Raw genomic sequence first — 115,343 nt, 5'->3', positions numbered from 1 at the left:
CAAGCTCCTCTGGAATAAGTCTCCTTCTATGGGGTGGATTCCCTGTGAATTCAGCCATGCCTCCCATCCTTTCGAGTGAGAAAGAATGATCCTTTCATTTAAGCATATTCTTTCTACATAAACTGCGCTTTTTCCTGCCAAAGACATTAAGAAAAGAAAAAAGAGTCGGATCATCCCGACTCTTATCTTATTTCCTGCTCTCATTTCCAAGCTGCAATCGCCAAGAGAATCCAACCTGTCAAAAAGCTGACTCCGCCAAGCGGGGTAACAGGCCCAAAAAATTTCAGCCCTGTCAAGCTGAGTGCATACAAACTTCCCGAGAAAAGGACAATGCCAATAAAAATCGCCCAACCTGACGCATGGACCATGGAACTATGGCTAAGCTTGTCCGACAAGACCGCGATCAGAATAAGTGCAAGCGCATGGATCATGTGGTACTGAACTCCCGTTTGGAAAACATCCAATTTATCCGGAGTCAGCTTTTGTTTCAAATAATGCGCACCGAAAGCTCCTAAAGCAACGGACAGGAACGCGTTGACGCTGCCCAGAAACATAAAGATTTTCAACATGCTCGTCTTCTCCTTCATCCAAGTAGATATTCCTTATTATCATCATAGCTGATTTACAGTCTGGAATCCACTTGGTTGAATAGGGAGCGTATGAAGACTGCCGATGGCGATTTTAGCTAAACTCACCGATATCATGCTGACCGACGATCAGCCTAACCGGTTCCAGGAACACACGCGTTTCGGTCGGTTTTTTGATCAAGTCAATTTCGATGTCTTCGACTTTATAACGGTTGGTTTTGCCCTCTCTCTTGTCATAAACCACATCGAATTGTTTCAATCCCAGTTGATAAATCAGAACGGATGAACCGATGGATAACGCGGTCGATTCAAACTCTCCGTGTTCGAATACAACTTCCGACAAAATTTCTTCATTCATGTCTATAATCGTAACTTTTTGACAAAATTGGTATCGCATTACGTATAGCCCCCTTTAATTGTTGTTGTATGTCTACATTTCTCTTCAAAATGTCGAAATTCCTGCAAGAGAGATGCTTTTCGCTGATAATCACATAAAATCCAATAAATAGATCACGACAGGAATTGTAAACATACTGAATAACGTGGAGGAGAAAACAGCTTGAGATGAAAATTCCGGTTCGTTGTCGTACTCAATGGCAAGAAGCACACTGCTTAACGAAGTCGGTACGGCGCAAGAAAGGACCAGCGCTTTGGCAGTCAGCCCTTCAATACCTAGCAGCCAAACGATAAGAAACCCTAACGCAGGACCGGCTGCAAGCCTCAACATATTGGATACAAGCACATTGGAAAAATGAAACTCCCATTTCATTCCGCCAAGCTGCACGCCCAGTGTGAGCAAAGCTGTAGCCATGAATGCGCCAGAAATATATTCCAAGGGCAAGTAGATGGAATGCGGTACCGGCACGTGAAAATAGCGCAGCAATATTGCAACAGGTATAGCGTAAATGACCGGTAACGACAAAATCGTCTTCATAGTTGCTTTCAAAGTGGACTTATGTGCATTCACCGTATAAATGCCATATGTATTCGGGATGAGCGTCTGCATGATCATAATTACGATTTGAATCGAGAGCGTGTACGTATTACCGGCGAATACCGTTTGGTTCAGCGGAATCGCATAGTTCGCACTGTTGTAGAAAATGACGCTGTTGCGCATCGCGCTGCGCATGCCGCCTTGCATTTTTTTCACTCGAATCACGACTTCAATCAAAGCAAAAAGCAGGCTAAAAAACAAGACAAAAAATAAGAGAACCTGCATCAGGACGTGCAAATTCATCTCGGATTCATAGAGCTTGACGAAAACGAGGGCAGGCGAAAATACGTAGAAATTCAGTTTGGACAATGTTCGAATATCCACTTTAAACGCGCGGTACATCACCGAGCCAATGGCAATCATAATGCTGATCGGGACGATGTTGTTAATGAGGATATAAACAAAATAGGTCATCTCTTATTCTCTCTTCTCTAGTTGATAGGCTGGCTTCTATTGTATCACAACCTCCGATAGATGCCTTATCAACATAAAAAAAGAGAAACCGCAGCCGTCATCCGTAAATGACACCGCGGTATCCCTATTCAAACTTCCATTATCTCAGGTCATTCAAGCGAATTAGCAATGTGCTGCAAGATCTCTTTTGCCGCGTCTTCGTCTATGCTGCCCTTCGATGCTTCTTTACTGATAACTTTCTCCAGATCCCTCAGATGTTTAATCGCCTGATCGATATGGCCTTTCTTAAACTGATCTTCAGCTTGTGACAACTTCGCTTCTAGGGAAGTATAAACTCCTTTATTTTTCAACTGTCCACTATCCAATAGCTGCTTCAAGATTATACGAATTATATCGAATATGGTTCTAACTTTGAATGTTGATTTTTGCTCTACTTTGTTTCCTGCCGCATCCACCACAGCGTATTGGATCATATGTTCTCCAAGACCTAACTCTCTCGCTTTCAAGGTTTGGCCGCTGATGATCTCTTTGCTGTCTATAAACAGTTTTTGCGCCGAAATTCCTGACAAAGTATCTGAGGCTGTCAGCGTAAATGTTACATCGTCGAAGTAAGATACTTCGTGAATCGGTTTCCCTGATTGAGTCAATGTTGCAGAAGGCGCTGTTTTGTCCAGGTTAATCTGCAGCGTTTGCGCAGACTCTCTATTCCCCGTTGCATCGATTGAATAGTATTGAACCTTGTTCATTCCTTCTGACTGGATGGCAACAGGTGCTCGGTATGCGATCCAATCGTTGCCGTCTAATTTATAGAAGGTTGAAATTGTATCCGGCTTATCATCCGCCGCAGTAAGCGTTAATACGACATCCTGATTGAACCAGTCCTGTTCATTCGAGGAAGCAGATAATTCAGCCTTAGTCACCGGTGGTTTACCTGGGTCTGAATCTCCGCCGATACGAGTTACGCGAACCGTCATCGTTTTCGTCGCTTGACCCGCACGTCCCTTGTCCGTATACCAAGGCAGGGCTAACGTTTCCGGCGTCGGTTCGATATGAAGTACGAATGTATTCACTCCAGGCGCCAGTGGAACGTCATTCAACTGAACATTCCCTTTCGCGTCCATGGCTCCCTGCGGTAACGGCTGCCCATTCATGGTAAAAGCTACGCCATACGGAACGACTGCTTTGAGAGTCATCTTGCTTTCTTCAGTCGTATACTCGATGTCGGCGCCATAAGAGGTTCTAGGTAACGAAACCATCATCGGCATATCAACCCAACGAAGTACATAATCATCCACGACCATTTGATTCCCGCCCTGATTCGCAATGGTCAGATACATGTTCGTATCTGTCGAACTATATGCCCAGTTCCCAGGGTCGGTCTCATCGCCCGCTTTGCGTTCATGACTCGTGAAGGCCTCTGTACTCCAGCTTCCCCGCGTGTATTTATACTGGATTGATTTGCCTGCCATCATTTTGAATGTATACTCGACAATATTTCGGTCTGTTGCCCCACTTGGGACATGAAGAGTTGTAGAGCTCGCGTTCCAGCCGTTAAAATCGCCCGCGATATGAATGCTATCTGTTGTTGGCGTATAGCTGGGCAAATGCAGCCTTAGCTTCACATCCACCATAACGAGCTTAGGTGTTACTTGTTTTTCCAAAGAATCAGCACGATTATAAGCTGCATCAAACGAGGATACTTTGTACGTATATGTTGTATCATTGCTAACTGTGTAGTCTACAAATTCTCTCGCGTCCCTAGAAAGCGTTGCTACTAGTTTGTAAGTTCCGCCCACTTCTTTACGGTATATTTCAAACCCTGCAGCGTCAGTCCCATCCGCTGTCCATTTCAGATTTGCCAAGTTGGACTCAACCTGAATATCCGAAAGTACAGGGGTTGCAGGAGGGGTCGTATCATCTGGATCGGCGTAAACAACAAGTGCAACCGCCTGCGATGATACGAACGTCTCCCCGTTATCGGTTGAAGCTTGGGCCAGATACAGATAGGTGCCTGCTAGCGTAGGTTCAAACTGAGCCCAATAAATTTTCGAAGTCGCATCATCGCTATCCTTTTTATAACGCATCTTCGTTTCGGAAGCTTGGTCCTGTGAACTTGTGCTTGGGTAATAAAGCAACTTCGTGATAAGTCCCGGTGCTTCCTTGTAGACATTTTCAGTAACGTCGGTTAGACCAGGAACCGTGATTTGCACTTGAATTTCGGATGTCAGCTTGCCTACCCCTACATTCATATACGTAGCTTCTTGGACGATTTGCGCAGAAGTAATCGGGAAGGCCGGCGTTGCCGCTGTCATATCGCAAGGGTTGCTCTCGCTTGCTCCTTTTCTGGCCGTTACGGTGTAATAATATTTGGTTCCGTTGATTACGTTAACATCAGTCATCGTTGTAGCAGTCACATCGCCTACTAATTGTAATGCGCCGCCTTCGATCGGTGCCCGATATACGAAGTACCCTTCCGCTCCGGATACAGCATCCCAAATCAGGGACACATTTCCGTTATTTCCGGTTGCACGGAGATTTGTCACTTGCGGAACGCTTGAAATCGAAGAGGTCGAAAGCATCATGAATCCCGAGAGCGCTGGAACTTGCAGTGTAATTTTGCCGCCGCTTACTGCTCCCTGCACATTGCTGCCTAATTGATCTGCAAGCATTAGACCGTTAGGCAAAAATCCGGTTACATCGGCTTCAACGGTTTGGTTTATCGTGCCGCGGTTAATGGCGACAAGCGCGCCATGCTTATCATTTTTACGAGCGTAGACAATAATATCGCCGTTCGCATACGCTACCTTTAAGTCGCCTGTACGGAAAACTTCGTTCTTATTGCGAATGTCTGCTGCTTTTTGATAAATGTTGAACAGCCCTTGATATCGGTCAACACTACTGAAAGTGCCATTTCCGTTGTCTTTCACCCGTTCCCAAGGGAAGGTGCGGCGGGAGTCCGGATCTTTGGTTCCGGTAACGCCTACTTCATCACCGTAATAAATAGTAGGAGCACCGGCATACCCCATTTGCATGATCGCGGTTAATGCTTGCAGCTTTATGGCTGTATCGGAAGCCTCAGGAGCCAGTTTCAGATGCTCTTCTTCCCATTCCGGATGATCATATTTGGTAATCGAGCGAATCGTATCATGTGAATCTACCAGATTCAGCATCACCTGCCATGCTTCTTTCGGATAATCTTCTCGAATCGATTCTAATGCTTGATTGAAATTACTTGCATCCCCGGAAATCATAAAGCTTTGCACGGCATTGCGAAAACGGTAGTTCATAACGGAGTCAAATTGATCGCCGAGCAAATATTTTGTTGCAACTCCCCACTCTTCGCCCAAAATAAAGGGCTCTTCGATCGTATTATTATTTCCGTCTTTTTTAGCTTCGACGGATTTAACCGCCTTACGGAATTTCTGCCATGTGCCGCCCGACACGTCCGGAGCTACATCCAGACGCCATCCGCTGGAGCCCATCCATAACCATCGCTGCGAGTTGGTTTGCTGCATCGCTTTCTGCGCATCCGTGTCAGACAACTGGCTGATATCGCGTCCAAAAGCCAATTCTCTTAGGCCGATATTGTTCCATTCATGCGCGCCGGACAGCGATTCCTGATCGACTGGGAAGAAGTCCGTAGCTGTGGTTTGCGGTTCTTTTGCATCCATTACAGGAAGTGAATCGTATCCCCACCATGCATCATATTTATAATGAGTGCCGTCATCATCACGATTTTTCACTTTATCACGGCCAATCGTAAACCAAGTGGTATATGAAAAATCATCAGGATATTTATAGTTCATACCAGTCAGCGGATTGATTGTGCTTGTGAATTCCGCTTTAACCGCTGCTTCTGCCGCTGGTTGTTCTAGCTTATCTGCATCCATTTTGTCATACACTTTAGCCCAGTACTCATAAGCGCCGATCTCCGGAAACTTGCTGTAACGGTCAAAATAAATCGAGTCATCCCCAACGTGGTTGAATACCCCGTCATTTATGATATGCATGCCTTGTTCGCGGGCAGCTTTGGTGAATGCCTGATAGACACGATCGGATGCTGCACGAGTTTCGGTATAGTTAAGTCCTGAAGCCGGATCCCCGGGTATATTGTATACCGGAGCTCCGAACATTGGATCCAGATGCTTGTAATCCGTGGCATCGTACTTATGATTGGATGCCGCCCAGGCTACAGGGTTGAGATACAGCGTAGTGACACCTATGGATTTTAAATATCCCAGCTTCTGGTGGATACCTTGAATATCGCCGCCGTAAAACTCATTGGTCCAAACGCCGTCAGACTTCTCATTCGGATAATACGGTTTATTTTCCGGTTTCAAACGATCCGGATTTTCCGGCGTATCCGCCCAACTGCCCCATACTTGATCAGGAGTCGGATCATTTACCACTCCCCCGTCAAAGTACTGGATCTTTTGTCCATTTTTGCTGGTTGCCGTAGAAGGCGAGCTAGCCCCGCGAACACCATCCGCGGTCTTGGCACGATTATTGCTCTTATCCCCGTCAAAGAATCGGTCAGGGAAAATCTGGTATACGACGGCATTCTTCATCCAATCCGGCGTTTTAAAGTTCGGATCATATACCGTTAGATCAAAAGGAACCGCTCCAGCGCTGCTAACACTTCCGGCACCTCCCCTCGAACTGTCATCTCCGTATTCCACCTTTGTGGATCCATCGATCAAAATCAACTTGTAGCCCCATATACCGATCTTCGAAAATGTGCTTTTCGGAACCGTCACTTCAAAGTAATCACGGTTATTAATCGATGTGATCCGATGCATCGTGAAATTGGTCGAAATACCTTCGGGATTCGCAATCTCCACCTTCGCCAGTTGCACATCGCCTTGCAGTGCCGAAATGCGGAGTGTCAAGTCTTCTTGACCGGCCTTGATGGCGCCAAAAGGTTTTTTATACGTGATGGAACGACTGTCGAAAGCAATCGCATTATTATCGATGAGTCCATCGAAGGCGGAGTTCTTTGGCACATAATCGTGTGAAAGTGCTCTAGCAGAAGCGCTGTAATCAATAGTAAAAGTAATATCAGATGAGTCCAGCACGTTGACAACGAGATTGGATCCGTTTGATCCGTCGGAGCCATAGTTCTCATCCCAGTTAGGACCGAACGTTACTTTTGCTTCATATTTACCCGCCGGTATCGTCCGCTGAAGTTTGTATACGGTATTGTCGAAGTTGTAATCGACGAATAATTGACCCGCTTTTTCTGGCGCCCATTCATTTTCATTGAAAACTTTTTGGATGCTGCCCACGAGTCTCGGCCATTTGTCTGGAGACAAAGTTGGGACATATTGTGCCAGACCCTGAATATTCGGCAAACTGATTCTGGCTTGCTTGAGATCATCGTTCACATAAAAGTTGACCTTGGTTTCTTGGTCTAAATTGAAAGAAAAATTGTTTCCGCCATCATCGTAGCCATTCCATGTTCCTGATTTAACAATTTTGAATTCATGATGACCCGATGCAAGAACAGTTGAATATGCATAGTAATTTCCGACTAGGTGTTTCATTTGCGTAGCTGTCGAGCTATTATTCCAATCTTGAAAACTGCCTACGATAACCCATTTCGACTGCCCGCCAGGCTGTTCAGTAAATACATCAGCTTGAAGATCGCTACTAGCAGCATGAGCTGAGTTTGGCAGCATCATGCTTGTAAGCAATTGCAATAAAAGAATGATAGCGGTTACAAGAGAAATCTGTTTTTGGACCTGCTTGCGCCTAATTGTGAACATAAATATACCTCCTTATGGTTCTTATTCATGCTTATGCCAATCGTTTGCACAAATTGTCGGAAAACATCGTTAAGAAATTATAATTTACTCCTTTTAGAATCCTTATTGTTCCAAACAAGATCTCCTTTCTGTGCAAATTTGCGCAAACGGTTGCACAAACCCAGTAAATTTATATTAGCATGATCGCGCTTTCTTGTAAACGATTCCAATTACACAAAATGGAAACTCGCAGCCGGCCGCCATCCAAGGATGACCGTCGACTGCGAGTCTCTCGCAACGTGCTTATTTATTTAATACCCGAGCTTTTCACATATTCGAGCCATTGCTTTTTATATTCGGCCTGAATTTTTTCCAATCCGGCTGCTTTCGCTTTTTCCATGAAGGTTTTAAGTCCAGCTTCTACATCCGCAACCAGACCGGCTTCAAGCGGGAAGAGGTATTGCTTTTCAACTTGCTCCAGAGCCGCTCTCTCGGCTTGGTAGCTCGTATAATCTTCGGCGAAGCCTGTGAATTTGTCCGGCGATTGGATTTTATCCAGCTCTTGGAAAATTTTCTTCACGCCGTCATAACCTTTATCGAACACCATGTATTCAGGATTTCTCCAAGCCCAGCTTTGCATGCCTTCTCTCGGGAAGCCGTTGCTGTTCGCATCGCCGATCATCGTGTAATAACCGTTCTCAACCTTATAGTTTTTGCCTTCAATACCATATTGAGTGAGTAAGTTATAGGCTTTGTCAGTCACCATTTTTTCATAGAAGGCGAGCGCTCTTTCCGGGTTTTTGCTGCTCTTAGGGATCGCAAAGCCGTTGTGAATCGGATGAACCGGTTCGGCATGGCCTTTGATCAGAGGCGCCGGATAGTACTCGATTTTCCAGTCCGGATGCGTAGCAGCGATTTTAATTTTTTGATCATTATAGCGGGTTGGATTGTCGCCCAGATTGGCTGCGGCTTTTCCGTTGACGAGCAGATCGGTCATGGAGTCTTTAACGTTCAGCACGTTTTTGGTTATATACCCTTTATCCTGCCACCTTTTGTATGTTTGAAGCTCCTTCAGATGCTCAGGCGAACCCCAGTACGAAGTAACCTCGGTAGGGTTTTTATAAGGAATCTGAATGCCGTACGGAAGAGCTCCGATCGGGTCAATCGTCAAGTTTTTATACAAATCGGAGAGGTTTTTGTTCACGTCGCTGTTAGCCGCCAACGGGGTAATATCCGGGACATTTTTCTTGACTCCATCCAGATAAGCCTCAAAGTTGGCAAGCGAATCAGGCTTCGGCAAGTTGAATTTCTCTCTTAAATCTTCGCGCCAAATGAAGCCTGTAGTCACATACTCTTTATAGGTGGCAGGAACTGTAAAGATTTTCCCGTCAATTTTAACAGCATCCCACATGTCTTTAGGCACAAAACTGGTTAATTTTGGAGCTGCCTTCGGAAGCAGGTCGTCCAGCGGCAGGAAGGCGCCTTTTTTGGCATAAGACTGATATTGCGTCCATTCAGCGGTAAAAATCAAATCGATCGGCTGGCCGGACGACAGAAGCAGCTTATATTTCTGATCCCAGTCCGTCCATGTCGTGAAATTGAATTTGACAGTCGCATTCAGATCCTTAAGCGCCATTTTGTTGATTTCTTCTTCAATGACTGGCAGATCTTTAGGCGCAGGGCCTAACATGTAAAATTGCAGTTCCACTTTCTTGGAAGTATCGAGTCCTGCCGGCTTGGCTGCTGCTGAAGCCTCAGGCGCTTTAGTAGCTTGTGCTCCTGCAGTCGGGCTTGCAGCGGGTGCCGCTGAATTGCTGCAGCCGGCTACGATGGAGCCTGCAAGCGCGATCGCCATGGATGCGCTGTACATCTTATTAGCTTTGCTTTTCATGTAAATCCTCCCTTTTTATGCATGCATGATATATATGTTAGCTGACGGAATGATTCCGGTTCAGTTCTAACCTTTGACAGCGCCTATCGTTAATCCTTTGACAAAAAACCTTTGTACGAACGGATATAAAAAGAGAATCGGGCCCGTAACAATCATCGCCATCGCTAATTTCGTAGATTCCGTAGGGATTTCCTGACCAAACGATACCCCGGTACTGACGCCAAGCTGCGAAACGGCTGCGGCCGTATTAATAATGTTATACAGGAAGTATTGCAGCTCATATTTTTCCTGGTCGTTGATAAATAAGGAAGTTGAGAACCAGCTGTTCCAATAATGCAAAGCCAGAAATAATCCGACAGTTGCGATGCCCGGCAGCGCGAGCGGCAGGACGACGCGGTAATAAATCGTAAAATCGTTAGCACCGTCAATTTTGGATGATTCCGTCAATTCATCAGGGACAGCCGATTTAATAAAGCTTCTCATCAAAATAATGAGGAATGGCGTCATCAGCCCAGGGAAAATGAGCGCCGTATAGGTATCTGTAAGTTGAAGATATTTGGTGATCATGATGTACCAAGGCACAAGACCTCCGCCGAACAACGTCGTGAAGTAAATGTAAAAGGACAGCTGATTGCGGTATTTGAAGTCTTTTCTTTGCAGCACATAACCGGCCATGGTCATCATGAACAATCCCAGCGCAGTCCCTACAACGGTAACGAAGATCGTAACCGAATAAGCCTTAAGTATTTTTTGCGGGAAAGTAAGTACCGCTTCATACGCTGCAAGGGAAAATACTTTGGGAATCAAATGATAGCCGTCTCGGACAATCGACTCATTCTCCGTAAATGATCCCGACAGGAGCAGGATGAACGGAAAGAGACAGGCGATTGAAATCAACAGAATAATCGTATAAGCGATAATATTGAAAAGAACAGAGTCGGGACTTTGGATTCTCACGTGCTAACACCTCCTAGAAAAGCGCATACTCTTCATTCGATTTTTTGATGAAATAATTTACGGTCATAATGAGTACAAATCCGAAAATGGACTGGAACAATCCGGCGGCAGTCGCCATCCCGATATCAAAAGTCACTTTCAACGAACGGAAAACGTAAGTATCCAATATATCCGTCGTATTGTATAAAATCCCGTTATTGCCGATGAGTTGGTAAAACAGATCGAATTGGCCTTTCATAATACTTCCGAGAGCAAATAGAAGCAAAATAATAAAGGTTGGCTTCAGCATCGGCAGCGTAATATACCAGATCCTCTGGAAGATGTTGGCCCCGTCGATTTTGGCGGCTTCATAGTATTCGTCGCTAATACCCGTTATGGTAGCTAGGTAGATGACCATGGTATACCCCAAGTTTTTCCATACATAAAAAATTACCAACAGGAAAATCCATGCCACGGGCGTGTTATAGATGTCCATGGGATTTGAGCCTAGAGACTTTAACGTCGTATTCAGAAATCCCGTATCGTAATTGAACATGTTATAAGCAATGGCATTCACTAAAACAAATGAAATGAAATAAGGCAGGAACATAACGGATTGCGTGATCTTTTTGAAGAGCTTCCCTCTCATCTCACTTAGCAGTATCGCGCAAAAGATCGCCGCGCCGTTCACAAAGACGATAAAAGCGATATTATAAGCTACCGTATTTCTCGTCAGCGCCCATAGTGCCCCAGACTTCCAAAGGAACTTAAAGTTCTCCAATCCTACGAATGGACTCCCAAAAAGCCCCCCATTGAAATCGAATCTGGTGAAAGCGTAGTAGATTCCGATCATAGGCACATAAGAATTAATGAAAAAGAATAATAAGGTTGGCGCTATCATGAGAAACAAAATTTTGTTTTTGTTTAACTCGTACAAGAAGCCGTTCTTTCGTAACATGCTGCGGAACCTCCCTACATGATTTTGAATGTTGATCTGCTTGATGTCATGCTCGAATTATATACACGGCGAACCCGTCAGCGATACTGAAGATATGCGACCAAATATGAAAGATCCGCAGAAATGACGGCATGTTTGGATATGAACATTTTAAACTTTCATGGATTTATCCAATTTTTCCACGGTTTTGTACCGTTTTGCAGCAACCGTTCCATTGCAAGAGAAATATAGGTACGTTATACTTTTGCTACGAACAAGGGGGGGGGAGGCAGCCCGAGATGATGCACCGTACGAAAGATAATAAAAAAGTATACCGGAACATTTGGATGAGCATCATTCTATCCATTGTCATCACACTTCTTGTATCCTCGACCATTCTTTATGTGAATTTCGATCATATTGCGCTGAAGCAAGTATACGAATCGGACTCCAACAGCCTCATGCAAACGAGTCAGGAAATTCTGAGCGTGACGGAAACAGCAACATCTCTTTCCTTCCAAATTTACCGGGATTTCGTGATCTCCAAGCTGCTGTTTTACGACAAGCCGGATATTTACGACGTAACCAGCGCCATGAGCCAGCTGAACAATTATCGGTTTGCCATGCCGTTCATTGATTCCATATATGTCTACAACGGGAATTCCGAGCTTTTTTATGTCAGCTCGAACAACTCTCAAAGCGGAATCCAAACCAAATCCACCCTAGCCGATCAAAGCATGGTCGATATTTTGGATCATTTTCAGGATTATACGCCTTTTATGCCGGTGCCAAGAACGTTCGTCCCCACTGACAGCAATCAACCCGCGGTCACGAAGGTCGGCATTTACTCCTATTTGTGCTACGATGCCATCAATATTAATAAAACGTTGAATTCAGCGGTAATTGTCAATATTTCCGAGTCATTTATTAATAAGTCGCTCAAAAATATACCTAACAAGCGTTCCAGCAGCGAAATGATTATTAACAAAGATGGCGTTCTGCTTTCAACTGACGGCAACAACCCGGTATTAAGCGATTACTCGGACAAATCATATATTCAAAAGATCATTGCAAACGCTTCAAATCCTGGCTATTTTGTGGATACGGTTAAAGACGTCAAGTCTTTGGTTTCTTACACGGCACCGGATTCTCTGGGATGGCGGTACGTTCGTACAACGCCTTACTCGATCATTACCCAGGAAATTAAAAGCATGCGAATGAAGACCATTTATATCGGTTTAAGCATTCTGCTTGTCGGGCTGCTTGCTTCTTTTCTCACATCTCGGAAGTTATTCGATCCGATCGATAAAGTCATCCGAAACTTGAAAACGCTTGAAATCGAGAAAAGAGATCATTTGCAAATTTTGCGTCAGGATTTCCTCAGAAACTTGTTTGCCGGCAGAGAAAGCTACCATCCGGATGCCTTGCAGAAGAAGCTTCGCTATTTTGGGTCTAAAATTGACATTCAGCATCCTTCCATACTCCTAATGGTCAAAATCGACCGCTTCGCAGAGCATATTGCTCAATTTCAGGATCAATTTAAACTGCTGAGGTATGCCGTAATGAATATTGGAACCGAAGTCAGCTCCTCCGCTTTTCAGTCGGAAGCGATCGACATGGGCGATGACCACATTTTATTGCTGCTTACAGCGCATGACGCCGGCTATGAATGGAACGAAGACGATTTCAATGAAATGCTGCACAAGATGCAGACTTCAATCGCCACTTATCTGAAGCTGTCCGTATCCATTACGATAGGTCCCTTGCAGGCCCATGCAGAACCATGTATTCCTCTCTATAAACAGCTGCTTGAAGCATCGCATCATCGGCTTTTCAGAGGCCATGGCTGCATCATATGGTCAGATGAAATCATGAGCTATAGATCGAAGGAATATAAATTCCCAACCCAGAAAGAGAAACAGCTCATCGATAGTCTGATGACGGGAGACTCGGCGGAAGCCGAAGCCATCTATGCCGACATCGTACAGGAGACCGCCGAATATCCGTATTCCGTCATACAGTTGGCCATCTCCCACCTGACATTAACGGTCAATAACGTGCTCAACACATTCAATAAAAATAACGCCATCACCGTCCAGCTTTATCTGGATACGACGATTGCCTCTTTGAGTCAAGTGGAAACGATCGATGAAATTAACGCTCAATTCTATCAATTATTCAATCAACTGCATCAAAAGCTGGATGAAAAAAGAAGCATGAAGCATGTGGAATTAATCAAAAGGATGAACGACATTATCGAGAGAGAGTACGCGAACCAGAATCTGTCCTTAAATTCCATTGCAGATGAATTGGATATGTCGCCGATCTATATCAGCAGGTTGTATAAGCAGCATACACTCATAGCGCTTACGGACGTGATTCATGATGTTCGCATGAATAAGTCGAAGGAGCTGCTTCTCCACTCCTCACTCTCTGTAGCTGAAATCGCAGAAAAAACTGGATTTACAAGCGACTCTTATTTCTACCGCAAATTTAAAAAACATAACGGGATTACACCGAATGATTTCCGTAGGCAGTACTCGCAAAACTCGGGGTAGCTCTTCATAAATTCTTCACTTGCAAACATACGTTCTGTTTTGTAATATAGAAACGTAGGTAATACTATATTTTGGATAATTTAATCTAAAGGAGCTGTTATTGATGTCGGTACGTTTGACCCCTTATTTAATGATGAACGGAAATGCCAAGGAAGCTATCGAATTTTACGAAAAAGCTTTGGATGCTCAAGTACTTTTTATGCAAACTTTCGGAGAGATGCCGGAGAACCCTGAGTTTCCTCTACCGGATGCGGCTAAGAATCTTATCGCACACGCCATGCTCAAAGTCGGAGATGCGGATTTCATGTTCTCTGACAACTTTCCTGGTCAACCGCACTCGATCGGGAACCAAGTTACGATCTGTATCTCAACTGACGACGCAACGAAGTCCAAGAAAATGTTTGAAGCCTTGCAGCAAGGCGGCGAAGTGAATATGCCGCTGCAAGAAACATTTTTCAGCCCTTTATATGGGGTTGTGACAGACAAGTTCGGCGTACCGTTCCAAATTTATACGGAAGGCCAGAAATAAGATAGTCCCCGTTTAATAAAAAACAGCTCTGTTCGCCTTGTGCGAAAGAGCTGTTTTGCTATTCTGCGGGTTATCCGCAAGAAATTCCGTTGATATAATATCCGTTTTCTGCATAAAAGGTGAAAGCGACCTCAACCTCGGGAATGCCGAGAGCTAGGACATGGTCTGTTATTGCTTTGGCGACCTGATCGCGAATGGCGGGTCCTCTTTCGAACCAGGCCACTTCGATGAACGGATACGCAGGTACGATTTTACCTGCAAATATCGAAGGGTGGGTATTGCATTCCAAAGTAAAGTTATCCGTTTCGCAATCGCAAATGGCCGCGAGTTGTTCGACGAGCGATTCGCTCATCTGGCAAACTTGATCTACCGATAATCCTCTCACCGTTATTCTTGGCAACGGAAATCCCCCTTGTCGTAAAACTAAGTGTGAGCATTGACACTGTTAATGATGCGTTTTAGCTGTTCATTAAATTTGTGGATTTCTTCAAGCGACAACCCGCTAGTGGCAAGCAAGGCCTGCGGGATGCACATTGCCTTCTCATAAAGCGCGAGTCCTGCGTCCGTAATGCGAATAATGACAATCCGCTCATCTTCCGTCGACCGTTGTCTTTGGATAAGCTGCTGCGCTTCCATACGTTTCAACATCGGCGTAAGGGTGCCTGAATCCAGATCCAGTTTCTCGCTTAGCTCTTTGACCGTGCTCTCCTTATGATCCCATAACACCAAAAGCACCAGGTATTGCGGATATGTGATCCCCAGCTCTTCAAGAAACGGCCGGTACATCCGTGTTATCGCTCTCGAGCTTGCGTAGAGACTGAAACAAAGTTGATTTTCCAGTTTAAGAAACTCATTGCTGCTCATAAGGTTGGTACCCTCCACTCCATTCATGTTGTGAACAATCGATTTGTTTCAAATGTATAGAAAAATGGTTGTAATGTCAATGTGGGATGTGCGGCGAGCATTACCCTGGATTATATACAATGGATCGGCTTGACGCAGGAATCGAGCATATCGCTACTGAAGTCCGCCACCAAAACAGTTTGGAGTCCGATTTTACAAAATTGCAGCTTGGTTTGTGCAAGTGGATGTTCGATGAGCGCAATATAAGCTGGCAAAACCGAACTCCAGCCGCTTGCTCCATTCACCACGTTTTTGCAATTGGGCGAGATCAGACTGCGACAAACGCAATCGTCGCCGTAGAAGAAAAAATGCCCGGAGCCAGGACCGCTCGGGCAAGAAAAGTGAATGCTGACCGGGCTATTACATCCGGGTTAAGGCAAAGCAAGTTTGCCCATGATGGTAGGCCGCTCAGCCCCAGTTGCCGATGGGAGGTTGTTCGGCACGCCGTGAATCCAATCGTTGCCCAGCAAGGCAAACAGAATCGCTTCTTTGGCGTCGCTCGAAATGCCAAGTTCATCCGATGTGCGGATGGCTTGCTGCGGAAGGAGCTCCGCGAGCATGCGAAGCAGTGTCCGGTTATGCGCTCCGCCGCCGCTGACAATAACTTCCGCAATGTCAAAATGCGGAAATACAAAATCTTGATAAGCACGCACTATGGAATGCGCGGTGAAGGCCGTTGCCGTAGCCACGATGTCTGCAGCCGGCAGCCCCTGCGCCTTGGCTGCAGAGAGCCATGCGGAAGCATAGGACTTACCGAATAGCTCGCGGCCCGTCGTTTTAGGCGGAAGCTGACTAAAATACGGATGTGCCAGCATATCTTCGAGCAGCACGATGTGAACTTGGCCCTGTGCGGCCCAAACGCCATCCGCATCATAAGTCAGTTGACCTTGGGACAGCTCGTAGACCGCTTGGTCGAGCACCATGTTCCCTGGTCCTGTATCAAATGCAATAAGACGGTCAGCATCCGCTAGAGTCGGAGTTGTACCTGTGGCTGGAATCGCCGTGCAATTGCCGATGCCGCCAATATTCTGGAGGATTCGGCCTTTCGCCGAATCTCTGAATAAGATGTAGTCGCCGTATGGCGCGAGCGGCGCTCCTTGACCGCCGACCGCCATATCGGCAGTACGGAAATCGCCGACGACTGGCCTTCCCGTCCGCTTGGCAATGACTGACAAATCGCCGATCTGCAGCGTCGATTTGGGCAGATATGCATTGGCCGCATCTGCTACCGGAATGTGCCATACGGTCTGGCCATGGGAGCTGATGAGATCGATTTTACTCATAGGTAGCTGAGCCGCTGCGGCAGTCCGCACGACTGCATCAGCAAAGCGCTCGGCGATAGCAAAGTTCATTCCGCATAGCTGGGCCACGTCGGAATGATCCGTAGAACATAATTGCTTGAGCTTTTCGCGCAATTCCGCTTCGTATGCAAAGCTCTCGAAGTGAATCAGCTCGACCTTGGCACGGTCGCCGCAGCCGTCGATGCGGACAATCGCAACATCGATGCCGTCCAAAGATGTACCCGACATGATGCCGGCTACGGTGAGCGAATATCGCTCCAAAAGTTGTCGCAGCATCACACACGGTCCCCCCATCTCCAGCCGGCCGGATAGTCCGGGCCGAGCGATACCGGAAGGCGGCCTGTCGGCGTCAGCCGGCCGACCAAGCAGCGTGCCGCGCTTTGCAGCGCCAGCGGGCGGCTTTCGTAGGCCGCGATGAAGGTGGAGACGTCCGGCAGCTCCAGCAAGTCGTACGGCACGCGCAGCGCGACGACGACCAGCGGCTTGCCGAGCGCCTGCAGGTCGCGTACCATCGCGACCTGCTCGGGATGGAATCGGGCGTTGTACGTCCCGATGACGATCTGCTCCGCCGCTAGCGCGTCGGCGAGCACCGCAGCGCGGAGCTCGCCGACCTCCCGCAGCGGGAGCACGCGATCGAGCACATCCAGTCCGTGCTCGGCCAGCGCAGCCCCCAGGCTCGCGGGGCCGGCGTAAGTTTCGTCGACGCCCGACGAAACGGCTGCGGCCACGGTGACCGCGAGCGTTCTCGCGCGCCTCAGCGGCAGCAGCTGCCGCTCGTCCTTGACGAGCGTGATGCTCGCCTCGCTGAGGCGCCGGGCGACCGCGCAGTGCGCCGCGGTCCCGACCTCTGGCGCGGCCGCAGCGCCAGGCCGCGGAGCGAACACTCCGCGCCGCGCTTTCAGCGCGAGCAGTCGGACGACCGAAGCGTCGATGCGCGCTTCGGTCAGGCGACCCTCGCGCACGGCGCGCTCGATCGCCGCGATGGCGTCGAGCTGGCGGTCGCGGCTGTGGCTGATCAGAATGAGATCAGCTCCCGCTTCGACCGCCATGACGGCCGCTTCGACCGTGCCGTAGTGCTCGGCGATGGCGTTCATTTCCATGCAATCGGTCATGATCACGCCTTCGAAGCCAAGCTCTTCGCGAAGCAGCCCGGTTAATACCTTCTTGGACAGCGTGACAGGCAGCTTTTCCGGCTCCAGTGCAGGGAAATAAATATGCGACGACATGATCGCATCGACGCCGCTTTCGATCGCTTCGATGAAAGGCACCAGTTCTACCGAACGGATCCGCTCGGCACCATGCGTAATCGTCGGCAAATCCAGATGGGAATCCACATTCGTATCCCCATGCCCGGGAAAATGCTTGGCGGTCGCAGCGACGTTGGCATCTTGAAAGCCTTGTACCGCTTGTCGCCCGAAGCGCCCCACAAGCTCAGGCGACTCGCCGAACGAGCGAACGCCGATGACCGGATTATCCGGATTATTGTTCACATCCAGATCCGGAGCGAAGTTCATATTGATGCCGAGCGCCCTCAGCTCGGTTCCCGATATCCGTGCCGCCTCATATGCCGCGTTGAAATCTGCTCCTGCTTCTGCCCTTTCTTTGGTTTCCGTCCGGAGCGCTCCTGCCGCCAAAGCCATTTGCCCCGGCATCAAAGCCACGCCCTCTGTAATACGGGCGACCATGCCTCCCTCTTGATCAATCGAAATCCAGAGCGGCAAAGTATTGGAGCGCTCCGCTATTTGCTGCAGTTGGTCCGATAATGCAGCAACCTGCAGGATGTTTTCCACATTACGCGCAAAGTAAATGACCCCGCCAATATGGTGCTCAGCGATCAGCGCCTCCAGCTCTTCGTTCGCTTCCGTACCAACAAACCCGCAAAGGATCATCTGTCCGATTTTCTCCCGCAGCGTCATTGAATGGACATCTTTCATCCTCTGGCTCTCCCCTCATCAAATAATTTCAAACGCTTCAGCGCCATAAAAACCGCACCGCTGGATGCGTCTTTTTTTGCAGTAATACATGGCATTCCAGGATAAGCTTGTTTCAAAATTTCTACAAAAGCCGTCCGCACAAAGGAGTTCTTGATCAGAACACTTCCTGCCATAGCAAGAGTACCTTCCTGCAACGACAGTTTTTCCGCCACAGGTCCCACCAGTTCAACTAAGGAAGATGCGCTTTTTCTCGCAATGGCCAGAGCCGCTTCATCACCGAGCGCACAGGCGTCCGACAGGATGGGAGCCAACGCTGCGATGTCCTTTTTATTCGTACGCTTGTCATAAACAAAACGGATGATTTGCTGAACAGACTCCATCTGCAACCGCTCAAACACCATTCCTGTGATTGCAGTTTCAGGTAAACGGCCATCATGAGCCCGTACTAAAACAGATAGCAGATCCCGCCCGATACTGTAACCGCTGCCCTCATCATCAATGAGATAGCCGTAACCGCCAGATCGATGAGATAGACCGGATTCATTCTTGCCATAACAAATGGAACCGGTGCCTGCAATGATAATTATACCGTGATCGCTGTCATGCGCCCCGCAAAGCGCCGTTTCTTGATCCCCCGTAATGAATAATTCACCTTGATATCCGCATTCCCTGACATTAGATTCCAGCCGATCGACCACAGTTGGATTGCTGACTCCAGCTGCACCGATGCAGACTTGCGTACAATACTCCAATCCCCCGCAAACTTCATCTATAATTTTAAAAATATCTTGCAAGCTGGAACGAACGCTAACCTCGTCCTGTCCGTTATAGTTAATAGCTCCGGATGTAAAAGTATGCATCACAAGACCATTCTCGTCAGCCACAGTCACAGCGGTTTTGGTGCCGCCGCCATCTAGTCCGGCTACATATCTCTTCATAGGGTCATCTCCTAAGAGTTTTGCTTTAGCAAAACTTACTTCGCAAGCATTTACTTATACAAGTGATACTGCTGTTTCATTTGCGCAAATTCGCGGCTTTCTTCACGAAATCGCTCCAGCAAATCCGGAAGGTCAACCGTATCATCACGGTACAACTTGTCTCCGCACAATAAATCAATAAATGGTCTCGAGCCCTCCTTCACTGGAGGCAGAAATGAAAACTGTTCATAATTCGTTTTGATGGTATGCATCAGCGTAATGCCTGTTTCCAAAGGCTGAATCATACGGGCATCCAGCACATGAATCTGTACTCCGCTGCATGGTTCCCCCTGAAATTTGGAAAAAGTTGGCTTAAAATAAACAGGACGGAAAAAGACGCCCGGCAGTTTCTTGCCGTTCATTTCATCCGCCAGCTTTTGCGCGTCGATGAACGGCGCTCCTACCACTTCGAAAGGAACCGTGGTGCCTCTGCCCTCCGAAATGTTGGTACCTTCAAATATACAGCTGCCAGGATACAGCAGTGCCGTTTCAAACCGGGGAATCCCCAAGGAAGGCATGATCCAGAGGCGTCCCGTTTCGGGAAATTGCATCTTTCGCTCCCAGCCGTCGACAGGCACTACATGCAGTTTTCCATTCCAATCCATTTGGTCGTTAGCCATACTCGCCACTTCGCCAGTTGTCAGACCGTAACGAACACAAAGCGGATAGTTGCCGACAAAAGATTGGTATTCCTGCTTTAGAATGTTGCCTTCTACCGTCACCCCATCCAGCGGGTTGATCCGGTCCAGAACGACGAACTCTTTGCCCGCTTTCGCACAGTCTTCCAAAGCATACAGCATGGTATATATAAAAGTATAATACCGTGTTCCCACATCCTGAATATCATAGACCACCATATCGACTTCATCCAGCATTTCCTTGCTCAGACGTTTGGAATCCTTACGGTACAAGCTGTACACCGGGATATTCGTCATTGGATCTAGATAAGTCTCCACCAGAGCCCCGGCAGCTTGATCTCCACGTACACCATGTTCCGGTGAAAACAGAGCAACCAGATTGAAATTCTCATGGAGAATTTGAATCGTGGTTACATAATTACCGGTTAACCCGGTAGGTGCCGTAATCAGTCCCAATCGTTTCCCTTTGAATAAATGGGCATACTGCCCAATGCAATCGATACCGTTTCGGATCATCGCTTCCTCCCTAATACGTGCTGGTTAATAAAAATATTGTGCCGTTTTGAAACAAACAGCATTTCATGCTGTTAATTTTGGTCTAACAGCCTCTTTCAGTCATTTACATGCATTTTGTGCCGGTATTTGAGCTTAAAACATGGAAAATCCTCTTAGCTAGCTGAATTTACGGCACTTTGTGCAGTGTTTTCTTCTCGGAAAGCATATTTGATAAAAAAACAGGCACTTTTGGCTGGAAAAAAGTATTCTGGAAGTTTTCTTATGTGAGAAAACCTCTATCGGAGGCCGTTCAAAAACGAACGACCGCGTTTAGAGGCTGTTTATGATTTAATAATTCTGTTCTATAATTCACTTTTCAATACACGCATGGTTTCTTCCGGAATCATGAATGTTTGCGCATATTGCTTTCTGGCTTCAATACCGCGAACTCGAACTAAATGCTTGTAGTATTCCAAATAAGGGAAGGATTTGCTGCCCGTAACGAACCAATGCAAGGACACGGCCTTCACCCATAAATCATAGGCTTCTTCGGAAAAATCCACATAAACGTACGGCCGAAAGTCGACGGCATCCTCCCAGTTCTCGGCATAATACAGTCTGGATGCAAAATGGGCTGGAAGCTCCCGATCGAACGTCGGCAAGGCGGCAAAAAAGCGTGCATCATTCACTATGCGATGCGTCGTCATATGATCCTTATGCATGCTGTTTTTAAAATGCGTAATGATGATGTTCGGACGCACCTGGCGAATAACGTCGCACACCTTGAAGCGCATATCTTGATCGTCCTGCAGCTCTCCATCCGGGATATCAAAGACGATCGCTTCGCCGCCGAGCATCTCGGCAAAAGCCTTTGCTTCATTCACCTTCTGCTCGCGGTATTCGGACATATTCTGGCCAGCGGGAACTCCGCGTTCGCCTGCTGTCAGCGCTAATGTCACGATACGGTCGCCCTTCAGAGAATGGTTTGCCAGTACGCCCCCTGCCGTTAGCTCCATATCGCCCACATGACCGCCGATTGCCAGAATCGTTACCTTATCTTCGCCCATCGTACAAGCTCCCTTCTCATGACTGAAAACTGTTTGACGGTTTTAAAACCAGCCTTCTCGTAAATACGGATAGCCGGATTCGTGCTACCGGTATAGAGCGACATATATTCCGTCTGAATGTCCCGAAAGGCCTCGCATAGCTTAAAGAAAAGTATACTTCCCAGTCCGTGTCCTTCATGATCGGGGTGCACGCCGATGCCGGCAAAATAGCCGCGTCCATTCTCCTGCCGAATGACCGGACCGGCAAATCCGACGGCTTTGCCTTGATGAGCCGCAATGACCACTGGCACACTATCTGAAGTCGAGCGCCCGATTTCCCTCTGCCATAACGGATTATTCAATGCATGTAACATTTCATCCACGCCGTGGTGCAGAGAAGGGTCGAACAGCTCCACCTTGTATCCTTCGGCAGCTGCTCTGTCTTCTTTGGCTCTGATATCGTCCGGAATGTTGAACCCTTCCAGATTTAAATGCATAGCGCACTCTTTGGCCCGCTCCACATATCCCTGACTGAGCAGGAACTCATATAACCGGCTATCTATCGGAACTCCCGGTGCATTGTTGTGTTCATGTTTAGGTGTACCCGGGATATACCATGGCAGCATCATCGGATTAAAGAACAGAACATCCGCTTGCTTCTTTCCTAGATGCCGAAAGCGGTGCTCCAGCGCATCTAACATTAACTTGTAATTGGCATCCGTTTTCCAGCCATCAGACAAAACGATGCAAGTGATATATCCGGCCACATTCCCGAGGGGGAGGTCATCCCCTGTACACCCGCAAGCAAACCCTTTGACTTGATCATCTACCAGTAAGATAAATGTATTTTCCTTGTCAAAGTAAGGGTTGGACCAAAAGATGTCTTTGAAGCTCTTTTCTATGAGCTCCTTATATCCTTCCTTGACGGCTTCCTCGTTCCATAATGCAATGACCGCATGCGTGTACTGATCATCCCATGTCACGATCATGATGACGTGATACCTCCACCCGTGTAGGAATTCGATGTGAGCGTGTGCCGGCTTTTTTAGCCCTTCACCGCTCCAACGGTTACACCCTCCAAGAAGTACCTTTGCAAGCTGAAGAAAAGAATAAACATGGGCAGCGCAGAAATCGTAGCACCTGCCATCATAGGCCCGATATATGTCGTATTGGCGAAACGGAAGTTTTTCAAGCCGACCTGGATCGTTTGCATTTCCATTGAATTGGTGACAAGAAGCGGCCAGAAGAACGTATTCCAGCTGTCCATGAACGTGAGAATCGCCATAACGGCCAAAACGGTTTTGGATAAAGGAAGTATGATTCTCCAGTAGATCTGGAACTGGCTGCACCCCTCAATTTTTGCGCACTCCAGAATTTCGGACGGAATGCTGCTCATAAATTGCTTAGCGAGAAAAATATTGTAGACCGTAACAATACCGGGCAAAATTAACGCGCTGTAAGTATTCTGCAGTTCAAACACGTTAACCATTAAAATATAGAGCGGCACCTGGGTCACTTGATACGGGATCATCATTGATACGAGCAGCATGGAAAACAGCACTCCTCTTCCCTTAAAGCGGAGCTTGGAGAATGCGTATCCGGCCATGCTGGCAAAGAGCACGTTGGAAACCATGACCGTAGTGGCCACGATCAGCGAGTTTAAAATCCACCGGTAGGAATACTCGCTGAAATCGAAGAAAAACTTGTAGGAATCAAGCGTAATCTTGCTCGGGAAAATGGAATATTCCACTGCCCCGGCCTCGACCGGATCGCCCAATGATGAGATAATCATAAAATAAATCGGAAATATCGTCGCCAAAGCAAAAAGCAGAAGGGCAATAAAAATGACCGAGTTTCTGATGGTTTTTACTTTTGGATTTCCCGTATGATTGCTGTATAATGCCATTTCATATCCCCCTCTCTTAATACTCGACGTCTTTTCCTGCGTACTTGAATTGAATCAGCGAAATTGCGGCAATGATGAGAGCCAAAATCAAAGACTGCGCTGCAGCTTTGCCGAAATCGAAATAGGTGAACGCATTGTTGAAAATCAGCAAGCCAACCATGGTCGTCGCATTATCCGGTCCTCCGCCGGTCATCAGAAATGCGTTTTGGAACACCTGGAACGAACCGATCACACCGGTCACGAGCAGAAACAGTGTAGCGGGCTTCAGACACGGAACGACAATGTGCCACAGCTTTTGAAGGAAATTCGCCCCATCCAGCTCCGCCGCCTCGTAATAAGTCTCATCAATGCCGATTAATCCGGCCAGGTAAATGATAATGCTGGTGCCATGACTGGACAGCCAGGACATCAGAACCAAAGAGAACATCGCTGTGTTGCTTGTGCCAAGCCAGTTCTGATTGCTGATGCCGAAGAAACCGATAAACTGATTTAAAATGCCGCCCTTCATGGGATCGAAGATCCACAGCCACACGACCGACAAGGCAACGCCAGAAGCAACGACGGGCAAATAATAAACGCCTTTAAAGAATGACTGCGTTTTTTTCCTGAGCGGCAGAATCAAAATGGCAATGATCAACGACAAGAACAAGTTGACGGGTACGGTCAAAATGGTGTAGACAACGGTATTGCGCATTGCTTTCCAGAACAACGTATCTTTAAACGTATTGTTATAATTGTCGAATCCAACAAAGGTGGAACCGAGCGGCTTGTATTCTTGAAGACTAATAATAAAGGCGCTAACGACCGGGTATGCGGTAAACATCGCAAAAACGACCAAAGCGACGGCAATGAACGCATATCCCCAAGTTCCTTCTCCTTTGATTCTCCTTCTTTTCATCGGCTTTGCGATATTATCCATCATGTCAAACCCCGTTTCGGCAAACTCGGTTTAAAATAGTTCGGATAGCTGTGCAAATGGCACACAACTATCCGAAGGTTGAAACTTACTCTTATTCTTAGTCCTTCACTACACCGTCTGCGCCGAACGCCGCAATAGCAGCGGTTTTCACGGCTTCATACATAGCTTCAGGAGTAACTTCGCCTGCGAGTAGCCCCTGGAACTTAGGTACGATCACTTCGGTTTCTAATTTAATCGCTTTTGCGGCTAATTCAGTCGGGATATCGGAACGAGCCGGCGTTGCGTTTTTCAACATATTGTCAACAGCAGCAATGTTGTCCGGATTTCTGTCGATTTTCATGTTTGCAGCTTCTTTTTTCGCGCTTTGAGTGATGTGTGCTGCAAACAGATCGTTGTTCGTCGTTGCTGCGACTTTACCGCTAGCTAAAAAATAAGCTGCTTTAATCACATTTGCCTTGTGTTCTGGAGTCGGCTCCTTTTTACCGCGGAAAGTCAAATAGCCGTCAACTACTGTAGCAGATGATGCTTTTGCGCCTTGGAACGTAGGAGCAGGCAATACGACATAATCAACTGGAATGCTGTCTTTTACAGCGCTGGCATCTTTCGCTTCAAGCTTTTTGTTATTATTTTTACCGGAATTTTCAAACACGGCAATACCTTTACCCGTAATCATCGTTTGACCTGTCAAGAACATGTTCCAGCGTTTACCGGCGTCTACGGAGCTAAGCTCTTTCGGCATGGAGCCGTCATCAATCAGCTGACGAAGGTCTTTAAGCAATCCCAGGTAGTTTTTGCTCGTATATGCATATTTCAAATCTTTGTTAAACGCGTGTGGCATACCGGCATTTTTCGCCATGATACCCAAGTAGTCTACCGCAGCAACGCCCTTGACTGCGAATACGAAACCGTAGCGGGTTTTGCCGTTTTCAGTTACGACGCCTTTTTTGATCGCTTCACGGAACTCTTCGTAAGTCCAGCCGTTTTGCTGTACTTTCTTCCAGTCAATTCCGGCCTTTTCCAAAAACGGTTTGTTCCCGCCAAGCGCGTGAACTTCCATATATGCCGGGAAGCCGTATAGCCCTTTCCCGTTCTTCATGTATTCGAGCGGGGCTTTATCATAATCGGACACCATTTCCGGAGTTACTGTATCAGAGATGTCCATGAGTAAGCCTTGCTGTATATACTTAGGAATGCTGTCGGAACCGCCAAAAGCAATATCCGGCGGGCTGCCTGCATTAACTTGCGTATCCAGCTTCTGTTTCACATCTTCCCAGCCTGCCGGTTCGATTTTCAGTGTCAGGTTCGGATACAGCGCGTTAAAATCTTTCGCCATTTGATCAAAATTCTTTTGGTAGTTCGGGGAAACAGGAGGAAGCAAAGCGGTGATGGTATCTTTGGCAGCAGAGGCTGCGGCAGTTGCGGCAGGTGCGCTGCTGCCTGGGGCGGGCGAACTCGTTTCTTTCGTTCCGGCATTGCCGGAAGTGCCGCTACAAGCTGTTAAAGCCATAGTTAAAGCCAAGGCAGATGCAAATACGGGCATTTTTCTTTTCATTCGAAATGACCTCCCAATAAATGTTTATACCGTTTATACAACTTCGCTATAGGTGCGTATTGCTGTTTTCAAACTGCCGTCGCACTCAGCCAATTTTCGTTCGGCTTCCGCGGCATCCAAACCGGTTTTGATCATCATAATCGCTAATTTACAGTTCATGGAAGCGCTCTCTAAATACGAAATAGCCGTGACGTCGTCTACCCCCGTTGCTGCCTGAATGATACGAACGGAACGATCATATAATTTATTATTGCTTGCTTTCATGTCAACCATAAGGTTGTTATACGTCTTACCGAGTTTCACCATTGTACAGGTAGTAAGCATGTTGAGAACCAGCTTCTGTGCCGTCCCCGCTTTCAATCGGGTAGATCCCATAATGACTTCCGGTCCAACCACGGGCGCAATACACACATCGCAGACAGGCTCCAATTTGGAATTGATGTTATTGACTACACCTATCGTTGCAGCTCCAATTTCCTTAGCCTTCTTCAAGCTCGCAATGACGAATTGTGCGCTTCCGCTAGCCGTAATTCCAATGACTGCATCCTGCGCCGTCACGCCGCATCGCTCAATGAGCGCGATCCCCTCCTCCGCATTGTCTTCATAACCTTCAACAGCCAGTCTCAGTGCCCCATCGCCTCCGGCAATATGTCCCTGCACAACCCATGGATCAATGCCGAAAGTAGGAGGACATTCCGATGCGTCGAGCACTCCGAGTCTGCCAGAAGATCCTGCCCCTACGTAAAACATTCTGCCGCCGTTTTTAAGCACATGATGCAAAATATCGACTGCTTTCATGATTTGCGGTATTTCTGCTGCCACTGCATTAGGCACTATAGCGTCCTGCTCATTCATTAGACGCAACATTTGTTCAGTCGTACATTCATCTATCATCAGTGTTCTCTCGTTGATCTTTTCCGTAGTCAATCCCGACAGATACTCATCCATAGCCATCCTCCTATCCTGCTTTTCTCAATTTCTATACTCATACTAACGAAAAATTTCATATTGGTCAACAGTTTTTGAAATTTTATTTCTTATTGAAAAATATGTTTAATTTTTTGTTTATTTAAACAAAAAAGACACCGGCTTTAACTGATAAGCCGATGCCGCTTCATTTATTTGCGATGTTTACTGGCGATAATATCGTGAGTTTTGGCCAGATACTTCTTCACATTCTTGTATTCCGCACTAGCTACCCCAGCAAAAAGAATATCAATAACGGTAAGCATGGCAATTCGCGAACCCATGGCCCCGCTTCTGATCGTGACCTCCGGTGTAGAGATGCTCAGCGCGATATTCGCCTTAACCGCCAATTCGCTTTTATTATATTTCGTAATGGCAATAATGCATGCGCCATTCTTCTTAGCTATTTCGAGCGAATCAAGAATTTCCATCGTCGTGCCGGAATTCGAAATGAAGATGGCCACATCATTTTTATCCAGAAGTGTTGCAGCAGTAAGCTGACTGTGCCCGTCCGTATAGGTGTGGCACATCTTGTTTATCCGCGAAAATTTCTGCTCCGCATCAATACCGACCAAACCGGAAGCGCCGATACCAAAAAATGCAATACGTTTACTTTCGCGCAGCACTTTAACAGCACGGGCTATTTCATTCTTGTCAATGACACTGAGCGTGTCTTCAATGGACTTGCAATTATTCAGGGCGATATTCGAAATGATCGTGGACAGGTCATCCCCGGGTTGAATATCGGTGTACTGGTCCTTCTGCTCCTCGTCCATGGATCCAAGCGATGCAGAAATACTAACGATAAAGTTGCGGTAACCTTTATAACCCATTGTTTTACAGAAACGAAGAACAGATGCGTCACTGGTTTTCGTCAGTTGAGCAAGGTTTTTAATCGAAAGATGCGGGATTTCCTCCACATTCTCCAGGATATATTCTGCTACCAGTTTCTCTACGGGCGTCAGGCTATCCTTCATATCACGAATTTTAATTAAAATATTATCATTAATCGACATTGGTATCCCTACTCATCATAGATTCAAGTTATGAAATTTAATTTCATAATAAGTGTAATCTTCCAAAAAAACAAGATTCATGATGAAATAGAAAAAGAAAATTAAAGAAAATTTATTTCAAATAAATTAGTCATAATAAAATTTTATTTCTAATTTTTATTGCAGACCTTCGGAAAGCAATGCTATAATTGCGTCGAGATTGAGTTGCAGAAGGGTGGATTATTGGATGAGTAATAAATTGAAAATAGCCATTATCGGATCAGGCAGCACATACACCCCGGAACTAATTGAAGGCATGATTAAGCGGAAAGATATATTACCCATAGATGAGCTGGTGCTTATGGATATTGATGCGAGAAAACTGGAAATTGTGGGCGGAATTTGCAAACGTATGATACAGACGGAGAATCTTCCTTGCCGGGTAGTCATGACTCAAAACTTGGATGAAGCGCTGCTGAATGCCAGCTTTGTGCTGTGTCAAATCCGCGTAGGCAAGCTGCCTGCGAGAGTGCTCGATGAGACCATCCCCCTGAAATACAATTTAATCGGTCAGGAAACCTGCGGTATCGGCGGATTTTTTAAAGCCATGCGCACCATTCCCGTGATGCTTCATATTGCACAGCGTATGAAAGAGCTATGTCCGGATGCTTGGCTCATCAACTTCTCCAATCCGGCAGGAATTATTACAGAAGCTCTGCTGAACCATTCCGGTGTGAAGATGCTTGGTCTGTGCAATGTTCCTTTCAACATGTTCAAAAGCATTCGTGAAACGCTGCAAGCGGAGCATGCCAGCTTTACTTATGTCGGACTTAATCATCTAAGCTGGATTACGGCCATTGAGCAAGACGGTAAGGATTATTTGAAAACTGCTCTGGAAATGGGACTAAATAGTGAAGCGATGAAGAATATTCCTTCAAGCGGATTTAGCAAAGAGCTGGTTCAAATGGCGGGGGCCATTCCGTCTTCTTATCTGGAATATTACTATTTTAAAGATAAGAAGCTTAATTTGCTGAAAGAAAGTGAATTGACGCGAGGCGAGAAATGCATGCAGATTGAGGAGGAGCTTCTGAATATTTATTCTGATTCCCAACTGCATACCAAGCCGGATCTTCTATCCACCCGCGGAGGCGCTAATTACTCTGAAGTGGCCATCAGTCTGGTGGATGCCATCTATAATGACAAACAAGAGATACATGTCGTCAACCTTCTGAATAAAGGCGCGCTGGATTTCATGGAGGACTCCGATGCCGTTGAAGTTTGTGCGGTTATTGGTAAAGACGGCGCCGAACCGATCAAAGTTCACGATTTCCGCAATAAACATATCATTGATTATATGCGCATGGTCAAAGCCTATGAGCGCGAGACTGTGGCTGCTGCAGTCAGCGGCAGCGAAGATGCTGCAATGCGCGCCCTATTGATGAACCCCTTGGTTGGAGATTACAATGCCGCACTTAACTGCTTCAATGAATTGAAAGAAGCGCATAAGGACTATCTCCCGCTGTTTTTCGCTAAAGAGACGCAGAAATGATAAACAAAAACTATATCGTAGGCGTTGATGGCGGAAACAGCAAAACGGACTACTTTCTGTTCGATCTTCAAGGGAACTTTGTCGATCACATTCACACAGGCACATGCAGCCATGAGCAATTCCCAGATGCATATACAAGCACGTTCCGTATCATGAATGAGAATATACAACATTTGCTCACGCGCAATCAATTATCCATGAACGATATTGCGGCCGGCGCATTCGGCTTGGCTGGTGCGGATATTCGATCTCAAAAGGAAAATCTGTGCAACGTCATTGAACGTATCGGCTTTACTCACTACGCCGTGGACAACGACTCTTTTCTGGGGGTTAAAGCCGGCAGTGAAAAGGGGTTCGGCATTTGCTCCATTAATGGCTCCGGCTCCTCGACCGGCGGCATCTCTCCAAGCGGAATACGGCTTCAGGTAGGCGGTGTGGGCAGCGAGCTGTCCGGCGATGAGGCTGGAGGTTTTTTTCTCGCAAGAAAGGTGCTGCGGGCCGTGTACGACTTTTTCTACCGGATGGGACCGGAAACTCAGATGACGGAACCCGTCATGGAACTTCTGCAAGTTTCCAGCAAAGAATTATTCATTGAAAACGCGCTTAACGGGATGCTAGGGCGAACACTCCCCCATACAAAGCTGGTGCAAATCATGTTTGCTGCTGCAAATGTCGGGGACTCCGTTGCACTTCATATTCTGGATAACACTGCCAAACAACTGGCGTATTCCACTGTAGGCTGTATGCATAATCTGGATTTTGGCCATGAAGTCGATATCATTCTCGCGGGTTCTGTATGGGTCAAAGCGGAAAGCCCTCTGCTGCTTCAAAATTACAAAAACTATATTGCGAAGTTGACCAATCATCATTGTAATTACATTCTTCTTCAAGTACCGCCCGCCACAGGCGCAGTTCTATGGGCACTTGAACTTGCCTATGGTCGTCCAGTAAATCCGGATACTCGCAGCAAAGTCATTGATGCAGTGGAATTTATCCAAAAACTAGAATCCAACGGACTTTGAGCCAAATCCGGATCCATAATTGAATGAAGAGGAGTGTCCGTTGATGAAGCATTTATTAAATGAATTAACGACCGAGCAACCGAATAGCAAAACAAGTAATATCGATCAACTTACCTCCGAGCAGATTGTCACGCTGATCAATGAAGAAGATCGCGGGGTCGCCGATGCCATTCAAGGCATCCTTCCTCAGATCGCCCAAGCGGCCGATAATATCGTAGAGGCCTTTCGCAATGGGGGGCGGCTGATCTATGTAGGAGCCGGGACCAGCGGAAGAATCGGAATCCTCGATGCCTCTGAATGTCCGCCGACGTTTGGGACAGAGCCTTCCATGGTTCAAGGCCTCATCGCCGGCGGTGAGAGAGCTATCAAAGATGCAGTGGAAGGGGCGGAAGATAACGAGGAGCTAGGCGCACAGGATATGGATATTCATGGCGTCGGAAAGCGTGATGTGGTCGTGGGTATTGCTGCAAGCGGTCGTACACCTTATGTGCTTGGCGCTATGAAACGTTCGCGCGAACTAGGAGCTACGGTGATCGGGCTGTGCAATAATTATGGCACGCCAATGGTAGAAATTTCACAGCTTATGCTTGAAGCCGTCGTCGGCCCCGAGGTGATCCTCGGCTCTACGCGCATGAAATCAGGCACAGCGCAAAAACTGATTCTGAACATGCTCTCCACGTCGGCGATGATCCGGATTGGCAAAGTGTATCAAAACCTGATGGTGGACCTCAATCCATCCAATGAGAAATTGGTGTTCCGCTCCAAACGGATTATCCGTATGGCAACAGGCGCATCCGAAGACGAAGTGAACGCCGCTTTTACGGAAGCGGATGGCCATGTAAAAACAGCGATCGTCATGATCTTGGCTAACGCCAGCGTTGCCGAGGCACGTCTTATGCTTAATCAGACAGATGGCTTCGTACGTCAGGCAATTAGGCTTGCTGAGCAATAATAATGACTTTGATGAAATCCGTCCCGGGGCAGGGGCGGATTTCATTTATTTTGCCCTGAATCCCTCAAGCATCAGCGCTATCGCCGTCGTCGTTTCCTCCAGCGATTGCTGTTGGTCCGGCATTTGCGCGATCCAAAGAACGGCCTCGTTCATGGCGCCGGAAAGAAGATGAGTCAAAGCGTCGATGGAGACGGTCTTTAGGCAGCCCTGCTGCTCCATGCCATGGAGCTGATCCCGCAATAAGCTCATGGAATTCTGCTCGTCCATTTTGCGCCAAACGTCCCATCCGAGCGCAGAGGGACCATCCAGAAGCAGAATCCGCCTGTTTCGCGGCTCTACCGCGGCTGCGACGAACGCGCGGCACCCGAGAAGCAACTGTTCCCATGGATCTTCGCTTGTCGCCGCCTCGGCTTCAACTCGTTCTGCGATCTCTTGCTGCACGGATTCGAGCACAGCATGGAAGATTCCTTCCTTGCTGCCGAAATGGTGATACAGCGCCCCTCGAGTCAGTCCGGCTTCCTTGACCATTTCCTCCATGGAAGCGTCGGCGTAACCTTTTTCGGAGAAATAGGTTCTGGCAACTTCCGTTAACCGCTTGATCGTCATTTTCTTTTGTTCGGCTTTGGTTATTCTCATGCAATACTTTAGCTCCTGTCTATATGCCGCTTTCGTTGCCCGACCAAACGTTCTCCGTATATTGTCTGCTATAAGCTTCGGATGGCGGGATCATGGTGATGACGTCGATAAGCACGCCATTAGGGTCAGATGTGATGAAATGCCGCTGACCAAACTCTTCATCGCGAATATCGAGATGCAAGGGCAGCTTCGCTTGACGTATAAGTCGCTCGTATTCCGCATCCACATTATCGACTTCGAAGTTCAGAATCAGCCCCTGTACAGAACGCCGAGAAGCTTCGGGTACCGTAGGGTGGGCAGCATCGAGAATCGCTAGCTCGAATGACGCTTCCTGATTGGAATTCTTCATGCTGACGTACCATTCTGCCTCGAAAACCGGATCGAAGCCAAAGTATTCCTTATAAAATGCTGAGCTGACCGTGACCTGCTCCGTCAGAATGACGGGATAGAAACTAACTGTTTTCATGGGATGAACCTCTCCTTTTAAGGTAGTAAGTGATAATTGCATTTTGACATACATACAGAATGTATGTCAATGGTGAAAACGAATTTGATTCGATCCCACGGGAAAATGTCTTCTAATTTTCAGTGAAGGCGGCTCTGGCTTATCGATTAAAACGGACCGAGCTTTCGCACTCGATCCGTTTTAGATTAACTATGCTTTTAATTGTTGGCTAAATGCTCGTATAAAAAGTCCACAATATGCACGGCCTTCATCTGCCCGGACATTTGCTCTCTCTCAATGCCCAGCTTCATCTGCAGCAAGCAGCCCGGGTTGCTGGTGAGCAAATAGTGCGCGTGCGTTTCTTTCACATGCTCCATTTTATGATCAAGAATGTCCATCGACATCTCCGGCTGCACCAGATTATAGATCCCCGCCGAACCGCAGCAGCGGTCTGCGCCTCTCAGCTCAACGAGCTTAGCTCCCTCGATTCGATTCATTAAATCGCGCGGAGCGTTGCCAGCTTTCATGACATTACGCAAATGGCATGAGTCTTGGTAGGTGATGGATACTTGACCATGGCTCGCAGCAGCCTTGTCGATAGAGAACTCCGGTATGCTCCCTTTTTCCATCAGCATCTGGCTGACATCCTTCACGTTCCCGGCAAACTTTAAAGCCGCATCCGCATACTCGGGATCGTCATGCAGCAGATGGCCGTACTCGACCAGCAAAGCTCCGCAACCGCCTGCGTTAGAGATGATGTAATCGACACCGGAAGCTTGGAATGCATCAATATTTTTTTTCGCCAGATCCTTCGCCTGATCGAGCTCGCCACTGTGCGCGTGGAGCGCGCCGCAGCAATTCTGCGTTGGCGGGATGATCACATCGAAGCCGGCTTCGGAGAGCAGTTTCACCGTGTTCATATTCGTTTCCGTGAACAGTACATCCATGATGCAGCCTCGGAACATCCCTACGGTGGCGATCGGTTTACGGTTGCCTGCAGCCGGCACATAAGTGCCAAGCTGTTCAATAACCCCTTTGGAAGAAGCCTCAGGCAGAATTCGTTCCATTTGGCTCATCGTTTCCGGGAATAGATTCATCATACCGGATTTACGTACGAGCCTTTGTATGCCGGAACGTTGGAATAGGCGGAGTGCGGAACCAAGCAAACGCATTCTCTTTTGATTTGGGAATAGCTGTTGAAAAGCCAGGTTTCGGATCGGTTTGATCCACCAACGGTGATCAGTATGCTTTTCGATGGCGTCTCGCGTTTGTTCCAACAGTTGGCCGTATTTCACATCGGCTGGGCAAACCGGTTCGCAGGCTCTGCAGCCGAGGCAGAGATCCATTTGTTTTTGAAAAGAGCTGTCCGGAACCATGAGATCGTCCACGACGGCTTTCATCAGTGCAATGCGCCCCCGAGGTGACGCCGCTTCCAGGCCGGTCTCTTTGAACGTAGGACAGGACGGCTGGCAAAAACCGCAGCGAATGCAGTTGCTCAGTTCATCGTAGTTCAGCGTGAGCTTCAATCGCTCGGCCAATGGATTCGGACTCGCTGCCGCTAATTGGTGCTTGATGGAAGTCGCTTCACTCATCGCTGAACCACCAGCCTTTTGCGTGACTCCTTGGCAAAAATCTTGCCCGGATTCATGATATTGTTCGGATCGAACGCGCGTTTGATCCCTTTCATCAGTTCGATGCCTGCGGCACCGACCTTCCACTCCAAATATGGCGCCTTCATCATGCCGACGCCATGCTCCCCTGTTATCGTACCGCCCATCCGGATCGCCGCATCAAAAATCTCTTCAAACGCCTGTTCCACCCGATGAATTTCATCGTGATCGCGTGCATCCGTCGTACAGGTGGGATGCAAATTGCCATCCCCGGCGTGTCCGAATGTGCAGATTTGCACGTCATATTTTTTGGCGATTCTGTTGATTTCAATCACCATGTCCGCGATCTTGGAACGAGGCACCGTCGCATCTTCCAGAATCGTTGTCGGACGAATTCTCGCCAGCGTCGAAAGCGCACTGCGGCGCGCCATCATCAGCTTCTCAGCCTCTTGAGTACTGCCTGCAATCTTCACTTCCGCCGCTCCCTGCTCCAGGCAAATTCGCGTGATGGCTTCAATATCCTGCTCAACCGCCGACATGTCGCTGCCATCCTGCTCGATCAGAAGAACAGCCTCCATGTTTAACGGCAGTCCAATCTTGTTGAAAGCTTCCACAACACGCAGTGTCGGGTTATCGATGAATTCCAGCGTTGCCGGAATAATCTGATGGCCGATAATTGCGGAGACCGTTCTCGCTGCTGCATAGATGTCTTCGTACATGGCCAGCATCGTTTTTTTGTACTTGGGAGCCGGAGTGAGCTTGACCGTAGCTTCCGTAATGATGGCAAGCGTTCCTTCCGAACCAACCAATAACTTGGTTAAATCGTAGCCCGCTACGTCTTTATATAGCTTTCCTCCTGTTCGGATGACCTCGCCTGAAGGCAAGACCGCTTCCAAGCCGATAACATAATCTTTGGTCGTGCCGTATTTGAGTCCTCTTAGCCCGCCCGCACACTCCATGATGTTCCCGCCTAGCGTAGAGACGACCATACTGCTTGGATCCGGCGGATAAAATAAACCAAGCGCCTCGACCGCAAGATGAAACTCCTTCGTATTGAGACCCGGCTGGAACGTGGCCGTAAGGTTGTCTTGGTCGATCTCGATCAAGCGATTCATTCGGTTCATGACCATAACAATGCCGCCTTCGACAGCAACGGTACCTCCGCAGAGATTGCTTCCCGCCCCGCGTCCGACTATAGGGATTCTATGTTCATTTGCGAGCTTGAGTATCGCAGCGACTTCCTCGCGCGTGCTCGGATAAATCACGCCGTCAGGCATCGACTGTACCATGGGCGTTGCATCGTAGGAGTGAGTAACCAAAGCTTCGGGATCGTCTTTAAACCAAGTGTCTCCTACGATTTGCCGAAGCTGTTTTCGAATGGATTCAGCTAACATGACTAGCTCCTTTCACGTAAGACCTTCCACAAAGTGAACAGGTCATCTGATGACTTTTCAATCATTATAGCGTATGCTTGAATAGATGTATATAAATTTCTGGAGGTCCGACATGTCATCTTCTTTTCAACCCGTTAAACCGCAAAAAGGCTCGGACATCGTCCTCGCACAGCTGAAACAGCGCATCGAATCCGGCGAATATGAACCGGGTTATCGCCTGCCATCCGTAGTCGACTTGGCCGTAGGCTTTAACGTTGGTCGTTCCACCATTCGCGAAGCGCTAAGCGCATTGAAAGCAATGGGCTGGCTCGACATCCGCCATGGCGGAGGCACCTTCGTCAGCCAAGTGTTGCCATCGGAGCCGGTGCCGGATGCCGGTGATTTTTTCCATAAAAAAGAGTCATTTCAAGAGATTCTTGAAATTCGTAAATATATCGAGTCGGGCTGCGCTTCGCTTGCCGCGAAACGCAGAACGGATGTGGATATTGAGCATTTGGAGCAAATCCTCGTACGTATGAGAGTTGTATTAGAGGATGAAAGAGCTTCTGAGGAAGCCGACGTGCAGTTCCATCTGCAGATTGCCAAAGCGACCCATAATACTCTCTTTATCCAGATGATGGACTCCCTCACCAAGAGGCTGCAGGAAAGCATGGGCGATTCCCGCAGATTGTGGTTTTTTTCTGAACTGGCTTCAGGTCAGCAGCTGCTGGAGGAACACACGGGAATCTTTGAGGCCATTCGGGAACAGAACGAGGCGTTGGCATCGGAGCGGATGATGCAGCATTTAGTGAAGGTGGAGATGGTTTTGGAGCGGATGACAGTGAGGTAGACATTAATATAGTAATCGCCATCATGAATTATTGTCGAATATGAGAGAAGAATGCTAGATAACACCAACACTTCATGTTATGCTTTTAGGTAAAAATACCTAAAAGCAAGGTGGTAAAGCGATTGACAGAAGATAGACCCAGCAAGATTTGGTTCGATACCTACAACAACCATCTGCAGGATGTCTTTAAAGAATCAGAGCGATTAGTCGCTAGATTTCCTGCCCCCTTAAATCAGCTTGGACTTGCTTATCTCTCTAAATTTAATGCAACAAAAGAAAATAGCACCAAAAATTACATTTGTTATCTTCTTCCTTTCTGGATGACGGATCTAACATCTTTATCTGAGGAAAGCATTAAAAAGTTTTCACTTGCAAATATTTTCGGTATGCTTTATTTCTTCATTCAGGATGATATTATGGACTCTCCGAATGGCGAGCATAGGGATAATCTCCCGCTTGCCAACTTATTTTATCTGCACTTTTTCTCTATTTACCGCGAATTATTCCCTTCTGACTCTTTTGCATTCTGGAAGTATTATGAAGAATACGTTACGGAATGGTCAGAAGCGGTTACAAACGAACACAATTCTAATTACTTTATGAACGACATCATAATGGTCGCTAAGAAAGCAAGTCCTGTTAAAATCGCCAGCACAGGAGCACTATTACTTTCTAATCAGCCTCATCTTGTCAAAGAAGTCTCATATGCTATTGAGCTTGTTCTCGTTACTTTACAGATGTTGGATGACTGGGCAGATTGGGAACAGGATAATAGAGATGGCTCTTACAACTGTTTATTGGCTTTGCTTCATTCCCATCTACAATTACCTCAGAATACTCATATAACAGATGAAACGGTCAGGCACCACTTATACGTCCATGACTTTTTAGCCAACTATGCGCAGATTTCATTAACCAACCATCAAAAACTAGTAAAGCTGGGATTACACATGCCGCAACTGAACGCTTTTCATGATTCATTAGTAAAAAAATTGCTTGCTGATGCTGATCAAATAGAAAAGAATAGGCAATCTCTAGCTTTAGGCGGATTTCACTATTTTTTGTCGAAAATGGTTGAAAATTGATACTGCAAAATAATAAAAAAACGCATCGGAAGACGACATTCAAGGTGAAATTATTGTCCAATCTAAAAGCATCACTTAAACAAGCCTTCAATATCGTGTCCCCTTCTAGAATGGAGATTTTATGTCGTATTACGTAGAATTTTGATAGATTATAACCATGATGCATGGTATAATTCCTTATAGGTAATTATACCCAATTTGTTTAGGAGTGATCTATGTGTCAGTAGAAGGAATAAAAGCAAGAATCATCCAAAAGGCCTGGGAAGACTCCACATTTAAAGAACAGTTGCTTTCCAATCCTAAAGTTGCTTTGAAAGAAGCATTTGGAATCGCAATTCCAGAGAACATTGTGATCAAATCGATTGAAGAAACTTCCAATGAGTTTATTTTAGTTATTCCAGCAAAACCTGAAAAATCATTAGATGGTGTAACAGCTCCAAACGATACTTGGTAAAAATAAAATATAAAATCTACCAAAAAAGAGGTGCTTCACAATGCATAGTGAAGCACCTCTTTTTTTTCCTAAAATGATGTTAAAGAAGGGAATCTAATAACCACTTCTGTACCTACATTTTTTTGACTATTGAAAATTATTCGACCTTTCATAGCCTCTATAATTCGGAATGTAACCATTAATCCAAGACCCGTTCCTTTCTTTTTTGTAGAAAAATATGGTTCACCCAATCTAGCTAACTTCGAGGAGTCTATCCCTTCACCATTATCTTTAATATGTATGAATATCTCCCCATGTTGCTCATAAGCCCATATATTCACCTGTCCATCCTCACGAAAAGCTTCTATACTATTTTTTATAATGTTCATAAAAGCTTGTTTTAATTTTGAAGAATTTCCTCGAATATATAGATTCTGAGGTATATTAAGAACTACACTTCCTCCATGTAAAGTTGCTAAGGGTAAAATAATACCTTCAATTTGCTTTAATTCTTGTGAGATATTTAAGTCTATTAATTCATCCATTTGCGGTTTAGCAAACATCAGGAACTCCGTAATAATCTGAGAGGCTCTATCAAGTTCTTCTATTGCCATCCCCATATATTCCTTATTTTTATCATCTGTTCGTCCTGCTACAAGTTGTAAGAACCCTCTTGTTACCTGCAGAGGATTTCTAACTTCATGCGCAACGGATGCAGCGAGTGAACTGATCATTTCCATTTTTTCCGATAGCTGAAGTTGTTGATTATAAAATTCAAGTTCTTTAGAGTAATTCATCATAAATTCCTGATATGCCGCAAAACGTCTTCCTAGAATTATTATGAGAGCAATAATAAACCCTATAACTCCCCATTTCCATAAAAATATCTGATAGGTTTGTGAGCTAATATAATACCAAATAAGGTCCAGCACCCCCATTAATGCAGTAAGTGCAAATCCCAATGATAATAAAATAGCGTCTTTATTTCCTCTTACAGCATATAAAATAGAGAAACCAATTAATACAATCAGCTGAAATAAAATAATATATCCTAGTAATGTTACAGAAATAAAAAAATACGCTTTTGCAAATCTGAAATCATATAGATGATTTATTACCATTGAAATTAATGAAAATATTGAATACATCATTTGAAACTTTCTAAATCGCCTTAAGAATGTTAGCTTCTCATTTTCATATATTTTTTCAATATAGAAACTAAGTGTTGGCAATAAGATTGCTAATGATATATCGAATACATCAATAAACAATCTTCCGTATTTCATAAAATTTGCATATAAAGATGGCGAGAATGTAACGAAAATAAACCCTATTGTTAAAATAATCATACTTAACGAAACCCAACTGTGCAGCTGAGTTCTTTTCAAAAACAAAGAACAAATCAACATTATGATTGCAATGAAAATAAAGGCGAATCCAAGAATAATATCTGACACATCACCGATAGTGAGACTCTTCAGTAACTTGGAAAAATGTTCTATCTGTATACTTGAATTTATACCCAATCTCCCTTTGCTTGTTTCCATCTTCAGGTAAATAGTTTTACCAGCATCGCTTTGGTTTATCGGCAATAAAATTCTTTGTACATCATAAGGAAATCTGTAATAAATTTCATCTATAAGTTGGTTTTCAATATATACCCAAAGATGTTGTGAATAAATTTCACTTATATAGAAACCGTAATGTTCCGGTAGTAATATCGGAAGTTGTACTCTCACCCAAGCTGTACTAACATTATCAGGTTTACCAGGGATAGATTTGAGATCTTTAACGGTAATCCAATCTCGATTAGAAGAAGTTGATATCAATTCTTCAACCGTCTCAGACCCATCCCCCCACAAAATACTCCATTCCGGTATTGTCTTCATATCGTCTCGACCCGCAGCTTTCACCGATGGCATAACGATTCCATAGCTAATCACAATAAGCAAAATAGGGATCAAGAGATATTTATGGAGCAATTTCACAAACATTCACCTCCCTAGCGAATTACAAAATATAACATTATATTCTAAGATTCGACGTTTTTCGATACTATCCTTCTTAAACAATAGTAAACTTTAGGAAAATAATGCTAAAACCCCTTGCGACAATTCGCAAGGGGTTCGTTGGTTAAATTTAAATTCTTTTATTTGTTTGGCTTTGTTATTCTTCATTGTTGATTTCTAACCATAAGAAAAACCACTTAACAATTAGCGATCAATTCTAAACTATCGTTCCCCAATATATATACTCGAAAAATCATACAGAATATATACTCGAAAAATCATACACAAAAGCTCTAATTGAAGCGAAGAGCCTGATTTTATATGAAATTTCATATAGAATCGTTATTTCTGTGATTAATGAACCTTCACAGTTCCGCTCTTTTTAAGGCCCGTTACTTAAATAAAGAAAATCAACTACAAAGTTTAACAGAGCCATTTGTTCAAAAGAAGAACAGTGTGATATATACTGTAATCGGGGTCTTCATAGGTAATATCAACAAAATAACGAATCGTCGTTCCTAGAACTGTCTCGATAACAGGTTCTTAAAGAAATAGCGCACGTACGATCCGTTTCCTCTTATGAATGTTCACTTTCACCCAACGCCACAAACAACCGACTCACCGCAGGCTGTGTCTCGGCCACAACCCGGCCGTGGCTGACAACATAGCGGCATACCGGCTGCCGCCGCACGAGATCCATGGCGTCGCTGCCCTCCAGCATGATGAAGTTAGCGGGATGACCGACCGCTATTCCATACGCCTCAAGCTGCAGCGTCTTTGCCCCTCGTACGGTGATCATCCGCACGAGCTCGGCCACTTCCTCTCGCCCAGTCATATGCGCGAGATGAGCTGCCAAATGGGCTGCTTGCAGCATGTTCCCCGTTCCGAATGGGTAGAACGGCGTCTGGATGTCGTCATGGGCGATGCTGACATTGACGCCCGCTTTCCACAGTTCCTTGATGCGCGTGATTCCGCGCCCTTTTGGGTAGTTTTCAAACCGCCCCTGCATGGCGCTGTTAATGAGCGGGCAGCACACGACGTTCACACCCGATCGCGCCAGCATCCCCTGCACCTTCTGGAAGTACGCTTCGCCGTAATACGCCGACGCGCTGGCGTGGGCAGCAGTGACACGCTCCCGGAGCCCGGAGCGCATAGCGAGATGCGCCACCGATTCGAGGAAGGTGGAGTGGGCATCGTCAACTTCGTCGCAGAAGACGTGGACGAAGCAGCCGTGCTTCTGCGCAAGGCGGAAGCAGATCTCCAGCGACGCGACGCCTTCCTCGCGCGTCGGTTCCAGATGCGGGATGGCGCCAATGCCATCCGCGCCGAGCTGCAGCGCCTCCTCGAGGCGCTGCTCGTTGTCCGGGCATGCACGGATGCCGTCCTGCGGGAAGGCGATGACTTGCACGTACATGTAGGGCTTAACGCGCTCGCGCAGCGCGAGGAGCGCACGCAAAGCCGTCAGCTTCGGGTCCGAGATGTCCGCTTGCGTTCTCACGAAGAGAACGCCTTGGAGCATCAGCATCCGAAGCACCTGCTCCGCCCGCCCAAGCACATCCTCAGAGGTTAGTGCTTGCTTGCGCCGCTGCCAGAGCCCGATGCCCTCGAAGAGCGTTCCGCTCTCGTTCCAGGCGGGCTCTCCTGCCGTCAATACCGTGTCGAGGTGAATGTGCGACTCGACAAAAGGAGGGAGCAGCACATGTCCGCTCCCCTCGATCTCTCTTTTTCCGGCAGCCTCTACACTGCCCAGCATGACGATCTTACCTCCGTCCACGCCGACATCAATTAGAGGCTGCCCATTCCCCGTTTCGTCCGGAAGACGAACATTTCGAACGACTACATCCAGCAAGTGCGCTCACCCTTTGCCCGAATAATTGGCTTTATCCTTAGTTGTCGCGTTTCATTTCCGATTCATGCCAGGAGCTCAGCATCCATTTGGCAAAGGCATTCACCAAGAGGAAGAACAGAATACCCAGCGCTGAAGCGGAAAGCCCGCAAGCGAACAAATATGCCGTCTTCAACCGGGCGGCCGCATATGTGATAGCATACCCCAGACCGCCTTGGCCACCGCCGATGCCCGCGATGTACTCCCCGACGATCGCGCCTACGACAGATAAAGTACAAGAGATTTTAAGACCTGCCACGATATATGGCAGGGCTGCCGGAATACGCAGCTTCCACATGGTTTGAAACGCATTGGCGTTATACAGATAGAACAGATTGCTCATGTTCTGATCGGTGGAATTCAGCCCGATGAGCGTATTGGACAACATGGGGAAAAAACCGATCAGAAAGGCAATAATGACGATCGCATTCATCCCTGCATCGAACCAAATGACGATAAGCGGGGCAACTGCCACGATCGGGATCGTTTGTAAAATAATCGCATACGGATAGACGCCCTTTTCAATCCATTTCGACATCGCCAACAGAATCGCGCCCGATACGCCTAGAACGATGCTTAAAAGAAAGCCGAGCACAGCTTCGAGCGTCGTTGTCGAAACAGATACCCAGAGCGCACCTCTATTTTCTATCGCTGCCGCAACGATATCCGACGGCTTCGGTACCAGGTAAACCGGCGCATCGACGAGATAGCAAATCAGCTCCCAGCCGCCGATAAACACGATAAATGCCACGAGTGGCGGAGCGAGATGCTTCATTAGCGCCATGATTGCATTTCCCGGTGATCCATCCTGTGACCGGCCCGCCCAAGCCGCCCGCTCACGGGCCGGGAAAATTTCATCAGGTAACAATTGCAAGTACTTTGAATCCACCGCCATACTAAATTTCTCCTTTCATTCACATCTCATAAATGATTTTCCCGGGATTGAGCAGCCCTTTCGGGTCATTCTGGCGTTTTTTGCGTTCCATGCCGCCAACCTCACCGCGCCCGCCGTGATCCAGCACCCACGTATGAGGATCAAAAATCCTCACCCCGATCGACTCGCAATAATGAATGATTTCGTATAATCGCTCTTCACTTTGAAAACGGACAACCGGCAATGCGGAAGGAATGAGAACCCCGCCGCCCCGTACCCATTCGAAGTGCAGGAGAACTTCATCGCCATATTTGTCTTTCAGCATGCGTACTTGCTCCAAATAGCTGTCCAGCTTGAACCCCGCCTGCAAATAAGTCATCGCCGGGTCCGTCTTCATCGCCCAGAGTGTCGTATGATTCCATGTAAAATCGGATACGCCGACCGTTTTGCGATATTTTTCCGACTCAATAACGTGACCCAGGTGACCGCCGAAGCGACCGGCCAGCACTTCCACTTGCGCAAGCGACTCCTCAGCGAATTCAAGCATAACCGCCGCCATATTCGCCTTAATGACTTTACCGAATGGTATAAAGTAAGATGGAATCGGCCATTCCATCGGCGCGATCAAACGTTTGCGGATGGACTCCTCTCTCGCCAGCGCTTCGCCAAACAGCAGCGATTGCTCGAAGTTGTCAAACTGGGCAATAGCTTGCGTCCACTCGGTCCGGGTAGCTAGCGGAATCGTCACCTCGGTCAGAATGCCTGTCGTTCCGTAGTTATGAATGTAGTTGAACAAATCATCACCGTTTACAACTAACCGCCGAGGCTTCTCTTCCATCGTGTAGATGACAGCTTCTAACACGTTTCCATCCCACAGGTTGCCATACGTTATGGAGCCGATACCCCCGGAGCCGCCGCTAACGAAACCGCCAACGGTCGCCTTGACATAAGTGCTCGGATAGATATGAATTTCCTGCCCGAGCTCTCGGGCTTTCTTATCAATGGTCGCCAGCCGGACACCGCACTGCAAGCGGGCATAGCCGGGACCGATCTCGAAAATCTCGTCCATCCGGCTTAAATCGAGCACAATCCCACCTTGCAGCGGCACGGCCTGACCATAATTGCCTGTACCCGCTCCGCGAACGGTAACAGGCTTGCCGCTGCGATAGCCGAAAGCCAGAACTTCCGCGACTTCAGCTTCATTGCGAGGCAATGCCACGACATCGGCTGCTTTCATTCCTTTTAACTGGCGGTCTAACACCGGAGAGTACCAATAATAGTCTTTCGAAAGCTTTTCTCTTATTTCTCCATCCAACGATACGATCTCTTCTCCCAGCAAATCCTGCAGTTCTTTTTCCCAACTCATCTGAACGGTCATTCGCCTTTCCCCTTTCATCAGTGCTCCAAAGCAGCCGACACTTCTCGAACGAGCTCGCCAAACTGAGCATTTGTCCGGAAGCTCTCATCCCTCGGATACGGTACGGGAATATCAATCGTTGCCGATATTTTGCCCGGACGGGGTGTCATCACGACAACGCTGGTTGATAGAAAAACAGACTCAAACACGTTGTGCGTCACAAATAGCACCGTCATCTCCTTATTCTGCTGCCAGATGTTCAGCAGCTCCATTTGCAGCGTTTGGCGGGTAATTTCATCCAACGCGCCGAACGGTTCATCCATGAGCAGCAGCTTTGGCCTCGATATGAGCGCACGTGCGATGGAGACGCGCATTTTCATACCGCCGGAGAGCTGTCTGGGAAGCACCTTCATATAATCCTTCAGACCGACAAGCTCCAGCACGCGTTCCGCTTCTGCCTTCTGCGTCTTTTTATCGACTCCCCGCAGCTCAAGCGGCAGCCTTACATTGGCCTCAACCGTTGACCAAGGCAGCAGCGTATGATCCTGAAAAACGAAAGCGATGTCGCTTTGCTTACGCGCTTCCTTCGGCGTCGTTCCGAATACATCCAGCGTCCCTTTGCTTGGCCCGCTGAGTCCGGTGATCATTTTGAAAATCGTCGACTTCCCGCAGCCCGACGGGCCGACGAAGCAGAGAAACTCGCCTTCGCGAATGGTCAAATTGACATCTAGCAGCGCGACCGTTCCGTTCGGATAGGTCTTCGATAAATTTTCCATACGTACGAAACTCTTGCCGGACTGTGGGGTTGGGATTGGCGTGCTGCTTGGTGTCCCAATCAAAGAAGAATCAATGCTCATCTCCATCAGCTCCTGTTCATTTTCAATGATTCCATCTTAAACTTCGAGAATTCCAACAGCGCCTCCGCAATATCCTTTCCATATTTATCCAGCATCGCCTGACCCTTTTCCACCGAAGCCTGTGCGGCATCACCAGATATACCCGAGTCGGACAAATCGTTCATCACCCAGGCAAAACCTCGGGTACGCAGCTGCAAGTAACGTGAATCCGGATAATTAGGGAATTCGGTAGGTGCCTGCTTCATATCTACCCAGTGCGGCATCGCCGACATCACGACTGATGTTTCCATATCCCCCGCATGAATCCCGTACTGCTTCTCCTGCGGCGTGATCCATTCATCAGCGGATCCTAACCCGCCGGGGTCTAACCGGAATACGGACATTCCCGTTTCGATGCGGATCTCGCGGGCCATCATGCTGAGCAAATCTGCATTGCCACCATGCGTATTGACCAGAACCAGCTTTTCGAAGCTGCTCTTTTTCAAGCTTTTGGCGATGTCCATGACAACAGCCATTAATGTTGTAGCCGATAACGAAATCGTCCCCGGATGTCCTAAGTGCTCCGTACTTTTCCCGTATGGAATAGCCGGCAGCAGCCATATATTCGCATCCTCCGGAAGATGCTCGAATGCTTCCGTCAGCATCGCTTCAGAGATTAATGTATCCGTAAAAACCGGCATATGCGGTCCATGCTGTTCAATCGCGCCAACGGGCAGAACGATCAGTGCATCTTCTTTGGGAAGCTGCGCGACCTCTACTTTACTTAATCGGGGAAAAAAGCATCGATCCCACGCTTTACCTGCACCTGCATAACGTACGAATGGCAAGATTTACACCTCCGGAAAAGTATGAGATATGAGAAAACCTCTATCGATGCCATCCAGGGATGAACGACCGCGTTTAGTGGTAGGTTTTATCGCCAATAAGCAAACTGTTTTCGGTATACCGAAAACATATACTTGCTTATGTGGAGAGAAAACCTCTATCGATGCCATTCAGGGAGAGCGACCGCGATTAGAGGTTCTTTTTAGCGCATTTGAGATCTTTGATGTTGATAGTGCTGCAAAGCCGCCGCCACATTCGCAACCCTGGCGCCTAGTCGCGCTGCCATGAGCAGTTCACGCTGATCCGGGGATCGCGAGCTGTCAGGGCCCGCTAATGTCGATGCGCCGTAAGGGGAGCATCCAATGGCATCGGCAGTCAAATATTCGGGATTCTCCGAATAAGGCAGACCGACGAAGATCATGCCGAAATGAAATAATGGAACCATCGAGGTTAAAATGGCCGCCTCATGCCCGGTGTGTATCGAAGCTGTGCTATTGAAAATCCCTGCGGGTTTTCCTTCCAGCGAACCATCGATACAAAGCTCGCCGGCGAATTCTAGGAACAGCTTCACTTGGGACGGCATAGAGCCGTAATAGGTTGGAAATCCCCATAGAATGCCATCCGCCCAGCGAAGATCATCATTTGTCGCGATCGGTATGTCTGCTTGTAATGCTTGTAACGCTTCATATTTACTGTAACGGTCCGTCAAACGGAATTGTTTGGACAATTGAGGCGCGGAATCATCCGATTCTGCTTCCGGCCTGCTTTTATCCAGTTGGATAACACGATTTTCCATACTGATCATCTCAGGTATGCGCACAATCTTAACCTGATGCTCGCCCGCCCCCCTTGCACCCTCCGCAATAGCTTGCGCCATCTGGAAGACGTGACCGAAGGCGCTGTAATAAATAACCAGGATGTTAGCCATCAGAGACGACTGACCCCCTTGCCAATTCCTGCTTGCGGAAAGAAACGGTTTCGCTTGCATTTTTCCAGAACGCGGACAATTCCTTATCGTGCCATTGAGCCTTGCTAGACGGACTCCTTCTCCAACCTCCCTGGCTGAACACCCATCGGCGCTCAGGCAGCAAGGTAAACAACTCTTCAGGCGACCCTCCGTCAAGGATCACAAAGTTAGCCTGATTGCCCGGCTCGATACCGTACTCCGTTAGACCTAATACTGTCGCCGGAACATCCGTCATCATCCGAAGCAGCGTGCGAAGATCTGCAGGCCGCCCCATATGTGCGGCATAAGAGCCGATTAAAGCGATTTGCAATAGATCCCCTCTCCCGAAAGGATGAAACGGATCGTGTATATTGTCTGAAGCGACGGCAATCGGTATGCCGGCTTGCCAAATTTCCTGCAGTCGCGTTACTCCGCGTCTAACTGGGAAGCGGTCGCGCCTCCCTTGCAGATACAAGTTCACTGCAGGTAACGATACGGCCTTCAAGCCCGCCTCAGTCATCCGTTCGATAATGCCATGCGCATCGGCATCCGTCATGGAGGCAAGCGCGCACAAATGATCAACGGTAACCCGGCCTGCGTAACCTTCCGCTTTTGTGCGCAAAGCGATGTGCTCGACCGTACGCATCTGCGGATCATCCGTTTCGTCACAGTGAAGATCGATCGGCAGATCAAACTTTTTAGCCAATCCGAAAATACGGTCGATATCTTCCTGGGCGGTTAATGACAAATGCGGCGCGCCGCCGATGCCATCGACGCCCATGCGAAGCGCTTCTTCGATAACGCCGATATCTAGCGAGTCCAGATTGTACGGGACCATCGGAAACAGCTGCAGCGTCATGAACGGAGCCAGCATCGCTTTCGCTTCCAATGCGGCTTCCACAGTCCGAAGCGCTACCTCCCGCGATGCTCTTAAGTTGAAATCCAGATGCGTCCGGATATGCGTCGTGCCGAAGGATAATGCCTGCAAGGCGGAGCGGACGATTCTCGATTTGATTTCCTCTTTGGTAAAAGCCGGCGAAGCCTGCGAATAATTGCGCACCGCTTCTTCCAAGGTTCCGCTTATATTTTCAACGGAAGTCAACGAAAACGATTTATCCAAATGCATGTGCGAATCAACAAAGCCGGGCAGCAGTATTTTACCTTCCAAGTCAATGACTGCCATGTCTTCAGCATTGCCAGGGCTCCACGCCTCCATTGAGATGGAATCAGGCAGGACAGCACCGGCCTCTTGACGATGAATACGGGTCCAGATTCCATCGCGAACGGATAGTTGATACAGATGTTCCTCATCCCTCATCGGCAATCGAACATTCACCAGATCCAGATTCATTGAAGAAGCCAATGCCGCCACCCCCTGGTATTCCTTATTTTTTAGGTAAAAATTGCGTTGTGAACACTTTATTGATATCTTCCGTTTTTTTCAGTACGCCAACTTCTACAAGCTGCTTTTGCACTTCTTCCCAGCGCTCTTTGGTCATAATGCCAGTACCTAACGCTACCGCATCGCCGCCAAAAGCAAAATCCATTTCTTTCAGTGCGCTATATTTCATCATATCCAGGCCCATATCCGGGTTTTTCTCTTTAATGAACGGATTGATTTCTTCCCAATGATCCTTATAATAATCCCAACCTTTAACCGTAGCTTCAACGAAGGCTTTCACTTGATCCGGGTGTTCGGCGATCATTTTCTCGGTAGTGAAGTACACGCCGGCATAAATGTTATAACCCGAATCTGCATTGAGCAGAGTTCCGTATTCAACCTTTTGCTGATCCAGGGTGAACGGCTCGGAAGTGACATAGCCTTGCGTCAGCGCATTTTTATCATTCACGAAATTGACGAGTTGACCTGTATATTTCATTTCCTGGGCGTTATCCAATTTATATTTTTTCTTCATGTACTGCCAGAAGCTTGCTGTGGATGCCACATAAACCTTATGGCCGTTCAAGTCGCTGAAATCTTTAATGCCGGAATCTTTGTGATAAAAGAGTGCTTGCGGACTCTTCTGGAGCGACGTTGCAATCGCTACGATCGGAATCCCTTCTTGTCTCGCTACGAGAATATCGTCTCCGTTCGCCATACCAAACTGCGCTTTGCCTGAGGCTACAATTTGAGTAGAAGAAACCTGCGGTCCACCGGGAGTCAGCGTGACATCCAACCCTGCGTCCTTATAAAAGCCTTTGGCTACAGCTGCAAAGTTGCCCCCATGCTCCGGTTCCGCAAACCAGTTCAGAATAAGCGTCGTAGGTACGAGTGCTTTTGGAGCTGCAGACGGAGCCGTGGTAGCTGCTGCTGCTGCCGTTGCTGCCGTCGTGGCCGCTGTCGTTGGGGCTGAAGTTGCGGTTGTACCGGAAGTACCCGAACTGCCGCATCCGGCAAGCATACTCATGACCAAGACTAGACCTGCAGACACAATTGCTTGACGTTTCGGGAAAAACGAAATAGCACGATCGAATGATTTCATACTCAACTTCCCCTCCAAAATTGGTTTTCTATACAATGCTTTGGTGTCTTGAGTCCAATATAGATTTGATGTCATGTGCAAGTCAACAAAACTAACAGCTATTTGTATTTTCACACAATAAAAATACGGATTTTTATCGTTTTTGGATGTACCCTTACGAATTTTTACCAAAAAATGCAGTCAAATCCGAACAATATCGTCAATTCTGCCAATAATCTATATATACATGTCATGTAATATCACAATTTACCAACACACTGGCATACGTTCACCCCTCCCTCTAACATTCAATCAGCTAAATTGTTCCAACAACGACGCCAAGCTCTCTCAACCAACGACGATAGGCAATTGAAAAACGGTCCACTTTATGATTGAGCTCTACCTGCAAATCAAGCGGCAGCAACTCCGGCTTTTGCGTCTCAATGACACGCGCATCCTGATCGAAGACAATATCTTGAAAACGGATGAAGTTCGCGTCATCCACATCATAGCCGTAATTGCGCGATACCATCATGAATACGACGCACTCTTCGGCCGCTACAGGCAGCACCGTCAGCATAATCCAAAGCGTTTGCCCATTGCTTGGGTCGGCTTTGGACAACCGGGCCGACAAAGGACGATACACTTCCTTCATATATACATAGGTTGTTCCCTCTTTTTTATCAGAACCTGAATGTGCAACCGGTTGGAAGATCGGGATATTTTCGATATAAATGCGTTCCTTTTCTTTAACCACTTGAAAATCAGGCAACTCCGCATAATCCGGATGTCCAAGCAAATTTTGATGCACGAACATCAGGTGGGCAAAATCCGTGAAATTCTCAATTACTCTCGTACCGGCTGCAGCTACTTTATAAGGACCGCAAGGCAGCGGACGGAACTCCGGATTCGCAAACTCTTCAAAATGCGGAAGGTCTGAAGCCGGTTCGCCGATACATACCCAAATAAACCCATACTTCTCTTGACATGCATACACTTGAGCCTTGGCACGCAGCGGGATCTTCTCCCCCTTCGGCTGAGCGGGAATGCAGACGCACTGACCTGACGAATCATACTGCCAGCCATGGTAAGGGCAAACAAGAATATCATCCTGGACCCAACCTTTAGAGAGCATGGCTCCACGGTGAATGCATAGATCCTGCATGGCGTGCACATCTTTTTTCGAGCGAAAAATCGCGACTCTTTCCCCTAAAACTATGACGCCGACCGGCTGATCCTTCAGTTCGGAAGCCAGAAATACGGCGTGCCAATCATTTTCCAGTACCGGATCATGTAAACGTTGTAGAGCCATCTCAATCATCCTCCTCAAATTATTCTCTATGGGTTATTCACGGATAGAAAAAATCGGATATTGAACAGAAAGCTTGGCGCGAAGCGCATCCACGCGCTGCTGCGCCCGCTGAATCACTTCTTGTTCATCGATCCATGTACTCTTGCCGCCTTCGACGACAACCTCGCCGTTCACTATAACCAGATCGACATCATTGCCGTTCGCATTGTACACAAGCGCCGAGGATGCGCGATGGATCGGACTGATATGCGCTTTTCGCATATCAACGGTGACCAGATCCGCCTTTTTGCCCGGCTCCAGACTCCCGAGATTCTCACTCCTGCCGACTGCTCTGGCCCCGTTCATCGTAGCCATACGAAGCACATCCATCGGCGGCAGCAGAGTGGCATCCAGCTCGTTCACCTTGTGCAGGCAAGCTGTAAACTTTAACACTTCCAGGTTGTCCTGGCAGTTGTTGCTGCCCGGCCCATCCGTTCCGAGCGCTACATTGATGCCCATTTGTTGCATTTCGGGCACCCTGGCAATTCCTGAGGCGAGATACATATTGGACACCGGACAATGAATGACCGATGCCTGTTTGTCACGGATCAGTTCCAACTCGCCGTCATCGAGCCATATACCGTGAACGACCTGTGTTTGCTCGCTGAGCAGCCCGACATTATGAAGCAACTCCAGATTGCGCAGCCCGTAGCGCTCTATCGTATTATCAATCTGCCCGCTTGTCTCCGCCACATGCACGTGCGAGATCAGCTTGCGGTCCCGGCTGAAGACAGCCGCACGCTCCAAGTAGCCCCGTGAGCAGCCGTATAAATTGAGCGGTCCGAGCGCGATCCGGATGCGGTCCGAGGCTGCGCCGTCCCATTCATCCAGCAGCCGTTCCGTGCTGCCGAAGATCTGCTCCTCCGTCTCCCTCAGGCGGACCTCGCCGGCAAGGTCCGATCCTCCTCGCGCCAGATGCCCGCGAATGCCGGAGTCGACCATTGCACGCAGCACGCTTGCGTCATTTTCTGGAAATGTATGAATGTAATGGTGATCCATGATATACGTAGCCCCGGACTTCAAATTTTCGATGCAGCCTATCAGCGCCGCCAAATAAAAATCATCCGGCTCCATCGCCAGGCTCATCGGCCAAATGATTTCCTTTAGCCATTCCGCTAAGGAAGAATGATCGGACACGCCTCTCATAAACGTCTGAAATAAATGGGTATGACCGTTGATAATACCGGGAATTACCACTTTCCCCGAGGCATCGTAGGTGTATGAAGAATTCGCCTTTAGATGGTCTAGACTATCATCCGGCTTCCACTCCCCCACTTCCCGGATCATATCGTTTTCAATATAGATATAGCCCGGTTTATGAATCTGATTTGCTGCGTCCATGGTTAACACAGTGCCGTTGTAAATGAGCTTGTTAGCCAATTCGTCACCCCAATGATGTCATATATACTGACACTAAAATTAATTATTGCTGTTTCATGTAATATTAATTAACATGATTATATGCAGGGCCATACTTTTCGTCAACACAGGTTGTAAATGCGAAACGATTCATTTAGTTACGATTTTTCGATATCTTGCACCACGGGATTAACAAATGATTGTTATTTTTCTTTTTCTTGATCATTTTTTACTAAAATCGATCCATGAAGTGCAATTGTATATATTTGAACGATGGAAGGAGAACCCTCACATGTTAGAGCTGCCGCATCTTGATCAAGTCGATCAGGAAATTATCAAATTGCTTCATGAAAATAGCCGAATCTCCTATGCCAAAATCGGCGAAATGCTCAGTCTTTCCCGCGTTGCGATTCAAAAAAGAGTGGAGAATCTTATTGATAACGAGATCATCGAGAACTTCACGATCCGCCTGAACGCAACCAAGCTGGGTAAGGTGGTCAGCGCCTTTTTCGAGGTTGAGGTGGAGCCCCGTTTCGCCGAAGAGGTAGGCAACACGTTGTCCGCCGATCCTAATGTAATCAGCATTTATCAAATGACCGGCTCCAGCTCGCTCCATATGCACGCGTTGCTGAAGGATGATGCGGCCTTGGAAAACTTCCTCTATCAAAACATTTATAAATTGAATGGCGTAGTTAGGGTCAATACACAGGTGGTGATTAAGCGCTTCAAGCAGGGGACGGGGCTGGAGTTGTGATCCCGGAAGTTAAGAGGGAGGGATAAATCTACAATGATATCAGCCTCAAAAATAGAAAGAGGTCATCAGAGAATTTCTGATTGACCTCACCTATAAAATACTATAAATCTTCCTATCAGATCAGTTCCGGCGACCCGCAACAGGATGACATCGTCCTATCAGCTGGCCCTCTCTATGAACGCATGGCGTCTTAACTCTCTACTCAACCACTTTTCAATCAATCGTTCATCCTTTAACAGAACCTGCTGCTATCCCTTCTACGATGCGGTTGCTCAGCAGAATAAAAGCCAGCAATATCGGCAAAATGCTGATCATCAGCGTAGCGCCGATCGCTCCCCAGTCGGTTGTGTATTGGCCTACGAAATTTTGTACCCCGACCGTTAGCGTTTTGAATTTATCCGAGCTGATAAATGTATTAACGAAAATGAACTCGTTCCAATTATAGATCATGTTGATGATGACTGCCGTCGATAAAACCGATGCTGTCATCGGCAGCGTTATGTTGAAGAAGATCCGGTTCACGGAGCACCCGTCCATAACGGCCGCTTCTTCAACTTCCCGAGGCAGCGTGTAATAAAATCCGAGCATAATCATGATTGTAATCGGCAGGTTAAAGGAGATATAGGTCAGGATGATGGACAGGGGATGATTGGTCAGATGGGTTTTCGTAAAAAAGCTGAATAGCGGAATAAGCGTCGAATGAACGGGTATCATAAGCCCCAACATAAAGAGCCCGAGCACGAAAGATTGCAGCTTCCATTTCATCCGCGTCAAAGCGAAGGTCACTAAGCTCGCAAGCAATACGGTGACCGCAACGGATAAGACAGTCATCCACACGCTGTTGAAAAAATACGCGCTGATATGGCCCTGCGTCCACACCTTCTCATAATTTTCCCAGCGCAGCTTATCCGGAAGCGCGAAGGGGGCCAAATTAAATATTTCTTCGTTGTTTTTCAAAGAGAAAAGCAGCAGCCACAAGAGAGGTAGTACTTGAATAACGGCAACAACCGTCAACATGACGTACAGTACGCCATATCCGATCTGCTCGGGAAGCTTATTTCGCCAAGCTGTAGGCTGTGTTCGGCTCTCTATCGTTTCAATATTCATTGGAATCTCCTTTCGTCACGAATACTGGATACTGTCTTTGGAAGCCGTCGCTTTGCGGATCAACCAAGTCATGACAAGGCAAATCAGAAGCAGGAAGAAACCGATCGCGCTTGCATAACCGAAATCATATTCCTTGAACGCCTTTCGGTACATGTAGGAAGCCATGACTTCGCTGGCTCCGTTCGGACCGCCGCCCGTCATTACGTAGATCAGGTCGAAATATTTAAGCGAGCCTACAACGGCAAGAACAACTGTTACTTTCATAACCTCGGCAATTAACGGAATCCGGATCGACAGAGCAATTCGCCATGGACTGGCGCCATCGATTCTGGCTGATTCGATCAGGGAGGCAGGAACGTTCTTTAAAGCTGCATAATAAATCAAAATATAGAAACCCGCGTACTGCCACAATATCGGAATGAAGATCGCGTACAAGACAATCGACGGATTCGATAACCATTCGGGTGTATGCCGGACCCCTAGCGATGCCAGCAAATGATTAAGTACGCCGTTCGTCGGGTGAAATATTTTCAGCCATAATTGGGCTATTGCCACAGAAGACAGCAGCATCGGTATTAAATATACTTTGCGAAATGTGTTAGACCCGCGAATGTTTGCCGACAGCACCAGCGCTACCAGCAAGTAAATAAGCAAGCTCAGCGTCGAGAAGACCGCAAGCAAGAACGAATGCTTCGCGCTGTTCCAGAACAATTTATCGCGAAGCAACTCTATATAATTGTGCAAACCAATGAAACTCATTTTGCCGACGCCGTCCCATTTCATTAATCCGTAGTAGCCCGTTAATACGATCGGCATATAGATAAGGGCAACAACGAGAAGTAACGAGGGAATGACGTACAAGGCAATAATGGATTTTTTGGACATGACTTTATCCATAGCTGGCACTCCCCTTTCTCACCGATATGAGGAAAAGGACATATCTCAATGCAGGGATATGTCCTTTCCCGTATCTTTCTAGTCCTCTTGATTACTTGGCTTCTTTGGCCAGAGCATCCTCATGCTTCTTCGCAAATTCTTCCGGCGTCGCAGCTTTGCCATACAGCGCCTGGATCATGTTGAGATGCACTTCAGCCGAAGCAGGTTTCATTTGAACGTCTGCGAATAGTGTGATGTTGCTCGCTTTATTCAATTCGTTCAACAGGTCGATATACATTTGCGGCAGCTTCACTTTAGAAGTATCCACCTTGGTCGCTGGAATAACACCGGCTTCGGAAATCGCGTGCTCGCCCCATTTCTGAACGAAGAAGCTCACGAATTTCTTCGACTCTTCTTTCACTTTCGAGTTGTTCGCTACAAACAAGCCTACGCCCGGCCCGCCAACCCAACTGTCCAGGTTGCCTTTACCGCCATCGACTGCCGGGAATTTAAAGAAGCCGATCTGGTCTTTGAACGATTGCGGAACATCCTTGTTCGTTGTATAGTTCGGCAGTTCCCATGTACCCATCATATACATGGCTGCTTTGCTGTTCATGAACTCAGCTTTGCCTTCGTCGTTGGAAAGTCCATTGAAGCCTTTATTGAACCCGTTCATATCAACGAGCTGCGTAATTTCGGAAGCGGCGCGAACCAAGCTTGGATCGGTGAACGAGCCCGTGCGGTCAATCGCCTTCTTCAATGTTTCCGGTCCGCCGATGCGATCAGCCAGATACATATACCAGAGCGAGCCGGTCCAACGGTCTTTGTTACCCAGTGCGATTGGAGCGACGCCGCCAGCGCTAAGCGTTTTCACAATCGTTTTTAATTCATCATAGGTCTTTGGCGGTTGCAGATTATATTTGGCGAAGATCGCTTTATTGTAATAAACCGGCACGATGTTCAGCTCTACGGGAAGCCCGTAAGTCTTGCCGCCGAATGCGTAAGCGTTCGTCGTTCCGTTAACGAATTTGTCCTTCAAATCGCCTTGCAGCAAATCATCGAGCGGAGCAAACATTTCGCCTTTCACATAAGGATCCATATAGCCTGCCGCCCACGTGAAGCCAACATCCGGAAGAGAATTGGAGGTAGAAAGCACTTTCATTTTGTTCTTGTATTGTTCGTTCTCAAGAACTTCTTGTTCGATCGTTACGCCCGGATTTGCTGTTTGATATTCTTTTATGATATCGTTTACAATTTTGTTCTGCGTAGCCGAGCTTCCGGTTGGCCATAGGTGCATCATTTTGATCGTTACTTTCTTAGCCGGTTGGGTACTCTCGCCGCTGCCCTTCGCTGTTTCTTTCGCCGTTTCCTTCGCAGGCTGGTTTTCGCCCCCGTTAGAGCCGGAGCAGCCCGAAAGCACCAAGCCGAGACTGACCATCGTCGTCAGCGTCCATGTAAGCGTTTTTCTTGCCATGTTTCATTTCCCCCTTATTCATTTTGTATGCTACGTTTTATATTGTAGCGCTTTCATCCAAGTTGCAGGAGGTAACGGCCATCGGGAAATATTCCACAATTTTTAGGTTTCGACGATATCTTCGGCTTCCATCGCCTGTTTACGGTATTGGTTCGGACTTATCCCTTCGTAATCTTTAAACAGCTTAATGAAATATTTCGGCGTCAGGTATCCGACTTGCTCCGAGACATCTGCGATCGTAAGCCTTGTCTGAAGAAGCAGCTCTTTCGCTTTCTGCAGCCGGCTCCTCGTTACATATTCGCTGAAAGTGAAACCCGTCTGTTCTTTAAAAAGAGCGCTGAAATAGCTCGGATTCAAGTGAATGTGGTTCGCCACCTCTCGCATGCCGAGCGGAGCTTGCAGATTCGCTTCCACGTAAAGAACGGCTTGCTGAACTGGCGGGCTATAATTCTTGCCAACGATCTTCGCGTGCATAAGCTGTGAATCGACTATTTTCTCCATCGTTTCCACGCGACCCCGTTCTTCTTCAATCCGCAGCGCCTGCTCGACGGCTTCGATCAGCCTGCTCTTTTGAATCGGTTTCAGCAAGTAGTTAACGACGCCCAACTGAATCGCGGTTTGAGCATATTGAAAGTCGGGATGTCCGGAAATGATGATAACAACCGGCTTGTGGCCTATGTTGCGGACGTTATCCACCATTTGCAAGCCGTTCATCTCCGGCATCCGGATATCGGTGATGAGCAGATGAACGAGGCGGCTCTTCAATAGCTCGAGTGCCTCTGTTCCGTTGCTGCTACTTAATATGTGATGGCTTCCGGCCGACCAAGCTTCCAATGTTTTGCGAACGCCCTCTCTGGTTAACGGTTCATCGTCAACGATTAGGATTGTTTTCCCCGATTGAATCATCGTTTGCCTCCTTGTGAATCGGAAGATCGAAGCTGATGCTTGTCCCTTGTCCGGAAATGCTTTCTATCGATAAACCCCGGTTATTCGCGGATTGAGCAGGGTAATAGAGCTGGATACGCCGCTGCACGTTCGAAATCCCCATGCCTTTCCCTTTGCCGGAAGAACCGCCGCCATCCATCGCGCTATTGACGGTTCGGAACGCGCGTTCACTCATCCCCGGGCCGTCGTCGCTTATGGTAATCCGTAAGTCTGAAGCTTCCAAGGGTGACGGCTCCACACGTATGGTGACAAGGCCTGGTCCGGTCTTCCCCTCCAATCCGTGCAAGATGGCGTTCTCCACCAAGGGCTGAATAATCAGCTTGGGCATATAGATGTTGCGATAAGCGTCTTCGGCGATAATTTCCCAGACAAGGCGGGATCCGAACCTCACGCTCATAATGCCCAGATAACGTTTGATATGCTCCAATTCTTCGCCCACTGTTACCCATTCGTCTTTGTTCGGGCTGCCGATGACATAGCGAAACAAATCAGACATCGAGACGACGAGGTCAGCCAGTTCTTCCTCCTCCTTCTCCTGCAACGACCAATAGAGCGCTTCCAGGGTATTATATAAAAAATGCGGGTTAATTTGAGCTTGCAGCGCTTGCAATTCCGTACGGCTTTGGATCATTTCTTTCTCATATACCAGCTTAATGAGCCGGTTGATGTTATCTACCATCTGATTGTACGTCGTATTCAGATCGTTCAACTCTGCCGTATATGATTTCATAAGATTGGGCGTCAATACGCCTTGCCGGGTATTTCTCATTGCTCTCATGAGCCTCAGAATCGGCCGCGTAATCATCATCGAGAGCAGAAAAGATAAGATAATAAACAGCACCGAGCCGATTGCCCCGGATACGATAATAGCTAGGCGCAGCACGGAAACACCGTCTGTAATGTCACTCACCGGATATAGAATCATCAGCGTCCAGCCGGTCTGTTCGGAAGGTTGCTTCACGAGGATGTAACGCTGTTGTCCGATCGTAACCGTTTGCGAAACGGTATGCATCAGCTCGCTCACGTCTGCAAGAGCTTCGCCGTCCGCTACGATGGGTCTTGCCGCGCTATCGGCTAACAACAGCAATTCCCGTTGTCCCGTTTCAGGCAATCCAGTCTGAAATTCAAAATAAGCGGGTTTGATGCGAACCAGCAAATACCCGCCGTTCGAGAACCAGCGGTCAATCAAATTGATGCGGCGAATCGCCAAGACAGATCCCGGCTCCTTTGGATCGTTCCCGATCCAGAGCAGTTTTCCCTTTTCCTTGTCAGCCTGTTCGATCCAATGACGCTCCACCCGATCTGACAAACGCTGTTCATCCAGAGGATATAAGCGCACAAAATCGGTCGTGTACAACTCAACATTGCTCACGCCGCCGCTATATGCCTGGATATGATTAGCGATTTTCATTAAAGGTTGACGCTCGTTGAAGCTCGCCTCTTGTCCATTAACAATAGTAAGAAATAACTGCTGAAGGTACGCGTCATTAATCGCCTGCAACGTCAAGGTATCGATCTGATGAATGAGCGCTTCCAATCTGCCGTTCGCTTGGCTCGCAATTTGCTTCATCTGAGTTTCCGCCTTGGTATTGAGGAGGGTGGACACCGAGTTGAAAGTAATGATGCCGGCACAAATCAGAACGATGATCATGACGGAAACAAATCCGACCAGCATCTGATTGCGCAATGTGTTCCAATTAGCCACCTTTTGCCACAAGTGGGATTCTCCCTTTCCAGTAAGATTTTGCAATTAGGTCTAGCTCAAATCATACTAGCATGGCTGATTTCCCACAAGAGTTGAATTCCCGCTATACGTCAACGAAATCATCCGAACGTACGAAAAAAGCCTACTTGATATTCACTAGGGTAGCCGTGAACAGCAAGTAGACTTCAATGAATTATAGGTTCAAACGATAAATCGCTTTATTCTCAAGACCTCGGATCATCGGCGTCCACGGTTCCGTCTCCGGCGTAAGCTCTAGCGCATCCTCCACCATTTGTAACTTGGCGTCCATAGAATCAATATAGTGAAGCGCTACGGCCTCAGGTATCTGAGGGAGTACAGGGCTTCCCCATTCCGGTAGATTATGATGGGATAAAATAATATGCTGCAAGCCGAGAACGAGATCCGACTGAAGTTCGATTCCGTGATGAATCGCAGCCTCCGTGATCCAATTGGCAGCCATCGAGATATGTCCGAGCAGCTTTCCTTGCACACTATAATCGGAGACGATGCCGAGCTGGGCGATCATTTCCTCCGGCTTGGCGATATCATGAAGAATAATGCCGGCTTTGATGAGGTCTTCATTGAGAAAAGGCCGCTGCTTGCATATAAATTCGCCGATCTCCAGCATGCGCACGATATGGTAGGCAAGGCCTGCAAAATAGGCATGATGATGTGTTTTGGCTGCCGGATAATGCTGAAGCTTTTCCTCCACCTTCTCGACACAGAAGGCAACCAGCCTTTTAATCGTATCGTTCGTAATACTGTCCATAACCCGATGAATCGTTTGTATGAGATTATCAGGGCTTAGCGGTGCAGATCGGATGAAGTCTTTGACGGCAACTCCGTCTTCAGGCGTAACCTTGCGAATGCGGTTGATTTTGACCTGCAGCTTCTCGCGGTAAGTCTGAACCAAGCCTTGAACCTTCACTAATCCCATGGGGAAAAAGGTTTCTTTATCCGTCGGACTTACATCCCAGAACTTAGCCGATAGCTGCCCGCTGGCGTCGCATAGGACGATATCGAAATAATCTTTCGCAGGCGTGCTGTTCGTCTGTTTGACTTCCAGCTCTTTGAGCAGATAGAAGCCCATGAATTCGTCTTGCGCTTGTAACTGTTTGATTAAAGTCATTGCAGTTCCTCCCCGTATATATAAAACCATTATACAGTGAAAGGGGCGATTATAGTTAGATGAATAGCACGATCTCCCTCTTTAAAAACACGGTACTTCCAGCCTTTAACCGGCCAAAAATCCAACCTTCACTTCCGGCTCCTCTTTCATCCAAGAAAACGTCTGACCTTTATGCAGATCCGATTTCATCGCTTTCGCTAGCTTTTCTATATCTATCGTGCGTTCATAATGCCACTCAAGCGCAGCTGACACGTACAGCTCGTTAAGTTGGGCAAATGTGAACCCATCCGTAAGCTTTGCCGTTGTTCTTACCTGCTCTTCCGTCAATAGCTTGCCCAGCCCTTTTTGTCGCAAATAAATCAGTCTAAGTTCGGCATCCGGCAGCTTTATTTCATAAGCACGGTCAAAACGGCCTGCCCGGTTCATCAAAGCGGGGTCGATTTTTTCCGGATAATTCGTCGTTCCGATCATGAAAATACCCTCTTTGGAGGTAGCGCCGTCCAATATATTCAAAAAATAAGACCTGGCTCGTTCGGGCATGGAATCGATGTCCTCGATGACGAGAATCATCGGCGCCATCGTCGCAGCAGCCTGAAAAACCTCCTGAATCGAATCGCTGCACGTATGCTCCGTAATTTGCCAATAGGCGACCGGTGCCTTCACGCTGCCGGCGATCGATTTTACAAGCGTCGTCTTTCCGTTGCCAGGCTTGCCGTAGAGCAAGATTCCTCGTTTGTAGGGGATTTGGAAATCCTGGAAAAAGCTCCGATCCTCTGCAAAAAATTGATCGATAGAGCGATAAATATTGGTTTTCACATCTTCTTTCATAATGACTTCCTCACGGTCGACCATACGGGTAATCGGGGATAACTCCTTCATCATGCCATGCGGTCCATCCGTGAATACGGTGACTTGACGCCGATCCAAATCGCGCCGCCGCTGGCGGGAATGATCCATGAACTTTCGAAGGCTGTCATCATCTACAGCAAAGACGAAATCCTCGACACTAACCATATTCGGCCGAAAAACCGGCACCCTAGCGAGCGCAACCCCCCATTCCGGATAAGCAAACACGTTATTCCTGAGCGTTGGAAACGTGCGGTATGCCGACTCCTCGCTGTCTCCCTCCATGCCAAAAGCCCGAGACTCCATATGATCAAAAATTCTTATTACAAAGTCGACTTGAGCATTATCAGACTTAACGTCTTGTTCCAGCAGTTCCCAATAATCCTCTTTGCCGTCATCGCTCACATACGGCTCAAAATGCTTTCCGTACCGTTCTTCAAGGACGCTTTGTATCCGTTCAAGCACATAGGCATATTCCGCAAAAGCTGTTAGGAAGCGGCCATCGCCACCGCGTGGTGACATGACAGCCGCTAGTTGATTCATTCCGTTTATATGTTTCATTTGGCACCTTTAACTGTCGCCAGCGGCTTGCATTTGGCTACGACTTGCGCGAGGCCTGCCCCAACGACGCTTTCAATAATTTGATCTACATCCTTATAAGCCTGGGGCGATTCATCCAGAATCGATTCTAAAGATCTCTGATTCACGACGATTTCATCGTCGGTTCCTACTCGTAAGGATGATGTGAATTCGTTCAGTGTAATTAGCCGCTTGGTTGCACTTCGCGAGCGAATTCGTCCTGCTCCGTGGCAGATGGAATAATAATTAGCTTTACCGCTAGGAGCGCCCACCATGATGTAGGAGGCGGTCCCCATTGAGCCTGGAATGAGCGCCGGATGACCGGTCTCACGGTAAGGCTCCGGATTATCAGGATGCCCGGCCGGCAGCGCTCTCGTCGCTCCTTTACGATGAACAAAATAAGAATGCCCCTCATGCCGCTCCTCCCACGCATAGTTATGCATGAGATCGTATAGCGTCGTCATTTCGAACTTAGACCCGAATACATCCTTGCCCGCTTCCCGAATCGCGTAGGCGATGAGATGCCGATTGACGACCGCATAGTTCAAAGCGGAGTTCATCAGGTCTACATAAGTCTGGGCGAGCGGATGTTCAAGCGGGGCGAACAGCAGCTTCGGATCAGCGGTGCCGAGTCCCAGAATACGCATCACTTTCGTCAGATCGCTAGCGCAATACTGACTCACCGTGCCTCCCCACGCACGTGACCCGGAGTGAATCATGACCGCCACCTGACCGTCGAACATCCCCCATGTTTCAGCCACTTCCCTGTTCGCTTCTGAAATCTCGATAGCCTGAATCTCGGCAAAATGGTTCCCATTTCCAAGCGTTCCAAGCTGGCGGTGCGAACGATGCCAGATGTGCTCCGGGAATCGATTTAGCGCATTCTCGTCAAAAGCAAATTTGCTGCGCTCCACATGGGTTAACGACGTCGCTTTGCGCGGCGTATAGCCGTCAGGAATGTATTTTTTCGGTAATCCGTGCAGCCCCTTCTTTACAATATGCTCCAGACGGATGTCAGAGAAATGCCCCCGCGCATGATCCTCTACCGGCAAAAACTTTTCAATCGTCTTCACCAGCTTCCGGCGTAACTTCACTTCCTTCAGCTCATCTTTGTGAAGATTCGTCAGATGCACCCTCATCCCACAGCCGATGTCGCTCCCCACAATGGAAGGCGACACATAGCCGCCATGCGCGTTCCACACCGCTGTAGTCCCGATGCAAGTTCCAACGCCGACATGCACATCAGGGGTATAACTCATATACACCTGACCCGGGATTTGCAAATTGTTATTTGCCATTTCAAATACTTTGTAATCCAGAGTTTTAAATAGTTCCGGACCCGCGTACACATGCACAACTCCCGATGGGAGCTGCACTTGCTGATAATATGTTTCTTTTTCTATCATGAATCTTGTTCCTCTCTATGAACCCCAAACCTCCCTTAAAGCCTCACGGAATAGAGCGTCTAATGCTGCATCCCGCTTGTCCCCGGAGGCGGGAACTTGTTTGGCGGTTTCTTCAAAATAGGCAATTTGCCGTTCTAAGTAATCGTTGATCTCGGTCATTTTCGGCTCCAAATCGAATTCGACTCCAGCCTTCTTGCGCGTTAACAGCGTATAGACATCCTCTTTTAATTTCGACGCAGGCAGTATGGCCTCCACCAGCTCTTCAAAATCCATTGGCGGCATGCTGTTCCATCGCTCAATCCACTCACATGCAAGTACCGGGCGCAGTACGTAAAAATATTTCTTGATCTTCACATACTCCCCTTGCAAATACTCGCGGAAATTCCCTTTGGCCATGTGCAAATAATGGTACATACTGGATCGCGGCGAAAAGGTCAAAGGAGACAACTGCCTGATTTGCTCCGTCACCGTGAACTGTTCCATGTAAGGAATAGGCGACTGCAGCCATTCGAGCAGCGGCGGGTTCGATTTGCGGAACAGGTTCAGCGCCTTTTTCAAATCCCAACCGTTGATATCCAGCTGATCGCTGATCGGCCGCTCGATCACATCTCTCTTCTCAAAGATGGACAAGTACCAGTCTATTGGTCTTACATACAGGAACCTCACATCATAATCGCTGTCCTTGGACGGAAATCCCCAGGCTCTGCTGCCTGATTCACACGCATATAAGATGCGCACATGCTCATCGATTTCAATACGTTTTAGCTCTTCTTCGATTTTTTTCAAATAGTCTTGCATTGGACTCACCCTTTCAACGGATTCCCCCGTTTAAATTTTTATAGACGCAAAAAAACCATAGACAACATCGTCTATAGCTGTACATGTTAACACTTTAGAATAGACCTAAATATAGCGTCTACTCATGCGTCACAAATCCGGCTGAGACCGATGAAATGAAGCTTTTTTGCAATTGTCAGGTTATTAACGTGATTGCGAATCATAGCGTCGGCCTCCTTCCCATTCATTTACAAACATCATAAAGTTCAAACCCGGTTAGTGTCAATCCGGCAGGACCGGAAAAAATGAGTTACAAGAAACTAACGGCATTTCATGCTGTAAATTTCATCTAAACAGAACAAACTAGCGGTTTACATGCATATTGTGCCGTTAATCGCCCTCAAATTAGAAAAACACAAAAAAATGAAAGAATTAACGGCACTTTTGGCAGTTCATATCCTCTGTTATGCGTATACCGGTAAAAATACAGGCACTTTTTACAGGTATATAGATATCCTGCCTAGCCGCTTGCTCCTTTTTCCCCCAAAAGCGAATTCAACTGCTCCAGCAGGTTACCCCCGCCGCCCAAGGAGATGGTGCCGATTTTCTCGCAGATTTTCTCCAGAAACTCAAGCTCCTTCAAGCGATAGAGCGTCTGATTCTCATCCATGAGCCTGGCGGTATTCAGCAGGCTGCGCGTAGACGCGGTTTCCTCGCGGCGCGTGATCAGGTTGGCTTGCGCCTTTTTCTCTGCAAGCAGAACGGTGTTCATGATATCCTTGATATCCCCTGGAAGAATAATATCTTTGACGCCTGCGGACAGGAACTGTACGCCGTATTCCTGACTCTTTTCGTTCAAACGTGAAAGTACGAATGCAGCGATTTCCTGCTTCATTTTCAGCAAGTCATCCAGCTTCAGGGTACCGACATATTCACGCAAAATGAGCTGCAACTGGATATACATTTGCTCCTCAAAGGACTTGATTTGCAGTGCGCGAAGCGGATTCAGAATGCGATATTGGCAAACAAAGTTTAGCCGCAGCGTCACTTTATCCTCCGTCATCATCTCTTGTCCGGTCATGTCCATTTGCTGCTGGCGGAGATCCACCGTTTTTACGGCAACCGCAACAGGCCCTTTCCAGAAATAATACTTGCCTGGGCCGAGTTCTCTCTGCATGACGTTGTTGTAAAACAAGACGCCCGACTCATGGTTTCCCACATCAAAAGCCTGATAAGATCCGATTAGCTTCGGCAGAACTGCAGAATCGATCTCCGCAGGCAGTTCGGGGTTACGTATATCAACACGGATGTACGTATGCTTTTTCAAAATGTTCCAGAATGCATAGCTCCCTGCTGCCAGCAAAGCGGCAAATTTGCCATCTTCATAGTGCAGTACGTATTCATGGTCGTGCACTTGGATAACATCAAGTTCCTGTACCAGCTTTTCATCCTGCAAAAATAGCTTCAAGTCCTTGCCCTGCACGGCAAAAGGCTTCGTTATATTCAAGAGCGTCACCGTTTCCTCGGAAAATGGCAAGAACCGGTAGGTGCCTGGCTGCAACAGCTTCACGTAGCTTCCTTTGCGAAAATGCAAGCCCCGCTCATCGGTTTGAATCGTTATTTTTTTAAACATCGGAATCCTCCTTCAAGGACCGACCTTAAATGTTGGAATCCTCCTGGAACTAGGCGGAATGCCGCTTAAGAAGCGAGGAGTGCGCAGCTCACTGCCTGCTCAATCTTTGAACTGGCATACAGTCTGACTTCAACCTTTCTGCCATTCATTTCATGGGCAACAGACGGCCACGCTCACCCGATTCGGTATCCGCAGATTGCAAAGCCCCGCTTCAGTGCGCTAATAAAACGCTGAGGATTCCGTAATAAGGCCATTAGATTTGTTAATCATCGCTCGATTAAAAGTCGAGTGCTCTACCTGAGCTTATCGTCACATACGATGGGGAGTCGAACCCCTTATTGGCGGATTCACGCCGAATGAGCTATACAGTATACAAGCACACAGGATGCGCGAGCACTGCCGGATTGTTCGGAAATCCAGGCCTTGGTATAGTCACCCGTACATGAACCCAATGTATGATCATACGTCTTAGACGTCTATCACCTTTCGTATTAAACCCCTTTAATTGCAGCCATCGGCTTGCATTTGGCCACCACGTCCGCTAAGGACGCCCCTACGACACTATCGATGATCTGGTCTACATCTTTGTAAGCTTGCGGGCATTCGTCGAGAATTGTCTGCAGAGAGCGATGGTTAACCAGAATCTCTTCGTCTGTGCCGACTTTTAATGATTGCTCGAATTGATCCACCGTAACCAGCTCCTTCGTCGCTCTTCTGGATCTTGCCCTCCCTGCACCATGGCAGATGGAGTAAAAGTTCTTAAGCCCCTCATCCCTGCCGATCATGATGTACGATGAGGTCCCCATAGAGCCCGGTATTAAGGCGGGATGCCCGGTTTCCTTGTAAAAAGGTGTATTCAAAAAATGTCCCGGAGGAAGCGCTCTTGTAGCCCCCTTGCGGTGAACCAGCATCGGTTGATTGCGATGGAATTCCTTGAGCGCATAGTTATGCATCAGGTCGTAAAGCACCGGCAATTCCATATCGGCTCCAAACACATCTTTAAAAGCTTCACGAACGCCAAACGCAATCATATGCCTGTTGCTTACCGCAAAGTTCAAGGCTGAGTACATTAGGTTCAAGTAGGTTTGCCCTTCATGGCTGGCAATGGGCGCATAGATGAGATTGCGATCCGGGTTTTCGACGCCCCAACTATACATGGCCGCCCGGAAAACCTTCGTGTACTCCTGACCCAGCATTGCTCCCCATGCGCGGGAGCCGGAGTGGATCATAACGATGACCTGACTGTCGAACAAGCCCCATTTTGCAGCTAGCTCTTTCTGTGCTTCATCAATCTCCAGGTACTGAATCTCGATAAAATGGTTCCCGCCGCCAAGCGTCCCTAATTGGCCATGGGCATACTTACGGATTTTGGCCGGCAAGTTTTCCAGGTAACGATGATCGAACTTGAACGTTGATTCTTCTACATGTGTGATCCAACGCTCGTCGGGGACATAGCTCTCAGGCAATCCTTTAAGGCCATGCCGAACCACATTCATGATATCGATATCCGCATAGTGCGTATTCGTCCTCTCGTTCGTTGGCACATATGTTTCAATAGCTTTAATCAGAGCTCTTCGAACTTCTTTATCTTCAATGTCTTTTTTGTGCAGCCGAGTCGTATGAACGCGCATCCCGCAGCCGATATCCACACCTACAATGGATGGCGAGACGAACCCGTCATTCATATTCCAGACCGCCGTTGTTCCGATACAAGTGCCGACGCCTATATGTGCGTCAGGCGTGTAGCTCATATACACATTTCGCGGAATCCGCAAATTATTGTCTGCCATTTCATAGACTTTATTTTCAAACGATTGAAATACCTCCGGGTTGGCAAATACGTGAAGATTGCCATGCTCCAATTTCATTTCGTAATGATTGCTGCCATGAGTGATTGCTTTCATTTCCATAGGGAAAACCTCCAATACTTTCTATATATCAGTCGTTCTTTGTCAGCTCATTTATGTATCTACCTTACGAATACTATCTTCGCTGATTTGAACGGAAACGAACATGGCGAAAGTATGGCGACACTGAAAAGTTTGCCATTTTCTCCAATTCATAGCCCTGTTACAATGAATACGGAGAGCGAGGGATACCTATGGCGAAAGAAAGCTTTGATAAAGAAATCCAATTTTTGCGTATGCTTGTCCTCACAAGCGGGGCTTACAGCCGACAACAATTTGCCGAAAGACTCGGCATTTCCATTCATACCTTTGATAAAACGCTGCGTCGTTTAAAAGATATCGTCACCACCGTGCATCAGCAGGTGCCCGAGATTCAAGGGAAAGAGTTCGCTGAGACCATGCGTTACAGTTACTATGACTCCACTGATCCGATGCTGCTTTTTCTTTTTCGGGCGAAGTCGCTGAAAGAATCGGAAAGCCGGAGAATCTCCACGCTGCTTGCGGCTATGAACGAAAAAGCTTTGACGGCGATGGAGCTCCTCGAGGCTTGCAGCAACGGATTATCCATCGAATCAGCGCTCCCTGACGAAAAAACAATACGAACCGATCTCAAATACTTGGAAGAAGTCGGCGTAATCAAAAAAGAATCCGGTCCGCGCCCATACCGGTATCGTATTCATAATGATCTAGTCCGGGAGCTTACGCATGATGAGCTTATCGATTTATATGGCTTTATCGACGTTATGGCCAATACGCTGGTGCCTTCCGTTCAGGGGTATTTGCTTCGCGACGGATTAAAGAAATTTATCAGCCGTGATTCGGATCCGTCAGCTTCTATCAAGCCCTATTTGTATAAATATCATTACTATTCACGGATTTTGGACGAGGCCCACCTTTTCACGCTTACAGCCGCCATTCAGAATCGGAGAAGGGTTCAGTTCCTTTATTTTTCTCCTAAAAATTCGCAAAGCTATTCTTCCAAAAATACGAATCCGTTATTTGAACGCGAAATGGAAGGAAAGCTGGAGAACACGCTCCCCCTTAAAGTCGTCTATGACCACCAGTACGGGCGATGGTACTTGCTCTCCTATAACGCTAGACACGGGATTAAGAAGTATCGCATGGAGGGAATAACGCAGTTGGAAGAGACTGAACCGGTTGAAGCCGATTTATTCAATAAGAAGTTAAAGGAACTGGAAGACAAAATTCAATATAGCTGGCTGATTGATACCGGACGCCCAATTACGTTGAAGGTTCGCTTTTTTAATCCCGATGCGTCACAGCCGAATTTTATTAAAGAAAGAGTGCTGCTCCAAGGACAATGGGGTCGCATAACGGAGGAAAACGAAGAATCGTTTGTTTACGAAATTACCGTCAACGGCACGACGGAGATCAAGCCTTGGATTCGAAGCTTCGGATCAAGCTGCGAAGTGCTGGAGCCGAAATATTTTCGCGAGGAAATGATAGCGGAATGGAAGGAGATCGGGGCATACTATGAATCTGTTCGAGAAAATATTTAACTATCAGCTGATTTCCCGTCTTGCAGATTCAGGTACATTTATGATTACGGCACAGGAAAGAGCATGGCTTAAGACCATGCTGGCATCCCCGTCAGCCTCAGCAGCCTTCACACCACATACGCTGAACAAGCTGCGATCGATGCTGGAAGCTGAAAAGCCACTGGATCTATCAAAAGCATTTATCGAAAAAGCGGGCAGTCTTGAGAAGCAGGTCTTTCATCCGCTACTCCGTCCGCTGCGGCGGTTGATTACGGAAAAAAGCGGAATCCGTCTCACTTACAGAGTGAAAGATGAGCGCTCATTTCAAGATGAGATGGCCTTCCCCTACAAGCTGGAATATTCTATGGTCAAAAAAGAATGGTATCTCCTATGGTACCATATGCGCCATCGCGCTTTGATGAGCACGAAGCTTCAGAAGATTGATTCCGTTCATGAGCTGCCCGTTTCTATAGATAGAGCTGAGCAAATGGAAGCTGAAATTGAGAACCTGTTACTAAAACTGCAACAACACGCAACCATACAAGTGATAAAAGAATATAATCGTGAGCTATCACGAATCTTATATGCTTTTTCCTGCTTCGAGAAAGATGTGGATTATGACGACATTCACCACACCTATACCATTCGATTAACTTTTCTCAGCAATGAAAGCGAATATGTGCTGTCAAAGATTCGTTTTCTGGGTAAACGAGTTAAAGTGGTCGAGGGGGAACATCTTCAAAGAAGAATGCATGAATCGGCTATGAAGGCTTTGGGACGGTATGAAATTGAATGAAAAAGGACACCCTAGGTGTCCTTTTTAAATGCTTACGTTCTCTTCTGATCCAATACCAGGCTCAATGTAACCTTTACATTGTTCTCGGTGTCCAACACAACCGTATGAGGGTTCTTCATACCAAAATCATCAAATGTAACAACCGTGGTACCACCAAGGTTAATCTTGCCTTGACTGTATACAGCATCGGATTTAAACGTAACGTCCTTCGATTTATCTTTAATCGTCAGTGTTCCTGTCATGTTAAAGGAAACCTTCTCCCCTTCTTTCCATTCCTTAGGGAAGTTATCGATCGATTTGAGTGTAAATTTAGCCTCCGGGAAGGTCTGGGCATTCAAATATTGCGCGCCTTTAACATGGCCGTCCCTTTGGGAATTGCCCGATTGCAGCGCATCGATGCCTACGATAGCTTCAGCTGTCATTTTAGCCGGGTCCGTTGTGTTCAAAGCCCAACTTCCTTTCACTGAACTACCTTCGAAGTTCACCGTTTCCTTGGACGTTGTTACCGAAAAGTATACTTTCGAATCGGAGTGAATGTTCCACTGACCATTCAATGCTCCTGCATCTACAGCCACAGCACTACCCTGTGTTTGTGAAGAAGATGCGCTTGCAGGGACTGCCTCCTGAATCGTTACATGATTCCCGGCATAATAATCGTAAGCATAATAAGCTCCTCCTAATACAACTACAGCACCAACAGCTATCGCGGTAAGTTTAAGTTTCATCTTCGTGCCTCCTATTATTATCTTTTCATTGATAAATCTCTTGAAACAGTGTCTGTAGTCTCCCTCCTTTAATTAAAACTACATGCCGTAGTGTTCATTTGCAAAAAAGGATGTAGTTGCACTCACTAAATGAACGTTCAACTACAGCGCGTAGTGTTATTAATGATATTAGACTACCATACTTCGTTATTTTAGCAAGCTTTTCTGAAAATAACCTGAGCGTAACCTTAAAATAACATGAAAAATGTTCATCATTAATTAATATCACTCTATGCGAATCCATCTCTCAGTCTGCGGCATTCGTCCCGGCAGGGAGTGCAGCGTTTCGGCGGCTCCCAGCCGCGCATGCGGAAGAGATCTTGTTCCTCTACCGCCCATTTAAAACGCTTGCCGCAATCCCAACATTTCAGACGTTCCGCTTCGCGCGGTTGAAGGAACAGATCGAAGGAAATATTCTCTTGAGGTGCATCATTCATGCTAGAGAACAGTTTTGTACTATTATAGCGGGATTTATCTAATATTTAACCTTTATAGTGGTATCTCATTTCCTCTCGTTATTATCTAAGCTCTACTTGAGGTGAATGATAGATGTCGGATTTCTTGAGGTTAGTAGGCGAGCGCTTAAGAATGATTAGAGAAGAGAAGAACTTGACTCAATCGCAGGTAGCTGAGAAAACAGGTATTGAAGGAATCAGCAAATCACGCATTTCTGATATTGAGCGAGGTCGCAGTAATATTTCACTGAAGACGTTGGAGAAGATAATGAGAGCCTTGGATATATCTCCGAATGAATTGTTCAGCTTCCAAGAGCTTGATGGTGTAGAGGGAATCGAGGAGAAAAAGATGATTCTTGATGTTCATAAATATATGCTCATGGAGAGGGATATCAACGAGATCAAATATGTCGTTAGGACTGCGAAAGATTTCCTTAATACAATCGATGCGAAAGATTCGAAAGGGAAGAAGCGTTAAAATTCTAAATCAGAATAGAAAAAATATAGCCCTGCCGATATGGCGGGGCTGATCTTACGCAATATCATTTTTTATCAACGTGAAGAAGTGTTATCGTTTTAACCGAGTAAGTATCTTTTATCTTTTCACCGGAAATGACGTTAAGTTTGATCAGGCTCGAAATCTTGGAGGAATCAGGTTTAGAAAGCATGCGCCATAAACTGGGGTCTGCCAGCACTTCATAAAGCTTGTTATCGTCGTATTCCTTACGGTCTTGGAAAACTATCTTCACCCTATGACTCCCGATCTCCAGATCTGTAACGCCCTGCTCTTCGCAATAAGTCGTAATTTCGGTTCGCAGATCCGACAATTCTTGCTCTATCTCTTTGTGCTTTTGCTTTAGATGATAGTACCGTTTCACTTTATTATGCACTATGTTCACGCTCCTCCTTACAACATATGTATGCGGAGAGAGCTGTTTTAGGACAAACGTTTAAGAATTAGCTAATTCAGAAGTTCGTATATATAACCTCCCGAGCCATTCCTCTGAAATTTCATGTCCGTCCCCCTTGTTTCGCTTTTATTGTTAAATACACTATGTAAATAATCGTAATCAATAGACCAACAAACAATGGAATCATTAAATTACCAGGGCCTTGTTCCGTGACAATTTTTGTGCGAAGCTCTCCGCCCACCATTTCCGAGTCTTCATAATAACCTTTTAGGTAAAACAAACCTTTTCCAATCCGTTGTCCCAATTCGATTTTCTGTAATGCGGTGAAGCTGAAAACTAAAGCGAAAGATATCGCAAAAATCCTCAAAAAGAACTTAAATAATTTGAGGAACAGTTTCATCTCGAACCACCCTTTCTGGCTTTGAATAAGGAATCGCAAAGACCAGGTAAAGAAACGTTTGGAACGTGTGCTTATTATCCATTATTATACATATTCCCCTTTGATTTAGTTAAGATGTTTCTCATAGGAATTTCCCCCACTTAGACTACTTTCGGCAACTGGCTGGCAAAGCTCTATAGTTTTCAGCCGATTTTATTGAATTTCCCAAAGAATCAGTCTCCAAATTCCCAACTTCCAATCACATATCCCCCACGCACTCGAATATATTTAGTAACAAGCTTTTTTCCCGCCCTAATTCATTGCGTTATGCTTTCCATATCATCAAGTTACGGTGCAAGTTTTCTACCGAAAACTCTTAGGAGGTGTTCCGCATGACAGAGCCGTTATTTATTATCTCCAAGGAGGATTGGTCTCTCCACCGCACAGGATACCAGGATCAAAACCGCCATCAAGAGAAGGTCCGCGAAGCCATTAAGCAAAACCTGCCCGACCTCGTAACGGACGAAAGCATCGTCATGTCCAACGGCAAGCAAGTGGTGAAAGTACCGATAAAAAGCCTGGATGAATACCGCTTCCGCTACAACCGGAAGAAAGGCATCATGTCGAACATAGATAAGAAGCGCACGATTCTTGAAAATTTGCGTCGCAATTCAAAAACCGGCGATCCCGGTATCCACGGTATTTCTCCTGGCGATCTTCGTTTCAAGACGTGGGATGAGATTGAAAAACCGCATTCCAATGCGCTCATTATTGCCATGATGGATACTTCCGGCAGTATGGGGGTTTCAGAAATAACTAAAAAGTCTGCCTGATCTCCAGCTTAGCCACGGGAGGTTGGGCAGACTTTTTAGTTTAATTTTGTATACATGATAAGTCTGGATAAATCCATAACAACATTTACCGCCATTAGCACATCCAGTCCTGAAAGCCCATTAATCTCAAGCTTTTCGTGCAGAGCGCCAACATCCAGCTTAAAGTTCTCAATCTGAAAGTCACCCATAGTAACTAAATCAAACGTTTTCCTAAAGCAACTCTCTTCGCCGCCAATACCGAAAGCGCTGATGATTTCATCTCCAGTTTCAAAGTACACCCCAATATCAGATACAGCATCGGCGGATAGGAGCGTATGGGAAGCGCCGGTATCAATGACCAGCTTATCTATGGTGAGAGGTTGTCCTTTGTAGTTTATCGTAATTGAGGTTTGTAGCAGTCCGTCCACGAGATCAATTTTCATATTGGACGACTCCCCGCAAGCCTCGAAGTGTACGAATCTCGATCTTCAACTCTTCATTCGAGGTGTGGGACACAATGATCCCATCCTTCGAACGAAGTAATTCTTGAGTTGCCTCCTTAGGGTCCTGAATCGCTTTAATTAAGGCAACTTCATCCACATACTTTATATTTCCTTCAGTATGGGATGCTAGGATTTGCAGCTTAACGTATTGGTCTGGGTAAATCTTGCGAACTTCTTCCCATTGCACAGCAAACACCTCCACAGGTTTCTTCTAACACCATTGTATCAGAAAACAAGTCATAATAAAGCTCTCCAGACGATCTCTGATCGTGCATGGAGAGCTTAAGGAAATTGTAATTCTTCGGCAAAACGAACAGCAAGAAAAGGCATGGTGCCGCTTGACCGAAGACACCTATGCCTCTTCTTTATGTGCGAGCTACAGGAACAGCTCCATCTGCTTGACATCCCCAAGTCTTTCTAAAGAAATCGGCGCATGATCGCGGAAATAAGCTTGGTTGATTTCTTTTTCTTTCGTCATGATTAGTTTGCTTCCACCAGCAACCTGCCTTAGTCTACAGCTAAAGACAACCGGGAAGTAGTCTTTAAGAAACTTGCCTTCGGCATGTGCCGTAAGGGCAATGATCTGGAAGCCGAGCTGCTCGGCGATAAAAAATACAGGGCTCAGTACGTGGTCGCTGGAAGCCTTGCCGAAAGGATTGTCCAGAATAACGGTGCGATGTCTTTTCGTATTCGCCTGGATATGTTGGCGCTTCTCTGCGACATAGTTGAGCAGTCCAAGGAAAAGCGTCATATTTTTGCTCCATTTTTCACCGCCGGACCAATTATTCGACTGCTCCCACGAGAAAGAAGCCTTTGTCACGTTGACCTTAAACCTATTATCTTGCAGATATTCCAAAACACGCTCATGATTACGGCTTTCAGAAAAAGCATAATACCTCTGCAGCTCGCTGCTGTCCGATGACAGCGTGTCTTTAAATCTGCGGAATAATTTTCTGCCGCCAATTATTACGTCATTCAGCCGCTTTCTTAGTTTCTCATTCGAAACCGTTTCCGTAAAATCAACCATATCCATATAGCCTTCTTCGGATTCCCTATACGGAACAATGAAAAGACACCGTTCATCCTTTTTTGAGGAAGATCACGATGCCTTCAGTTTATTCATTATTTATAAATTACTCCAAACTAAACAGTCTGCCTGTGGGTACTTGCAAATCTTCGAATACGAAAGATTGAACCTTTTCCTGCTCAGTATAGAGATTTCGTACCTGGTAAACGCCATCCTGCAGCGAGTATACATGAACAGTTTGATTTCCAGGATCGACAATCCAATATTCTTGTACCCCGTACTTCTGATATAAGTTGAACTTTTCATTAAAATCCTTCAACGCTGTGGATGGTGACAGCACTTCAATAATTAATGTTGGTGCACCATAACAGCCATTTTTAGATATTTGATCCTTCGAGCAAACAACCGAGAGATCCGGCTGAGTAACATGATCGGGTGTTTCATACTCTCCACTTTCACTAAAAAAAACATCAAAAGGAGCCACGAACACAAAGCAACTCCGGTTCTGAAAAAATGTCCGCAATGCGAAATGAAGCTCACCTACAATAAATTGATGCAATGAAGTCGGAGCCGGTGACATATTATAGGCTTTGCCGTTAATTAACTCCCAAGTTCCATCCCAAGTCAACCAATCTTGATAAGTGTAGATTTTCTTCTCATCCGGATTTGACACGATGTTCGACCTCCTTCTGATTCGTGTATTTGACGTTTAATTTATTGTACCATGATCCGGCTAGGCGTTTCTAATTTTTACTTATTTATTAAGATCAGTATTACCGAAATAAATAGCTGTTATCTCCGAACTTTCGGATTCGTACACACTGAAACAAATCATAATTTTCGATAAAATGGTTGTAAAGGATATTATGTCCCAAAAGACAAGTCGGCGAATGATGCATAAACATTACATACAAGGCGTTATTTCGGAGCTTCAGCAATTAGGCTATCCTTGTGAACAAGCGAGGGATGTCTTTTTCCGTCACTATAGGGACATGAAGCGTACGTTTGGACTTGAGCCGAATGTGAGCGATTTCACAAAGCTAGTTGATGAGTTTGAACGCTCATCCAAACGTAAATATAATCCGGAGGACCCCAATCAAATATTTATTGGACACCTTCATAACGAATCCTAAATTATCAAAATGTGCTCTTTTAAGGATTTCACGCAAACAAAAGGTCTGTCTCAGGTAAATATACCAAAAACAGACCTCGATAAACAAATAACTACTCCTCCACAACAACCCACTCATCTTTTCCAATAAAAATGATCAAAGCTCTCCTAACATGCGATTTATCAACCAGATCTCTACTTATTGCATACCCAGCCAATTGCTTAAGTCCTTCTACTTTGACCTTCTCTATATCAGAAACATTCTGTTTCTTCAAATATTTAAGCTCTATAATCCAATCATAAACGATACCGGGAACTCGTGTATCCTTTTCTAAATAAATGTCCATGTATCCGTTCTCTGTTTCTCTCTCGCTATAAGGCCGATAGGCTCTGCTCTCAATTAGATAAGCGAACATAAGGACTTTCAGATACTTTTCGTCAAAACGGTTTAAGTCCCGATTGGATAAAGGCTTCATCACGTGCTCGCCGATGTAATCCACAAAAGGCTTAATTGTACCGTCAAAAGCCATTTGCTCAATCGTTTTACGTAGCTGGTCCGTATTGGGACGTATATTCTGCTCTAGTCGAACTCGTCTCTCCAAATACTCCCACAAAACCGTTCGGATGACAAAGTTCGGCACTTTCAATACCAAACGCATGCGATCCTTCCGGTCAATCGTCAGCAATCCCATATAGAACAACAGGGAGACGAAATACTGTTCATCATACATCAAATCAAAAGAAAACTTGGATACAATATCTGCGGCAATTTCCTCGTTTTGAATGATCTCATCTAAAGTCTTTCTGTTACTTTCACTAGAAATAAGGCGCTGCAGACGGCCATTATCCGTTTTTACATTCTCATCAATAAGCTGTTTTGGATATTTCCCTTCCAATTCCCATTGCGTGAAAAAATATAGGATCATATCCGGGTTATAAACCCGTGTTGTTCCATCCTCACTAAACAAATATCCGTTATAATTTTGCCGGAGCTCGGCCAAACTTGTTTGCTGCTCTTGAATGCCGGCGGCATCAATAACCGCGTTTACTTCCTGTTCCGTGAATCCAAGCATTTCATTAAATGAAGCATTCATCGTTAAGTTAGTAGCAATATTGAAACCACTGGTTAAATCATCCAACATAATCGGTGAAACTCCGGTCATCCAAATACGGTCAATCACTTGCTCCGTACCGATTTTTACACTTTCGTAGAAATCTCTGACGAATCCCGCCGCGCGTACGATATCTTTATACAAGGGAGCATCACCCATAGCAATGATATCATTGGCAAAATGGTCGTATTCATCGATAATTAAAAACAATTTCTTTCCGCATGATTTCACGGCCTCAAATAATAGTGACCATAATGAACGGAAATCTTCTTTATTTCCAAGCTGTTCTTTAAAAGCTGCCGCATCTTCAATAATAAAGTTATAGGTGTTAAGAAAACTGGTCAGCGCATCCCTGAAAGCAGTCCGGAATGATTCTTCCAGTTTATTTCTATTGTCTGTGTTAAGTCCCGAGAAGTTCAGTTTTAGAATACAATAGCTATTTCGTAAAGATGTCGGATGTTTACCGATATACAAGTCGGCAAACAATTTATCGAAATGATCGGTATGCTCAAGTCCGTAATAATGTTCTAATGTTGACAAAAACAAACTTTTGCCAAACCGCCGCGGACGTATAAAAAAGAGGTACTTGCCGCTAAAACTTTCCATTTTTTCGATGTATGGCGTTTTATCGATGTATAAGTAATTCTGCTCGCGTAAACTTTTGAAGTCAGATATCCCGTACGGCAACTTCTTTTTCCCCATGGATTTCACCCGTTTCCTTCACAAAATAACCTATTATCATTATAACCGATTGCCCCAAATCGAGCCATTCCACTATTTCTGGACGAACTGCATTCTAATCCCCTTCTATTTCTGACAGATTATAAATTAGCCCATATCCAATCACATATCCCCCAAGCACTTGAATATATTTAGTAACAAGCTTTTTTCCCGCCCTAATTCATTGCGTTATGCTTTCCATATCATCAAGTTACGGTGCAAGTTGTCTTGTCAGAAAACTCAGTATGTTTACGGAGCAAGTTTTCTACCGAAAACTCTTAGGAGGTGTTCCGCATGACAGAGCCGTTATTTATTGTCTCCAAGGAGGATTGGTCTCTCCACCGCAAAGGATATCAGGATCAAAACCGCCATCAAGAGAAGGTCCGCGAAGCCATTAAGCAAAACCTGCCCGACCTCGTAACGGACGAAAGCATCGTCATGTCCAACGGCAAGCAAGTGGTGAAAGTACCGATAAAAAGCCTGGATGAATACCGCTTCCGCTACAACTACAGCAAGGGAAAGCATGTCGGGCAGGGGGACGGGGACTCGCAGGTCGGTGATGTGCTCGGTGTTGATCCGCAGCCTGCTCAAGGCCCTGGCAAAGGTGAGGGTGCTGGAGATCAGGCTGGCGAAGATTATTATGAAGCGGAAGTCAGTATGGAAGAGCTGCAAGCGATGTTGTTTGCAGAACTGGAGCTGCCAAACCTGAAGCAGAAAGAAAAGCGCAATTTGACGACGAAGGAAGTTATTTTCAACGATATCCGAAAGAAAGGCATCATGTCGAACATAGATAAGAAGCGCACTATTCTTGAAAATTTGCGCCGCAACTCCAAAACCGGGGATCCCGGCATCCACGGCATTTCTCCTGACGACCTTCGTTTCAAAACGTGGGATGAGATTGAAAAACCGCATTCCAATGCGCTCATTATTGCCATGATGGATACTTCCGGCAGTATGGGATCCTTTGAAAAATATATCGCCCGCAGCTTTTTCTTCTGGATGACCCGCTTCCTGCGGACGAAATACGAGAATGTGGAGATCGTCTTCATTGCCCACCACACCGAGGCGAAAGAGGTTACGGAAGAAGAGTTTTTCACGAAGGGCGAAAGCGGGGGCACGATTTGTTCTTCCGCCTATCAGACGGCGATCGATATCATCGACAGGCGCTACCCGCCTTCACAGTTCAACATCTATCCGTTCCATTTCTCGGACGGCGATAATTTAACGTCTGATAATGAACGATGCGTGAAGCTGATCGGTCAACTGATGGAGCGCTCCAATATGTTCGGCTACGGCGAAGTGAATCAATACAACCGCAGCAGCACGTTGATGTCTGCTTTTCGTCATATTCATGATCCCAAATTTCTTCATTATGTCATCCGTGAAAAAGGCGAGGTATACAAAGCGCTGAAGACCTTCTTTACGAAGCAGGAAGGAGTGGCTGCACAATGAGTACGTCCGAGATCCAGCAGCTCGAATATGCCATTGATGAGATTACGGAAATCGCCAAGGGATTCGGTTTGGACTTTTACCCGATGCGATACGAAATTTGTCCCGCGGAAATCATTTATACGTTTGGGGCATATGGGATGCCGACCAGATACAGCCATTGGAGCTTCGGGAAAAATTTCCACAGAATGAAAACGCAGTATGACTTTGGGCTGAGTAAAATTTACGAGCTCGTCATCAACTCTGATCCCTGCTACGCTTTTCTTCTCGATGGAAACTCCCTCATTCAAAATAAGCTCATCGTCGCTCACGTTCTCGCACACTGCGATTTTTTCAAAAATAATGTGCGTTTCTCCAAAACGAATCGCAACATGGTGGAGAGCATGTCGGCCACAGCCGAACGCATCCGCCTGTACGAAATCGAGTATGGTGCCGAGGAGGTCGAACAATTCATCGATGCGGTGCTGGCGATTCAAGAGCATATAGATCCTGTACTGACGCTAACTTATCGTCAAGCACGCAAACGTCAAGAAACTCATAAAGCTACATCCCCAGATGCAAAGTCGGAAGCAAAATATGGCTATGAGGACCTATGGGGCCTAGATGATAGAGGGAAGGCAGCTTCTGTCGAGAAAGAGGATACGAAACGTTTTCCGGCAAAACCCGAAAAGGATATCCTTCTGTTTATCGAAGAAAACGCGCCGTACATGGAGGATTGGCAGCGAGATATTCTCACCATGCTCCGCGATGAAATGTTGTACTTCTGGCCGCAGCTGGAGACGAAAATCATGAACGAAGGCTGGGCTTCGTACTGGCATCAACGCATTCTGCGCGAGATGGACTTGAACGAAGAAGAGACCATTGAGTACTCGAAGCTGAATTCCTCGGTCGTCGTCCCGTCTCGCCATAGTCTGAACCCCTATTACCTCGGCCTTAAAATTTATGAAGATATCGAGAAACGCTGGGATAATCCGACAGAAGAAGAAATCCGCAGACACGGACGCAAACCTGGCGAGGGTCGACGTAAAATATTTGAAGTGCGCGAATACGAATCCGACACCTCCTTCATTCGAAATTACATGAACAAACCGCTCGTGGAGGAACTAGACCTATATGTTTTCGAGAAGAAAGGACCTGAGTGGAAAATCACGGATAAATCTTGGGAAAACATTCGCGATCAACTTGTTTATTCCCGGGTGAATGGCGGCTTCCCCTATATCGTTGTCGAGGATGGAGACTACCAACGCAGCGGCGAGCTGTACCTTCGCCATGAATTCGAGGGGGTAGAACTCGACCTCAAATATGTCGAAAAGACACTTCCTTACATCTACAGGCTATGGGGCAAACCGATTCATATGCATACCGCGGTCGAAGACAAACCTGTACTTTTCAGCTTTGACGGCAAAAAGCATCATCGCCGTTTCTTGTGAATGAGTACCCCAAAAGCAGTGTAATTTCGACAACGGTAATCGACGGACTTAGTAGATAGGACATGATAATCTTGAAAAGTTGATATTGATACTTAACGGGAGATGATACGAAGATGAGGATGAACATCTTATTTAACATGAAGCCGATTACCGTTCATTTTGTTGGCACTGATCACAAATTAATTCCTTCCTTAATTAGCGCTCTGCGTTATAACAAACTTACCATTATGAACCTCGTTCATTCTCTGGAACGCGTTGATTTGTTCAGTTCGGAGGCTATTCTCTATTCCAAAGACGGAAATAAGGCAAGAATTCCAATTTTCTAACGATTTGCTTAATGGAAAATAGGGCTGTTCTGTAAGTCATCCACTTACGGAACGGCTCTTTTTTCTATGCTATTGAATAATTCAGCATCTAGTTTCATAGACTTATAGAAACGAGATGCTTTCAGAGAATAGGAGTCTGCCTCATGCACATTTTTCGAGTGGTCAAAGTGAACCCTACTTCCCTATTAATCTATGTTCTAATAATGCTAATCAGCTTCATTATGACCCTCATCCTTCTGACTCGAACGCAAGTGAACCCTCCTATTCATCCAGTATCCGTGTACAGCATTAAACACGGAAGCAATGGAGTGATCTTGCACACGATACGAACACTACCCGAGAATATTGGACTGAAGGCGATTACCGCTAATGTAGCGGATCTCCAAGAAAACGGGATTAATGGAGGTTTCTTCTGGCAGGGTTATCTGCTGAGCATCGCAGTTATCAATGATCAACCCGTCAAAGGAAAGCCCGGTGATTATGGTTCCGGCTGGTTTAATACCGATCGTAAACGCGGGACTTTGGTTTGGGACGAGAAAGCCAAAACATTTACCATTCAAGTCGTTGAAGCAGCGGATGAGCTGAAAGTAACGGACCGCGCGCATTACTGGGCACAGGGCGGAGTGAGTATGGGCCTTCAGAATCCGGACGGCTGGGCCAGCCAAGCGATTTCGGAAGAAATGCCGGTTATCGGCGAGAAGCGAATGCGGTCCGGCATTGTGTATGACAAAAGCAACAAAGTCTACCTCGTTGTAGCGCCTACGCCTTGCACAGGCGAGCAGTTCCGTACAGCGGTGATGGAGCAAATAGGGGAGGGAGAACTGGTCGACGGCCTGTTCCTGGATGGAGACGGCTCCTCTCAACTCAAAGTAGCGAACAATGTCCTCCCCGGCGATCATCGTGAGATATATCAGATGATAAAGCTTCTGAATTAGATTTGGACAAATGAAAACCCCCATGACGGGGGTTCTTTCTATCCGAAAGCGTTGACTTATTGATCTCTCCAACTTATTGACCGGATTTTAATTCCTGATTTAATTGGTCGGTTAAACTCTTAGCCTGCGTTACTTGCTGCTGCAGCTGCTGAACTTGTTGTTCGGCATCTGCCAGTGCAGCTGCTGTTGCCTCTTTTTGAATCTGTTGAGCCAATTGTTGCGATTGCTGAGCAACTTGCTCAGCTTGTTGCGCGGCTTGTTTGATGTTCTGCAAGTCTTGTTGCTGTGGACTAAGATTTTGTTGATTTTGTTGTGGCATACTCGGCCCCCTAGATACAAATTCCATTCCTTATTAATTTTACTAAATACAGAAATTTTATTCGGATTCATTCCCATGAAATTGAAATTGTTCAAGACAAATATGACGATCATTAGTAACTTCTACACCTTCAGCCTGCAGTAAAAAGGATTGCATTTGGAAAGCTTCATCCTCTTGGAGACTGATCTCTCCCTTGGAATTAATGACCCGGTGCCACGGAAGATTGTATTTTTTGCTCATCGCGTGCAAAATTCTTACAACTTGCCGGGCTCCCCTGGGGCTTCCGGCTTGTCTGGCAATTTGTCCATAAGTCATCACTTTGCCTTCCGGGATAGTTCGAATTATCGCAATTACGCGCTCTGTGAAAGAAGTCATCTTAGCTAATCACCCTAATCTTTTACTCGTCGTATGTACGTTAGTTTTTATCATACATAGAATCAAGGCCGAAAAAAAGAACCGCAGTAGCATTAGAGCCCTGCGGTCCTCCCATTTTATTTAACTGTAGCCCAACGGAACTCGAAATCTCCGCCCATGGAAGGCAGGATCAATCCTTCTACCTTCGGCTTCACAAGGTAAGCTTGCGAACGGAAGTAGTTCGTGCCGATCGGCATTTCTTCCATCAGAATTTTCTCGGCGTCGACCATCATCTTCGTACGTTTCGCACGATCAAGCTCAGCCTTCGCTCCGTTAACGAGCTTATCATATTCAGCATTAGACCAATCAATCTCATTGAAATCCCCGCCGGTAATCCACATATCGAGGAACGTCATCGGATCGTTGTAATCACCGTTCCATAGTGAAACGGAAGCTTCAAAATCGTGCTTGGATTGCTTTTCAATACGCAATTTGTGCGGAATAGGCTCGGCAATCGCTTTATAGCCCAGATTTTGCTGCCATTGTGCAAGAATAAACTCCAAAGACTTCTTAGCCCCTTCCGTATCATCCGCAATCAGATGAACCGGAGGCAGCTCTTTCAATCCAAGCTCCTGCAAGCCTTCCTGCAGTAAGCTTTTCGCTTTGGCCGCGTCAAATTTCGGTTGAATGTCGCCGGCCGTCTTACGGAATTCATTGCCGTTGCCGTCCTGCATGCCGACAGGAATCAAGCCCTGCGCAGCTACTGAACCATTACCGAGTACGGTGTCTACGTAACCTTGATTATCAATGCCGAGGGTAAGCGCCAAGCGGATCTTTTTGTTCTTAAAGGCAGGGAAGTTTTTCTGACTATACATGATGTAAGAAGTCGTCAGTTCTCTTTTGGTCGTAAATTCAGGTTTGCCTTTCCAGATTTGCACGTGATCGCGGCTAATATCGGCTACGTCAGCGGAGTTGTTTTCAAACAAATTTAATCCCGTATTTACATCTTTGACAATGTTAAGGGTAATTTTATCGAGCTTCACATTGTCTTTGTCCCAATACTTATCGTTTTTCACAAGTGTGAGACTTTGCTCATGCTTCCATTCCGTGAGTTTGAACGGTCCGGCACCAATGATTTTATCGGCATCCGCACCGAATTTTTCTTTCGCTGATTCAACCAGATCTTTCTTCAGGGGGTAATAGGTTTGGAAAGCAAGCAAATCGGTGAAGAAAGGAACCGGCTGGTCAAGCGTGAATTCAATCGTTTTATCATCGATGAGCTTCACGCCAAGCTCTTTCTCTTTTGCTTTTAACTCGTCAGGGGTTTTGGAAGCAAGCATCGCGTTAGCGCCTTTTATGTAGGAGAGCATGAAGGAGTATTGAGCACCGGTAGCGGGATCCAGCACTCGTTTGAATGCGTAATCGAAATCTTTTGCTGTCAGAGGAGAGCCATCGGCCCAAGTTAACCCGTCTCGCAGGGTGACGGTGTACGTTTTGCCGTCTGCGGAAATTTTCGGCAGTTCTTTAGCCAAAGCAGGCTGTGGCTTGCCATCCTTATCAATCCGGTAAAGCCCCTCGTTCAACGCACTGATAATGGTGAAAGAAGCGGCAGCCGTTGACTTGGAACTATCCAGCACAGGCGGCTCCGAACGGAAATTGACGTTCAGCTCTTTGGCTTTGGCCGTGCTGCTTGGCGCTGTTGTACTGCTTGGTGCCGTTGATGTGCCCGCTGTCGTTGTCGGACTCGGTTTGTCTGTTGTACTGCAGCCCGCTGTCGCTACCGCAACTAGAGAAGCAGCTAGCGCAATGGGGACCCACTTACGTTTCATTTGATTTCCACCTTTCTCCATTTCATATTAATTATCCTACGGTAGAAAAAGTCATTGATCTAGTGACCCGAGTCATGAAAATAGTCATTTTATAGGAAAAAACAATCGTATTCCTCTCAAATTCTTTTATAATATATAGAAATAACACTAGATGGAATGAGGCCTCCGTATGGAAAAGATCCGAATCGTCATTGCCGATGACCAAACCTTGTTAAGAGACGGCCTGCAAACCATTATTAATTTGGAAGAAGACATGGAAGTAGTCGGCGTCGCTGAAAATGGTGAAGAAGCCTACTCACTGGTTGCAACCTGCCAACCCACCCTGGTTTTGATGGATATTCGGATGCCTGGAGCAAACGGGTTGGAGGCCACCCGAATGATTCTTGACAATTATCCGGACACCATGGTTGTCATGCTGACCACCTTCGCCGAAGAAGAATATATTGTAGACAGTTTGGCTCATGGCGCATGTGGATTTCTGCTCAAAGACATGCCCGGCGACAAACTCATTCAAGCGATACGCGATGCCGCAAGCGGACATCTGCTCATGCCGAATATCGTTGCCAGGAAGCTTGCCGCGCGCATATCCCATCTTACTGCAGGCAGTTCGAGAACGATCTCCTCGCCGCGCATGCGCGAGCAAGGCATTTCGTTCACGGAACGTGAGAAACATATCATCCTGCTTATGCTGCAGGGCAAAAACAATAAAGAAATCTCCCGGGCACTGTTCATGAGCGAAGGCACGGTCAAAAATTATGTAAGCATCATTTACCATAAAATCGGGATCAAAGACAGGTCGAAAGCGGTCTTGTTTCTAAAAGAGCTTTTTGAAGAGAGCTAGTCTTTGGAGGGCAAAAAAACATATGAATTATCGTAGGATGTTAGCACCAATTCTTCTGCTTCTTTGTATAAGCGGCTGCATCGTCTTGCCCCTGCTCGTCCATACGCCATATCCGGAAAGTTCGAAAGATTTAGCCGAATTGGTAACGAACTGGGAGCTGGCTATTCCGTCTCGGGAGTGGCCTTCCGAATCTTCATCATCGCAGCGCCCTACGAAGCCGGGGAACTGGCGTCCTCTCGCCGAACAAGCAATCTGGATGAAACAGAACCATTATACGGGGGAATACTGGCTGCGCAAAAAGATGCCGGATCATACTTGGAGAGACCCTCATCTGTTCGTAACGGGGCAAAAATATTTTGAGCTGTATATGAATGCGGAGAAAATCTATAGCTACAATATCAATCAGCAAAATAAAAGAGTCAATGAACAATTCCATTGGTCGCTAATACCCTTGAAGCCCGATTTAGGAGGGAAGACTTTATATGTCAGAGGGTACAAAGACCGCATGAATCCGATCATCGGCACTTATATCATCGGCAATGCGACCGACTTGAATGCGATGATGATTAAACAAGATAGCGTTAAGCTTATTTTGTCCGTACTATTTTTCGTCTTTGGCATCGGTTCCTTATGCTTATATGTGGCAAGCCGGGAAGAGAAGGTTTATTTGTATTTCTGCGCTTTCTCGCTGCTGCTCGTATGCGGAAGTGTGTCTCGAACGCATTTGGCGCAGTGGCTGGGAGATATTCCATTCACCGCATACCTTCAAGACTTGTTTATGCCCTTTGGTCTGATCGCGCTGTTCTTTTTGATGCAGGCCATTTCATCTACTAGAAGAACAAAAACCGAGACAACTCAAAAGTTTGCCATTTCCATCATTCTTATCTTCTCCCTCTTATGTTTAGCGGTTGCTTGGGCAGATCCTAATCTGTATAGAAGCCTGTACGTTTATGGATTTCCTTATGTTTTTGTGGTGGCATTCATCGTCTCATTTTGGAATTTACGGCGCATTCAGAAGCGATCCACTTCCAGGAAGCGCCGGGAAATCCGTATTCTGAGTTTCGGATACTCGGTCATCGCACTGCTGATTTTGTTCCATCTTATCAATGAATTCGTTACACCTCTTTCCGGCGCCTTCCGCAAAATGTTTCCGCTGCTCTCTCAATACTGGCAGGATGATCAAATCTTCATGAGCGCCTTCATTTTCGATATGTGCTTGTGCGCCGTCCTCCTGATGCGTTTCATGGAAACACATCGCCGCGCTAGAGAAAGCGCTGCCACGTTAGCACTCAAAAATGAAAAGCTGCAAGCCATGGATCTTTTGAAAGACGAATTCCTGGCGAAAACGTCCCATGAGCTCCGCATGCCGCTCGGCGGCATCATCGGAATCACAGAAGCTATGCTGGATGGGGCTGCAGGGCCGATCAACCCTGGCATAAGTGACCGTCTATCATTGATCATCCACAGCGGACAGAGGCTCTCCTCTATCATTAATGATATTTTGGACTATTCCAAGCTCAAGCATAGGGATGTACAGCTTCATATCAAAAAGGCAGGTATTCAGCAAATCGCCGATGTTGTTTTGGGCGTGTTGAAGCCTAAGGCAGATCAGAAAAACATTGCGATTATCAATGACATCCCGGATGCGCTCCCGTATATTGCCGCTGACGAAGATCGGCTCCGGCAGGTACTGTCAAACCTTATAGGCAACGCCATCAAATTCACGCAAGAAGGTCATGTCCGGATAACAACGGAGGTTGCGAATGGATTCCTCGCCGTCTCGGTATCGGATACAGGAATCGGTATCGCAGAAGAGTATCTGGAAAGCATTTTCCTTTCCTTTGACCAAGGGCCGCCTACCATCTCTAATCGGTATGGAGGCACGGGACTCGGACTAACGATTAGCAAGCAATTCATCGAACTTCATGGCGGTACCATCCAGGTGTTATCCACACTTGGGGTTGGAAGTATTTTCATCTTTACAATACCGCTATGGCAGGGAGAGCCCGATATAAGCATTGAGGGGCAGATTGATTCCTCCGCGCCAGTGATGAACCTCCCGGATGACCAAGCTCATCTTCGCTCGGTTCCACTGGAGCCTAGACCGATGAACCCGCAGAAGCCGATCATCCTCGTTGTTGACGACGAACCGATCAATTTGGAAGTAGCGGCGGCTTATTTGGGCAAAGAGAACCTCGTCATCAAGGCAAAGGATGCTTTCACGGCCCTGCTATGGATTAAGGAATACGGCAAGCCCGATCTTGTGTTAAGTGACGTGATGATGCCGGATATGACCGGATATGAATTGTGCAGCTATCTGCGCCATACCTATAACACGGCTGAACTGCCGATCTTGCTGCTTACAGCGAAAGATCAGACCAAGGATATGGCGCATGGCTTCGACGCGGGCGCGAATGATTATTTGAAAAAACCTGTCGCCAAACAGGAATTGCTCGCTCGGGTGCATCTGCACCTTGAGCTGTCGAGACTCAATCATTCCCTGGAGGAGCAGGTTCGTCTCCGGACCGCAGAACTGGAACAAACCTACCGCCAACTTCAATCCTCAATGAATGAAACATTAGAAGCGCTAGGCGAAGTTGCCATATGGGAAGAGAGAAATCGGATCGCTCAAGATATTCACGATATTCTAGGTCATAAGCTAACGGGCACGATCGTGCAAATAGAAGCAGCCAAAAGACTCATGTCCAAGAACCCGGAGACCGCGCTGCAAAAGCTTGAACTTGCTCAGGAAACCGTTCGCAAAGGACTCGACGACATTCGGGTGGCGGTACGGATGATGAAGGACGATATCGGCAAAGAGCTATCCTCTTCGCTCATCGAGCTCATCGAAGAAACCGCCGAAATGACCGGCGTCACAATCGAATATGACATTGGCGAGCTGCCGGATCTGGACGCCATGCAGAAGAAAGTCATCTACCATGCCCTGCAAGAAGGGCTGACCAACGGCATCAAACACGGTAAAAGCAGCTTGTTCTTTTTCAAGTTGGAGTACGAAAGCGATTGGGTCAGCTTTCTGTTGATGGATGACGGGGTCCCCTATACGGAATCCCCGCTTGGTTTTGGTTTGACGGCCATGAAGGAAAAAGTGCAGCACCTGGGAGGAACCATCCGTATCGGATCGGCCTCCTCGGGCGGGTGCGAGCTCGGTATCATGATGCCTGCAAGGTAGGCCGGGGACCCACCCGTTATCCCTGATGCTGATGAATCAAATCCATCTTCAGCTTCCAGGCTTCCGTGCTCAGGTTTACGCGATACACTTCCGGGTTCAGCTTACGGAGGTATTGCGGCCAGAATATTTGCTTCTGCTCCGCGTGATAGTCCCGAATTTGCTCCAGGGTCGGCAGTTCGTAGACGAGCGCGCCCTGGGCAAACACGGCCTGAAGCAGCGGTACCGCTTCATAATCATCGATATATTTATGAATATACGGATGTATGGGATCGAACAGCTTAATGCGCTCCCCATTTTTGATATCCGCTTCATGCTGAAGCGCCAAATAATCTGCTTCAGCCTTGCCCGTCTTCTTGTTCAAGATCCTGTACACTTCCTTGAAGCCGGGATTCGATACTTTTTCCGGATTTCCCGATATCTTAATAACCGGCACGTATTCGCCGTTCTTTTCACGAGCCACCAGCTTGTAAACCCCGCCGAGCGCGGGTTGATCGGCAGCCGTAATCAGCTGGGTGCCAACGCCCCAGATATCGATCCTGGCATCCTGCGTCTTCAAGCCCTCGATGATGTTCTCATCCAAATCGTTCGACGCAACGATCAATACATCAGGGAAGCCGGCTTCATCGAGCATCTTCCTCGCCTGTTGCGATAAGTAGGCCAAGTCGCCACTATCCAGGCGGATTGCGTTCATGCGCTTCCCTTGACTTTGGAGGAAACGCGCCGTCTTGATGGCATTCGGCACGCCGCTCTTCAGCGTATCGTAAGTGTCGACTAGCAGCGTCACTTGGTCGGGCAGGGCCTCTGCATACTTGCGGAAGGCCTCTTCTTCCGTGTCGTGCGCCTGCACCCAAGCGTGGGCATGCGTCCCCTTGGTCGGGATGCCGAACAGCATGCCCGCACGCAGGTTAGATGTCGCGTGGAAACCGGCTACATAAGACGCTCTTGCGCCCCAGATCGCGGCATCCGCTTCCTGCGCGCGCCGCGTACCGAACTCCAGCAGCACATCATGCGGTGCTACCTGTTTGACTCGTGAAGCTTTGGTCGCGACGAGCGTCTGGTAGTTCATGAAATTGAGGAGCGCCGTCTCCACAAGCTGCGCTTCGAACACGCTCGCCTCTACCCTGACGAGCGGTACATTCGGGAATACAAGCGTACCTTCCGGCACAGCATGCAGATTCCCGTTGAACTTGAATTGTCTCAGCTCATCGAGAAACGCTTCGCGATAATTCTCCTCCTGCGTACGCAAATAGGCGATCTCCTCATCGCCGAAACGCAGGTTCCGGATGTAGTGCACGATCCGTTCCAAGCCTGCAAAAACAGCGTAACCGTTGCCGAAAGGCAGCTTGCGGAAATAGACCTCAAAAACCGCTTTCTCCTTGTGCGAACCTTGCAGCCAATGGGCATACATCATGTTGATCTGATATTTATCCGTATGCAGCGTTAAATTGTCGTAGTTCATTGCATCCATCCTTTCCACATAGGGTTTCCCGTTTCCCCATTAATCGCCGCGTACAACCTGAGCCCCAAGCGTCCCTTGAAAATGCTGCAGCGCCCAGTCGTGGCCTTGCGGGTTAAAGCTGGCGACCGCATCTGCGTGCACAACGACTTGAAAGCCCTTGTTATAAGCATCGACCGCTGTATGCAGGACGCAAATGTCCGTGCATACGCCAACGAGATGCAACTCCCGGATACCTCTTGCCCTTAATTGGAGCTCCAAATCCGTTCCGCAAAAGGCGCTGTATCTCGTCTTATCCATCCAGTAGATCTTGTCCCGATGTGCTTCGTACATACCTTTCAGCTTACCGTACAGCTCTCGACCGCCCGTACCGCGAATATTATGAGGAGGAAACAGCTTGGTCTCCGGATGATTCACATCCCCTTCATCGTGAAGATCAACAGCCATGACGACAAAATCCCGGTTATCAACAAACTGCTCCGTAAGCTCGCATATCCGCTCTTCAATCGCAACAGCGGGGTCACCGCACGGAAGCTTGCCAACTACAAAATCAAATGTATAGTCAATGACAATGAATGCTTTCATTTCGAACACGCTCCTAGGCGAAATCATTTTAATCATTATACCATTTTCGGATACGATATTCTGGCAAGGGTTCCTTTTGATCGATCTATTGGATTAGCCATAGGGGGAGTAGCTGTAGTACGATTTCACCCAATTATGTATGACTGGTTAGGAATTTAGCTGATGCAGTCCTATTTTACCCACTTACGATGACCAAATCGAACATTCGATCGTACGAACCTTTTTATAATTTGGTAAAATCGAACTGCAGATATTTGGGATGGTACTGCTTTCCCGTAAATGGGCGTTTTCGGACTACAAATAATGGGTATGGGCAGGGTTCCAACCGCTGTTAGGTTCGACAGCGCCATGCAGCGCCAAAAACGCGCGCCTTGAAATTCGTGTTATTGGAATCATCTATAAATTGTAAATTGTACAACGTTTCAGTAGCTGGGCAGCTCCATACTCCCTACCTGTTGCAATACATACAACAATTTGCTGTAGAATCTGCTTTTCGGCTCTACAAGAACGATTATTATTGCCCTTTGTGCAACATCTCGTTGTTTCTGGCCTTCGTTCTGCCGATATGTTGTATTTTGTACAGCAACTCTGCCAGCATAAACTGAAAAAGAGGCATGCATCAGCATGCCCCATCTCGATTATTCTGACGTTCATACCGCTTCAACGGCTTCCTTTTCACCGGGAACTCCATATTGAATAAACGCCTGTGCTGCCGCTATGCGTGCGAGAGGAATCCGGTAAGGAGAGCAGCTGACATAGTCTAATCCGGTTTGGTGGCAAAAGAAAATAGATTCTTTATCGCCGCCGTGCTCGCCGCATATGCCTGTTTTTAACGACGGCTTTACCCGTTTGCCTGCATGCACGGCTAAATCAATTAATTGTCCGACCCCTTCTGCGTCAAGCACCTGGAACGGATTATGAGGAAGCAGCTTTTGATCGATATAATGCGATAAAAACTTTCCTTCCGCATCGTCCCGGCTATATCCGAATGTCATTTGGGTCAGATCATTCGTGCCAAATGAAAAGAAATCCGCATAAGCCGCAATTTGACGAGCTGTTAGAGCGGCACGGGGTACTTCAATCATGGTGCCGACCTTGTACGGACAATCGTGAAGCTTATCTTTACCTAGTACCTGATCTGCAACGAAGTCTACAAGCTCTCTTAAAAGCTTGAGTTCATTGGCATGACCGACGAGCGGAATCATGATTTCCGGAACCACGCGGAATCCTCGATCGATACAGCGGGAAGCTGCACGAAAGATGGCCTCGATTTGCATATCATAAATTTCCGGATATACAATACCCAACCTGCATCCACGCCACCCCAGCATCGGGTTCGTCTCATGAAGCGTTTGCACTTTGCGGAGAAGCTGCGCTACTTCCGCTTTTTCCAAGTCAGAACCTCCCTCGTAAGTGAGCCTGTCATACTTCCTCTGCAGCTCTTCAAGGTTAGGCAAAAACTCATGTAAAGGCGGATCCAGCAAACGAATCGTCACAGGAAGGCCGTCCATAACCTCGAACATCCCTTCGAAATCCGACTGCTGCATCGGAAGCAGCTGGCCAAGGGCTTCTTTGCGTTCCCGCGTATCGTCAGCCAGGATCATTCGCTGAACGACAGGCAAACGATTGGGCGAGAAAAACATATGCTCTGTACGGCACAGCCCGATACCCTCCGCTCCCATTTGTCTAGCGATACTGGCATCGTGTGGATTATCCGCATTCGCACGCACTTTCAACGTGCGGATTTCATCCGCCCACTTCAGTACGGTCAGAAGCTCTTCTGTCATCCTTGCTTCTTGCAATGGCATAGCGCCGATAATAACTCGACCGCTTGCACCGTCCAAGGTGATCCATTCTCCTTCTTCGATGACTCTATTGCCAACCAGCATGCGCTTCTCATCAGGTATAATCCGGATGTCTTCACAGCCGCATACGCAAGGCTTTCCCATCCCCCTTGCCACAACGGCGGCATGACTGGTCATCCCGCCACGGCTTGTCAGAATACCTTCAGAAGCAATCACGCCATGGATATCTTCAGGTGTAGTTTCCGGTCGTGCAAGAATAATGACCTTACCGGTACGACTCCATTCTGCAGCTGTATCTGCGTTAAACACAAGCTGCCCCACCGCTGCGCCCGGGGATGCAGGCAAACCTGTTGCGAGCACGTCTTTCACTGCATTTTCTTCAATACCTCGATGCAGGAGCTGCTCCAGATGCGATACTTCGATCCGCCCAACGGCTTCTTGTTTGGACAAGAAACCTTCTTGAACCAGATCGACTGCAATTTTCAATGCCGCTTGAGCATTACGCTTACCTCCGCGTATTTGAAGAATGTACAACTTATTATCTTCCACGGTAAACTCAATGTCCTGCATATCATGGTAATGCTTCTCAAGCTGCTTGGATACCTGATAAAGTTGATCGTAAATCTCCGGCATTGCGCTTTTCAGCTCAGCTATGGCAAGCGGGGTTCTTACCCCTGCCACCACATCTTCCCCTTGTGCATTGATGAGGTATTCGCCAAAAAACTCATTCTTGCCCGTAGAAGGGTTTCTCGTAAATACAACCCCTGTGCCGCAATTATCCCCCCTGTTGCCAAATACCATGCTTTGCACGTTGACTGCAGTCCCCTGCTCATCAGGAATCCGATTGATTTTGCGATAAATCCGGGCTCGAGGGTTATTCCATGACTTGAATACAGCTTCAACTGCCATTCTTAACTGCTCATATACATGTTGTGGAAAATCACGGCCAGCTTTTGCCTGAATGCATCTTTTGTAATCTACGATAAGCTGCTTCCAGCCATCTGCCGTAACCTCCTGATCCTGTTCGACTCCTTCTTTTTCTTTTAACCGGTGCAAAAGATGCTCGAAATGAATGGATTCTATGCCAAGCACAACATTCCCGAACATTTGCATCAAACGGCGGTAGCAATCGTAAGCGAACCGTTCATTGTTCGTAAGCTTGGCCAAGCCTTGTACGGTTACATCATTGAGCCCGAGATTCAAAATCGTATCCATCATCCCCGGCATCGAAGTTACGGAACCGGATCGTACTGAAACTAATAGCGGATTGTTCTCCTCTCCAAACTTTTGTCCTTTCTGTTTTTCAAGCTGCCCCAGTGCACTTGCGATTTGTTCAAGCAATTCCTCTGAAAGCCGATTACCCACCTTAAAAAAAGCCAAGCAAGCCTCTGTCGTAATGGTAAAGCCGGGAGGCACGGGAAGCTGGGCACGCGTCATCTCCGCAAGATTAGCCCCCTTCCCTCCTAACAATGCTTTCATGGAAGCATTGCCCTCATGAAAAGGAATCACTTGCTTATTCATTTTTGATTGTCCACCGCCTTCTTTTTCTCCAAACAAGCAGCTGAATTGCAATGGCCATAAAATTTCTTATATCCGTTAGTCGGCAACGTACCTATAACCGTATTACACTCCTTGCAAATGATCACTCCAAGATCATGTCTTTGAATCGCCGCATATTTTACACCGTTTGTGTTAGACATTTCGTTTCCCCCTTCAGCTCTGTGCTTTCCGCACGTGAAATATAGGATACAAAATCAATTACTCGGCTTGCATAAGCCCACTCGTTGTCATACCACGCCAGCAGCTTGATCCCATCTTCCTGCGTCATGATGCTGAGACCGTCGATAATAGCCGATTTGTCATTTCCGATATAATCTGCGGAAACAAGCGGCAATTCATTGTAATCAACGAATGTGCCAATAGGTCCGGCAATGGCTTGTTTGAAGGTTTGCCTCACTTCCTCTGCTGTCACTTTGCGTCCAACGGCTACTTGAAGATCGAGCAGCGAAACGTCCGGCGTCGGCACACGGATAGAGACACCTTGAATAGAGCTTGCGAGATGAGGAAGGACATCGATAAGTGCTTTCCCTACTCCGGTAGAGGTCGGAATGATGGAATTCGTGCATGCCCTTGCCCTTCGGAGATCTTTATGCGGATTATCCATATGATTTTGATCATTGGTGAAAGCATGCACCGTTGTCATCCACCCGTGCTTGACGTCAAAAGCATTGTCCAGGATATGAAGAATGGGTGCGATGCAATTGGTTGTACAGGAGGCTGCGGATAGCAAGTGATGCTGCTTGGGATCATATCGTTCTTCGTTCACACCCATGACTACAGTCAGGTCCATGTTACCTGCAGGCGCTGTAACCAAAACCTTCTTCGCTCCTGCAAAAAGGTGTCGCTCTGCACCATGTCGATGATTGAACTTACCGGTTGCATCTACGACCAAGTCTACACCATGATCTTTCCATGGCAGCAAATCGGGCTCCCTTTCACAGATCACAGAAATCCGCTGTCCATTAATCACTAATTCGTCATCAGCCGCTTCGATAACTGCATCCCATGTGCCATGTACGGAATCATACTTTAATAAATGTGCTAGTGCATGAATTGAGCTGGTTGAGTTAATGAGCTTAACTTCATAATCCGCTTGTTGTTCCGTCAACGCTTTCCTCAAACAAAGTCTGCCAATTCTACCTGTGCCACTAATGCCAACTCGCATCTCCATCCCCCAAACTTCATATTTAGTATGTATTAAATATATAATACACGAATTAATTATGCAATATATATTTGATTATATCCGATAAATTAGGCATTAATGAAATTAATAGGATTATTACACATATATATGATGTCATATATAGATTTGTATTGGTAAAAATGCAAAAAGAACCTAAGCACGCACAATTCTTAGGTTCAAAATTTTAAGCATGATGGTCTACATGCCATCAATTCATATCCGAATACAAATTAGAGTAATTCACAAGCATCGTCAAAAAGCCCAACCCGACAAATACAAAAAATTCCATCATGTCCCAATGATAAAGATTCGGAAGCACAATGTACACCGCACCAATGAAAAAGCAGACCCAGTTCTGCCATACTTTCTTGCCTGATTTGCCAAGAGCCAGCAACGAGCATATGAACTGCAAACCGCCAAGGATGCCGCAGGCAAGCAAAGCATTCGTTTGATCAGCAAAGCCGAAAACCCATGGGGTCACTAGGAACCAGACACCTAGACATGCGGATAATAGATTTTTGAAGGTCATCCCCATTCCACCTCCCAACTACTGGATGTTATAGTATATGCAAACGCTTCCAATAATGTGTTCATATAAAAGGCCCACCAATTCGAATGAATATTCGAACTCTGTCGCATACTCATTTCATCTATTGGGATTAATTGTAATGGACAGATGTTAGAGTTATCCGATATAAACGTTATAAACCTATGAATTTCTCTAATAACTTCATGATACCCGGAGGCTGCTTGATGCTCAAAAATTCATCTTTGCGCTTTAAATTGCTGGCAACTCTTATTCTAATTACCTCCATTTCACTTTCACTTGTAGGTACTGCGAATTATATGCTCTCCAAAAATAAACTCATCCGCCAAATGGAAGACCAATCGATTTCATCCGTCATCAATTCAGCCCGAAATTTGCACGATTTTTTGTCCATTCGTTTAGCGGAAGTAGAGTTGATTAGTCGCACCAGCGTGATGAAAAAGGGGTCGATGGCTGAGCAGCTGGATTTTTTGAGAGGAGAAATGAAAACAGGAGCCGGACGTTTTTACAACATGGGCGTTGCCGATCTAACGGGCCGGCTAACCTTAACATCAGGTCAATCGCTGGATATCTCGGGGACTCGCCGATTCGAGGAGGCTTTGCTTGGCAAAACCTTTATTTCCGATCCTCGTTTTGGGAGAGTGACCAACAAGTATTTGTTTTCCATTTCCGCACCTGTCTTTAATGAAAATAATGTCATTACCAGCATTATTGTTATTTCCATGGATGCGGATCAAACATTTCGCCGGCACCTCCACCCGCCTAGCGAATTCTATAAAACGTTCATTATTAACAAAGAAGGACTCATGCTCAATAATACCGATCCTTCAGAGACGCTATTGTCGAATATTCTTACGAAATATCCGGATTTTGCGCCTAAATTTAACGAGGCGATCACGAAAGACTCGGGAATCATTAACGATGTTTACGACGGCCAACGGGTACATATGTTTTATGCCCGCATACCGCAATCGGATTGGTACCTTGCTTATTTAACGCCTGTAGCTGCTTTTGAAGCTCCAACGAGCCCATTGCTATGGTCCACAGTCGGCCTTCTGATACTGACCGAGCTTGTATTGTCGGGACTCATTTATTGGGCTTCCAATTCCATGTTCATCACACGTATTCAGCAGATTCTCCAGGTCACGGAAGCCGTCGCCGATGGAGACTTCTATATGAAGCCCCTTACCTTCAATAGCAATGATGAGCTCGGTGCGCTAGCCCACTCTGTGAACGGGATGATAGAGAATTTACGAGAGCTTTTTGAACCGTTTAATGCTTTCATTCATCATAATCAATATGCCATGATCGTTACAGATCCTTTGTTTACAGTGAATCATTTCAATAGGCGCGCTGAAGAAATGTTGGGGTATACCTACGCTGAAGTATATAAGAAAGCCACCCCCTTGCTTTGGTCGGATCCTGAGCAGTTGAACCAGCGAGCCGCTCAATATTCAGCGGAACTTCAAGAGAACATTCCCGCAGACTGTACGGCTCTTGTGATACGAACCATTCGTCACCTCAAAGAGGATACAGAGTGGATCTGGCATCATAAAGAGGGGGGCCGGATCTTTGTGCAGGCCAACGCCAGCATCATTACACATCCTGACGGCGGCCTGAAAGGCTATGTATTTATTGCCCGCGATATCAGTGGTATCAAAGAAAGCATGGAGACGAAAGAGCGGTTGTTATCCATTGTAGAAAATGCACATGATTCGATTATTACTTTCAATAAAGACGGAAACATCTTCTATATGAATCATATGGCTAGACGATTCGTCGGTCTCGTCGATCAACAGACGGAATACGAACATTTCAGCAATATTGTTGATTTTCATAGCGACAGCAACTTGGATGAGGGGCTGGCTATCGCAACCGAGCAAGGCTTCTGGGAATTCGAGGCAGAGGTAACGACCAAGGACAACAGAAAGATTTTCACTTCACTGACGATTGTCCCTCATTGCCCTGCAGACGGTGGAGAATGCTACTATTCAGCCATTTCCAGAGATATTACGGATCAGGTGCGCGTGAAGGAGGAGCTCATCCACGCCAAACAGGAAGCAGATGAAGCGAATCTGGCCAAAGGCATTTTCCTTGCCAGGATGAGTCACGAAATCAGAACGCCGCTCAATGGGATCATCGGGCTATCGTACTTGATGGAGCGAACAAGCATGACGCCTCTGCAGAAAGATTATATGAATAAAATATCGGCTTCCTCGCAATCTCTTGCTAAAATCATCAATGATATTCTGGACTTCTCCAAGCTGGATGCGAACAAGCTGACCATTGAGCATGTCGCTTTCGAGTTGGATGAAACCATTGATCGTGTCAGCGAGACGCTCAGCGTGCTGCTTGGCCACAAGCCGATTGACTTTGTTTGCCAGATCAATGAAGATGTACCGCTGTCTTTGATTGGCGATCCGCTCCGCATGTATCAGGTGCTGCTGAATCTGACGAGCAATGCGGTTAAATTTACGGAGCAAGGCACGATAACGCTTCGTGTAGAAGTCGAGCAAATGAGCGGAGAGGAAGTCCGGCTCGCCATCAGCATTATTGATACAGGCCTCGGCATGCGTGAGGATCAACTGGCGCAGCTGTTCCAACCTTTTGTTCAAGTGGATGGTTCGACCAGCCGGAAATATGGAGGAACGGGTCTTGGACTTGTTATATCCAAAAATTTGATTGAGAATATGAACGGTACGATTGAGGTATGGAGTGCTCCAAACCTTGGCAGCGAATTTCGGATCTCCATCCCTTTCACGATATCGGGAGCACCCCTGACCCACATAAAGAAACTCCCCCTCCGGGCGCTGGTTGTTGAGGATCATCCGACTTTGCATCATGTGCTTGTCCGCCACCTGCACAGCATGTGCGATCAAGCAGCGGGGGTATATTCATGGAAAGAGGCACGTGAGAGAACGGAGATTGAACCCTTCGATGTTCTTTTGCTCGATATGGAAGCTCCCGATATGTATGGTGAAGAGGTATGGCTGGATATGTTGCATCATTGCGTTAATAGACAGATCCTTACTATTATATGCACAACACTGCCGGGACGGGATGCGCTGGAGCGGTTCCCCCGTAATAAGGCGCCTGACGCCATCATGGTCAAGCCGATCTCATCCAGAGTGCTTTATCAGACATTGAAGGAGCTGACGAATAGGCCCGAAACGGGCGCAGCCGCGAAGCTGACAATGAGCCAAAGGGCGGAATTCAAAAGAACGCATCGGATACTGCTTGTTGAAGATAATGAAGTTAATCAGACCGTCGCCCGATCGCTATTGGAGAACGACAATTGTTTAGTCGATGTTGCAGTAAACGGTTTCGAAGCATTGAATCGGTTACAGAACGAGTCTTATGACTTGATTTTGATGGATATTCATATGCCTGAGCTGGATGGAATTGAGACCACGATGCGAATACGCCAAAATCCCGCGTGGCGACATATCCCTATCATAGCCGTTACGGCAGACTCCACTTTGGAGCAGCGCAAAGCTTGCATGAGGGCTGGTATGAACGATACTGTATCTAAGCCGATTATTCCGGAGCGTTTATTCGAGGTTGTAGACCGGTATTTGCAAGAAGAGAGCAAAGCGAAGGTTCATGGACTCGATATTGAACAAGCGCTAGTTCGATTTGGCGGCAAATCCGTTCTGTATGATCAAATGCTCCGCAAGTTTTACGAGCAATATGCAGATGCCATCGAACATCTGGAGAGCTTAATTGCGCTTGAAAACTATTCGGGAGCCATTCATTTCACGCACACGCTGCGCGGGGCTTCAAGCAACCTGTCGGCGGGCCGGGTTTATAAGTCAGCGACGATATTGGAAGAGACACTTACGAGCGCACTTGAATCACCCGAAGATACTGGCCCGGCTATGCTTCACCCCAAGCTGCAGGCTGTTGCGGACGCATTGCAGGAAGTTTTTCACACCATTGAAAAACGGCCGTTTGATTGAAAGTTGTGCCGATTTATGTCACTATATGCTTATGCAACAATCCAGTTTGCAATTTAATCGAGAAAGGTGAGACTTTGAGCTGCGCTCAAAGATCCCTATAATAGGTGGTTAACATTTATGACAGCAGCAGATTCTCCATATCGCATATTGTTGTATTATAAATTTGTGACGGTCGATAACCCGGAAGCTTTGGCCAAAGAACATTTGGCTTATTGCAAAAAGCTCGGCGTCAAAGGACGCATTCTCATTGCGCCCGAGGGCATTAACGGTACCCTCTCCGGCACAGCCCGACAAACCGAGGCCTACATGAGCATGATGCGCCAAATTCCGCTTTTCAAGGACATGGTCTTCAAAATAGATGAGAGCGAGAAGCACGCGTTCCAGAAAATTTTTGTCCGTCCCAAAAAAGAGCTCGTTACGTTCCGTCTTGAAGAGGACGTGAACCCGAACGACTTGACGGGTACCCATTTGAAGCCGAAGGAATTCTATGAGAAGCTGCAGCAGGAAGATGTCATTGTGCTCGATGGCCGCAACAATTACGAATTCGATATCGGCCATTTCCGCGGCGCCATTCGTCCTGAAGTCGAGTCGACCAAAGAATTCCCTGAGTGGATTCGCAATAACCTGCAAGAATATAAGGATAAGCCTATTCTTACTTACTGCACGGGCGGTATCCGCTGCGAGAAGCTGTCCGGTTTCCTGCTGAAGGAAGGTTTCAAGGAAGTGTACCAACTCGATGGCGGGATTGTTACGTATGGCAAAGATCCCGAGGTACAGGGCCGCCTGTTCGACGGCAAATGCTACGTCTTCGATGAGCGGATTTCCGTGCCGATCAACCGTACGGATGAAGATGTCATCGTCGGACATTGCTACCATTGCGGCAAACCGGAAGACCGCTACATCAACTGCGCGAACGACTACTGCCACTTGCAGCATATTTGCTGCGAGGAATGTGAGGAGGAGCATAACCGCTTCTGCTCCAAAGAATGCGAGGAAGCAACGCTAGCCCGCCTGGAAGCATGAGTAATCCGCGGAATAAAATATGAAAAAAGAGGGTTCTCTTTAAGTCCTGCCGACTTTGGAGAAACCTCTTTTTTTGATCTCGTCAAGCCAAATTGTTCACAATTTGATCTGTCAGCGGATATACAAGCTCTTCTTCCAGCGTAATATGTTTGAGCAAAATGAGGCAGGCAGTTACTAACTCTGAGGTCATCAGCTGCAGAAATTCCAAATCTATCGGCACTTTCATTCCATTCACGCCATCCACATAAGATTGGACGACCCTTTTGGCCAAATCATGATCTTGTTCTAAAACCGTAATCGAGCGCGAAATGGAGAGTGCCGTGGTCGGATGAAGGTAGGTATGCAGCCTTGGAAACAGCTCCTGTTCTTCCCACTCGGAATGCTGCTCCAACTCTTCTATTAGTGAAAGAATGCGATCCTGCAGCTCAATGAGCCTGCACATCCCTATTGAGCAATCCTCAAGGGAGAACAGGGATACAGCTGTCATTCGGATATCTGCCAGCTGATTCCGCATCTGCCGATGCTCTTCCTTCCATCGCTCCACGATCGCCGGGAAGGGTATCCCCCATTCAGCATACTCCCTATTCGATTGAATGCTCAAACGGTATTCCATTCGACTTCCTCCTTTGTTATCAGTTTACTGTACGCAACGTTATCAATATATGCGCTACAGGTAGACCTACATGCGAAGGAAATGAAAAGGATTTGCGTTCGCGTATGGGCGATCCCTTCAAAAATATGCTCCATATCTTCCTTCACATGGACCCAACCCCCCATTGCAATCACATCATGTGTTATTTTATATAACATTTATTATTCAACAATTTATAGGTGTTTTCGGCACAAAGCAAGATAAATTTACAAAATATACAGATTTTTTTGTGATATCGTACAAAACACAAACTGAACTTATTCAATAATTTAAGTAAGATATATTGACATAATTTTCTGAAATATCTAAAATGAAATAAAGTTAGTATTTTCCACACGTTCATGTGAGATTTGTTATCATCAAAAAGAACTTAGATCGGAAAGGAGGCCTGGTTTCTGCTTCGGGCCCACGATCAACCGCTGCTTCCGAATGCAAACTCATGAAACCAGGGAGCTGCGATGTCCAAACCTGTTAATCTGGTCTCCACCCCGTATGATCCCAGTCCTTATTTTGACGAAATGTTTATGAGCTCCTACACGGTCAGAACGCATTATCAGAATGTATATCGCCAGTTTATGGCTATGAAAGCAGGCAACCTGAATAAACGCCAGTCCGCCACCATGAAACGAATGATGGAAGAAGGCATCACATTCACCTTGTACAGCCCCGATCAAGCAGAGGCTTTAGAACGAACCATTCCATTTGATCCTATACCTCGCATCATCCCGAAAGAAGAGTGGCTGCGGCTTGAGCGCGGACTCCACCAGCGCGTCAAAGCGCTTAATATGTTTATCAAAGATATTTATCACAACCAGGAAATTTTGAAAGAAGGCATTATCCCTCGTAAAATGGTGCTGTCAAACCGCTATTTTCGGCCCGAAATGATGCGTTTATCCGTACCTAATGATGTATATATTACCGTTTCAGGCATCGACTTGATTCGCAATGAACAGGGTGAATACTTCGTACTGGAAGATAATCTTCGCTCACCCTCCGGCTTCTCCTACTTGTACAAAAGCCGTTCGATCATGACGCATTTATTCCCTGAACTCGTCTTCAGTCATACGATCCAGGATATTGAGCAAAGCTTGAATGTATTTCTGTCCGCCTTACGAAGGCTGAGCCCTTCCGGCAAACCCGACCCCGTCATTGGTTTATTAACGCCAGGCTGCTACAACTCCGCCTATTTCGAACATACGTTCCTTGCCCAGCAAATGGGCATCGAATTGGTGGAAGGCCATGATTTGACGGTCATCGATCATAAGGTTTATATCCGCGGCATCAACGGTCTCCGCCAGATTGACGTCATTTATCGAAGGATCGACGATGATTTCCTTGACCCGCTTGCCTTCAATCCGACCTCGATGCTAGGCGTTGCCGGCATTATGAACGCCTACCGTGCCGGCAATGTCAATATCGTGAATGCACCCGGGACAGGTGTCGCCGACGACAAAGCCATTTATGCCTATGTGCCGGAGATGATTCGTTACTATTGCAATGAGGAGCCCATTTTGAACAATGTCCCTACCTATGTGCTTTCCAGACCTGAGGAGAGGGAACATGTGCTTGGGCGCTTAGGTGAAATGGTCGTCAAAGAGACCTCGCTGTCCGGAGGCTACGGCATGCTGATCGGCCCTTCCGCAACGGAGCAGGAGATCGAAGATTTTGCACAAAAAATTATTGCAAATCCAGATCGTTATATCGCACAGCCTACCATTCAGCTGTCGCGAGCTCCTGTTATGCTTGACGGACGAATGGCGCCACGCCATATCGATCTTCGCGCTTTTGTCATTACAGGCGAGAAGACGCAGGTGATCCCCGGCGGGCTTACGCGTGTCGCTCTCAAGGAAGGATCGCTTGTCGTGAACTCCTCGCAAGGCGGAGGGTGCAAAGATACTTGGGTCATTAGTTAAGAAGAATAGAATCAAGGAGGCAAGCGGAATATGGTTATGATGGGTCGTACAGCGGAAGCTTTATTCTGGATCGGTCGGTATGCGGAACGAACGGAAAACCACGCACGTTTAATCGATGTGTATTACCACATCCGCGAGGAAAAAGAGAGCGGCGGTCAGTCCTGGAGCCGATTAATCGATACGATCGGTGATCGCACCGTGTTCGCAGAGCAATACGGCAGTTTCACCGAGCAGCACGTTCTGCAGTATATTACGCTCGACAAAAACAATTCGAATTCGCTGCTAGCCTGCACGAACCATGCCAGGACCAACCTCCGCAACATTCGGGAAAAAATGCCCGGAGAGCTCTGGGATATTCTCAACGGCTTGTATTTGTGGCTAAAAGAAAAAGAAGTCCGCGATATTACCACGGACTCCCCCCATCTCTTCTTCCGATTTATTCGCGACTCGTTGTCTATGTTTCAAGGTGCGGCCACCTCAGTCATGCCGAGGGAGAATGAATGGTTTTTCGTCGAGACCGGACGTTATCTGGAACGTGCCGAAAATCTGCTCCGCTTGCTGCAATCGCTGTGCAATGATTATGCCCGAGAAGAACTTTGCTCGTATCCGCTCATGCTTTCCGTGCTGAAATCGGTGAGCGGTTATGAAGCTTTCCGCCGGCAATATGCAGATACGGTAAGCCTGGGTCATATCGTTAAATTCCTTATGCTCAGCGAGTCGTTTCCCCGCTCCGTCAGTTACTCGTTCAGCGCGCTGGAAAGCTCGCTCCGCTCGATTGAGGAGGACGAACCGGATTTGAACGAGGCCGTGCAAAAGCTTGCCAAGCTGGCCGGCAAAGTAAAGGCCAACCTCGCCTGTATGGATGATGACGATATTTTGTCCGGCAAGCTCGAAATGACCCTGCATGCGCTTCTAGAATCTTGCAGCCATATGGGCTTGCGCATGTCCAAAATCTTTTTTCCCTCGCGGGAGGAGGTTAGCGCATGAAGCTCGAGATCACGCATATTACACGCTACGCCTACGAGGATTCGGTGAAGGACAGTGTCAATGAAATTCGATTGACGCCCCGTACGAACTACCGCCAGTCCTGCTACCATCACGCCATCGTGACCGAGCCGGTTTCCTCCTTGTTTACGTATGAGGATTTCTTCCATAATCGTGTTCATGCGTTTACCGTCAATAAACAACACCGTGAACTAACAATCAAAATGGTGTCAACCGTCGTAACCCACGACAACGATAACATCCCTTCCTCTGAAGCTTCACCATATGAGGAGAAATCGTTGAGGCTCAGCGATGCTTTTCAAAATCAATATGCCGAGTATTTGCTACCCACAGCTTATACCGAACTGACGCCTGAACTCAAGGCGTACGCGGATGCGATTCCTGATGGTGATCTAAATATGCATGAGTTGCTAAATCATATTTGCAAGACCATCCACCGGGATTTCACATATGATCCCATGGCCACCTCCGTTCAGACCACGGTTGGCGAAATGCTGCAGATCAAGCGCGGTGTCTGCCAGGACTACTCACACTTCATGATCGCAATCTGCCGCGACAAGGGCATCCCCGCCCGTTATGTGAGCGGCTACCATTTCGTCGGCGATCTGCAGGGAGGCAGCGCGGATTTCACCCAAGCCTCCCATGCCTGGGTAGAGTGTCTCATCCCCGGAAGCGGCTGGTTCGGCTACGATCCGACGAACAATTGCGAAGTCAATTGGCGCTATGTCAAGTTGGGGCACGGCCGGGATTATAACGATATCGTGCCCGTCAAGGGCGTTTATCGGGGGACCGGCGAGCAAGAGCTTGAGGTGTTCGTTGACGTTCGTTTGATTGAATAGGTGAAAGCCAAGCCGCTTGTTCCAAAGTCGAGCTTGGCTTCCTTTTTTCATCCTTTTATACTGAAATCCGTATGGTGCGATTGAGTTTCCTTGACATGTTTAAGCTGCCCCACAATCATAAAGCTGACTATCACAAGCAATGACCATGAACTGATTTTTCCGATCGATACCAAGCTCCATCCCGCTTCTTGATTCGGATATTGCCATGCGCCAAGCAGCGTTGCGATATTCTCGGCAATCCAGATGAAGAAGCCGATTAACAGAAAGGAAGCGATCAGCGGCATGCGGTACTGCTCCTTTCCGACTTTAAAATGGACCCAAGTGCGGAAGTAAAGAACGAAGAGCAGCAAGGTTAACACCCATCTGAAATCATAGATGTAGTGATGCGTCATGAAATTCAGGTAGATTGCCGCCCCAAGCGGAATCGTCCATAACGACCGCGGCCAGCCTTCAAGACGGACCTGCAATCTTCGCCACGCCTGACATAAATAACTCGCCACACTTGCATACATAAATCCGCTGTATAGCGGCACACCTCCGATTTTGGTCCAAGCCTCCTGAGGATATTGCCACGACCCCATATGCACCTTAAACAACTCTAATCCCAAACCAATGACATGGAACAGACAAATCACTTTAAGCTCATCCCAAGTCTCCAGCTTGCTCCAAAGCATGAAAATCTGAATAGCGATGCAAACAAGCAGGATCAAGTCATATCTTGGTATGTACGGCACGTGAACAACTTTAAGAACGGCTAATGTAAGAAAGATGAGAGCCGGAAACAAGCACGAAAGTGCTTCTAAATAAGCAAACCGGAACAATTGACGAATGGCATGCATGAATGAACCTCCTATTGATACTATGGTGACTAATACCCAAGTCCATTATAGCTTCTTTTTATTGAGGTTGTTTAAAGTAAATAAAAGGGATTGGAGTTCATATGTGGAATATTATGTATGGAATAAGATTATGTTCGACCATTTGGAATGAATAAGGAGGTAAAACGGATGAAATCGACGGGAATCGTAAGAAAAGTAGACGAACTAGGTCGAATCGTACTCCCTATTGAGCTGCGGCGCACATTGCGTATTGAAATTGGGGACGCGATTGAGGTTTATGTGGATCCGGAGCGCATTACGCTCAAAAAGTACAATCCAGCCTGCGTATTTTGCGGCAATTTTGATAATATGACCTATTTCAAAGGAAAGCTCGTTTGCAATACCTGCATCGAGGAGATCGTATAGCCTCTATGAATGAAAAAGCCTCTGTTCCTTGGAACTGCTCGGATAGCAGCTCATAAAGGATAGAGGCTTATTTTTGTTTTGACTTTAACGTTGCGGTATATAAGAAAGTCCGATCGAGATCAAAATGCCACTGACTGCAATCCAAAACAAGTATGAACGGTATACTCTTCGCAAGCTCTTGTCCTGACGCTCGATGACGGCTTTCTTTCTCGAGCTGCTCCCTTGCGTTTCCCCGTCCGTTTCATCTGTAACCTGCGTACGCCAATTTATAAACTGAAAGCCAATTCCGCTTATGATCACGGAAATCATCAGTAATATTAAAGACCCCATAAATAGCTTGTCCGATATGGATTGCCACATGCCGCTTTCGACCTCTCTGTCCGCCAAAATAATAAATCGCTCTTATTATACTGCAAACCGCCATATAAAAACATAAAAGCCTCAACCGGTGAGAGAGTCAGTTGAGGCTTTTTCTTTTTAGCTGGCGATTTCGGCCAGTGCTTTTTTCAATTTCGTTACGTTGAGACCTAAAATTTTGTGCTCGCCAATAACCGTCACCGGCAAAGACATCAGCCCCATATCATGAAGCTCTTGGCCGAACTGATCGTTCAGATCAATGTTTCTTTCTTCGTAAGCGACATTTTGCTCGGTCAAATACTTTTTCAATTGCTGGCAATAAGGACAATTTGTGCTGGAATAAACAACTACATTAGACATTGAAATTCATCTCCTCTATGAAATAATTATTTGTACTGCGGGATCAATTGCGACCGCTTATTAATAAACTTGTCGACCGCCATCGCGGCAATCGCACCGTCAGCGGCGGCAACTACGGCTTGTTTGACCGGTGTTCGTCTGACTTCTCCAGCGCCGAACACGCCTAGTACCGGAGATTGCATAGAGCTGTCAAGTACCATGAACCCTTCCTCGTCCAGCGGAACTTGATCCTGAAGGAAATCCGTTCCTGGCTTGCTGCCGGATAAGAAAATGAACACCCCGTCTACCGCCAGAACCTCTTCACCGCCGGATGCCGTGCGAATTTTCAGTCCCTGCACGTGCTGCTCGCCAACGACTTCCAACGCTTTTGTTTTATAGAGAAGCTCAGTATTCGGAAGCTCCGGCACATGGTGTACCCCCTGCAGCTCCGGCCGCGGTACAACGAAATATATCTTCTCCGTAAACTTCGTGAGCGCATGAGCTTCCTCCAACGCTTCCTCGGAATCGCCGATCACAGCAACCGTTTTCCCTTCGAAAAAGGCGCCATCGCACGTAGCACACGTGCTCACTCCACGCCCTAATAAATTCTCCTCGCCCGGAAGCATCCGGTTGCGGCCTTTTGAGCCCGTGGCAATAATGATAGACTTTCCTTCATAGATTCCGTCGGCTGTAAAAACATACTTCGTATCGCCTTCCACATCAACCGCCGTAATGGTCGTTTGAATGAACTCTGCTCCGAAACCCTTAGCCTGTTCGCGCATCGTGTCCAGCAATTCTTTGCCGGATAGCTCGCCAATGACGCCAGGATAGTTCGCTATTTTGTGCGTAATCGCCAGTGCTCCTGTATTGGGAGCTTTATCAATGACGAGCGTCTTTAAATTTCCTCTTGCTGTATATATCGCTGCCGATGCTCCGGCAGGCCCCGCTCCAACAATGATGACATCATACATAGGTGCTCGACACTCCCCTTTTCATACAAGTTCATTCTCAAGAACGAGTAATGCATGTCCACTGAGAATTCATATCAGATAATAATTATTATAAATAAATGAAGTTTAAAGTCAATGCTTTTTTATAATTATTATAATTAAATTAGCGACAACAAAATACCAACAATCATTACAAAGGCATCATTCAGCGACATGAATATCCCCCAATAATAAACCCTTTGTTTGACAAGAGCGTTTTCCTATTTCCCGTAGCCGAAGGCTTTATATCAGCGTTACTGAGCGAAAGCTTGCTACAACTCATTTGCTCGTCTTTCTCAATCATTCATATCCATTTCACTCAACACGATATGTATGATTCAATGCTAGGTTTAAAAAATTTTAAAAATACGGAGAACCCCATACAGGCAAGGGTTTAGCGGGTTTTTCCGAATCATACAAAAGTAGATTGTGTATGATTCGAATTCGAATTTTAAACAACCATTTCGCTAGACATTATTTAGTGTAAAATATAATTTTCAGGAACATAGTTGTTTGAAATAATATTGAAAAAAAACAGCGGCGGAATAAGACTTGAAAAAAATAATGTCTTAGGCTGCCGCCGCTGCTGTTTATTTAACTAACGTTTCCGTTAGTTAAAATCTCGTGTTATAAAACTTATTCAATCCCGTATTTATCATAAAGCTCCTTGATTAATTCATCTCTTTTATCTTTACCAACTAAAATCCATGTTTCTTGTTGGTATCTAGTTGTAATGAGAGTCTTTGCTATTTCTATCCTTATATTCTTACCAAGATGGGTAAAGCCCCCAATAATAAGCAAAACTGAAATTCCTACAATAATTTTTACGATAAGTTTAATTTTTTTAATTTTTTTAATTTTTATTACTGCCCTCCCCCTTTACTTATTAAACGAAACCGATCATTTTTTGTTCCATTTTTCTGACCGTTACTTTAATGAATCAAAGAAAGAGCTGCTCCAATGCAGCTCCTGCGCTATAGTATCCTTTAGCTTAATTCATCAAGCCTACATAGATAAGTGAAACGCTAAATAGCTTGCTTCATTAGCGTGATTATTGTTTTTTACTTTTGAACTTTTCAACCAGTTTTAGAAACTCAGGTGTCGTCTTTATACTAACAATACCAAGATCCTTGGGTAGATTTTCATCCTCTACTATTTGAAAACTTAGGATAAACTCCGAGAATGAATTTGCTACTAAGTAAACATTATTCCATAATTCTTCTTCTGAGGGGTCGAAGTGTTCTTTGTCATGATCCCAAAGGAAAATTTTTCCCCATACATCCTCAGTAACTCCAATGCAAAGTTGATCTCCACCTGTAATATCCGCAAATGGTATCATGCTTCCAGGCATTCGCCCTAGATAGCGTTCGATATTAGTAATTAAATCGTTATTATCATTTTGCAAGTTATAAAAATACCCCATTCTCCCTCGTTCGTCGTGCTTTGGAATGTTGGTTAATTGTGAATAGCTTATTTGATGGTTATAGTTTATTCTTCCATATGTCAAAAGAAATTCTTTATAATCTTGAGGCAAGTGAAACCCATATTTCTGCTCAAATGAAATAATTAAATTATCAGAGTGAATACCACTTTCACTAGTGATACCTACCTCTAATAATTTCTGTTTTACCTTTTCAAAACTACTCTGCATCTTTATTCACTCCACCCATATATAGACACGTTTACTGGAAATATCTTACCACATATTACTTATACTTAACTACGTTATCCTCCCTCTATGGAGAATCACTTAGCTCTTAAATGCTCTCGTTTTCTCAGAATTAGACCATAATTGCTTCTTAGCAGATAACTTTTTAGTGGAATTAAGTTGTAGCTAAAGAAATATATGGGTATGCAGAGGTGCAAAAAGCTCTCCACTTAAACCACCTGCTGTAAATTGTGGTTACTGTGGTAAAGTATGATTGCACCTTTGGATCTCCAATGTACTCAGAAGATGTGATTTGATTAATTCGTTCATTTTGAGTAGAATGTCCTTGGTTTGTTTTTTGGATCCGGTCGCCCGCCAGCTCTGGGATCCATAACCATCATACCAAGGAGCTTTTTTGTTTCTCAAACCTCGTATTTCTTCATAATAGGAATGCTGCCCGTTTGTTCAACGACAAAGTAGACTGCCGTGGCAGTCTGCCTGATTTTACTATTGTATCCGTTAGGTTAACGAACTGGTTGAATTGCTGCGTAATAAGCTAGTAAACGTTTTACTCTTTCCCCATCCGAAAACTTTACTACAAATTCTTTGTCCGCTCCTGCACCTAATACCTCAATAATTTGACCTACTCCATATTTAGGATGTTGGATCTCATCATTGACTCCAATTGACTCAATAAATCTTTGTTGCTCATCAGGGATATTGATTTCAGATACACCAAAATCTTGTTTCAGACATTCAGGCGGTTGTGGATATTTATTTTCGTCATTGCAGTAGTATTCGCCCTCATCCCCTTGAACCCGAGCATCTAATCTATTTGCAATGTCAATCAATAGGCCAATCACCCTTTCGTCAGCGCCGCATACCGTAATCCTGCCTTGCTGATAAAAAAAGGGAATCCCCTTATAAGTATGAAAAAGGTCTGATACTCGCTCTAACTCTTCCTCAGTTATAGGATTTTTTTCGCTGTCAACCCAATGATCTGCCTTGGTAATATGAATATCATAACTCATAATAATATCACGTCCTCTAAATCCGCCGATAATCGCGGCAGCCCTGTCACTTAGTCATTTTTGTGCATACTGAATCAGTTCTCAGTTCGTCAAATCATTAAAATTATCTATGTAATAGCCATCCGATTTCCTATCTTTATCAGATCTCTCTAATAGTTCTTGCAATGTACCCTTTGCATCACCAAACCTTCTTATAAGATCAGCTTTATAATATTCCATGTTATGACCTTCAAAAACATAATCTAACGCACCGTAACTATCCCCGGTATATATTGCGAAGTCACAGCAAAAGTAATCAGCAATTTCTTTACATATACTTCTAATTTCTAATTGCAATTCTGGACTTTTTAAAAAACTATACCATCTAAAACATGGATTAAATTCACACATATATTTATTAAATATAAAGTCAAAACCGCCAGGACCGCCAATTACAATTGGATCGAATGGACCAAAGTTAATTGATTCGATTATACGTTGACGATTTAATGACCATTCTCTTCTTAAGTGAGGGTTATGTTCATTCACTTCTAATATGCATTGAACAATCTTAGGAAACCTAACTTCTTTAATGAGTTCTTCTTTAAACTGCTGTATAGACTTAAAATCAAAAGAATGTTTAAACGCTGCAGAGAAATTAACTCCCAAACATCTCACTTCCCAAAGAATAGATTCAAGTTAAATTAAGTATATCATCATTTTTGATGCAACAGCATTGGAAGTATACTGCCAGTTAGCTTAATGAAGCACGTGCTATATCTATCGAATCATTTAAAAAGACATTGTGTATGATTCGTTTTTTCACTATCACGGCACGAGCGATGTTTTACATTCAGCTAATATAATTCATATTCGATAGGCCGACCCATGAAGAGTCTCAATTTTTCAAAATCTTTATACTATTAAATATAAGTTGTTCAAAATAATGGGATTTTCATGTCGTTAGCATTTATTTGGGGTAATTTCCTGTCGCAAAAAAAATGACAAGAAAATCCCGCAAACATTAAGAAGCCTTGATATATCAAGGCTTCTTAATAGGGAACTTTTTGTCGTTGTACTACAACGACAAGAAAATATACCCATTAGCGACATGAAAATTCCAACATCATAAAAAAGATTACTATTCACGACAAGAAATTCCCGACAATCAAGAAAACTGAGATTTTCCACGACATAAAAATCACAATAATAGAAGAAATGCATGTATATCTAGTGCTATATGCTGGAAATAAATATTTCCAGAAACTCATTTGAAATCTGACGTATATTACTTACCATGGCATTCAACACTACCCGATGCTTCTGCTTCTCAAACTTTCAAACTCTCGAACTCATTCGATGTGGTCGTGTGTTGGTTGACCGTAACAACGCCTGCCAGGCTGGTCGAGAATGATGCCGTTTCGTTCCCACGTCTGCAGATCATCGGAACGGTACACGCCCTGCCCGCGCCACTCGTCTGTAATCATCCAATTATAGCCGCCCAAGCGGAAAACGTTCGGTCCTTCGTGGGAACGATCGGTAATGACCGGTCCCGTAACCTGCCAATGGCAGAGATCGCTGCTGCATACGTATGAGAGTGATGGCCCTCATCCTTGTACCACATCCGGAAGCTCCGTTATTTTTTTATCCATTAAAGACTTCCATTATTTTTTTATCCAATGTATATTTTGGTACACCCTTTCTTCTCGGAAATAGGTATAATGAAACGTACAGCAAAGAGTTAATAATCAGGAGTTGAAAGTATGCGTAAGATTCCTGTTACACGTGACGGAAAAAAAGGCTCGGAAACGATACTTATATCTTCTGAAGATGTTGTTAAATTGGATTTCATTCGAAAACACGAATACCTCGTCCATACTTTAGATGAAGTGTTTTATTATTCAAATTCACCGGATGCTTTCGAGGAATGGTTGTACGAAGACGGATTTCGTTTAATCGATCAAAACAATTTGGTCAACATGAACTATATCACCCAGTATGATACGGTCAAAGGAACTGTTTATTTAGGCACTCCAGATAACCAGCGGCAAAAATCAGCTTCCGCAGCCCGGATCCACCGGGAACATATTCTTAATGTCATGGAAATGCTCCGAATCGCTAGCAGCGAACAGGAGAGCAGCGCCTCCCGCGGCAGCGATTTTCGAGATAAACTAAGGGATGTTATTCCGTTAAATGATGACGATCAGTTCCACCGGTCCTATGCCATGATCCAAGCTATTTATGAGCGTACACGTGCTGAGAAACTGCTGGAACAAAGTGAGCAACGTTACAAGTCGCTTTACGAAAACAACCCGGACGGGATTTGTTCCTTTGATATTGAAGGCAACTTTATCAGCGTCAACCCGGCTGCAGAGCGGATTACCGGCTATCCGGCGGACGAGTTGATGCAGAAGTCCATGAAACAAATTATTGTTCCGGAAGCTTTCGAGCAGTGGCAGCAGTCTTTTATGAAAGCCGTGCGTGGTGGTACGGATATTTATCGGATTTCGTTTCTTCATAAACTTGGACATCCCGTTCCTCTCAGTTTGCTTACCGTACCTATTGTCGTTGATGATGATATCGCTGGTGTGTATGTCATATTCAAGGATATATCGGAGGAAAAAAGAGCCGAAGAATTGCTGATCAAGTCGGAAAAGCTTTCGGTGGTCGGCCAGCTTGCCGCGGGCGTCGCACATGAAATTCGTAATCCGCTTACATCACTCAAAGGCTTCGTTCAACTGCTGAAAAGTAAAACAAGCGAACACGACTTCTATTACGATATCATGCTGTCCGAATTGGAACGAATCAACTTCATTGTCAGTGAATTTCTGGTCATTGCCAAACCACAGGCCGTCTATTTTCAGCCTAAGGAATTGAAAGATATTTTGGCAAACACCATCATCCTTCTGAATTCGCAGGCGACGATGAAAAACGTTACGATTCAGAGCCGAATGGACAAGCAAGTCCCTCCGATTCTTTGTGATGAAAATCAAATCAAACAAGTATGTATCAATATTCTGACGAACTCGATCGATGCGATGCCTGGTGGCGGGGATATCACTGTGGAAATCCATCCAAACGGCGATGGTGAAATCGCTTTAATATTCACCGACACCGGTTCCGGTATTCCGGAAGACCGGATCCCTCGGCTAGGAGAGCCATTCTATACGACCAAGGAGAAAGGGACGGGCCTTGGGCTCATGGTCAGCTACCGAATCATTGAAAACCATCATGGCCGCATCAACATCCAAAGCCGTTTGAACCTGGGAACCATTGTTGAGATCATTTTGCCAACGTATGAGGAAAACAAAAAGCCTCCTTATCAATGAGGCTTTTTGGCATTTGAATTATTTGGTAGAGGTCGAATAAACGCCTGGAATCGTACCAGTTGTCGGATAAACTCCGCCACCGTATGGCGGATAGTATGGGTAAGGCGGGTATGGATATTGATAAGGCGGAGTCGGAGGATACGGATAATTCCATAGGTAGGGCGGAATCACCCAAGGAAATACGCCATCCAATCCATATCCATATTTCGGATACCAGCCATGACCATGCCAGGGTCCGTGACCATAGCCATAACCCGGGCCGTGTCCAGGTCCTGGGCCGCCACCATGGTAAACGCCCGTTTGCGGGCGTAGCTCTTGCTCTACTGGTTTCGTCATCTTCGGAATCACTCGCATTTCTATATGGTTTATTTGCCTAGTGTACTGTATGTGTGCTGGTGCCCAATTGGTGAATACTCCTATAGAAAATGGGCATTTACCCCAGTCCACATTAGTCCCCTCGACCTTTCCACATATCACTGAGTCCGACGAAAAACACCACAATGGTCATTACTACAATAAATCGAAAATCCCACGAGTTAGGAAACTCATTCACTTGTATCCCTAAAGCCCTTAATACCAGAACAAACGACAGCAAAACCATATCAAAGAACATGCAATAGGCCATTCTCGCCGAAAGCTTTTGAAGTGGAAGCTTATCCATGAATTTACTAAACTCAAACATTTCCAACCATTTTCCAGGAACAATAGACCGTTTCGGGGGGGATTTGTCCGCTGGTCGGTCAGCGGTCGGTTTTTGCTCTTCCGGCATCTTGCTTACCGCTAATGCGCACACTTTCTTGCGCATCCAACCACATAAGAATAGCACCGCTTAGACTGATTCCCGTTATGAATATCCCCCCCAAAGGTGATAACACCTCCACCTGCCAAGTCAACATAAACGCTAGAAAACTCACTGAAAACAAAATAAACGATCCTATCTTTTTCATTAAGCTCCCCAATCTCATCCATTGCACCTCCCTTACTTCTTGAGTTCATATAGTATATGAGAGATTGATAGATTTGGTGATAGAGAAAGACCATTCCTTTTCTAAGGGGAGGAATTTCATTGCTGTCTCACTATCTCTTGCAGGTAGTTCTTCCATCTAAAGAAAATTTCTTCATTAAGTGTTTGATAATAGTCGTGAGAAACATACGTACCATTCATAATGATACCGCGATAAGACATAAAACCCTATACTGCATTTGACTTAGGTATAAGATTTATTAATATTTGAAGTGTTTTCTTACACATATGGAGAATATAATCTAATCTTTAAGTTAATCTTTTATACACTTCTTTTTTTGATGTTACATATTCTCACTGTGATCTTAATTAGTAGGGCAAACCGGATTAATTTTTATTGTAAAAATCAACAAACATAATTTCAATTGACTTTCACCACATCTTTCTTTCAGCCAGTTGGTTAATTTCTGTTGGGAGATAATTGAACTGTATAGAATTCGAAAATTTCTATTAATCAATATACCTAAAATAAAAGAAAATACCCTCTAAGATAGATATTTAGAGGGTATTTTCTTCATATTAATTTGTTGTAACTGTTACCACATTGGAATTTCCTGCATTAGAGCCACCAGTAACCACTAATTTAAAATCAAAAGTAGTTGCTGTCGTTAAGCCTGTTACAGTTGCCGCTGTTGAGCTTTGATCCAATGCTGCGGATGTAGCGGAATCCGTCCAGGTTGTTCCGCCATCTGTAGATTGTTGCACCTTAACTGCTGTTGCTCCCGTTGGCGCTGTAAAACTAAATGCTGCCGTTGTATCCGTTTTGCTTGTGTTTGCCAAGTCAGAGATCGGCGTTACCGTTGCATCTGTTGTTACATCTACTACGTTAGAGTTTCCTGCCTTAGATCCG

At 46.4% G+C, this 115,343-nt stretch carries 104 protein-coding genes and 3 pseudogenes (1 of these 107 running past the window's edge); 27 read left to right on the top strand and 80 right to left on the bottom strand.

Going from position 1 to position 115,343, the window contains the following annotated elements; genetic code table 11:
• The 8 genes from ICC18_RS21365 to ICC18_RS21330 form a co-directional block, all read right to left on the bottom strand.
• Positions 1-58, bottom strand: the 5' portion of a protein-coding gene (locus tag ICC18_RS21365; RefSeq protein WP_188176485.1) for a PAS domain-containing sensor histidine kinase. The gene continues 1,445 nt to the left of window position 1, outside the view; the window shows 58 of its 1,503 coding nt (coding positions 1-58); it begins with the start codon at positions 56-58; the stop codon falls past the left edge of the window.
• Between the two features lie 142 nt (positions 59-200).
• Positions 201-566 (bottom strand): DUF423 domain-containing protein, encoded by a 366-nt coding sequence (locus tag ICC18_RS21360; protein ID WP_223192764.1) that lies wholly within the window; start codon positions 564-566, stop codon positions 201-203.
• Positions 567-681: 115 nt separating this feature from the next.
• Complete coding sequence (locus ICC18_RS21355; RefSeq protein WP_188176483.1) at positions 682-984, bottom strand: hypothetical protein; 303 nt, start codon at positions 982-984, stop codon at positions 682-684.
• Between the two features lie 90 nt (positions 985-1,074).
• On the bottom strand, positions 1,075-1,995 hold the full coding sequence (locus ICC18_RS21350) for an AEC family transporter (RefSeq protein WP_188176482.1): 921 nt from the start codon (positions 1,993-1,995) through the stop codon (positions 1,075-1,077).
• A 149-nt stretch (positions 1,996-2,144) separates the two neighbouring features.
• Complete coding sequence (locus ICC18_RS21345) at positions 2,145-7,760, bottom strand: alpha-amylase family glycosyl hydrolase (protein ID WP_188176481.1); 5,616 nt, start codon at positions 7,758-7,760, stop codon at positions 2,145-2,147.
• Between the two features lie 286 nt (positions 7,761-8,046).
• The gene (locus tag ICC18_RS21340) at positions 8,047-9,630 is read right to left on the bottom strand and encodes an extracellular solute-binding protein (protein WP_188176480.1); all 1,584 of its coding nucleotides are present in this window, start codon (positions 9,628-9,630) and stop codon (positions 8,047-8,049) included.
• 66 nt (positions 9,631-9,696) lie between these two features.
• On the bottom strand, positions 9,697-10,587 hold the full coding sequence (locus ICC18_RS21335; RefSeq protein ID WP_188176479.1) for a carbohydrate ABC transporter permease: 891 nt from the start codon (positions 10,585-10,587) through the stop codon (positions 9,697-9,699).
• 13 nt (positions 10,588-10,600) lie between these two features.
• The gene (locus tag ICC18_RS21330; RefSeq protein WP_188176478.1) at positions 10,601-11,524 is read right to left on the bottom strand and encodes an ABC transporter permease; all 924 of its coding nucleotides are present in this window, start codon (positions 11,522-11,524) and stop codon (positions 10,601-10,603) included.
• 278 nt (positions 11,525-11,802) lie between these two features.
• Here ICC18_RS21330 and ICC18_RS21325 point away from each other — a divergent pair, with 278 nt between their 5' ends.
• Complete coding sequence (locus tag ICC18_RS21325; protein WP_188176477.1) at positions 11,803-14,061, top strand: helix-turn-helix domain-containing protein; 2,259 nt, start codon at positions 11,803-11,805, stop codon at positions 14,059-14,061.
• A gap of 103 nt (positions 14,062-14,164) precedes the next feature.
• Positions 14,165-14,590 carry a VOC family protein gene (locus tag ICC18_RS21320; RefSeq protein WP_188176476.1) on the top strand — a complete coding sequence of 142 codons (426 nt, stop codon included), beginning with the start codon at positions 14,165-14,167 and terminating at the stop codon, positions 14,588-14,590.
• Positions 14,591-14,660: 70 nt separating this feature from the next.
• On the opposite strand, the gene ICC18_RS21315 is transcribed toward ICC18_RS21320, so the two are convergent.
• The 13 genes from ICC18_RS21315 to ICC18_RS21255 form a co-directional block, all read right to left on the bottom strand.
• Positions 14,661-14,990 (bottom strand): DUF1904 family protein, encoded by a 330-nt coding sequence (locus tag ICC18_RS21315; RefSeq protein ID WP_188176475.1) that lies wholly within the window; start codon positions 14,988-14,990, stop codon positions 14,661-14,663.
• A 23-nt stretch (positions 14,991-15,013) separates the two neighbouring features.
• Positions 15,014-15,454 (bottom strand): MarR family winged helix-turn-helix transcriptional regulator, encoded by a 441-nt coding sequence (locus ICC18_RS21310; RefSeq protein WP_188176474.1) that lies wholly within the window; start codon positions 15,452-15,454, stop codon positions 15,014-15,016.
• A gap of 410 nt (positions 15,455-15,864) precedes the next feature.
• Complete coding sequence (locus ICC18_RS21305; protein ID WP_188176473.1) at positions 15,865-17,070, bottom strand: anhydro-N-acetylmuramic acid kinase; 1,206 nt, start codon at positions 17,068-17,070, stop codon at positions 15,865-15,867.
• Positions 17,070-18,728, bottom strand: a complete 1,659-nt coding sequence (gene nagZ, locus ICC18_RS21300; RefSeq protein ID WP_188176472.1) for a beta-N-acetylhexosaminidase — start codon at positions 18,726-18,728, stop codon at positions 17,070-17,072. Before nagZ ends, ICC18_RS21305 begins: the two co-directional genes overlap by 1 nt.
• Positions 18,725-19,666: an N-acetylglucosamine kinase gene (locus tag ICC18_RS21295; protein WP_188176471.1), complete on the bottom strand. Its 942-nt coding sequence runs from the start codon at positions 19,664-19,666 to the stop codon at positions 18,725-18,727. The genes nagZ and ICC18_RS21295 overlap by 4 nt, the downstream gene beginning before the upstream one ends.
• A 50-nt stretch (positions 19,667-19,716) precedes the next feature.
• The gene (locus tag ICC18_RS21290; protein ID WP_188176470.1) at positions 19,717-20,859 is read right to left on the bottom strand and encodes an exo-beta-N-acetylmuramidase NamZ family protein; all 1,143 of its coding nucleotides are present in this window, start codon (positions 20,857-20,859) and stop codon (positions 19,717-19,719) included.
• Positions 20,860-21,200: 341 nt separating this feature from the next.
• On the bottom strand, positions 21,201-21,905 hold the full coding sequence (locus ICC18_RS21285) for a PIG-L deacetylase family protein (RefSeq protein ID WP_188176469.1): 705 nt from the start codon (positions 21,903-21,905) through the stop codon (positions 21,201-21,203).
• Entirely contained in the window at positions 21,887-22,873 is a 987-nt protein-coding gene (locus ICC18_RS21280) for a GNAT family N-acetyltransferase (RefSeq protein ID WP_188176468.1), read from the bottom strand. Before ICC18_RS21280 ends, ICC18_RS21285 begins: the two co-directional genes overlap by 19 nt.
• A 56-nt stretch (positions 22,874-22,929) precedes the next feature.
• Complete coding sequence (locus ICC18_RS21275) at positions 22,930-23,790, bottom strand: carbohydrate ABC transporter permease (RefSeq protein WP_188176467.1); 861 nt, start codon at positions 23,788-23,790, stop codon at positions 22,930-22,932.
• A gap of 16 nt (positions 23,791-23,806) precedes the next feature.
• Complete coding sequence (locus tag ICC18_RS21270) at positions 23,807-24,709, bottom strand: carbohydrate ABC transporter permease (protein ID WP_188176645.1); 903 nt, start codon at positions 24,707-24,709, stop codon at positions 23,807-23,809.
• A 97-nt stretch (positions 24,710-24,806) separates the two neighbouring features.
• On the bottom strand, positions 24,807-26,261 hold the full coding sequence (locus tag ICC18_RS21265; protein WP_188176466.1) for an ABC transporter substrate-binding protein: 1,455 nt from the start codon (positions 26,259-26,261) through the stop codon (positions 24,807-24,809).
• A 33-nt stretch (positions 26,262-26,294) separates the two neighbouring features.
• Positions 26,295-27,209 carry an N-acetylmuramic acid 6-phosphate etherase gene (gene murQ / locus ICC18_RS21260; RefSeq protein ID WP_188176465.1) on the bottom strand — a complete coding sequence of 305 codons (915 nt, stop codon included), beginning with the start codon at positions 27,207-27,209 and terminating at the stop codon, positions 26,295-26,297.
• Between the two features lie 170 nt (positions 27,210-27,379).
• Positions 27,380-28,243 (bottom strand): MurR/RpiR family transcriptional regulator, encoded by an 864-nt coding sequence (locus tag ICC18_RS21255; RefSeq protein WP_188176464.1) that lies wholly within the window; start codon positions 28,241-28,243, stop codon positions 27,380-27,382.
• Between the two features lie 226 nt (positions 28,244-28,469).
• Between ICC18_RS21255 and ICC18_RS21250 the strand changes: the two genes are divergently transcribed.
• The 3 genes from ICC18_RS21250 to murQ (ICC18_RS21240) are packed head-to-tail and all read left to right on the top strand — an operon-like array spanning position 28,470 to position 31,745.
• A complete protein-coding gene (locus tag ICC18_RS21250; RefSeq protein WP_188176463.1) occupies positions 28,470-29,771 on the top strand; it encodes a 6-phospho-beta-glucosidase in 1,302 nt (433 codons plus the stop codon).
• The gene (locus ICC18_RS21245) at positions 29,768-30,793 is read left to right on the top strand and encodes a BadF/BadG/BcrA/BcrD ATPase family protein (protein ID WP_223192744.1); all 1,026 of its coding nucleotides are present in this window, start codon (positions 29,768-29,770) and stop codon (positions 30,791-30,793) included. Before ICC18_RS21250 ends, ICC18_RS21245 begins: the two co-directional genes overlap by 4 nt.
• 43 nt (positions 30,794-30,836) lie before the next feature.
• The gene (murQ, locus tag ICC18_RS21240; RefSeq protein ID WP_188176462.1) at positions 30,837-31,745 is read left to right on the top strand and encodes an N-acetylmuramic acid 6-phosphate etherase; all 909 of its coding nucleotides are present in this window, start codon (positions 30,837-30,839) and stop codon (positions 31,743-31,745) included.
• A gap of 45 nt (positions 31,746-31,790) precedes the next feature.
• Here the strand turns inward: murQ (ICC18_RS21240) and ICC18_RS21235 are convergent, their stop codons facing one another.
• The 4 genes from ICC18_RS21235 to ICC18_RS21220 all read right to left on the bottom strand — a co-directional run bounded on the left by ICC18_RS21235 (position 31,791) and on the right by ICC18_RS21220 (position 35,830).
• The gene (locus ICC18_RS21235) at positions 31,791-32,381 is read right to left on the bottom strand and encodes a TetR/AcrR family transcriptional regulator (protein WP_188176461.1); all 591 of its coding nucleotides are present in this window, start codon (positions 32,379-32,381) and stop codon (positions 31,791-31,793) included.
• Between the two features lie 19 nt (positions 32,382-32,400).
• Entirely contained in the window at positions 32,401-32,847 is a 447-nt protein-coding gene (locus tag ICC18_RS21230) for a VOC family protein (RefSeq protein WP_188176460.1), read from the bottom strand.
• 197 nt (positions 32,848-33,044) lie between these two features.
• On the bottom strand, positions 33,045-34,418 hold the full coding sequence (locus ICC18_RS21225) for a (Fe-S)-binding protein (RefSeq protein ID WP_188176459.1): 1,374 nt from the start codon (positions 34,416-34,418) through the stop codon (positions 33,045-33,047).
• Entirely contained in the window at positions 34,415-35,830 is a 1,416-nt protein-coding gene (locus ICC18_RS21220; RefSeq protein WP_188176458.1) for an FAD-binding oxidoreductase, read from the bottom strand. Before ICC18_RS21220 ends, ICC18_RS21225 begins: the two co-directional genes overlap by 4 nt.
• 112 nt (positions 35,831-35,942) lie before the next feature.
• Here ICC18_RS21220 and ICC18_RS21215 point away from each other — a divergent pair, with 112 nt between their 5' ends.
• The 3 genes from ICC18_RS21215 to ICC18_RS21205 all read left to right on the top strand — a co-directional run bounded on the left by ICC18_RS21215 (position 35,943) and on the right by ICC18_RS21205 (position 38,198).
• Positions 35,943-36,659, top strand: coding sequence for a FadR/GntR family transcriptional regulator (locus ICC18_RS21215; protein ID WP_188176457.1), 717 nt, complete (start codon positions 35,943-35,945; stop codon positions 36,657-36,659).
• 122 nt (positions 36,660-36,781) lie between these two features.
• Entirely contained in the window at positions 36,782-37,744 is a 963-nt protein-coding gene (locus tag ICC18_RS21210) for a hypothetical protein (RefSeq protein ID WP_188176456.1), read from the top strand.
• Between the two features lie 217 nt (positions 37,745-37,961).
• Positions 37,962-38,198 (top strand): NHLP leader peptide family RiPP precursor, encoded by a 237-nt coding sequence (locus ICC18_RS21205; protein WP_188176455.1) that lies wholly within the window; start codon positions 37,962-37,964, stop codon positions 38,196-38,198.
• A gap of 68 nt (positions 38,199-38,266) precedes the next feature.
• Here the strand turns inward: ICC18_RS21205 and ICC18_RS21200 are convergent, their stop codons facing one another.
• From ICC18_RS21200 to ICC18_RS21150, 11 genes are all read right to left on the bottom strand, one after another.
• Entirely contained in the window at positions 38,267-40,165 is a 1,899-nt protein-coding gene (locus ICC18_RS21200; RefSeq protein WP_188176454.1) for an ATP-binding protein, read from the bottom strand.
• Positions 40,166-40,763: 598 nt separating this feature from the next.
• Entirely contained in the window at positions 40,764-41,939 is a 1,176-nt protein-coding gene (locus tag ICC18_RS21195; RefSeq protein ID WP_188176453.1) for an amidohydrolase family protein, read from the bottom strand.
• Positions 41,940-42,072: 133 nt separating this feature from the next.
• Complete coding sequence (locus ICC18_RS21190; RefSeq protein WP_223192761.1) at positions 42,073-42,855, bottom strand: ABC transporter permease; 783 nt, start codon at positions 42,853-42,855, stop codon at positions 42,073-42,075.
• A gap of 130 nt (positions 42,856-42,985) precedes the next feature.
• Positions 42,986-44,323, bottom strand: coding sequence for an FAD-binding oxidoreductase (locus ICC18_RS21185; RefSeq protein WP_188176451.1), 1,338 nt, complete (start codon positions 44,321-44,323; stop codon positions 42,986-42,988).
• A gap of 17 nt (positions 44,324-44,340) precedes the next feature.
• Positions 44,341-45,159: an ABC transporter ATP-binding protein gene (locus ICC18_RS21180; RefSeq protein ID WP_188176450.1), complete on the bottom strand. Its 819-nt coding sequence runs from the start codon at positions 45,157-45,159 to the stop codon at positions 44,341-44,343.
• Positions 45,160-45,164: 5 nt separating this feature from the next.
• On the bottom strand, positions 45,165-45,986 hold the full coding sequence (locus tag ICC18_RS21175; RefSeq protein ID WP_188176449.1) for a creatininase family protein: 822 nt from the start codon (positions 45,984-45,986) through the stop codon (positions 45,165-45,167).
• 200 nt (positions 45,987-46,186) lie between these two features.
• Entirely contained in the window at positions 46,187-46,912 is a 726-nt protein-coding gene (wrbA, locus tag ICC18_RS21170) for an NAD(P)H:quinone oxidoreductase type IV (RefSeq protein WP_188176448.1), read from the bottom strand.
• Positions 46,905-48,293: an amidohydrolase family protein gene (locus tag ICC18_RS21165; RefSeq protein WP_223192743.1), complete on the bottom strand. Its 1,389-nt coding sequence runs from the start codon at positions 48,291-48,293 to the stop codon at positions 46,905-46,907. Before ICC18_RS21165 ends, wrbA begins: the two co-directional genes overlap by 8 nt.
• 22 nt (positions 48,294-48,315) lie before the next feature.
• Complete coding sequence (locus ICC18_RS21160) at positions 48,316-49,413, bottom strand: ABC transporter substrate-binding protein (protein WP_188176447.1); 1,098 nt, start codon at positions 49,411-49,413, stop codon at positions 48,316-48,318.
• Between the two features lie 295 nt (positions 49,414-49,708).
• Positions 49,709-50,704: an aromatic ring-hydroxylating dioxygenase subunit alpha gene (locus ICC18_RS21155; RefSeq protein WP_223192742.1), complete on the bottom strand. Its 996-nt coding sequence runs from the start codon at positions 50,702-50,704 to the stop codon at positions 49,709-49,711.
• A 33-nt stretch (positions 50,705-50,737) separates the two neighbouring features.
• Complete coding sequence (locus ICC18_RS21150; RefSeq protein WP_223192741.1) at positions 50,738-52,123, bottom strand: amidohydrolase family protein; 1,386 nt, start codon at positions 52,121-52,123, stop codon at positions 50,738-50,740.
• A gap of 271 nt (positions 52,124-52,394) precedes the next feature.
• On the opposite strand from ICC18_RS21150, the gene ICC18_RS21145 reads away from it, so the two are divergent.
• The gene (locus ICC18_RS21145) at positions 52,395-52,856 is read left to right on the top strand and encodes an Lrp/AsnC family transcriptional regulator (protein ID WP_188176445.1); all 462 of its coding nucleotides are present in this window, start codon (positions 52,395-52,397) and stop codon (positions 52,854-52,856) included.
• A gap of 225 nt (positions 52,857-53,081) precedes the next feature.
• Here ICC18_RS21145 and ICC18_RS21140 read toward each other — a convergent pair whose 3' ends face one another.
• The 11 genes from ICC18_RS21140 to ICC18_RS21090 all read right to left on the bottom strand — a co-directional run bounded on the left by ICC18_RS21140 (position 53,082) and on the right by ICC18_RS21090 (position 67,258).
• A complete protein-coding gene (locus tag ICC18_RS21140; RefSeq protein ID WP_188176444.1) occupies positions 53,082-53,963 on the bottom strand; it encodes a carbohydrate ABC transporter permease in 882 nt (293 codons plus the stop codon).
• 15 nt (positions 53,964-53,978) lie between these two features.
• Positions 53,979-54,860 carry a carbohydrate ABC transporter permease gene (locus tag ICC18_RS21135; protein WP_188176443.1) on the bottom strand — a complete coding sequence of 294 codons (882 nt, stop codon included), beginning with the start codon at positions 54,858-54,860 and terminating at the stop codon, positions 53,979-53,981.
• Between the two features lie 91 nt (positions 54,861-54,951).
• Positions 54,952-56,313, bottom strand: a complete 1,362-nt coding sequence (locus ICC18_RS21130; RefSeq protein ID WP_188176442.1) for an extracellular solute-binding protein — start codon at positions 56,311-56,313, stop codon at positions 54,952-54,954.
• A gap of 102 nt (positions 56,314-56,415) precedes the next feature.
• Positions 56,416-57,219 carry a response regulator transcription factor gene (locus ICC18_RS21125; RefSeq protein ID WP_188176441.1) on the bottom strand — a complete coding sequence of 268 codons (804 nt, stop codon included), beginning with the start codon at positions 57,217-57,219 and terminating at the stop codon, positions 56,416-56,418.
• A complete protein-coding gene (locus ICC18_RS21120) occupies positions 57,185-58,975 on the bottom strand; it encodes a sensor histidine kinase (RefSeq protein WP_223192740.1) in 1,791 nt (596 codons plus the stop codon). The genes ICC18_RS21125 and ICC18_RS21120 overlap by 35 nt, the downstream gene beginning before the upstream one ends.
• Before the next feature lie 181 nt (positions 58,976-59,156).
• Complete coding sequence (locus tag ICC18_RS21115; protein WP_188176440.1) at positions 59,157-60,113, bottom strand: 3'-5' exoribonuclease YhaM family protein; 957 nt, start codon at positions 60,111-60,113, stop codon at positions 59,157-59,159.
• 105 nt (positions 60,114-60,218) lie between these two features.
• On the bottom strand, positions 60,219-61,520 hold the full coding sequence (locus ICC18_RS21110; protein ID WP_223192739.1) for an AAA family ATPase: 1,302 nt from the start codon (positions 61,518-61,520) through the stop codon (positions 60,219-60,221).
• Positions 61,517-62,944, bottom strand: coding sequence for an RtcB family protein (locus tag ICC18_RS21105; RefSeq protein ID WP_188176439.1), 1,428 nt, complete (start codon positions 62,942-62,944; stop codon positions 61,517-61,519). Before ICC18_RS21105 ends, ICC18_RS21110 begins: the two co-directional genes overlap by 4 nt.
• A gap of 15 nt (positions 62,945-62,959) precedes the next feature.
• Entirely contained in the window at positions 62,960-63,742 is a 783-nt protein-coding gene (locus ICC18_RS21100) for a nucleotidyltransferase domain-containing protein (RefSeq protein WP_188176639.1), read from the bottom strand.
• Positions 63,743-64,241: 499 nt separating this feature from the next.
• Positions 64,242-65,354 carry a slipin family protein gene (locus tag ICC18_RS21095; RefSeq protein ID WP_188176438.1) on the bottom strand — a complete coding sequence of 371 codons (1,113 nt, stop codon included), beginning with the start codon at positions 65,352-65,354 and terminating at the stop codon, positions 64,242-64,244.
• Between the two features lie 491 nt (positions 65,355-65,845).
• Positions 65,846-67,258, bottom strand: coding sequence for an RtcB family protein (locus tag ICC18_RS21090; protein ID WP_188176638.1), 1,413 nt, complete (start codon positions 67,256-67,258; stop codon positions 65,846-65,848).
• Positions 67,259-67,455: 197 nt separating this feature from the next.
• Here ICC18_RS21090 and ICC18_RS21085 point away from each other — a divergent pair, with 197 nt between their 5' ends.
• Together ICC18_RS21085 and ICC18_RS21080 are read left to right on the top strand one after the other, a co-directional pair.
• Positions 67,456-68,781, top strand: a complete 1,326-nt coding sequence (locus ICC18_RS21085) for a helix-turn-helix transcriptional regulator (RefSeq protein ID WP_188176437.1) — start codon at positions 67,456-67,458, stop codon at positions 68,779-68,781.
• Positions 68,756-69,556, top strand: a complete 801-nt coding sequence (locus ICC18_RS21080) for a WYL domain-containing protein (RefSeq protein WP_188176436.1) — start codon at positions 68,756-68,758, stop codon at positions 69,554-69,556. Before ICC18_RS21085 ends, ICC18_RS21080 begins: the two co-directional genes overlap by 26 nt.
• 32 nt (positions 69,557-69,588) lie before the next feature.
• On the opposite strand, the gene ICC18_RS21075 is transcribed toward ICC18_RS21080, so the two are convergent.
• Together ICC18_RS21075 and ICC18_RS21070 are read right to left on the bottom strand one after the other, a co-directional pair.
• Positions 69,589-70,281, bottom strand: coding sequence for a YceI family protein (locus tag ICC18_RS21075; RefSeq protein WP_188176435.1), 693 nt, complete (start codon positions 70,279-70,281; stop codon positions 69,589-69,591).
• 269 nt (positions 70,282-70,550) lie between these two features.
• Positions 70,551-70,757: a zinc-ribbon domain containing protein gene (locus ICC18_RS21070; protein WP_188176434.1), complete on the bottom strand. Its 207-nt coding sequence runs from the start codon at positions 70,755-70,757 to the stop codon at positions 70,551-70,553.
• A 112-nt stretch (positions 70,758-70,869) separates the two neighbouring features.
• On the opposite strand from ICC18_RS21070, the gene ICC18_RS21065 reads away from it, so the two are divergent.
• The gene (locus ICC18_RS21065) at positions 70,870-71,253 is read left to right on the top strand and encodes a helix-turn-helix domain-containing protein (RefSeq protein ID WP_188176433.1); all 384 of its coding nucleotides are present in this window, start codon (positions 70,870-70,872) and stop codon (positions 71,251-71,253) included.
• A gap of 64 nt (positions 71,254-71,317) precedes the next feature.
• Here the strand turns inward: ICC18_RS21065 and ICC18_RS21060 are convergent, their stop codons facing one another.
• Together ICC18_RS21060 and ICC18_RS21055 are read right to left on the bottom strand one after the other, a co-directional pair.
• The gene (locus tag ICC18_RS21060; protein ID WP_188176637.1) at positions 71,318-71,665 is read right to left on the bottom strand and encodes a hypothetical protein; all 348 of its coding nucleotides are present in this window, start codon (positions 71,663-71,665) and stop codon (positions 71,318-71,320) included.
• Positions 71,666-71,786: 121 nt separating this feature from the next.
• Positions 71,787-72,086: a hypothetical protein gene (locus ICC18_RS21055; RefSeq protein WP_188176432.1), complete on the bottom strand. Its 300-nt coding sequence runs from the start codon at positions 72,084-72,086 to the stop codon at positions 71,787-71,789.
• Positions 72,087-72,457: 371 nt separating this feature from the next.
• Here ICC18_RS21055 and ICC18_RS21050 point away from each other — a divergent pair.
• A pseudogene (locus ICC18_RS21050) lies at positions 72,458-72,877 on the top strand (DUF444 family protein); the annotation flags it as partial.
• Positions 72,878-72,933: 56 nt separating this feature from the next.
• On the opposite strand, the gene ICC18_RS21045 reads toward ICC18_RS21050, so the two are convergent.
• From ICC18_RS21045 to ICC18_RS21030, 5 genes and pseudogenes are all read right to left on the bottom strand, one after another.
• Positions 72,934-73,320: an aspartyl protease family protein gene (locus ICC18_RS21045; protein ID WP_188176431.1), complete on the bottom strand. Its 387-nt coding sequence runs from the start codon at positions 73,318-73,320 to the stop codon at positions 72,934-72,936.
• A complete protein-coding gene (locus ICC18_RS21040; RefSeq protein WP_188176430.1) occupies positions 73,310-73,567 on the bottom strand; it encodes a hypothetical protein in 258 nt (85 codons plus the stop codon). The genes ICC18_RS21045 and ICC18_RS21040 overlap by 11 nt, the downstream gene beginning before the upstream one ends.
• A gap of 189 nt (positions 73,568-73,756) precedes the next feature.
• Positions 73,757-74,200 (bottom strand): annotated as a pseudogene (locus tag ICC18_RS21035) (hypothetical protein); the annotation flags it as partial.
• A gap of 9 nt (positions 74,201-74,209) precedes the next feature.
• Positions 74,210-74,407 (bottom strand): annotated as a pseudogene (locus tag ICC18_RS34380) (UPF0158 family protein); the annotation flags it as partial.
• Between the two features lie 106 nt (positions 74,408-74,513).
• Entirely contained in the window at positions 74,514-75,080 is a 567-nt protein-coding gene (locus tag ICC18_RS21030) for a Uma2 family endonuclease (RefSeq protein WP_188176428.1), read from the bottom strand.
• Between the two features lie 217 nt (positions 75,081-75,297).
• On the opposite strand from ICC18_RS21030, the gene ICC18_RS21025 reads away from it, so the two are divergent.
• Positions 75,298-75,540: a hypothetical protein gene (locus tag ICC18_RS21025; protein WP_188176427.1), complete on the top strand. Its 243-nt coding sequence runs from the start codon at positions 75,298-75,300 to the stop codon at positions 75,538-75,540.
• Between the two features lie 91 nt (positions 75,541-75,631).
• Here the strand turns inward: ICC18_RS21025 and ICC18_RS21020 are convergent, their stop codons facing one another.
• Positions 75,632-77,332: a PD-(D/E)XK nuclease domain-containing ATP-binding protein gene (locus ICC18_RS21020; RefSeq protein ID WP_188176426.1), complete on the bottom strand. Its 1,701-nt coding sequence runs from the start codon at positions 77,330-77,332 to the stop codon at positions 75,632-75,634.
• A 312-nt stretch (positions 77,333-77,644) separates the two neighbouring features.
• Here ICC18_RS21020 and yhbH point away from each other — a divergent pair, with 312 nt between their 5' ends.
• The 4 genes from yhbH to ICC18_RS21000 all read left to right on the top strand — a co-directional run bounded on the left by yhbH (position 77,645) and on the right by ICC18_RS21000 (position 81,490).
• Entirely contained in the window at positions 77,645-78,802 is a 1,158-nt protein-coding gene (yhbH, locus tag ICC18_RS21015) for a sporulation protein YhbH (RefSeq protein ID WP_188176425.1), read from the top strand.
• Positions 78,799-80,229 (top strand): SpoVR family protein, encoded by a 1,431-nt coding sequence (locus ICC18_RS21010; RefSeq protein WP_188176424.1) that lies wholly within the window; start codon positions 78,799-78,801, stop codon positions 80,227-80,229. Before yhbH ends, ICC18_RS21010 begins: the two co-directional genes overlap by 4 nt.
• A gap of 113 nt (positions 80,230-80,342) precedes the next feature.
• Positions 80,343-80,555, top strand: a complete 213-nt coding sequence (locus ICC18_RS21005; RefSeq protein WP_188176423.1) for a hypothetical protein — start codon at positions 80,343-80,345, stop codon at positions 80,553-80,555.
• Positions 80,556-80,698: 143 nt separating this feature from the next.
• Positions 80,699-81,490 (top strand): hypothetical protein, encoded by a 792-nt coding sequence (locus ICC18_RS21000; RefSeq protein WP_188176422.1) that lies wholly within the window; start codon positions 80,699-80,701, stop codon positions 81,488-81,490.
• A gap of 73 nt (positions 81,491-81,563) precedes the next feature.
• Here the strand turns inward: ICC18_RS21000 and ICC18_RS20995 are convergent, their stop codons facing one another.
• The 3 genes from ICC18_RS20995 to ICC18_RS20985 all read right to left on the bottom strand — a co-directional run bounded on the left by ICC18_RS20995 (position 81,564) and on the right by ICC18_RS20985 (position 83,992).
• Complete coding sequence (locus tag ICC18_RS20995; RefSeq protein ID WP_188176421.1) at positions 81,564-81,809, bottom strand: hypothetical protein; 246 nt, start codon at positions 81,807-81,809, stop codon at positions 81,564-81,566.
• A gap of 57 nt (positions 81,810-81,866) precedes the next feature.
• Positions 81,867-82,184: an MGMT family protein gene (locus tag ICC18_RS20990; protein ID WP_188176420.1), complete on the bottom strand. Its 318-nt coding sequence runs from the start codon at positions 82,182-82,184 to the stop codon at positions 81,867-81,869.
• 116 nt (positions 82,185-82,300) lie between these two features.
• Positions 82,301-83,992, bottom strand: a complete 1,692-nt coding sequence (locus ICC18_RS20985; protein WP_188176419.1) for a peptide ABC transporter substrate-binding protein — start codon at positions 83,990-83,992, stop codon at positions 82,301-82,303.
• A 169-nt stretch (positions 83,993-84,161) separates the two neighbouring features.
• Here ICC18_RS20985 and ICC18_RS20980 point away from each other — a divergent pair, with 169 nt between their 5' ends.
• Positions 84,162-84,833: a response regulator gene (locus ICC18_RS20980; RefSeq protein ID WP_188176418.1), complete on the top strand. Its 672-nt coding sequence runs from the start codon at positions 84,162-84,164 to the stop codon at positions 84,831-84,833.
• Between the two features lie 22 nt (positions 84,834-84,855).
• Positions 84,856-88,023 carry an ATP-binding protein gene (locus ICC18_RS20975; RefSeq protein WP_188176417.1) on the top strand — a complete coding sequence of 1,056 codons (3,168 nt, stop codon included), beginning with the start codon at positions 84,856-84,858 and terminating at the stop codon, positions 88,021-88,023.
• 16 nt (positions 88,024-88,039) lie between these two features.
• Here ICC18_RS20975 and ICC18_RS20970 read toward each other — a convergent pair whose 3' ends face one another.
• From ICC18_RS20970 to ICC18_RS20945, 6 genes are all read right to left on the bottom strand, one after another.
• A complete protein-coding gene (locus ICC18_RS20970; RefSeq protein WP_188176416.1) occupies positions 88,040-89,482 on the bottom strand; it encodes a nicotinate phosphoribosyltransferase in 1,443 nt (480 codons plus the stop codon).
• A 39-nt stretch (positions 89,483-89,521) separates the two neighbouring features.
• Positions 89,522-90,064 (bottom strand): cysteine hydrolase family protein, encoded by a 543-nt coding sequence (locus ICC18_RS20965; RefSeq protein ID WP_188176415.1) that lies wholly within the window; start codon positions 90,062-90,064, stop codon positions 89,522-89,524.
• Positions 90,065-90,714: 650 nt separating this feature from the next.
• Positions 90,715-93,390, bottom strand: a complete 2,676-nt coding sequence (gene ppdK, locus ICC18_RS20960; protein WP_188176414.1) for a pyruvate, phosphate dikinase — start codon at positions 93,388-93,390, stop codon at positions 90,715-90,717.
• Positions 93,387-93,569 carry a GapA-binding peptide SR1P gene (locus ICC18_RS20955; RefSeq protein ID WP_188176413.1) on the bottom strand — a complete coding sequence of 61 codons (183 nt, stop codon included), beginning with the start codon at positions 93,567-93,569 and terminating at the stop codon, positions 93,387-93,389. Before ICC18_RS20955 ends, ppdK begins: the two co-directional genes overlap by 4 nt.
• A complete protein-coding gene (gene gap, locus ICC18_RS20950; RefSeq protein ID WP_188176412.1) occupies positions 93,548-94,600 on the bottom strand; it encodes a type I glyceraldehyde-3-phosphate dehydrogenase in 1,053 nt (350 codons plus the stop codon). Before gap ends, ICC18_RS20955 begins: the two co-directional genes overlap by 22 nt.
• 223 nt (positions 94,601-94,823) lie before the next feature.
• Complete coding sequence (locus ICC18_RS20945) at positions 94,824-95,144, bottom strand: SPW repeat protein (protein WP_188176411.1); 321 nt, start codon at positions 95,142-95,144, stop codon at positions 94,824-94,826.
• Positions 95,145-95,368: 224 nt separating this feature from the next.
• On the opposite strand from ICC18_RS20945, the gene ICC18_RS20940 reads away from it, so the two are divergent.
• Complete coding sequence (locus ICC18_RS20940) at positions 95,369-99,121, top strand: response regulator (RefSeq protein WP_188176410.1); 3,753 nt, start codon at positions 95,369-95,371, stop codon at positions 99,119-99,121.
• Positions 99,122-99,238: 117 nt separating this feature from the next.
• Entirely contained in the window at positions 99,239-100,144 is a 906-nt protein-coding gene (gene trhO / locus ICC18_RS20935; RefSeq protein ID WP_188176409.1) for an oxygen-dependent tRNA uridine(34) hydroxylase TrhO, read from the top strand.
• 82 nt (positions 100,145-100,226) lie between these two features.
• On the opposite strand, the gene ICC18_RS20930 is transcribed toward trhO, so the two are convergent.
• Positions 100,227-100,757, bottom strand: a complete 531-nt coding sequence (locus ICC18_RS20930) for a hemerythrin domain-containing protein (protein WP_188176408.1) — start codon at positions 100,755-100,757, stop codon at positions 100,227-100,229.
• Between the two features lie 497 nt (positions 100,758-101,254).
• On the opposite strand from ICC18_RS20930, the gene ICC18_RS20925 reads away from it, so the two are divergent.
• From ICC18_RS20925 to ICC18_RS20915, 3 genes are read left to right on the top strand one after another with little or no spacing between them, the layout of a single operon-like run.
• Positions 101,255-102,709, top strand: a complete 1,455-nt coding sequence (locus tag ICC18_RS20925; protein ID WP_188176407.1) for a circularly permuted type 2 ATP-grasp protein — start codon at positions 101,255-101,257, stop codon at positions 102,707-102,709.
• 30 nt (positions 102,710-102,739) lie between these two features.
• Entirely contained in the window at positions 102,740-103,696 is a 957-nt protein-coding gene (locus ICC18_RS20920; protein ID WP_223192738.1) for an alpha-E domain-containing protein, read from the top strand.
• Positions 103,693-104,553 carry a transglutaminase family protein gene (locus ICC18_RS20915; RefSeq protein WP_188176406.1) on the top strand — a complete coding sequence of 287 codons (861 nt, stop codon included), beginning with the start codon at positions 103,693-103,695 and terminating at the stop codon, positions 104,551-104,553. The genes ICC18_RS20920 and ICC18_RS20915 overlap by 4 nt, the downstream gene beginning before the upstream one ends.
• Before the next feature lie 47 nt (positions 104,554-104,600).
• Here ICC18_RS20915 and ICC18_RS20910 read toward each other — a convergent pair whose 3' ends face one another.
• Positions 104,601-105,392, bottom strand: a complete 792-nt coding sequence (locus ICC18_RS20910; RefSeq protein WP_188176405.1) for a DUF817 domain-containing protein — start codon at positions 105,390-105,392, stop codon at positions 104,601-104,603.
• A gap of 168 nt (positions 105,393-105,560) precedes the next feature.
• On the opposite strand from ICC18_RS20910, the gene ICC18_RS20905 reads away from it, so the two are divergent.
• Positions 105,561-105,797 carry an AbrB/MazE/SpoVT family DNA-binding domain-containing protein gene (locus tag ICC18_RS20905; RefSeq protein WP_188176404.1) on the top strand — a complete coding sequence of 79 codons (237 nt, stop codon included), beginning with the start codon at positions 105,561-105,563 and terminating at the stop codon, positions 105,795-105,797.
• A gap of 84 nt (positions 105,798-105,881) precedes the next feature.
• Here the strand turns inward: ICC18_RS20905 and ICC18_RS20900 are convergent, their stop codons facing one another.
• The 8 genes from ICC18_RS20900 to ICC18_RS33870 all read right to left on the bottom strand — a co-directional run bounded on the left by ICC18_RS20900 (position 105,882) and on the right by ICC18_RS33870 (position 111,645).
• A complete protein-coding gene (locus ICC18_RS20900; RefSeq protein ID WP_188176403.1) occupies positions 105,882-106,184 on the bottom strand; it encodes a hypothetical protein in 303 nt (100 codons plus the stop codon).
• A gap of 90 nt (positions 106,185-106,274) precedes the next feature.
• Complete coding sequence (locus ICC18_RS20895) at positions 106,275-106,514, bottom strand: glutaredoxin family protein (protein WP_188176402.1); 240 nt, start codon at positions 106,512-106,514, stop codon at positions 106,275-106,277.
• Positions 106,515-106,540: 26 nt separating this feature from the next.
• Positions 106,541-107,464, bottom strand: coding sequence for an FAD-dependent oxidoreductase (locus ICC18_RS20890; protein WP_188176401.1), 924 nt, complete (start codon positions 107,462-107,464; stop codon positions 106,541-106,543).
• A 654-nt stretch (positions 107,465-108,118) separates the two neighbouring features.
• Positions 108,119-108,283, bottom strand: a complete 165-nt coding sequence (locus tag ICC18_RS20885; RefSeq protein ID WP_188176400.1) for a hypothetical protein — start codon at positions 108,281-108,283, stop codon at positions 108,119-108,121.
• 250 nt (positions 108,284-108,533) lie between these two features.
• Positions 108,534-109,133, bottom strand: coding sequence for an SMI1/KNR4 family protein (locus ICC18_RS20880; protein ID WP_188176399.1), 600 nt, complete (start codon positions 109,131-109,133; stop codon positions 108,534-108,536).
• A 521-nt stretch (positions 109,134-109,654) separates the two neighbouring features.
• Positions 109,655-110,161 (bottom strand): hypothetical protein, encoded by a 507-nt coding sequence (locus tag ICC18_RS20875; RefSeq protein ID WP_188176398.1) that lies wholly within the window; start codon positions 110,159-110,161, stop codon positions 109,655-109,657.
• An 81-nt stretch (positions 110,162-110,242) separates the two neighbouring features.
• On the bottom strand, positions 110,243-110,809 hold the full coding sequence (locus tag ICC18_RS20870) for a hypothetical protein (RefSeq protein WP_188176397.1): 567 nt from the start codon (positions 110,807-110,809) through the stop codon (positions 110,243-110,245).
• A gap of 683 nt (positions 110,810-111,492) precedes the next feature.
• The gene (locus ICC18_RS33870; protein ID WP_223192737.1) at positions 111,493-111,645 is read right to left on the bottom strand and encodes a hypothetical protein; all 153 of its coding nucleotides are present in this window, start codon (positions 111,643-111,645) and stop codon (positions 111,493-111,495) included.
• A 258-nt stretch (positions 111,646-111,903) separates the two neighbouring features.
• Between ICC18_RS33870 and ICC18_RS20860 the strand changes: the two genes are divergently transcribed.
• Positions 111,904-113,469 carry a PAS domain-containing sensor histidine kinase gene (locus ICC18_RS20860; RefSeq protein ID WP_188176396.1) on the top strand — a complete coding sequence of 522 codons (1,566 nt, stop codon included), beginning with the start codon at positions 111,904-111,906 and terminating at the stop codon, positions 113,467-113,469.
• 18 nt (positions 113,470-113,487) lie between these two features.
• Here ICC18_RS20860 and ICC18_RS20855 read toward each other — a convergent pair whose 3' ends face one another.
• The 4 genes from ICC18_RS20855 to ICC18_RS20840 all read right to left on the bottom strand — a co-directional run.
• Positions 113,488-113,805, bottom strand: a complete 318-nt coding sequence (locus ICC18_RS20855; RefSeq protein ID WP_188176395.1) for a hypothetical protein — start codon at positions 113,803-113,805, stop codon at positions 113,488-113,490.
• A gap of 112 nt (positions 113,806-113,917) precedes the next feature.
• A complete protein-coding gene (locus ICC18_RS20850; RefSeq protein WP_188176394.1) occupies positions 113,918-114,238 on the bottom strand; it encodes a hypothetical protein in 321 nt (106 codons plus the stop codon).
• Positions 114,210-114,434 (bottom strand): hypothetical protein, encoded by a 225-nt coding sequence (locus tag ICC18_RS20845; protein ID WP_188176393.1) that lies wholly within the window; start codon positions 114,432-114,434, stop codon positions 114,210-114,212. Before ICC18_RS20845 ends, ICC18_RS20850 begins: the two co-directional genes overlap by 29 nt.
• A 578-nt stretch (positions 114,435-115,012) precedes the next feature.
• The coding region (locus tag ICC18_RS20840; protein ID WP_223192736.1) for a hypothetical protein at positions 115,013-115,343 on the bottom strand (331 nt) is incomplete at its 5' end.

It is taken from the genome of Paenibacillus sedimenti, from assembly GCF_014534655.1.
Taxonomy (GTDB): domain Bacteria; phylum Bacillota; class Bacilli; order Paenibacillales; family NBRC-103111; genus Paenibacillus_E; species Paenibacillus_E sedimenti.
This window is presented reverse-complemented; position numbering and strand designations above follow the sequence as displayed.

Coding starts and splice junctions, on each gene's coding strand:
- ICC18_RS20855 (WP_188176395.1), bottom strand. CDS start 113,805: ATGACGAAACCAGTAGAGCAAGAGCTACGCCCGCAAACGGGCGTTTAC.
- trhO (WP_188176409.1), top strand. CDS start 99,239: ATGACAGCAGCAGATTCTCCATATCGCATATTGTTGTATTATAAATTT.
- ICC18_RS20845 (WP_188176393.1), bottom strand. CDS start 114,434: ATGAGATTGGGGAGCTTAATGAAAAAGATAGGATCGTTTATTTTGTTT.
- ICC18_RS21095 (WP_188176438.1), bottom strand. CDS start 65,354: ATGTTTAAAAAAATAACGATTCAAACCGATGAGCGGGGCTTGCATTTT.
- ICC18_RS20910 (WP_188176405.1), bottom strand. CDS start 105,392: ATGCATGCCATTCGTCAATTGTTCCGGTTTGCTTATTTAGAAGCACTT.
- ICC18_RS20985 (WP_188176419.1), bottom strand. CDS start 83,992: ATGAAACGTAAGTGGGTCCCCATTGCGCTAGCTGCTTCTCTAGTTGCG.
- ppdK (WP_188176414.1), bottom strand. CDS start 93,390: ATGAATAAGCAAGTGATTCCTTTTCATGAGGGCAATGCTTCCATGAAA.
- ICC18_RS21000 (WP_188176422.1), top strand. CDS start 80,699: ATGCACATTTTTCGAGTGGTCAAAGTGAACCCTACTTCCCTATTAATC.
- murQ (WP_188176465.1), bottom strand. CDS start 27,209: ATGGATGAGTATCTGTCGGGATTGACTACGGAAAAGATCAACGAGAGA.
- ICC18_RS21045 (WP_188176431.1), bottom strand. CDS start 73,320: ATGAAAATTGATCTCGTGGACGGACTGCTACAAACCTCAATTACGATA.
- gap (WP_188176412.1), bottom strand. CDS start 94,600: ATGGAGATGCGAGTTGGCATTAGTGGCACAGGTAGAATTGGCAGACTT.
- ICC18_RS20895 (WP_188176402.1), bottom strand. CDS start 106,514: ATGTCTAATGTAGTTGTTTATTCCAGCACAAATTGTCCTTATTGCCAG.
- ICC18_RS21025 (WP_188176427.1), top strand. CDS start 75,298: ATGATGCATAAACATTACATACAAGGCGTTATTTCGGAGCTTCAGCAA.
- ICC18_RS21135 (WP_188176443.1), bottom strand. CDS start 54,860: ATGGATAAAGTCATGTCCAAAAAATCCATTATTGCCTTGTACGTCATT.
- ICC18_RS21090 (WP_188176638.1), bottom strand. CDS start 67,258: ATGAAAGCAATCACTCATGGCAGCAATCATTACGAAATGAAATTGGAG.
- ICC18_RS20860 (WP_188176396.1), top strand. CDS start 111,904: ATGCGTAAGATTCCTGTTACACGTGACGGAAAAAAAGGCTCGGAAACG.
- ICC18_RS20980 (WP_188176418.1), top strand. CDS start 84,162: ATGGAAAAGATCCGAATCGTCATTGCCGATGACCAAACCTTGTTAAGA.
- ICC18_RS21330 (WP_188176478.1), bottom strand. CDS start 11,524: ATGTTACGAAAGAACGGCTTCTTGTACGAGTTAAACAAAAACAAAATT.
- ICC18_RS20970 (WP_188176416.1), bottom strand. CDS start 89,482: ATGAACTACGACAATTTAACGCTGCATACGGATAAATATCAGATCAAC.
- ICC18_RS21010 (WP_188176424.1), top strand. CDS start 78,799: ATGAGTACGTCCGAGATCCAGCAGCTCGAATATGCCATTGATGAGATT.
- ICC18_RS21180 (WP_188176450.1), bottom strand. CDS start 45,159: ATGAGCATTGATTCTTCTTTGATTGGGACACCAAGCAGCACGCCAATC.
- ICC18_RS20990 (WP_188176420.1), bottom strand. CDS start 82,184: ATGACTTCTTTCACAGAGCGCGTAATTGCGATAATTCGAACTATCCCG.
- ICC18_RS21125 (WP_188176441.1), bottom strand. CDS start 57,219: ATGATTCAATCGGGGAAAACAATCCTAATCGTTGACGATGAACCGTTA.
- ICC18_RS21080 (WP_188176436.1), top strand. CDS start 68,756: ATGAATCTGTTCGAGAAAATATTTAACTATCAGCTGATTTCCCGTCTT.
- ICC18_RS20880 (WP_188176399.1), bottom strand. CDS start 109,133: ATGCAGAGTAGTTTTGAAAAGGTAAAACAGAAATTATTAGAGGTAGGT.
- ICC18_RS21005 (WP_188176423.1), top strand. CDS start 80,343: ATGAGGATGAACATCTTATTTAACATGAAGCCGATTACCGTTCATTTT.
- wrbA (WP_188176448.1), bottom strand. CDS start 46,912: ATGGCTAACATCCTGGTTATTTATTACAGCGCCTTCGGTCACGTCTTC.
- ICC18_RS21215 (WP_188176457.1), top strand. CDS start 35,943: ATGTCATCTTCTTTTCAACCCGTTAAACCGCAAAAAGGCTCGGACATC.
- murQ (WP_188176462.1), top strand. CDS start 30,837: ATGAAGCATTTATTAAATGAATTAACGACCGAGCAACCGAATAGCAAA.
- ICC18_RS21220 (WP_188176458.1), bottom strand. CDS start 35,830: ATGTTAGCTGAATCCATTCGAAAACAGCTTCGGCAAATCGTAGGAGAC.
- ICC18_RS21350 (WP_188176482.1), bottom strand. CDS start 1,995: ATGACCTATTTTGTTTATATCCTCATTAACAACATCGTCCCGATCAGC.
- nagZ (WP_188176472.1), bottom strand. CDS start 18,728: ATGAAAGATGTCCATTCAATGACGCTGCGGGAGAAAATCGGACAGATG.
- ICC18_RS21075 (WP_188176435.1), bottom strand. CDS start 70,281: ATGAAACTTAAACTTACCGCGATAGCTGTTGGTGCTGTAGTTGTATTA.
- ICC18_RS21245 (WP_223192744.1), top strand. CDS start 29,768: ATGATAAACAAAAACTATATCGTAGGCGTTGATGGCGGAAACAGCAAA.
- ICC18_RS21020 (WP_188176426.1), bottom strand. CDS start 77,332: ATGGGGAAAAAGAAGTTGCCGTACGGGATATCTGACTTCAAAAGTTTA.
- ICC18_RS20875 (WP_188176398.1), bottom strand. CDS start 110,161: ATGAGTTATGATATTCATATTACCAAGGCAGATCATTGGGTTGACAGC.
- ICC18_RS20965 (WP_188176415.1), bottom strand. CDS start 90,064: ATGAAAGCATTCATTGTCATTGACTATACATTTGATTTTGTAGTTGGC.
- ICC18_RS21270 (WP_188176645.1), bottom strand. CDS start 24,709: ATGGATAATATCGCAAAGCCGATGAAAAGAAGGAGAATCAAAGGAGAA.
- ICC18_RS21145 (WP_188176445.1), top strand. CDS start 52,395: ATGTTAGAGCTGCCGCATCTTGATCAAGTCGATCAGGAAATTATCAAA.
- ICC18_RS21155 (WP_223192742.1), bottom strand. CDS start 50,704: ATGGCTCTACAACGTTTACATGATCCGGTACTGGAAAATGATTGGCAC.
- ICC18_RS21295 (WP_188176471.1), bottom strand. CDS start 19,666: ATGAAGAGATATGTAGCCGGACTAGATGGCGGCGGCACCAAAACCGCT.
- ICC18_RS20850 (WP_188176394.1), bottom strand. CDS start 114,238: ATGCCGGAAGAGCAAAAACCGACCGCTGACCGACCAGCGGACAAATCC.
- ICC18_RS21230 (WP_188176460.1), bottom strand. CDS start 32,847: ATGAAAACAGTTAGTTTCTATCCCGTCATTCTGACGGAGCAGGTCACG.
- ICC18_RS21255 (WP_188176464.1), bottom strand. CDS start 28,243: ATGTCGATTAATGATAATATTTTAATTAAAATTCGTGATATGAAGGAT.
- ICC18_RS21290 (WP_188176470.1), bottom strand. CDS start 20,859: ATGATCCGAAACGGTATCGATTGCATTGGGCAGTATGCCCATTTATTC.
- ICC18_RS21065 (WP_188176433.1), top strand. CDS start 70,870: ATGTCGGATTTCTTGAGGTTAGTAGGCGAGCGCTTAAGAATGATTAGA.
- ICC18_RS21100 (WP_188176639.1), bottom strand. CDS start 63,742: ATGCAAGACTATTTGAAAAAAATCGAAGAAGAGCTAAAACGTATTGAA.
- ICC18_RS21325 (WP_188176477.1), top strand. CDS start 11,803: ATGATGCACCGTACGAAAGATAATAAAAAAGTATACCGGAACATTTGG.
- ICC18_RS21275 (WP_188176467.1), bottom strand. CDS start 23,790: ATGGCATTATACAGCAATCATACGGGAAATCCAAAAGTAAAAACCATC.
- ICC18_RS21265 (WP_188176466.1), bottom strand. CDS start 26,261: ATGAAAAGAAAAATGCCCGTATTTGCATCTGCCTTGGCTTTAACTATG.
- ICC18_RS21085 (WP_188176437.1), top strand. CDS start 67,456: ATGGCGAAAGAAAGCTTTGATAAAGAAATCCAATTTTTGCGTATGCTT.
- ICC18_RS21185 (WP_188176451.1), bottom strand. CDS start 44,323: ATGACCGTTCAGATGAGTTGGGAAAAAGAACTGCAGGATTTGCTGGGA.
- ICC18_RS21195 (WP_188176453.1), bottom strand. CDS start 41,939: ATGCTGGGCAGTGTAGAGGCTGCCGGAAAAAGAGAGATCGAGGGGAGC.
- ICC18_RS20975 (WP_188176417.1), top strand. CDS start 84,856: ATGAATTATCGTAGGATGTTAGCACCAATTCTTCTGCTTCTTTGTATA.
- ICC18_RS21250 (WP_188176463.1), top strand. CDS start 28,470: ATGAGTAATAAATTGAAAATAGCCATTATCGGATCAGGCAGCACATAC.
- ICC18_RS21225 (WP_188176459.1), bottom strand. CDS start 34,418: ATGAGTGAAGCGACTTCCATCAAGCACCAATTAGCGGCAGCGAGTCCG.
- ICC18_RS20915 (WP_188176406.1), top strand. CDS start 103,693: ATGAAGCTCGAGATCACGCATATTACACGCTACGCCTACGAGGATTCG.
- ICC18_RS21285 (WP_188176469.1), bottom strand. CDS start 21,905: ATGGGCGAAGATAAGGTAACGATTCTGGCAATCGGCGGTCATGTGGGC.
- ICC18_RS20940 (WP_188176410.1), top strand. CDS start 95,369: ATGCTCAAAAATTCATCTTTGCGCTTTAAATTGCTGGCAACTCTTATT.
- ICC18_RS21355 (WP_188176483.1), bottom strand. CDS start 984: ATGCGATACCAATTTTGTCAAAAAGTTACGATTATAGACATGAATGAA.
- ICC18_RS21320 (WP_188176476.1), top strand. CDS start 14,165: ATGTCGGTACGTTTGACCCCTTATTTAATGATGAACGGAAATGCCAAG.
- ICC18_RS21305 (WP_188176473.1), bottom strand. CDS start 17,070: ATGCTGCGACAACTTTTGGAGCGATATTCGCTCACCGTAGCCGGCATC.
- ICC18_RS21055 (WP_188176432.1), bottom strand. CDS start 72,086: ATGAAACTGTTCCTCAAATTATTTAAGTTCTTTTTGAGGATTTTTGCG.
- ICC18_RS21160 (WP_188176447.1), bottom strand. CDS start 49,413: ATGAAATCATTCGATCGTGCTATTTCGTTTTTCCCGAAACGTCAAGCA.
- ICC18_RS20930 (WP_188176408.1), bottom strand. CDS start 100,757: ATGGAATACCGTTTGAGCATTCAATCGAATAGGGAGTATGCTGAATGG.
- ICC18_RS21280 (WP_188176468.1), bottom strand. CDS start 22,873: ATGATCGTGACATGGGATGATCAGTACACGCATGCGGTCATTGCATTA.
- ICC18_RS21340 (WP_188176480.1), bottom strand. CDS start 9,630: ATGAAAAGCAAAGCTAATAAGATGTACAGCGCATCCATGGCGATCGCG.
- ICC18_RS21130 (WP_188176442.1), bottom strand. CDS start 56,313: ATGGCAAGAAAAACGCTTACATGGACGCTGACGACGATGGTCAGTCTC.
- ICC18_RS21140 (WP_188176444.1), bottom strand. CDS start 53,963: ATGAATATTGAAACGATAGAGAGCCGAACACAGCCTACAGCTTGGCGA.
- ICC18_RS21310 (WP_188176474.1), bottom strand. CDS start 15,454: ATGAGCAGCAATGAGTTTCTTAAACTGGAAAATCAACTTTGTTTCAGT.
- ICC18_RS21070 (WP_188176434.1), bottom strand. CDS start 70,757: ATGAATGATGCACCTCAAGAGAATATTTCCTTCGATCTGTTCCTTCAA.
- ICC18_RS20905 (WP_188176404.1), top strand. CDS start 105,561: ATGAAATCGACGGGAATCGTAAGAAAAGTAGACGAACTAGGTCGAATC.
- ICC18_RS21345 (WP_188176481.1), bottom strand. CDS start 7,760: ATGTTCACAATTAGGCGCAAGCAGGTCCAAAAACAGATTTCTCTTGTA.
- ICC18_RS20955 (WP_188176413.1), bottom strand. CDS start 93,569: ATGTCTAACACAAACGGTGTAAAATATGCGGCGATTCAAAGACATGAT.
- ICC18_RS20925 (WP_188176407.1), top strand. CDS start 101,255: ATGTCCAAACCTGTTAATCTGGTCTCCACCCCGTATGATCCCAGTCCT.
- ICC18_RS20920 (WP_223192738.1), top strand. CDS start 102,740: ATGGTTATGATGGGTCGTACAGCGGAAGCTTTATTCTGGATCGGTCGG.
- ICC18_RS21235 (WP_188176461.1), bottom strand. CDS start 32,381: ATGAGAATAACCAAAGCCGAACAAAAGAAAATGACGATCAAGCGGTTA.
- ICC18_RS21115 (WP_188176440.1), bottom strand. CDS start 60,113: ATGACTTTAATCAAACAGTTACAAGCGCAAGACGAATTCATGGGCTTC.
- yhbH (WP_188176425.1), top strand. CDS start 77,645: ATGACAGAGCCGTTATTTATTGTCTCCAAGGAGGATTGGTCTCTCCAC.
- ICC18_RS21110 (WP_223192739.1), bottom strand. CDS start 61,520: ATGAAACATATAAACGGAATGAATCAACTAGCGGCTGTCATGTCACCA.
- ICC18_RS20995 (WP_188176421.1), bottom strand. CDS start 81,809: ATGCCACAACAAAATCAACAAAATCTTAGTCCACAGCAACAAGACTTG.
- ICC18_RS21105 (WP_188176439.1), bottom strand. CDS start 62,944: ATGATAGAAAAAGAAACATATTATCAGCAAGTGCAGCTCCCATCGGGA.
- ICC18_RS20945 (WP_188176411.1), bottom strand. CDS start 95,144: ATGACCTTCAAAAATCTATTATCCGCATGTCTAGGTGTCTGGTTCCTA.
- ICC18_RS20890 (WP_188176401.1), bottom strand. CDS start 107,464: ATGTATGATGTCATCATTGTTGGAGCGGGGCCTGCCGGAGCATCGGCA.
- ICC18_RS21190 (WP_223192761.1), bottom strand. CDS start 42,855: ATGGCGCTAATGAAGCATCTCGCTCCGCCACTCGTGGCATTTATCGTG.